The sequence below is a fragment of the Pantoea sp. RIT413 genome, assembly GCF_003057675.2.
GTDB classification, from domain to species: domain Bacteria; phylum Pseudomonadota; class Gammaproteobacteria; order Enterobacterales; family Enterobacteriaceae; genus Pantoea; species Pantoea eucrina.
This window is the reverse complement of record NZ_QBJB02000009.1, coordinates 1-115,343: the sequence shown is the minus strand read 5'-3', so window position 1 is coordinate 115,343 and position 115,343 is coordinate 1. Positions and strand designations below refer to the sequence as shown.

Annotated in this window: 100 protein-coding genes, 8 tRNA genes and 1 other annotated feature (1 of these 109 running past the window's edge); of the genes, 83 read left to right on the top strand and 25 right to left on the bottom strand. The window is 56.7% G+C overall.

What is annotated here, in order from left to right:
- Window positions 1–831: the 3' portion of a lysophospholipid transporter LplT gene (gene lplT / locus DBY66_RS12885; RefSeq protein WP_104085481.1), read on the top strand. The gene continues 369 nt to the left of window position 1, outside the view; the window shows 831 of its 1,200 coding nt (coding positions 370–1,200); its start codon lies off the left edge, out of view; the stop codon is at window positions 829–831.
- A 221-nt stretch (window positions 832–1,052) separates the two neighbouring features.
- On the opposite strand, the gene DBY66_RS12880 is transcribed toward lplT, so the two are convergent.
- The 3 genes from DBY66_RS12880 to mutH all read right to left on the bottom strand — a co-directional run bounded on the left by DBY66_RS12880 (window position 1,053) and on the right by mutH (window position 3,369).
- Window positions 1,053–2,093 (bottom strand): NADP(H)-dependent aldo-keto reductase, encoded by a 1,041-nt coding sequence (locus DBY66_RS12880; protein WP_039379975.1) that lies wholly within the window; start codon window positions 2,091–2,093, stop codon window positions 1,053–1,055.
- Between the two features lie 143 nt (window positions 2,094–2,236).
- Window positions 2,237–2,455, bottom strand: a complete 219-nt coding sequence (locus DBY66_RS12875; RefSeq protein WP_039379973.1) for a YgdI/YgdR family lipoprotein — start codon at window positions 2,453–2,455, stop codon at window positions 2,237–2,239.
- Between the two features lie 227 nt (window positions 2,456–2,682).
- Entirely contained in the window at window positions 2,683–3,369 is a 687-nt protein-coding gene (gene mutH, locus DBY66_RS12870) for a DNA mismatch repair endonuclease MutH (protein ID WP_039379971.1), read from the bottom strand.
- Between the two features lie 685 nt (window positions 3,370–4,054).
- Between mutH and rppH the strand changes: the two genes are divergently transcribed.
- The 12 genes from rppH (at window position 4,055) to recD (ending at window position 22,349) form a co-directional block, all read left to right on the top strand.
- Window positions 4,055–4,585: an RNA pyrophosphohydrolase gene (gene rppH, locus DBY66_RS12865; protein WP_039379969.1), complete on the top strand. Its 531-nt coding sequence runs from the start codon at window positions 4,055–4,057 to the stop codon at window positions 4,583–4,585.
- Between the two features lie 12 nt (window positions 4,586–4,597).
- Entirely contained in the window at window positions 4,598–6,844 is a 2,247-nt protein-coding gene (gene ptsP, locus DBY66_RS12860) for a phosphoenolpyruvate--protein phosphotransferase (protein ID WP_039379967.1), read from the top strand.
- Window positions 6,845–6,956: 112 nt separating this feature from the next.
- On the top strand, window positions 6,957–7,838 hold the full coding sequence (gene lgt, locus DBY66_RS12855) for a prolipoprotein diacylglyceryl transferase (RefSeq protein ID WP_039379964.1): 882 nt from the start codon (window positions 6,957–6,959) through the stop codon (window positions 7,836–7,838).
- Window positions 7,835–8,629 carry a thymidylate synthase gene (gene thyA, locus DBY66_RS12850; RefSeq protein ID WP_039379962.1) on the top strand — a complete coding sequence of 265 codons (795 nt, stop codon included), beginning with the start codon at window positions 7,835–7,837 and terminating at the stop codon, window positions 8,627–8,629. Before lgt ends, thyA begins: the two co-directional genes overlap by 4 nt.
- Before the next feature lie 190 nt (window positions 8,630–8,819).
- Window positions 8,820–9,290, top strand: coding sequence for a prepilin-type N-terminal cleavage/methylation domain-containing protein (locus tag DBY66_RS12845; RefSeq protein ID WP_108569642.1), 471 nt, complete (start codon window positions 8,820–8,822; stop codon window positions 9,288–9,290).
- Complete coding sequence (locus tag DBY66_RS12840) at window positions 9,281–9,820, top strand: prepilin peptidase-dependent protein (protein ID WP_039379955.1); 540 nt, start codon at window positions 9,281–9,283, stop codon at window positions 9,818–9,820. Before DBY66_RS12845 ends, DBY66_RS12840 begins: the two co-directional genes overlap by 10 nt.
- The gene (locus tag DBY66_RS12835) at window positions 9,817–10,245 is read left to right on the top strand and encodes a DUF2509 family protein (protein ID WP_108569641.1); all 429 of its coding nucleotides are present in this window, start codon (window positions 9,817–9,819) and stop codon (window positions 10,243–10,245) included. The genes DBY66_RS12840 and DBY66_RS12835 overlap by 4 nt, the downstream gene beginning before the upstream one ends.
- Before the next feature lie 22 nt (window positions 10,246–10,267).
- Window positions 10,268–10,564 (top strand): prepilin-type N-terminal cleavage/methylation domain-containing protein, encoded by a 297-nt coding sequence (locus DBY66_RS12830; protein WP_108569640.1) that lies wholly within the window; start codon window positions 10,268–10,270, stop codon window positions 10,562–10,564.
- 36 nt (window positions 10,565–10,600) lie between these two features.
- Window positions 10,601–13,981, top strand: coding sequence for an exodeoxyribonuclease V subunit gamma (recC, locus tag DBY66_RS12825; RefSeq protein WP_039379950.1), 3,381 nt, complete (start codon window positions 10,601–10,603; stop codon window positions 13,979–13,981).
- A gap of 90 nt (window positions 13,982–14,071) precedes the next feature.
- Window positions 14,072–16,966 carry a pitrilysin gene (gene ptrA, locus DBY66_RS12820; RefSeq protein ID WP_108569639.1) on the top strand — a complete coding sequence of 965 codons (2,895 nt, stop codon included), beginning with the start codon at window positions 14,072–14,074 and terminating at the stop codon, window positions 16,964–16,966.
- Complete coding sequence (recB, locus tag DBY66_RS12815; protein ID WP_039379945.1) at window positions 16,963–20,505, top strand: exodeoxyribonuclease V subunit beta; 3,543 nt, start codon at window positions 16,963–16,965, stop codon at window positions 20,503–20,505. The genes ptrA and recB overlap by 4 nt, the downstream gene beginning before the upstream one ends.
- Window positions 20,502–22,349 (top strand): exodeoxyribonuclease V subunit alpha, encoded by a 1,848-nt coding sequence (gene recD, locus DBY66_RS12810; protein ID WP_108569638.1) that lies wholly within the window; start codon window positions 20,502–20,504, stop codon window positions 22,347–22,349. The genes recB and recD overlap by 4 nt, the downstream gene beginning before the upstream one ends.
- Before the next feature lie 170 nt (window positions 22,350–22,519).
- Here recD and argA read toward each other — a convergent pair whose 3' ends face one another.
- The gene (gene argA / locus DBY66_RS12805) at window positions 22,520–23,848 is read right to left on the bottom strand and encodes an amino-acid N-acetyltransferase (RefSeq protein ID WP_039379941.1); all 1,329 of its coding nucleotides are present in this window, start codon (window positions 23,846–23,848) and stop codon (window positions 22,520–22,522) included.
- Between the two features lie 232 nt (window positions 23,849–24,080).
- Between argA and amiC the strand changes: the two genes are divergently transcribed.
- Window positions 24,081–25,316 (top strand): N-acetylmuramoyl-L-alanine amidase AmiC, encoded by a 1,236-nt coding sequence (gene amiC, locus DBY66_RS12800; RefSeq protein ID WP_039379939.1) that lies wholly within the window; start codon window positions 24,081–24,083, stop codon window positions 25,314–25,316.
- Window positions 25,317–25,405: 89 nt separating this feature from the next.
- On the opposite strand, the gene DBY66_RS12795 is transcribed toward amiC, so the two are convergent.
- From DBY66_RS12795 to DBY66_RS12785, 3 genes are all read right to left on the bottom strand, one after another.
- Window positions 25,406–25,482, bottom strand: a tRNA-Met gene (locus tag DBY66_RS12795).
- Window positions 25,483–25,533: 51 nt separating this feature from the next.
- A tRNA-Met gene (locus DBY66_RS12790) sits at window positions 25,534–25,610 on the bottom strand.
- A gap of 51 nt (window positions 25,611–25,661) precedes the next feature.
- A tRNA-Met gene (locus DBY66_RS12785) sits at window positions 25,662–25,738 on the bottom strand.
- A gap of 205 nt (window positions 25,739–25,943) precedes the next feature.
- Between DBY66_RS12785 and mltA the strand changes: the two genes are divergently transcribed.
- Both mltA and tcdA read left to right on the top strand, forming a co-directional pair.
- Window positions 25,944–27,092: a murein transglycosylase A gene (gene mltA / locus DBY66_RS12780; RefSeq protein ID WP_071668551.1), complete on the top strand. Its 1,149-nt coding sequence runs from the start codon at window positions 25,944–25,946 to the stop codon at window positions 27,090–27,092.
- A gap of 83 nt (window positions 27,093–27,175) precedes the next feature.
- Window positions 27,176–27,982, top strand: a complete 807-nt coding sequence (tcdA, locus tag DBY66_RS12775) for a tRNA cyclic N6-threonylcarbamoyladenosine(37) synthase TcdA (protein ID WP_039379935.1) — start codon at window positions 27,176–27,178, stop codon at window positions 27,980–27,982.
- On the opposite strand, the gene csdE is transcribed toward tcdA, so the two are convergent.
- On the bottom strand, window positions 27,970–28,413 hold the full coding sequence (gene csdE / locus DBY66_RS12770; RefSeq protein WP_108569637.1) for a cysteine desulfurase sulfur acceptor subunit CsdE: 444 nt from the start codon (window positions 28,411–28,413) through the stop codon (window positions 27,970–27,972). The two genes, tcdA and csdE, sit on opposite strands and share 13 nt — an antisense overlap.
- Before the next feature lie 4 nt (window positions 28,414–28,417).
- On the bottom strand, window positions 28,418–29,623 hold the full coding sequence (csdA, locus tag DBY66_RS12765) for a cysteine desulfurase CsdA (RefSeq protein ID WP_108569636.1): 1,206 nt from the start codon (window positions 29,621–29,623) through the stop codon (window positions 28,418–28,420).
- Window positions 29,624–29,829: 206 nt separating this feature from the next.
- Between csdA and DBY66_RS12760 the strand changes: the two genes are divergently transcribed.
- The 4 genes from DBY66_RS12760 (at window position 29,830) to rlmM (ending at window position 32,847) form a co-directional block, all read left to right on the top strand.
- Window positions 29,830–30,054, top strand: coding sequence for a YgdI/YgdR family lipoprotein (locus DBY66_RS12760; RefSeq protein WP_039379928.1), 225 nt, complete (start codon window positions 29,830–29,832; stop codon window positions 30,052–30,054).
- 336 nt (window positions 30,055–30,390) lie between these two features.
- Entirely contained in the window at window positions 30,391–31,308 is a 918-nt protein-coding gene (locus tag DBY66_RS12755) for a transcriptional regulator GcvA (RefSeq protein ID WP_039379926.1), read from the top strand.
- 50 nt (window positions 31,309–31,358) lie between these two features.
- Window positions 31,359–31,754 (top strand): DUF423 domain-containing protein, encoded by a 396-nt coding sequence (locus DBY66_RS12750; protein ID WP_039379923.1) that lies wholly within the window; start codon window positions 31,359–31,361, stop codon window positions 31,752–31,754.
- Entirely contained in the window at window positions 31,747–32,847 is a 1,101-nt protein-coding gene (gene rlmM / locus DBY66_RS12745) for a 23S rRNA (cytidine(2498)-2'-O)-methyltransferase RlmM (protein WP_108569635.1), read from the top strand. The genes DBY66_RS12750 and rlmM overlap by 8 nt, the downstream gene beginning before the upstream one ends.
- 100 nt (window positions 32,848–32,947) lie before the next feature.
- Here rlmM and xni read toward each other — a convergent pair whose 3' ends face one another.
- The 3 genes from xni to queF all read right to left on the bottom strand — a co-directional run bounded on the left by xni (window position 32,948) and on the right by queF (window position 36,142).
- Window positions 32,948–33,706 carry a flap endonuclease Xni gene (xni, locus tag DBY66_RS12740; RefSeq protein WP_039379919.1) on the bottom strand — a complete coding sequence of 253 codons (759 nt, stop codon included), beginning with the start codon at window positions 33,704–33,706 and terminating at the stop codon, window positions 32,948–32,950.
- A gap of 42 nt (window positions 33,707–33,748) precedes the next feature.
- Window positions 33,749–35,110: a nucleotide 5'-monophosphate nucleosidase PpnN gene (ppnN, locus tag DBY66_RS12735; protein ID WP_039379917.1), complete on the bottom strand. Its 1,362-nt coding sequence runs from the start codon at window positions 35,108–35,110 to the stop codon at window positions 33,749–33,751.
- Window positions 35,111–35,296: 186 nt separating this feature from the next.
- On the bottom strand, window positions 35,297–36,142 hold the full coding sequence (gene queF / locus DBY66_RS12730; RefSeq protein WP_108569634.1) for an NADPH-dependent 7-cyano-7-deazaguanine reductase QueF: 846 nt from the start codon (window positions 36,140–36,142) through the stop codon (window positions 35,297–35,299).
- A 61-nt stretch (window positions 36,143–36,203) separates the two neighbouring features.
- On the opposite strand from queF, the gene syd reads away from it, so the two are divergent.
- The 4 genes from syd (at window position 36,204) to DBY66_RS12710 (ending at window position 38,904) form a co-directional block, all read left to right on the top strand.
- Window positions 36,204–36,761 (top strand): SecY-interacting protein, encoded by a 558-nt coding sequence (syd, locus tag DBY66_RS12725; protein ID WP_108569633.1) that lies wholly within the window; start codon window positions 36,204–36,206, stop codon window positions 36,759–36,761.
- Window positions 36,762–37,339: 578 nt separating this feature from the next.
- Window positions 37,340–37,666 carry a YqcC family protein gene (locus tag DBY66_RS12720; protein ID WP_039379911.1) on the top strand — a complete coding sequence of 109 codons (327 nt, stop codon included), beginning with the start codon at window positions 37,340–37,342 and terminating at the stop codon, window positions 37,664–37,666.
- Window positions 37,666–38,445 (top strand): tRNA pseudouridine(65) synthase TruC, encoded by a 780-nt coding sequence (gene truC, locus DBY66_RS12715; RefSeq protein WP_108569632.1) that lies wholly within the window; start codon window positions 37,666–37,668, stop codon window positions 38,443–38,445. Before DBY66_RS12720 ends, truC begins: the two co-directional genes overlap by 1 nt.
- A 12-nt stretch (window positions 38,446–38,457) precedes the next feature.
- Window positions 38,458–38,904 (top strand): flavodoxin, encoded by a 447-nt coding sequence (locus tag DBY66_RS12710; RefSeq protein WP_108569631.1) that lies wholly within the window; start codon window positions 38,458–38,460, stop codon window positions 38,902–38,904.
- A gap of 51 nt (window positions 38,905–38,955) precedes the next feature.
- On the opposite strand, the gene garD is transcribed toward DBY66_RS12710, so the two are convergent.
- Entirely contained in the window at window positions 38,956–40,515 is a 1,560-nt protein-coding gene (garD, locus tag DBY66_RS12705; protein ID WP_039379905.1) for a galactarate dehydratase, read from the bottom strand.
- Window positions 40,516–41,023: 508 nt separating this feature from the next.
- Between garD and DBY66_RS12700 the strand changes: the two genes are divergently transcribed.
- The 6 genes from DBY66_RS12700 to DBY66_RS12675 all read left to right on the top strand — a co-directional run bounded on the left by DBY66_RS12700 (window position 41,024) and on the right by DBY66_RS12675 (window position 48,017).
- Complete coding sequence (locus DBY66_RS12700; protein WP_039379902.1) at window positions 41,024–42,379, top strand: MFS transporter; 1,356 nt, start codon at window positions 41,024–41,026, stop codon at window positions 42,377–42,379.
- Window positions 42,376–43,722 carry an enolase C-terminal domain-like protein gene (locus DBY66_RS12695; RefSeq protein WP_039379900.1) on the top strand — a complete coding sequence of 449 codons (1,347 nt, stop codon included), beginning with the start codon at window positions 42,376–42,378 and terminating at the stop codon, window positions 43,720–43,722. The genes DBY66_RS12700 and DBY66_RS12695 overlap by 4 nt, the downstream gene beginning before the upstream one ends.
- 10 nt (window positions 43,723–43,732) lie before the next feature.
- The gene (gene gudD / locus DBY66_RS12690) at window positions 43,733–45,064 is read left to right on the top strand and encodes a glucarate dehydratase (RefSeq protein ID WP_039379898.1); all 1,332 of its coding nucleotides are present in this window, start codon (window positions 43,733–43,735) and stop codon (window positions 45,062–45,064) included.
- 52 nt (window positions 45,065–45,116) lie between these two features.
- Entirely contained in the window at window positions 45,117–45,884 is a 768-nt protein-coding gene (garL, locus tag DBY66_RS12685) for a 2-dehydro-3-deoxyglucarate aldolase (RefSeq protein ID WP_039379896.1), read from the top strand.
- An 18-nt stretch (window positions 45,885–45,902) separates the two neighbouring features.
- Window positions 45,903–46,787, top strand: coding sequence for a 2-hydroxy-3-oxopropionate reductase (gene garR / locus DBY66_RS12680; protein WP_071668545.1), 885 nt, complete (start codon window positions 45,903–45,905; stop codon window positions 46,785–46,787).
- A gap of 90 nt (window positions 46,788–46,877) precedes the next feature.
- Complete coding sequence (locus DBY66_RS12675) at window positions 46,878–48,017, top strand: glycerate kinase (RefSeq protein ID WP_039379892.1); 1,140 nt, start codon at window positions 46,878–46,880, stop codon at window positions 48,015–48,017.
- Between the two features lie 78 nt (window positions 48,018–48,095).
- Here DBY66_RS12675 and barA read toward each other — a convergent pair whose 3' ends face one another.
- Complete coding sequence (gene barA, locus DBY66_RS12670; protein WP_108569630.1) at window positions 48,096–50,825, bottom strand: two-component sensor histidine kinase BarA; 2,730 nt, start codon at window positions 50,823–50,825, stop codon at window positions 48,096–48,098.
- Between the two features lie 82 nt (window positions 50,826–50,907).
- Between barA and rlmD the strand changes: the two genes are divergently transcribed.
- The 6 genes from rlmD to queE all read left to right on the top strand — a co-directional run bounded on the left by rlmD (window position 50,908) and on the right by queE (window position 59,448).
- On the top strand, window positions 50,908–52,224 hold the full coding sequence (gene rlmD, locus DBY66_RS12665; protein ID WP_039379887.1) for a 23S rRNA (uracil(1939)-C(5))-methyltransferase RlmD: 1,317 nt from the start codon (window positions 50,908–50,910) through the stop codon (window positions 52,222–52,224).
- Between the two features lie 32 nt (window positions 52,225–52,256).
- Complete coding sequence (gene relA / locus DBY66_RS12660; protein WP_039379884.1) at window positions 52,257–54,491, top strand: GTP diphosphokinase; 2,235 nt, start codon at window positions 52,257–52,259, stop codon at window positions 54,489–54,491.
- Between the two features lie 81 nt (window positions 54,492–54,572).
- On the top strand, window positions 54,573–55,364 hold the full coding sequence (gene mazG / locus DBY66_RS12655) for a nucleoside triphosphate pyrophosphohydrolase (protein WP_108569629.1): 792 nt from the start codon (window positions 54,573–54,575) through the stop codon (window positions 55,362–55,364).
- 251 nt (window positions 55,365–55,615) lie between these two features.
- Window positions 55,616–57,253, top strand: a complete 1,638-nt coding sequence (pyrG, locus tag DBY66_RS12650) for a glutamine hydrolyzing CTP synthase (RefSeq protein ID WP_071668542.1) — start codon at window positions 55,616–55,618, stop codon at window positions 57,251–57,253.
- A 76-nt stretch (window positions 57,254–57,329) separates the two neighbouring features.
- Window positions 57,330–58,628, top strand: a complete 1,299-nt coding sequence (gene eno, locus DBY66_RS12645; protein ID WP_108569628.1) for a phosphopyruvate hydratase — start codon at window positions 57,330–57,332, stop codon at window positions 58,626–58,628.
- A 148-nt stretch (window positions 58,629–58,776) separates the two neighbouring features.
- A complete protein-coding gene (gene queE, locus DBY66_RS12640; protein WP_039379876.1) occupies window positions 58,777–59,448 on the top strand; it encodes a 7-carboxy-7-deazaguanine synthase QueE in 672 nt (223 codons plus the stop codon).
- A 463-nt stretch (window positions 59,449–59,911) separates the two neighbouring features.
- On the opposite strand, the gene DBY66_RS12635 is transcribed toward queE, so the two are convergent.
- Together DBY66_RS12635 and queD are read right to left on the bottom strand one after the other, a co-directional pair.
- On the bottom strand, window positions 59,912–60,511 hold the full coding sequence (locus tag DBY66_RS12635; RefSeq protein ID WP_108569627.1) for an inorganic diphosphatase: 600 nt from the start codon (window positions 60,509–60,511) through the stop codon (window positions 59,912–59,914).
- A gap of 249 nt (window positions 60,512–60,760) precedes the next feature.
- Window positions 60,761–61,123 (bottom strand): 6-carboxytetrahydropterin synthase QueD, encoded by a 363-nt coding sequence (queD, locus tag DBY66_RS12630; RefSeq protein ID WP_104085513.1) that lies wholly within the window; start codon window positions 61,121–61,123, stop codon window positions 60,761–60,763.
- Between the two features lie 293 nt (window positions 61,124–61,416).
- On the opposite strand from queD, the gene cysJ reads away from it, so the two are divergent.
- The 16 genes from cysJ to rpoS all read left to right on the top strand — a co-directional run bounded on the left by cysJ (window position 61,417) and on the right by rpoS (window position 77,382).
- A complete protein-coding gene (cysJ, locus tag DBY66_RS12625) occupies window positions 61,417–63,222 on the top strand; it encodes an NADPH-dependent assimilatory sulfite reductase flavoprotein subunit (protein WP_108569626.1) in 1,806 nt (601 codons plus the stop codon).
- On the top strand, window positions 63,222–64,946 hold the full coding sequence (cysI, locus tag DBY66_RS12620; protein ID WP_039379868.1) for an assimilatory sulfite reductase (NADPH) hemoprotein subunit: 1,725 nt from the start codon (window positions 63,222–63,224) through the stop codon (window positions 64,944–64,946). Before cysJ ends, cysI begins: the two co-directional genes overlap by 1 nt.
- On the top strand, window positions 64,943–65,677 hold the full coding sequence (locus tag DBY66_RS12615) for a phosphoadenylyl-sulfate reductase (RefSeq protein WP_039379866.1): 735 nt from the start codon (window positions 64,943–64,945) through the stop codon (window positions 65,675–65,677). The genes cysI and DBY66_RS12615 overlap by 4 nt, the downstream gene beginning before the upstream one ends.
- A 268-nt stretch (window positions 65,678–65,945) precedes the next feature.
- Window positions 65,946–67,361, top strand: coding sequence for a siroheme synthase CysG (cysG, locus tag DBY66_RS12610; RefSeq protein ID WP_108569625.1), 1,416 nt, complete (start codon window positions 65,946–65,948; stop codon window positions 67,359–67,361).
- Between the two features lie 9 nt (window positions 67,362–67,370).
- Window positions 67,371–68,279 carry a sulfate adenylyltransferase subunit CysD gene (gene cysD / locus DBY66_RS12605; RefSeq protein WP_039379862.1) on the top strand — a complete coding sequence of 303 codons (909 nt, stop codon included), beginning with the start codon at window positions 67,371–67,373 and terminating at the stop codon, window positions 68,277–68,279.
- A 10-nt stretch (window positions 68,280–68,289) separates the two neighbouring features.
- Complete coding sequence (cysN, locus tag DBY66_RS12600) at window positions 68,290–69,717, top strand: sulfate adenylyltransferase subunit CysN (RefSeq protein WP_108569624.1); 1,428 nt, start codon at window positions 68,290–68,292, stop codon at window positions 69,715–69,717.
- Window positions 69,717–70,322, top strand: a complete 606-nt coding sequence (gene cysC, locus DBY66_RS12595; RefSeq protein ID WP_108569623.1) for an adenylyl-sulfate kinase — start codon at window positions 69,717–69,719, stop codon at window positions 70,320–70,322. Before cysN ends, cysC begins: the two co-directional genes overlap by 1 nt.
- Window positions 70,323–70,380: 58 nt before the next feature.
- The gene (locus tag DBY66_RS12590; protein WP_108569622.1) at window positions 70,381–70,701 is read left to right on the top strand and encodes a DUF3561 family protein; all 321 of its coding nucleotides are present in this window, start codon (window positions 70,381–70,383) and stop codon (window positions 70,699–70,701) included.
- A 169-nt stretch (window positions 70,702–70,870) separates the two neighbouring features.
- Window positions 70,871–71,188 carry a cell division protein FtsB gene (ftsB, locus tag DBY66_RS12585; protein ID WP_039379853.1) on the top strand — a complete coding sequence of 106 codons (318 nt, stop codon included), beginning with the start codon at window positions 70,871–70,873 and terminating at the stop codon, window positions 71,186–71,188.
- Window positions 71,189–71,192: 4 nt separating this feature from the next.
- Complete coding sequence (gene ispD, locus DBY66_RS12580; RefSeq protein WP_108569735.1) at window positions 71,193–71,909, top strand: 2-C-methyl-D-erythritol 4-phosphate cytidylyltransferase; 717 nt, start codon at window positions 71,193–71,195, stop codon at window positions 71,907–71,909.
- Window positions 71,909–72,388 (top strand): 2-C-methyl-D-erythritol 2,4-cyclodiphosphate synthase, encoded by a 480-nt coding sequence (gene ispF / locus DBY66_RS12575; RefSeq protein WP_039379851.1) that lies wholly within the window; start codon window positions 71,909–71,911, stop codon window positions 72,386–72,388. The genes ispD and ispF overlap by 1 nt, the downstream gene beginning before the upstream one ends.
- Window positions 72,385–73,428, top strand: a complete 1,044-nt coding sequence (gene truD / locus DBY66_RS12570; RefSeq protein WP_108569621.1) for a tRNA pseudouridine(13) synthase TruD — start codon at window positions 72,385–72,387, stop codon at window positions 73,426–73,428. Before ispF ends, truD begins: the two co-directional genes overlap by 4 nt.
- Before the next feature lie 222 nt (window positions 73,429–73,650).
- A complete protein-coding gene (surE, locus tag DBY66_RS12565; RefSeq protein ID WP_039385625.1) occupies window positions 73,651–74,409 on the top strand; it encodes a 5'/3'-nucleotidase SurE in 759 nt (252 codons plus the stop codon).
- On the top strand, window positions 74,406–75,032 hold the full coding sequence (locus DBY66_RS12560; protein ID WP_108569620.1) for a protein-L-isoaspartate(D-aspartate) O-methyltransferase: 627 nt from the start codon (window positions 74,406–74,408) through the stop codon (window positions 75,030–75,032). Before surE ends, DBY66_RS12560 begins: the two co-directional genes overlap by 4 nt.
- A gap of 166 nt (window positions 75,033–75,198) precedes the next feature.
- The gene (gene nlpD / locus DBY66_RS12555) at window positions 75,199–76,338 is read left to right on the top strand and encodes a murein hydrolase activator NlpD (protein WP_039379844.1); all 1,140 of its coding nucleotides are present in this window, start codon (window positions 75,199–75,201) and stop codon (window positions 76,336–76,338) included.
- Between the two features lie 51 nt (window positions 76,339–76,389).
- The gene (gene rpoS, locus DBY66_RS12550; protein ID WP_039330767.1) at window positions 76,390–77,382 is read left to right on the top strand and encodes an RNA polymerase sigma factor RpoS; all 993 of its coding nucleotides are present in this window, start codon (window positions 76,390–76,392) and stop codon (window positions 77,380–77,382) included.
- A gap of 57 nt (window positions 77,383–77,439) precedes the next feature.
- Here the strand turns inward: rpoS and mutS are convergent, their stop codons facing one another.
- Complete coding sequence (gene mutS, locus DBY66_RS12545) at window positions 77,440–79,995, bottom strand: DNA mismatch repair protein MutS (protein ID WP_104085501.1); 2,556 nt, start codon at window positions 79,993–79,995, stop codon at window positions 77,440–77,442.
- A gap of 522 nt (window positions 79,996–80,517) precedes the next feature.
- Here mutS and DBY66_RS17950 point away from each other — a divergent pair.
- Window positions 80,518–80,688 carry a hypothetical protein gene (locus DBY66_RS17950; RefSeq protein WP_186368987.1) on the top strand — a complete coding sequence of 57 codons (171 nt, stop codon included), beginning with the start codon at window positions 80,518–80,520 and terminating at the stop codon, window positions 80,686–80,688.
- On the opposite strand, the gene DBY66_RS12540 is transcribed toward DBY66_RS17950, so the two are convergent.
- On the bottom strand, window positions 80,685–81,302 hold the full coding sequence (locus DBY66_RS12540) for a Fic family protein (RefSeq protein WP_108569619.1): 618 nt from the start codon (window positions 81,300–81,302) through the stop codon (window positions 80,685–80,687). The two genes, DBY66_RS17950 and DBY66_RS12540, sit on opposite strands and share 4 nt — an antisense overlap.
- Window positions 81,303–81,654: 352 nt before the next feature.
- Between DBY66_RS12540 and DBY66_RS12535 the strand changes: the two genes are divergently transcribed.
- The 20 genes from DBY66_RS12535 (at window position 81,655) to luxS (ending at window position 98,977) form a co-directional block, all read left to right on the top strand.
- Complete coding sequence (locus DBY66_RS12535; protein WP_158531833.1) at window positions 81,655–82,644, top strand: LacI family DNA-binding transcriptional regulator; 990 nt, start codon at window positions 81,655–81,657, stop codon at window positions 82,642–82,644.
- A 306-nt stretch (window positions 82,645–82,950) separates the two neighbouring features.
- On the top strand, window positions 82,951–83,868 hold the full coding sequence (locus DBY66_RS12530) for an ABC transporter substrate-binding protein (RefSeq protein ID WP_071668534.1): 918 nt from the start codon (window positions 82,951–82,953) through the stop codon (window positions 83,866–83,868).
- Between the two features lie 21 nt (window positions 83,869–83,889).
- A complete protein-coding gene (locus DBY66_RS12525; RefSeq protein ID WP_108569617.1) occupies window positions 83,890–85,374 on the top strand; it encodes a sugar ABC transporter ATP-binding protein in 1,485 nt (494 codons plus the stop codon).
- A gap of 17 nt (window positions 85,375–85,391) precedes the next feature.
- Window positions 85,392–86,360, top strand: a complete 969-nt coding sequence (locus DBY66_RS12520; RefSeq protein ID WP_039385622.1) for an ABC transporter permease — start codon at window positions 85,392–85,394, stop codon at window positions 86,358–86,360.
- A 66-nt stretch (window positions 86,361–86,426) separates the two neighbouring features.
- Window positions 86,427–87,512: an alcohol dehydrogenase catalytic domain-containing protein gene (locus tag DBY66_RS12515; RefSeq protein ID WP_039379838.1), complete on the top strand. Its 1,086-nt coding sequence runs from the start codon at window positions 86,427–86,429 to the stop codon at window positions 87,510–87,512.
- Window positions 87,513–87,640: 128 nt separating this feature from the next.
- On the top strand, window positions 87,641–88,723 hold the full coding sequence (gene mltB / locus DBY66_RS12510) for a lytic murein transglycosylase B (RefSeq protein WP_108569616.1): 1,083 nt from the start codon (window positions 87,641–87,643) through the stop codon (window positions 88,721–88,723).
- Window positions 88,724–88,807: 84 nt separating this feature from the next.
- A complete protein-coding gene (locus tag DBY66_RS12505; protein WP_039379834.1) occupies window positions 88,808–89,143 on the top strand; it encodes a zinc ribbon domain-containing protein YjdM in 336 nt (111 codons plus the stop codon).
- 352 nt (window positions 89,144–89,495) lie between these two features.
- Complete coding sequence (gene pncC, locus DBY66_RS12500; protein WP_039379832.1) at window positions 89,496–89,987, top strand: nicotinamide-nucleotide amidase; 492 nt, start codon at window positions 89,496–89,498, stop codon at window positions 89,985–89,987.
- Between the two features lie 93 nt (window positions 89,988–90,080).
- Window positions 90,081–91,151, top strand: coding sequence for a recombinase RecA (recA, locus tag DBY66_RS12495; RefSeq protein ID WP_039379830.1), 1,071 nt, complete (start codon window positions 90,081–90,083; stop codon window positions 91,149–91,151).
- 111 nt (window positions 91,152–91,262) lie between these two features.
- Entirely contained in the window at window positions 91,263–91,778 is a 516-nt protein-coding gene (locus DBY66_RS12490; RefSeq protein ID WP_233499587.1) for a regulatory protein RecX, read from the top strand.
- Between the two features lie 135 nt (window positions 91,779–91,913).
- Window positions 91,914–94,541 (top strand): alanine--tRNA ligase, encoded by a 2,628-nt coding sequence (gene alaS / locus DBY66_RS12485; RefSeq protein WP_108569615.1) that lies wholly within the window; start codon window positions 91,914–91,916, stop codon window positions 94,539–94,541.
- A gap of 246 nt (window positions 94,542–94,787) precedes the next feature.
- Entirely contained in the window at window positions 94,788–94,973 is a 186-nt protein-coding gene (gene csrA, locus DBY66_RS12480) for a carbon storage regulator CsrA (protein WP_039379826.1), read from the top strand.
- A gap of 292 nt (window positions 94,974–95,265) precedes the next feature.
- Window positions 95,266–95,358: transfer RNA gene (locus tag DBY66_RS12475), tRNA-Ser, on the top strand.
- An 8-nt stretch (window positions 95,359–95,366) separates the two neighbouring features.
- Window positions 95,367–95,443 (top strand) — tRNA-Arg (locus DBY66_RS12470).
- A 96-nt stretch (window positions 95,444–95,539) separates the two neighbouring features.
- Window positions 95,540–95,616: transfer RNA gene (locus tag DBY66_RS12465), tRNA-Arg, on the top strand.
- A gap of 56 nt (window positions 95,617–95,672) precedes the next feature.
- A tRNA-Arg gene (locus DBY66_RS12460) sits at window positions 95,673–95,749 on the top strand.
- A 55-nt stretch (window positions 95,750–95,804) separates the two neighbouring features.
- Window positions 95,805–95,881 (top strand) — tRNA-Arg (locus DBY66_RS12455).
- Window positions 95,882–96,246: 365 nt separating this feature from the next.
- Entirely contained in the window at window positions 96,247–96,675 is a 429-nt protein-coding gene (locus DBY66_RS12450) for a YqaA family protein (RefSeq protein ID WP_039379824.1), read from the top strand.
- Window positions 96,676–96,706: 31 nt separating this feature from the next.
- Window positions 96,707–98,311 (top strand): glutamate--cysteine ligase, encoded by a 1,605-nt coding sequence (gene gshA, locus DBY66_RS12445; protein WP_039379822.1) that lies wholly within the window; start codon window positions 96,707–96,709, stop codon window positions 98,309–98,311.
- A 150-nt stretch (window positions 98,312–98,461) separates the two neighbouring features.
- The gene (gene luxS / locus DBY66_RS12440) at window positions 98,462–98,977 is read left to right on the top strand and encodes an S-ribosylhomocysteine lyase (RefSeq protein WP_039379820.1); all 516 of its coding nucleotides are present in this window, start codon (window positions 98,462–98,464) and stop codon (window positions 98,975–98,977) included.
- Window positions 98,978–99,025: 48 nt separating this feature from the next.
- On the opposite strand, the gene DBY66_RS12435 is transcribed toward luxS, so the two are convergent.
- Window positions 99,026–100,312, bottom strand: a complete 1,287-nt coding sequence (locus DBY66_RS12435) for an HlyC/CorC family transporter (protein ID WP_039379818.1) — start codon at window positions 100,310–100,312, stop codon at window positions 99,026–99,028.
- A gap of 11 nt (window positions 100,313–100,323) precedes the next feature.
- Window positions 100,324–101,118: an inner membrane protein YpjD gene (locus DBY66_RS12430; RefSeq protein WP_039379815.1), complete on the bottom strand. Its 795-nt coding sequence runs from the start codon at window positions 101,116–101,118 to the stop codon at window positions 100,324–100,326.
- 166 nt (window positions 101,119–101,284) lie between these two features.
- On the opposite strand from DBY66_RS12430, the gene ffh reads away from it, so the two are divergent.
- The 5 genes from ffh to rplS all read left to right on the top strand — a co-directional run bounded on the left by ffh (window position 101,285) and on the right by rplS (window position 104,796).
- Entirely contained in the window at window positions 101,285–102,646 is a 1,362-nt protein-coding gene (ffh, locus tag DBY66_RS12425; RefSeq protein WP_039379813.1) for a signal recognition particle protein, read from the top strand.
- A gap of 141 nt (window positions 102,647–102,787) precedes the next feature.
- The gene (gene rpsP, locus DBY66_RS12420; RefSeq protein WP_007893313.1) at window positions 102,788–103,036 is read left to right on the top strand and encodes a 30S ribosomal protein S16; all 249 of its coding nucleotides are present in this window, start codon (window positions 102,788–102,790) and stop codon (window positions 103,034–103,036) included.
- 18 nt (window positions 103,037–103,054) lie between these two features.
- Window positions 103,055–103,603 carry a ribosome maturation factor RimM gene (rimM, locus tag DBY66_RS12415; RefSeq protein WP_039379809.1) on the top strand — a complete coding sequence of 183 codons (549 nt, stop codon included), beginning with the start codon at window positions 103,055–103,057 and terminating at the stop codon, window positions 103,601–103,603.
- A 35-nt stretch (window positions 103,604–103,638) separates the two neighbouring features.
- A complete protein-coding gene (trmD, locus tag DBY66_RS12410) occupies window positions 103,639–104,403 on the top strand; it encodes a tRNA (guanosine(37)-N1)-methyltransferase TrmD (RefSeq protein WP_052246437.1) in 765 nt (254 codons plus the stop codon).
- A gap of 42 nt (window positions 104,404–104,445) precedes the next feature.
- Window positions 104,446–104,796 carry a 50S ribosomal protein L19 gene (rplS, locus tag DBY66_RS12405; protein WP_039379805.1) on the top strand — a complete coding sequence of 117 codons (351 nt, stop codon included), beginning with the start codon at window positions 104,446–104,448 and terminating at the stop codon, window positions 104,794–104,796.
- A gap of 55 nt (window positions 104,797–104,851) precedes the next feature.
- On the opposite strand, the gene DBY66_RS12400 is transcribed toward rplS, so the two are convergent.
- Window positions 104,852–105,367 carry a GNAT family N-acetyltransferase gene (locus DBY66_RS12400; protein WP_108569614.1) on the bottom strand — a complete coding sequence of 172 codons (516 nt, stop codon included), beginning with the start codon at window positions 105,365–105,367 and terminating at the stop codon, window positions 104,852–104,854.
- A gap of 303 nt (window positions 105,368–105,670) precedes the next feature.
- Here DBY66_RS12400 and DBY66_RS12395 point away from each other — a divergent pair, with 303 nt between their 5' ends.
- Window positions 105,671–106,750 carry a 3-deoxy-7-phosphoheptulonate synthase gene (locus DBY66_RS12395; RefSeq protein WP_071668528.1) on the top strand — a complete coding sequence of 360 codons (1,080 nt, stop codon included), beginning with the start codon at window positions 105,671–105,673 and terminating at the stop codon, window positions 106,748–106,750.
- A 6-nt stretch (window positions 106,751–106,756) separates the two neighbouring features.
- Window positions 106,757–107,878 carry a bifunctional chorismate mutase/prephenate dehydrogenase gene (gene tyrA / locus DBY66_RS12390; protein ID WP_071668527.1) on the top strand — a complete coding sequence of 374 codons (1,122 nt, stop codon included), beginning with the start codon at window positions 106,757–106,759 and terminating at the stop codon, window positions 107,876–107,878.
- A 31-nt stretch (window positions 107,879–107,909) separates the two neighbouring features.
- Here tyrA and pheA read toward each other — a convergent pair whose 3' ends face one another.
- The 4 genes from pheA to bamD form a co-directional block, all read right to left on the bottom strand.
- A complete protein-coding gene (gene pheA / locus DBY66_RS12385; RefSeq protein WP_071668526.1) occupies window positions 107,910–109,073 on the bottom strand; it encodes a bifunctional chorismate mutase/prephenate dehydratase in 1,164 nt (387 codons plus the stop codon).
- Between the two features lie 23 nt (window positions 109,074–109,096).
- Window positions 109,097–109,222: a sequence feature (Phe leader region), on the bottom strand.
- Window positions 109,174–109,221: a pheA operon leader peptide PheL gene (pheL, locus tag DBY66_RS12380; protein WP_104085515.1), complete on the bottom strand. Its 48-nt coding sequence runs from the start codon at window positions 109,219–109,221 to the stop codon at window positions 109,174–109,176. (Overlaps the previous feature by 48 nt.)
- Before the next feature lie 98 nt (window positions 109,223–109,320).
- Window positions 109,321–109,647: a ribosome-associated translation inhibitor RaiA gene (gene raiA / locus DBY66_RS12375; protein WP_039379797.1), complete on the bottom strand. Its 327-nt coding sequence runs from the start codon at window positions 109,645–109,647 to the stop codon at window positions 109,321–109,323.
- 263 nt (window positions 109,648–109,910) lie between these two features.
- Window positions 109,911–110,642: an outer membrane protein assembly factor BamD gene (gene bamD / locus DBY66_RS12370; RefSeq protein ID WP_065648353.1), complete on the bottom strand. Its 732-nt coding sequence runs from the start codon at window positions 110,640–110,642 to the stop codon at window positions 109,911–109,913.
- A gap of 128 nt (window positions 110,643–110,770) precedes the next feature.
- Here bamD and rluD point away from each other — a divergent pair, with 128 nt between their 5' ends.
- The 3 genes from rluD (at window position 110,771) to clpB (ending at window position 115,177) form a co-directional block, all read left to right on the top strand.
- Window positions 110,771–111,751: a 23S rRNA pseudouridine(1911/1915/1917) synthase RluD gene (gene rluD, locus DBY66_RS12365; protein WP_108569613.1), complete on the top strand. Its 981-nt coding sequence runs from the start codon at window positions 110,771–110,773 to the stop codon at window positions 111,749–111,751.
- Window positions 111,748–112,476 carry a purine nucleoside phosphorylase YfiH gene (gene yfiH, locus DBY66_RS12360; protein ID WP_108569612.1) on the top strand — a complete coding sequence of 243 codons (729 nt, stop codon included), beginning with the start codon at window positions 111,748–111,750 and terminating at the stop codon, window positions 112,474–112,476. The genes rluD and yfiH overlap by 4 nt, the downstream gene beginning before the upstream one ends.
- A 127-nt stretch (window positions 112,477–112,603) precedes the next feature.
- Window positions 112,604–115,177, top strand: a complete 2,574-nt coding sequence (gene clpB, locus DBY66_RS12355; RefSeq protein ID WP_071668523.1) for an ATP-dependent chaperone ClpB — start codon at window positions 112,604–112,606, stop codon at window positions 115,175–115,177.
- Window positions 115,178–115,343: the final 166 nt, after the last annotated feature.

Genomic DNA, 115,343 nt, shown 5'->3' with positions numbered 1-115,343 from the left:
CTGACGGAAATCACCAGCGGTGAACGTCTGGTGAAAGCCAACGGGCTGATGGAGGCATCGACCATCGCGGCCATTCTGCTCGGTTCGGTAGCGGGCGGGATACTGGCGGACTGGCATCTGCTGATGGCGCTGGCCGCCTGTGCGCTGACCTACGCGCTGGCGGTCGTCGCCAATCTCTTCATTCCCCGCCTCAGCGCGGCGCGTCCCGGTCAGAGCTGGCATGCGCTCAGGATGCTGCGCAGCTTCAGCGGTGCAGCACGCCAGCTGTGGCATAACGGCGAGACGCGTTTTTCCCTGCTGGGTACCAGTCTGTTCTGGGGAGCAGGGGTCACACTGCGTTTCCTGCTGGTGCTCTGGGTGCCGGTGGCCTTAGGCATTACCGATAACAAAACGCCCACCACCCTCAACGCCATGGTAGCGATAGGAATTGTACTGGGCGCGGCGGCGGCGGCTAAGCTGGTGACGCTGCAGACGGTGCGGCGCTGTATGCCGGCAGGGGTGCTGATAGGAGTGATGGTGGTGCTGTTTTCGCTGCAAACCACGCTGCTGAACGCTTATCTCCTGCTGATGGCGATCGGCGCCCTGGGCGGTTTTTTTGTGGTGCCGCTCAACGCACTGCTGCAGGAGCGCGGTAAGGCGAGCGTGGGTTCAGGTAATGCAATTGCCGTGCAGAACCTCGGCGAGAATAGCGCCATGCTGCTGATGCTGGGTCTCTATACCCTGGCGATTAAGCTCGGTGCCCCGGCGATTGCCACCGGCACAGGCTTTGGCATAGCATTTGCCGCCGCAATCGCGCTGCTGTGGTGGAAATCGCGTCCCGTATCCCCGTAGGGGCCGCATTTATGCGGCCCTGGTGCATTCAAAGGGCGTCATTAATGACGCCCCTGCGAATTCCCATCGCATGATTCAACATTCCCGTAGGGGTCGCATTTATGCGACCCTGGCGTATGTATCGATGCACCTGCGTTTATACGATTTCACCGCAATCAAAAAGGGCGTCATTAATGACGCCCTTGCGTTAATCTCCGCCGTATTCATATAACCCTGAAAAATTACGGTGCGGGATAGGTATACTGCCGGTGGATGGTTTCCAGCGCTTCCAGCACATCGGCGTTCAGCGTCAGATTAAAACTCTCCACATTCGTTTTCAGCTGCTCCAGCGTGGTCGCGCCCAGCAGGGTACTGGCAACGAACGGCTGCTGGCGCACATAGGCGAGGGCCATTTGCGATGGATCCAGATTATGCTGCTTTGCCAGGTCGACATAGGCGGCGATCGCCTGTTGCGACTGCTCACTGCTGTAACGGGTAAAGCGGCTGAACAGCGTGTTGCGGGCGCCAGCGGGCTTCGCGCCATTCAGGTACTTGCCGCTCAGAGTACCAAATGCGAGGCTTGAGTAAGCCAGCAGCTCCACGCCTTCATGCTGACTAATCTCGGCCAGCCCAACCTCAAAGCTACGGTTCAGCAGACTGTAAGGGTTCTGAATCGTCACAATCCGCGGCAGTTCATGTTTTTCAGCCAGCTGCAGATAGCGCATTACGCCCCAGGCGGTCTCATTCGAAACGCCAATGTAGCGGATCTTACCGGCGCGCACCTGTTCGGTCAGCGCTTCCAGCGTCTCCAGCAGGGTCACGGTCGCGGTACTTTCGCTGTACTCGTAGCCGAGCTTGCCAAAGTAGTTAGTCTGGCGCTGCGGCCAGTGCAGCTGATAAAGATCGAGGTAGTCGGTATTCAGACGCTTCAGGCTGGCATCCAGCGCCTCGCGAATGTTTTTGCGATCGAGCGCCTGATGCGGGCGGATCAGCGCGTCGCTGCCGCGAACCGGCCCGGCGACTTTGCTGGCGAGGATCACTTTATCGCGGCTGCCGCGCTTTTTCAGCCAGCTGCCAATGTATTGTTCAGTTAATCCCTGGGTTTCAGGACGCGGCGGAACCGGGTACATCTCTGCAGTATCGATCAGATTGATGCCCTGGCTCACAGCGTAATCGAGTTGTTCGTGGGCGTCGGCTTCGCTGTTTTGCTCACCAAACGTCATCGTGCCTAGCCCCAGTTGACTGACTTCCAGCGTACTATGGGGGATACGGTGATAATGCATTGCCGGCTTCCTTTTTTCATTATGAAACGGAATGTTCTGTCCTTTCGGACTATAGCCTGTCTGACACAGAGGAAGGAAGAGGGGAAACTCCGGGAAATCGCCTGCACGGAGGAAAACGCCGTGCAGGCCGGGTAATCTGGCACTTAACGTTCAATGATGGTGGAAACTTCATCACCGTTGATCTGCATAACGTGACCCTGCCGATCGGTGTACTCAACCAGGCCGGTCTCTTTATCGATCGAGGGCTTGCCCTCGGTCATAATCATCTGGCCATCTTTTGTTGCCATCACATAGTCACTACTGCAACCGCTCAGCACTGACGCTGCCAGCAGTAAACCCGCTACACCCGCTAACCCTTTCATTATCCGCTCCCTGAGCTGCTCCAACTGCAAAAGTGTAGTAATAAATGCTTTTACCTGACGAAGTAATCGCATGATTCTTAAAAAAGCGAGAGATAGCGTGCATTAGCTTGACAAGCAGGCACGTTTCCTGCTGGTTGCTCAGCACACTGAAGAGTGTAACGTTAGCTGGCGGACGCTGGCAAAACCAGACGTCGGAAAATGTGCGGTATAAGAGAGCGTGTAGTGAATTACAGTAAAAAATGGCGCGCCAGCAGCGCAGCCGTAAAGTGCTTTTTAAGATAGAAGCCGCGCGGCAGCGTCATAATGCGTTCACCATGCTCACCTACGGCTTCCGTCAGCGCCCGGTTGTTGGCTGCTTTGGGACGGATTTGCAGCCAGGCGCCGTGGCGGGCGGTAATACGCTCGACCTGCCCCAGCACAATCATATCCATCAGCTCCTCCCAGTCGGCGCGCAGCTGCTGCTCCTCTTCTGCGTCTGGCTGCCAGAGCAGGGGCGTACCCACCCGACGCTCAGCCAGTGGGATCGTGCGCTCGCCCTCAACCGGGATCCACAATACCCGCGCCAGCTTATGGCGCACATGGCTTGACGCCCAGGTCACGCCGCTGTTACCCGTCAGCGGCGCCACACAGACAAAGGTGGTCTCCAGTGGCCTGCCCTGAGCATCAACCGGAATGGTTTTAAGCTCGATACCCAAATGCGCAAAATCCTGCTCCGCTTTACTGCCGGCGCTGGCACCCAGGTGCAGCTCCAGCAGCATGCCGACCCAGCCTTTATCGCGTTTAAGATTATCAGGTACCGGCAGGTTAAGCCGGGCTGCCAGGGTTTCCAGCCGCTCTCCGGCCAGCTGATGCGCACGCTGCAGCAACTCTTCTTCACTTATCGGGGAACCGGGCAAAGGATCGTGAAATGTCATGATCAATATCTGAGTTGGTTAAAAAATAATCAGTTTGCGGGCGGGCAGGTTGTCCACATCGCCTCTTTCTGAATGGGCGTCATAATAGCATGATTCACACTGCTTTTTTGAATGACTGCAGCAGCAGGTACGGTTCAGAGAGACAGTTTATCCCGATTTGTCCGCCACAATAAACAGGATATCAGTGTAAGTTATCCACAGATAAATGGGATAAGCCCGTCCTGAGCCGATCCCTGTTTCTATTTACAGGGCCTGCTGAACCGCAATGCGCGATTTTTTTGCATCATCTGACCAGGTTTAGGGCATTCCTTGTGGATAAAAACAACGGAGGTTGTTTTTTAATCACACGTCTCTCTTTGTCTGACCCGCGCTAAAAAAAGCCTTTCGGACTGACACCATTTTTTTAATTAAGCTATTAATTATAATCATATATTTATCAGGATAAGAATCCTCTGTTTTGCGCTGGCGTTAAACTGTCTGCAGTTAATTACCGCGTTCTGCACAAAGCTATCCACAGAAAAAGTGCATAAGATCGCACAACAGGCAGGGTAACTGTTTATAAGTTAAGTCATCTCTGTGGGTTAACTCTTTTTTATTCTGCGGAGGTCCGGCTTATCCAGTGGTTTACCGCCTGTAAGGAGTGTGAAACAATCAGACCATTCAAATTAAGCTTTGAGGTAGTCCAGTGATCGATGATGATGGCTACCGCCCGAATGTTGGTATCGTAATCTGCAACAGGCAGGGGCAAGTGTTATGGGCCAGGCGCTTTGGACAGCACTCCTGGCAGTTTCCTCAGGGAGGCATCAATCCGGGTGAAACCGCAGAGCAGGCGATGTATCGCGAACTGTTCGAAGAAGTGGGTTTACACCGCAAAGATGTTCGAATACTTGCTTCAACCCGTAACTGGTTACGTTACAAGTTGCCTAAACGTTTGGTGCGTTGGGATACAAAGCCGGTCTGTATCGGCCAGAAACAGAAGTGGTTTCTTCTGCAGTTGATGTGTAATGACGCGGATATCAATGTGCAACACAGCAGCACACCCGAGTTTGATGGCTGGCGCTGGGTGAGCTTCTGGTATCCGGTACGTCAGGTGGTCTCCTTCAAGCGCGATGTTTACCGGCGCGTCATGAAAGAGTTTGCTGGCGTGGTAATGTCGATGCAGGAGAGTGTGGGGCAGCGCAATAACCCTGTTGCCCACCGTCGTAAAAGAGGATAGGCCACGCCCCTTATGCTCACTCAGTTGCGCGAAATAGTAGAAAAAGTGGCGGGTGCACCGCGTCTGAATGAAGCACTCGACATTCTGGTTAACGAAATCTGCCTGGCGATGGAGACCGAGGTCTGCTCGGTTTACCTCGCCGATCACGATCGACACTGCTACTACCTGATGGCGACCCGCGGTCTGAAAAAACCGCGCGGCCGTACGATCGCACTGGCGTTTGATGAAGGCATTGTCGGCCTGGTTGGCCGGCTTGCTGAACCCATTAACCTGGCCGATGCGCAGAGTCACCCCAGCTTTAAATATATTCCTGCCGTAAAAGAAGAGCGTTATCGCTCTTTCCTGGGTGTACCTATTATCAGTCGTCGCCAGCTACTGGGCGTGCTGGTGGTGCAGCAGCGCGAACACCGTCAGTTTGATGAGAGTGAAGAGTCATTTCTGGTGACGCTCGCCACGCAAATGGCGGGGCTGCTCTCACAGTCACAGCTCGGCCAGCTATTTGGCCAGTTCCGGCAAACCCGTGTTAAAGCGATTGCCGCCTCTCCGGGCGTGGCGGTGGCGATCGGCTGGGTGGATGAAACACAGCCGCTGCTGGATCAGGTTTCTGCCGCATCAACCCTTGATCCCCAGCGCGAGCGCGAGCGGCTGGTGGTGGCGATGGGGGAAGCGGGCAATGAATTCCGCCGTTTCAGTAAACGCTTTGCGGCCGGCGTGCAGAAAGAGAGCGCCGCAATCTTCGATCTCTACTCGCATCTGCTGACCGATGCGCGGCTGAAAAAAGATCTGTTTGCGGAGATCGAGCGCGGATCGGTGGCTGAGTGGGCGGTGAAAACCGTGATCGAAAAGTTTGCGGCGCAGTTTGCCAGCCTGCAGGATCACTATCTGCGCGAACGGGCTGGCGATCTGCGGGTGCTGGGGCAGCGGCTGCTGTTTCATCTTGATGATACGCTGGTGGGAACCAACGCCTGGCCGGAGCGCTTTGTGCTGGTGGCCGATGAGCTGACGGCCACGACGCTGGCCGAGCTGCCGCATGAGCGGCTGGCAGGCGTGGTCGTGCGCGACGGCGCCGCTAACTCACATGCGGCGATCCTGACGCGGGCGATGGGGATCCCGACCGTGATGGGTGCCGATATCCTGCCGGTGCAGCTCAACAAGCGGCAGCTGATCGTTGATGGCTATCGCGGGGAAGTCCTGATCGATCCTGAGCCGGTGCTGGTACAGGAGTATCAGCGTTTGATCAGCGAAGAGAACGCGCTGAGCAAAATGGCGGAAGGCGTGGTGGATCAGCCCGGTGAGTTGAAAAGCGGGGAGCGGGTGCAGGTCATGCTCAATGCCGGTCTTAGCCCGGAGCATGAGCAGGCGCTGGACAGCTGGGTCGATGGCATCGGCCTTTATCGTACTGAGATCCCGTTTATGCTGCAAAGCGGCTTCCCGTCAGAAGAGGAGCAGGTGGCGCAGTACCAGGGCATGCTGCAGCTGTTTTACGATAAGCCGGTCACGCTGCGCACGCTGGACGTCGGCGCGGACAAACAGCTGCCCTATATGCCAATCAGCGAAGAGAATCCGTGTCTTGGCTGGCGCGGTATTCGCCTGACGCTCGATCAGCCGGAGATCTTCCTGGTCCAGGTGCGGGCCATGCTGCGCGCTAACGTCGCCTCCGGAAACCTCAATATTCTGCTGCCGATGATCAGCCATATTGATGAGATCGATGACGCGCGCCGGCTGATCGATCGCGCCGGACGTGAAGTGGAGGAGGTACTGGGCTATCCCATTCCCCGCCCGCGTATCGGCGTTATGATCGAAGTGCCCTCAATGCTGTTTATGATCCCGCATCTGGCCAGCCGCGTTGATTTTATCTCGGTCGGCACCAACGATCTGACGCAGTATCTGCTGGCGGTGGATCGCAACAACACCCGGGTCGCAAACCTCTACGATCCGCTGCATCCCGCCATGCTGCGCGCGCTGCATACCATTGCGCGTGAAGCCCGGGAAGCCAAACTTGAGCTCTGCCTGTGTGGTGAAATGGCGGGCGATCCCATGTGTGTCGCGCTGCTGGTCGGGCTTGGCTATCATCATCTCAGCATGAACGGCAAAAATATTCCGCGGGTGAAGTACCTGTTGCGACATCTGGATCGGGAGGAAGTACAGAAGCTAAGCCAGCAGGGCATTGCAGCGCATACCGCTTCGGAAGTGCGTCATCTGGTTGCGGCATTTATGGAGCGTCGCGGTCTGGGTGGACTGATTCGCGGCGGTCGTTAACGGTTTACATTTCTGCGGAAACTGTGAAAAGCGGCTGTGCTATGATGCGCAGCCTTTTATTGTCTGGCCCTTTAGCCACGCCCGCGTTGGGCAGAAAAATCGATGGTGAATAATGAATAACGGCTACATTTCATTTCCCCAATTCGATCCGGTGATCTTCTCAATCGGACCGATTTCGCTTCACTGGTACGGCCTGATGTATCTGGTGGGCTTTGTTTTTGCCATGTGGCTTGCGGTGCGCCGCGCCAACAAGCCCGGTAGCGGCTGGACGAAAGACGAAGTGGAAAACCTGCTTTATGCCGGATTCCTCGGCGTCTTTCTCGGTGGTCGTATCGGCTATGTGCTGTTTTACAATCTGCCGCTGTTTCTGGAAAACCCGCTCTACCTGTTCAAGGTCTGGGATGGCGGCATGTCCTTCCACGGTGGCCTTATCGGCGTGATTGTGGTCATGCTGATTTTTGCCCGTCGCACGAAACGTACCTTCTTCCAGGTGTCTGACTTCATTGCGCCGCTGATCCCGTTTGGTCTTGGCGCGGGTCGCCTCGGTAACTTTATCAATGGCGAACTGTGGGGCCGCGTGGCGCCCGATTTTAAATTCGCGATGCTCTTTCCGGGATCGCGCAGTGAAGATCTCGCGCTGGCGGTGAATAACCCGCAGTATCAGCAGCTGCTGAATACCTATGGCGTACTGCCCCGTCACGCCTCCCAGCTCTATGAGCTGTGTCTGGAAGGCGTGGTGCTGTTTCTTATTCTCAACCTGTTTATTCGCAAACCGCGTCCAATGGGCAGTGTCTCCGGACTGTTCCTGATTGGTTACGGCGCGTTTCGCATTATTGTCGAGTTTTTCCGTCAGCCGGATGCGCAGCTGGGGCTGTTTGAAGGCGGTATCAGCATGGGGCAGATCCTCTCTGTGCCGATGATTCTGGCGGGCATTATCATGATGGTCTGGGCGTATCGTCGTCGTCCGCAGCAACAAACCCGAGAGGTAAAATGAAACAGTATCTGGAACTGATGCAGCATGTGCTGAATGAAGGCGCAGAAAAGGCCGACCGTACCGGTACCGGCACGCTTTCCATTTTTGGCCACCAGATGCGTTTCAATCTGCAGGAAGGCTTCCCGCTGGTCACCACCAAAAAAGTGCACCTGCGCTCTATCATTCACGAGCTGCTGTGGTTCCTGAAAGGGGAAACCAACATTCAGTATCTGAAAGAGAACAAGGTCACCATCTGGGATGAGTGGGCGGATGAAAACGGAGATTTAGGTCCGGTCTACGGCAAGCAGTGGCGCAGCTGGGGCAGCGCCTCTGGCGCAGAGATCGATCAGATAAGCAGAGTCATTGAGCAGCTGAAACGCGATCCGGACTCACGCCGCATTATTGTCTCAGCCTGGAATGTGGGCGAGCTGGATCAGATGGCGCTGGCTCCGTGCCACGCCTTTTTCCAGTTCTACGTCGCGAACGGCAAACTCTCCTGCCAGCTCTATCAGCGTTCGTGCGATATCTTCCTCGGCCTGCCGTTTAATATCGCCAGCTATGCGCTGCTGGTGCATATGGTCGCGCAGCAGTGCGATCTGGAAGTGGGTGATTTTGTCTGGACCGGTGGCGATACCCACCTTTACAGCAACCATCTGGAGCAGGCTTGCCTGCAGCTGACGCGCGAACCACGTCCGCTGCCGAAGCTGGTGATTAAGCGTAAGCCAGCCTCAATTTTCGACTATCAGTTCGAGGATTTTGAGGTAGAAGGCTACGATCCCCATCCTGCCATCAAGGCCCCTGTGGCAGTCTGATCTGCTCCCGATAGCACCTGAGCCCTGCCGCTGTGCAGGGCTTTTTTTTTGCCTGTCAGGCCACGTTTTTCTGACGCTGCCGCACAAAAAAATGGTTCTCTCTGTAACGGATGAAACACGTCTGTGAGCCCCTCCTGACCGCACAACTGTCACGCTTGTACCGCTGCTGCGCTGACGGCAGAGTGACGTCATGAACAGAGATAATCATCACGGATTTACCCTGCCGGAACTGCTGATCGTCATGCTCATCGCAGGCGTACTGGGCGGCGGGGTGATACAGGGGTGGCAGCACTGGCAGCAGCAGCAGCAGCTGCGCGAAAGTGTGCTGCAGCTGCAGGCGTTTTTGCTGCAGCTGCGTGCGCATGCGGGCTGGCATAATCGCGAGCTAAAGCTCTGGCTGCAGCCGGGTCAGGGGGGCTGTCTCGGTACCGGCCCCGTACCGCCTGCAGGCTGCACGACTCCCTCGCGCTGGTGGTTCACGCCACCGTATGCAGGCATACACCTCAGCGCACTGACGGGCGAACCCGGTTTTTACGGGCGCAGAGACGTAGCGCGCGCCGGTAGCGTGGAAATAACGAGCGCTGCCGGGCGCTGGCGCGCAATCATCTCTGCCCGCGCGCGTGTTCGTCTCTGCCAGCCGGAAGCAGCGACGTGCGGGTAGCTCAGGCCGGGTTCAGCCTGCTGGAAACGCTGATTGCGCTGGCGATAAGCGCCATGCTGATGCTTAGCCTGGGGCGTTTTCTGCCGCTGCTGCTGGAACAGAATCTGCGGCTGCAGCAGCGGGTACAGCTGCAGCAGGAGCTGGAGCAGATAGCCGGCATGCTGGAAAAAGCGCTGCGCCGGGCGGGCTACTGCCGGGGAACCTGCAGCGGTGCGCCACTGACGCTGGCAAACAGCGGCAGCTGTGTGCTGCTGCGCTGGGATGAGAACAGCAACGGTCGCTGGGAGGGAGCGGGGCATAGCGACAGTGATTACTACGGCTATCGTCTGCGTAGCGGGCAGCTGGAGATGCAGCGCGGCGTTGAGGCGTGTCACGGTAGCGGCTGGGAGCGCATCACCGATCCCGCATTTATGCTGCTGGAACGTTTTCAGGTCAGCCGCCAGCAGCGCTACCTGCGGCTGGAGCTGGCGGCACGTGCAGGTCAGCAGCAGGTCACGCTGGTACGCGTTATCGAAGGCATCAATCTGTGAACCAGCGGGGCAACAGTACGCTCGGCATGATCATGATGCTGCTGCTGCTGGGAGGCGTAACGCTGCATGCGACCCGCCAGCAGCTGAGCCGCAGCATGGTGCTGGTTGCCGATACGCAGCACTACTTTCAGCATCACAGCCAGGCGCAGGCGGCGCTGCGCTGGGGAGTGCAGCAGCAGTGGTCGCCGGCTGAAGGCTGGCAGTGTCAGCAGTGGACAACCGCGCAGTGGCAGAGCTGTCTGCTGCGCAGGGAGGAAGGGCATGGCTTGTTATCCGCGCGCCAGGCAGGCAGCGCACTCTGGCTCTACCGCTGGGTTGAACTTCGTGGAGCGCGCGTGCTGGCCTTGCCGCACGGCTGGATTGACTTCTGCCCGCTGGCCGCGCCGGAGGCGTGTCCGGGAGAGGCAGTTACAGCGGGGATTTAGCCTCGCCGAGGCGCTGGTGGGCATGCTGCTGCTGGCGCTGAGCATCTCGACGCTGCTGCACTATCAGCGTGCGCTGACGCTGGGGTTCAGCCAGCAGTGGCAGCAGCGACAGGCGTGGCAGGTTGCGCAGCAGGCGTTGCTGGGTCATGACACAGTGGGCTGGCACACGCAGCGCCAGCAGCAGATTCTGCCAGGTAGCTGCACGCTGGAGCGGGTGACCGTGACCGGCCCGCATCAGCGCACAGCGATGCTGGCACGGCTGAAATGTCACGAAGATGACCAGATTAATAGGCATCTCCGCCGTTTAAGGGTAGAGTGACCAGGCTGTAGGGTACTGCTTTGTTAAAGGAGAATTATGTTCCGGGTTTACCACTCCAATCAGCTCGATCTGTTGAAAAATCTGGCAGGCATCCTGATTGAAAACCAGCCTCTCGCCGATCCTTTTGCGGCTGAACAGGTGCTGGTACAGAGCCCGGGAATGGCGCAGTGGCTGCAGATGGAGCTGGCAAACAGCTTTGGCATTGCCGCAAATATCGATTTCCCACTGCCTGCCACCTTTATCTGGAGCATGTTTGTGAAGGTGCTGCCGGGGATCCCGGAAGAGAGCGCCTTTACTAAAGCCAACATGAGCTGGAAGCTGATGCAGCGCCTGCCGGTGCTGCTGGAGCAGGAGACGTTTCAGTCGCTGCGGCTCTATCTGCAGGATGACGACGACAAGCGTAAGCTCTACCAGCTCAGCACCCGCGTCGCCGACCTCTTTGACCAGTATCTGGTCTATCGTGCTGACTGGCTCAACAGCTGGGAGCATGGTGCACTGATTGAGGGACTGGGTGACGCTCAGCAGTGGCAGGCGGCGCTCTGGCGCGATCTGGTCAGCTTTACGGAAAGCCTCGGTCAGCCGATGTGGCACCGTGCCAATCTGTACGCCCGCTTTATTGAAACGCTGGAACGGGCTGAAAGCACGCCGCCTGGCCTGCCGCCGCGCGTATTTATCTGCGGTATCTCCGCGCTGCCGCCAGTCTACCTGCAGGCGCTTGAAGCGCTGGGCCGCCATATCGATATTCATCTGCTGTTTACTAATCCCTGCCGCCACTACTGGGGGGATATTCAGGATTACGCGTTTCTGGCAAAGCTGCAGAGCCGTCAGCGCCGCCGTCTGCATTCAGAGGAGACGCTGCCGCTGTTTCGCGAACCTGAAGCCGCCTCCACGCTGTTTAACAGCAGCGGTGAACAGCAGCTGACAAACCCGCTGCTCGCCTCCTGGGGAAAGCTGGGACGCGATAACCTGTTTCTGCTCAGCCAGATGGAGTCAGCCGCCAACGATATCGATGCATTTGTCGATCTGCCTGATGACACGCTGCTGCACAACCTGCAGGCTGACCTGCTGAATCTTGACGATCGCGCGGTGATTGGTCTGAGTGCCGGAGAGCTGATGAACAGCGCAGAGAAGCGCCCTCTCGATCCGGCCGATCGCTCCATCACGCTGCAGATCTGTCACAGCGCACAGCGTGAAGTGGAGGTGTTGCAGGATCACCTGCTGGCGATGATGGAGGCCGATCCTGAGCTTAAGCCGCGCGATATCATCGTTATGGTGGCAGACATCGATAGCTATGCGCCCTTTATTCAGGCGGCATTTGCCAGCGCACCGCCGGATCGCTATCTGCCATTTGCCATTTCTGACCGTCGTGCCAGTCAGGCTCATCCGGCCATTCTGGCGCTGCTGAGCCTGCTGACGCTGCCGGAGAGTCGCTTCGCCTCAGAGGAGATCCTTGCGCTGCTGGAGGTGCCGGCGCTGGCGCAGCGTTTTTCCGTGGATGAGAGCGGGTTGCGTCTGCTGCGCCGCTGGGTCATGGAGTCCGGTATTCGCTGGGGGCTGGACGATGCCAGTATTGAAGCGCTGTCGCTGCCGGTTACCGGCCAGCACACCTGGCGTTTTGGCCTGCAGCGTATGCTGCTGGGCTATGCGCTTGAGAGCCGCAACGGTGACTGGCAGGGGATCCTGCCTTACGATGAGTCAAGCGGTCTGATCGCAGAGCTGGCGGGACATCTGGCCGAGCTGCTGATGCGGCTTGATACCTGGCGCAGCCGGCTGGCCGGTGAGCGCACGCTGGCGGAGTGGCTGCCGCTGTGCCGTGAGCTGATTGACAGCTTTTTCAGCGGAGATGCCGAAAGCGAGGCGGCGCTGCTGCTGGTAGAGACGCAGTGGAAAGAGATCATTGAACAGGGTATGGGATCTGCTTATCAGCAGCCGGTGCCGGTGACGCTGCTGCGTGATGAGCTGCGCTCACGTCTCGATCAGCAGCGCATCAGCCAGCGTTTTCTGGCAGGTCCGGTAAACTTCTGTACGCTGATGCCGATGCGCTCAATTCCCTTCAAAATCGTCTGCCTGCTGGGTATGAATGATGGCGTCTACCCGCGCACGCTGGCACCGGTAGGGTTTGACCTGATGCAGCAGCAGACGCGCAAAGGCGACCGCAGCCGGCGCGATGACGATCGCTATCTGTTCCTTGAGGCCCTGATTTCAGCCCAGCAGCAGCTCTATATCAGCTATATCGGCCGGGCGATTCAGGATAACACCGAGCGCTATCCCTCAGTACTGGTCACGGAACTGCTTGATTATCTGGGGCAGAGTTTCTGCCTGCCGGGCGATGAGCAGTGCGAGCCGGACATCAGTGAACAGCATGTACGTGAGCACTTACAAACGTTGCACAGCCGCATGCCATTTGCCGCAGAGAATTTTGCGCCTGACACTCACCGGCAGAGCTTTGCTGCCGAATGGCTGCCGGCGGCTACCGGCCGCGGCGTGGCACAGCCCGACTTCGTGCAGCCGCTGGCGGTGAAAACGCAGGAGATTGTGACGCTGGAACAGCTGCTGCGCTTCTGGCGTCATCCGGTTCGCGCCTGGTTTCAGCAGCGTCTTGGCGTCTCATTCTGGACAGAAGAGAGTGAGTTGCCCGATAGCGAGCCCTTTGCACCTGATAGCCTTGAGCGCTATCAGTTAAACGCGCAGCTGCTCAATGCGCTGGTGAACGGCGAGGATCCGCAGCAGCTCTATGCGCATCATCGCGCAGCAGGTAACCTGCCTTATGGCGCCTTTGGTGAACTTTTCTGGCAGAGCCAGACCGAAGAGATGCAGGAGGTTGCGGCGGAAGTCGCCGGAGAGCGCCTGCCGGCAGAGAGTCAGGAGGTAAATCTGCAGCTCGGTACCGTGCGGCTGACCGGCTGGCTGACGCAGGTGCAGGCTGATGGCCTGCTGCGCTGGCGGCCTGGCGTGCTGAACATGAATGACGGACTGCAGCTGTGGCTGGAGCATCTGGTCTACTGTGCGCTGGGCGGCAGCGGCGTAAGCCGGATGTATGGCCGTAAACAGAGTTGCTGGCGCTTTCATGCCGTAGCCGCCGACCGGGCGCAGTCGCTGCTGGCAGAGTATGCCGCCGCCTGCGAGCAGGGGCTGGCGCAGCCGCTGCTGCTGTTAAACAAAAGCGGCGGCGCCTGGCTGGAGGCGAGCTTCGATCGCAAAAGCGGCCAGCTGCTGGAAGATGACGCCACGCAGAAAAAGGCGCTGAATAAGCTGCTGCAGGCGTGGCAGGGCGGCTATCAGGTGCAGGGGGAGGGCAGCGATCCTTATCTCCAGCGCCTGAATCGCACGCTGAATGAGGAGATGCTGCAGGCGATTATCGCTGCAGCACGGCAGTGGTATCTGCCGGTACGTCTCGCCCATCAGGATGATAAATAGCTGCTAAGCGTCGCGCTTACGCCAGAATAATATGTTGATAAACCTGCGCGGAAAACCAGCCGCAGGGCAGAGTAAGATTAAGGGGTTTACATGCGGATTTACGCACGCTGTATCGGCGCGCTGCTGTCAGGCGCGCTGGCGCTGAATGTTTTTGCCGATACCGGACAGGGCTGGCAGCCGGTTAATGACATTATCCGCAAAAGCGATCGCGATCCGCGCAGCTATCAGGCGATTACCCTGAACAACGGTATGACGGTGCTGCTGGTTTCAGACGCTGAGGCCCCGAAGTCGCTGGCGGCGCTGACGCTGCCGATTGGCTCGCTGGACGATCCCGACCAGCAGCCCGGGCTGGCGCACTATCTGGAGCATATGGTGCTGATGGGCTCAAAACGTTACCCCCAGCCCGATAATCTTGCGGAATTTCTCAAAATGCACGGCGGCAGTCACAACGCCAGCACCGCCTCTTACCGCACCGCATTCTATCTGGAAGTGGAGAACGATGCGCTGCAGCCTGCGGCAGATCGCCTGGCGGATGCGATTGCGGAGCCGCTGCTCGATCCGGTTAACGCCGATCGCGAACGTCACGCCGTCAACGCAGAGCTGACGATGGCGCGCTCGCGGGACGGGCTGCGCATGGCGCAGGTCAGTGCTGAGACGCTGAATCCGCAGCATCCGGGTTCGCGTTTCTCCGGAGGCAACCTGGAGACGCTGAGTGATAAACCGGGCAGCAAACTGCAGCAGGCGCTGCGCGACTTCTACCGTACCCACTATTCTGCCAGCCTGATGAAAGCAGTGATTTACAGCAATAAACCGCTCTCTGAGATGGCGCAGATGGCCGCCGCCACCTTTGGGCGCGTCGCGGCACATCCGGCTAGCGTGCCGGAGATAGATGTACCGGTGGTCACCGGGGCGCAGAAAGGCATCATTATTCACTACGTGCCGGCTCAGCCGCGTAAACAGCTGAAGATTGAGTTTCGGATCGCGAACAACAGCGCCGATTTCCGCAGCAAAACCGATACGCTGATTGGCTATCTGCTGGGTAACCGCAGCGCCAATACGCTGAATGACTGGCTGCAGAAGCAGGGACTGGCCGATGGCGTGACCGCAGGGGCCGATCCGGTCACCGAGCGCAGCAGCGGCGTCTTTGCTATTTCTGTGTCGCTGACGGATAAAGGGCTGACGCAACGCGATGAAGTCGTGGCCGCCATTTTCAGCTACCTCGATATGCTGCGCCGCAACGGCATTGATAAGCGCTATTTTGACGAGGTATCGCATGTGCTGGCGCTTGATTACCGCTATCCGTCAATTACCCGTGATATGGACTACATTCAGTGGCTGGCCGACACCATGCTGCGTGTGCCGGTCGCGCACACGCTGGATGCGCCTTACCTTGCCGATCGCTTCGATCCTGCAGCGGTAGCGGCACGCCTTGGTGAGATGACGCCGCAAAATGCCCGCATCTGGTATATCAGCCCGCAGGAGCCGCACAATCAGCAGGCCTACTTTGTTAATGCGCCGTATCAGGTTGATAAAATCAGCGCCGCGCAGTACAGCGACTGGCAGCAGCGTGCAGCGCATATCACGCTCTCTTTGCCCGCGCTCAATCCCTATATTCCCACTGACTTTTCACTGATTGCACGCGACGGGAAAAACTACACGCATCCGATTGTGCTCAGTAATGACGCGGCAATGCGTATTTTATGGATGCCGAGCCGGTTCTATCCTGACGAGCCAAAAGCGGCGATTACCCTGGCGCTACGCAATAAGGCAGCGATCGGCGACGCGCGTCAGCAGGTGCTGTTTGGTCTGAATGATTATCTCTCCAGCCAGGCGCTGGATGAGCTCAACTCGCAGGCGTCGGTGGGTGGCATCAGTTTCTCCGTGGGAGAAGATGATGGCCTGGTGTTTAACGCCAGCGGATTTACCCAGCGTTTGCCGCAGCTGCTGCAGGAGCTGGTCGCCGGTTACAGCAGCTTCCGTCCGGATGAAGCGCAGCTCGCTCAGGCTAAATCCTGGTATCGCGACCGTCTGGATGCGGCTGAAAAAGGCAAAGCGTTTGAACAGGCGATCCAGCCGATGCAGATGCTGTCGCAGCTGCCCTATACCCAGCGCGACGAACGCCGCCGGTTGCTGCCGGAGATCACGCTGCAGGAGGTGATCGCCTGGCGTGACGCGCTGCTGCATCAGTCGACACCAGAGATGCTGGCGGTGGGTAATCTCTCAGCAAAAGAGACGGAAGCGCTTGGCGTGGCCCTGAAAGCGCAGCTGCAGAGCAGCGGAGAGGCACCGTGGCGCAGTGACTATGTTGTGGTGGATAAACCGATCAAGGCGAACCTGCAGCAGGCGGGAAGCAGCAGCGATTCCGCGCTGGCGGCGCTCTATGTGCCTGTCGGGTATGATGAATATCAGAGCATGGCCGCCAGTACGCTGCTGAGTCAGATTATCCAGCCGTGGTTTTATAACCAGCTGCGCACGGAAGAGCAGCTGGGCTATGCCGTCTTTACCTATCAGATGCCGATAGGCCGCCAGTGGGGCATCGGTTTTCTGCTGCAGAGCAACAGCCGGCAGCCCGCGTTCCTGCTGCAGCGCTTCCAGGCATTCTATCCGCAGGCAGAACAGCGGCTGCGCAGCATGAAGCCCGAGACCTTTGCGCAGTACCAGCAGGCGATGATCAATGAGCTGAAACAGCGTCCTCAGACGCTGGAGGAGGAAGCCAATCGCTACAGTCGTGACTTCAGCCGTCAGAACTATGCGTTCGATACGCGAGAGAAAGTGATTGCGCAGGTGCAGCAGCTGACGCCGGCGCAGCTGGCCACTTTCTTCCGGCAGGCGATCCGGCAGCAGGGAATGGCGATGATTTCCCAGATCAGCGGTACGCAGGAGAGCGCACCGCAGGCAGATTACGCAGCGCTACCTGGCTTTACCACCTGGGCGGCGCTGGCGCAGCTGCAGCAGTCGCTGCCGGTTAAGAGTGATACGCCATGAGTCAGCGTGCTGAATCCCTCAATCCGCTGACGCTGCCGCTGCGCGGCGAGCGCCTGATTGAGGCCTCTGCCGGTACGGGTAAAACCTTTACCATCGGCCTGCTTTATCTGCGTCTGCTGCTGGGGCTGGGCGAAGAGAACGCTTATAGTCGCCCGCTCTCGGTAGAAGAGATTCTGGTGGTGACGTTCACCGAAGCGGCGACGGCAGAGCTGCGCGGTCGTATCCGCGCGAATATCCACGCGCTGCGGCTCGCCTGTATTCGCGGCGTCAGCAGCGATGCGATGCTGACCGCACTGCTGCAGGCGATCCCGCAGCGGGAAGAGGCCGCCTCGCTGCTGCTGGCGGCGGAAAGACAGATGGATGAAGCCGCTATTTTCACCATCCACGGCTTCTGCCAGCGTATGCTCAATCTTAACGCGTTTGAGTCCGGCATGCTGTTTGAACAGCAGCTGATTGAAGATGAGCATCCGCTCCTGCGTCAGGCAACGGCTGATTTCTGGCGGCGTCACTGCTATCCGCTGACGCTGGATATCGCGCGCGTGATTGTCACCGAATGGCTGGGGCCGGAACAGCTGCTGGCTACCCTGCGCCCGTGGCTGCAGGGAGAGTCGCCCTCGCTGCGGCTGCCGCCGGATGACCAGGAGACGCTTGCGTCGCGGCATGCACGTAATATGGCGCGCATCGCGGAGATCAAAGCGCAGTGGCGAACGCTGGGTGATGACGTGCAGACGCTGGTTGAGCAGTCGGGCGTGGATAAGCGCAGCTACAGCAGCAAACATCTGCCCGCCTGGGTCAGTAAAGTGAGCCAGTGGGCCCATAGCGACAGCAGTGATTACCAGGTTCCGCCCGAGCTGGCACGCTTCGGGCAGCGGATACTGGATGAGAAAACCAAAAAAGGCGACGCCCCGCGGCACGCGCTGTTCAGCGCAATTGACGCGTTTCTGGCTGAACCGCTGTCGCTGCGTGATGTGGTCATTGCTCGGGCGCTGACCGAAGTGCGTGAGGCGGTGCATAAACAGAAGCGGCTGCAGGCGCTGCTGGGCTTTGACGATCTGCTGAGCCGGCTTGATGATGCGCTGCAGCAGGCGGGCGGCGCGCAGCTGGCGCAGCTGATCCGGCAGCGCTACCCGGTGGCGCTGATCGATGAATTTCAGGATACCGATCCGCAGCAGTACCGGATTTTCCGTACGCTCTATATGCATCAGCCTGAACATGCGCTACTGCTGATAGGCGATCCCAAACAGGCGATCTACGCTTTCCGCGGGGCGGATATTTTTACCTATATCCGGGCGCGTAATGAAATTGCGGCGCACTATACGCTGGACACTAACTGGCGCTCGTCACCCGCGATGGTAGAGAGCGTAAACCAGCTTTTCTCGCGCTTGCCGGCTCCCTTTCTGTTTGCTGAAATTCCGTTTTTGCCGGTGCAGTTTGCGCCGCCTAACCAGGCGCTGTCGCTAAAGGCAGAGGGCAGAGAGCAGCCCGCGCTGCGCTTCTGGCTGCAGCCCGGCAGCGGTGCCAGCGTCAGCGAATATCAGCAGCAAATGGCAAAGCAGTGCGCAATGGATATCAGCCGCTGGCTGCAGGCGGGGCAGCAGGGCGAGGCGATGCTGGGAAAAGGGCCGGCGCTGCGGCCCGTACAGGCATCGGATATCACGGTGCTGGTGCGCAGCCGCAACGAAGCGAATCAGATCCGCGAAGCGCTGGCGCAGCTCGCGATCCCCTCAGTCTATCTCTCTAACCGCGACAGCGTTTACACGACACCGGAAGCGCGCGAGCTGCTCTGGCTGCTGCGCGCTATTCTGGCTCCGGAACAGGAGCGGATGCTGCGTACGGCGCTGGCGACTTCGCTGTTCGCGCTGGATGCGGCTCAGCTGGATGCGCTCGATCGCGATGCGCGCGGCTGGGACACGCTGGTAGATACCTTTGCGCGCTGGCAGCGCCTCTGGCATCAGCGCGGTGTGTTGCCAATGCTGCGGGAAATTATGCTGGAGCGCCAGCTGGCCGAAAATATGCTGGCGTCGGAAAATGGCGAGCGCCGCCTGACCGATCTGCTGCATCTGGGGGAGCTGCTGCAGGAAGCGGCATCGCAGCTTGACAGCCCGCATGCGCTGGTACGTTATCTGGCACAGCAGATAGCGCGGCCCGACAGTCAGTCGGCCAGCCAGCAGCTGCGACTGGAGAGCGACCGCCATCTGGTGCAGATCGTCACCATCCATAAATCGAAAGGGCTGCAGTATCCGCTGGTCTGGCTGCCGTTTGCAGCCGGGTTCCGTGAAGCAGATATTGCGCTTTACCACGACCGCGATAATTTCAGCGCGGTGCTGGATTTGCAGGGCGATGAGCAGAGCCTGGCGCTGGCGGAACAGGAGCGACTGGCAGAAGATCTTCGCCTGCTTTATGTTGCGCTGACGCGCTCTGTGTATCACTGCAGCATCGGCGTGGCGCCGCTGTTTCGCGGCGCGCGCAAAAAAGAAGGCGAGAGCGACCTGCATAAAAGTGCGCTGGGCTATCTGCTGCAGCGCGGCGAAGCGGCGACGGCAGAGCAGCTCGGCGCGCTGCTGGAAGCGCTGAACGGCGAAGGGTGCGAGGTGGTGATGGCCGATCGTGCTGAAGCCGCACGCTGGCAGGTGCAGGCTGGCGTACGCGACGATCTGCATGCACGCGCGATATCGCGCCAGCTGGCTGAATCGTGGCGCGTGACCAGCTATTCAGGGCTGCAGCAGCACAGCGCGCATCGCCTGCTGGAGGTGGTGCCCCACTTCGACCTGGAAGCGGCGGGTGAAGAGCAGCAGGCGGCGACCGAAGAGGTTGTGCTGACGCCACATCATTTTCCGCGCGGTGCCGCACCGGGTACGTTTCTGCATGAGCTGTTTGAGTCGATCGACTTTACCCAGCCGCCAGGGACGGAGCTGCTGGAGCAGCATCTGCAGCAGAACGGCTACCCGCTGCACTGGCAGCCGGTGCTGAGCAGCTGGATTGAGCGGGTTGTGACTACGCCGCTTAATGCGCAGCAGATCCGGCTGGCTGACGTGGCCGCACGCGACCGCCTGATTGAGATGGAGTTTTATCTGCCTATCAGCGCTCTGCTTACCGCTCCCGCGCTGGACCGGCTGATGCGCCAGCATGACCCGCTCTCTGCGCAGGCGCCCGCACTTAACTTCAGTCAGGTGCAGGGCATGCTCAAAGGCTTTATCGACCTGGTGTTTCGCCGGGACGGAAAATATTACCTGCTGGATTATAAATCCAACTGGCTGGGGGAGAGTCATGAAGCCTATACCCCGGATGCCATGGCACAGGCGATGATTGACCATCGCTACGATTTGCAGTATCAGCTCTATACGCTGGCGCTGCACCGGTTTCTGCAGCACCGGCTGCCCGATTACGACTATGAGCAGCATATGGGCGGCGTGTTTTATCTGTTTTTGCGCGGTATGGATGGCAGTTCGCCTGATAATGGCGTCTTTTTCACCCGTCCTGCCGCTGAATTTGTCACACAACTTGATAGCCTGTTTCGCGGGCAGGGAGAGGATGCATGAGCGATATCACTACGCTATTAAAGCAGGCAACAGAGCTGCGGCTGCTGCGCCCGCTGGACGTGCAGTTTGCTCAGCTGATAGCCACCAGCGATGAACCCGCCCGCTTACTGGCTGCTGCCTGTCTCAGCGCTGAAGCGGGAGAAGGGCATGTCTGCCTGCCGCTGGCCCAGCTTAACCGCGAGCAGCTGTTTCGCGGCCGTCATCCCGAACTGGCGCAGGCGATCTGGCAGGCAGCAGGCGATCCGCACGACTGGCACAGCCTGCTGGCGGGCTGGGATGCGCTCAGCTCCCGCGATCGCGCGGCCCCTGTTGTACTGAGCGACGACCGGCTCTATCTGCATCGCTTATGGCATCATGAAGGTGACGTGGCGCGCTTTTTCCATCCTCAGGCTGCGCCGCAGCCGTTTGCCCCGGAGCAGGTACGCAGCGTGCTGGATGCGTTGTTTGGCACCGCGCCGGATGACTGGCAGAAGATTGCCGCTGCTGTCGCATTAACGCAGAAGACCGCGGTGATTTCCGGCGGGCCGGGCACCGGCAAAACCACCACCGTGGCAAAACTGCTGGCGGCGCTGATCCGCCTGAGCGACGGCGCGCTGCGCATTCAGCTGGCGGCCCCAACCGGCAAAGCGGCGGCGCGCCTGACGGAGTCACTGGGAAAAGCGCTGCAGCAGCTGGCGGTCAGCGAGCAGGAGCGCCAGCGCTTTCCGGAGGAGGCCACCACGCTGCATCGCCTGCTGGGCGCACAGCCTGAAACGCAGCGTTTGCGTCACCATGCCGGTAATCCGCTGCATCTCGATGTGCTGGTGGTGGATGAAGCTTCCATGGTGGATCTCGGCATGATGGCCAGCCTGATTGCCGCGCTGCCATCGCAGGCGCGGGTAATTTTTCTCGGCGACCGCGACCAGCTTGCCTCCGTAGAGGCGGGAGCGGTACTGGGCGATATCTGTCGCTGTGCGGAGGCGGGCTACAGTCCGGTGCGCGCCACGCAGCTGACGCTGATGACCGGCTGTGAGATCGGCGGCAGTAATGAAACCGCAGCACCCGCGGTGCGCGATGCGATCTGCCTGCTGCGTAAAAGCTACCGTTTTGATGCCGGCTCCGGCATCGGCCAGCTGGCAGCAGCCGTTAACGCCGGTGATGCGCAGGCGGTGGAGCGCGCCTTTCAGAGCAATTTCAGCGATATTGCGCGTGCGCCGCTAAACAGCGGTGAAGCGTATCAGCGAATGCTGAATGAGATTGGTGCTGGTTATCGGGACTTTCTGCAGCAGGTAGCTGAGGATGCCGCGCCGGCTGATATCCTCGCCTCTTTCGGCCGCTATCAGCTGCTGTGCGCGCTGCGCGAAGGGCCGTTTGGCGTGGAAGGACTCAATCAGCGTATTGAGCAGAAGCTGATACAGCTGCAGCTGATCCGTCGCCCCGCAGGCGGCAGCCGCTGGTATCCGGGACGGCCGGTAATGGTCACGCGCAATGACAGCGCGCTGGGCCTGTTTAACGGCGATATCGGTATCACGCTGACAGACGAGGAGGGCGTGCTGAAGGTCTTCTTCCCGCTGCCGGACGGGACCATCAAAGCAGTCCAGCCGAGCCGACTGCCGGCACACGATACCGCCTGGGCCATGACGGTGCACAAGTCGCAGGGTTCGGAGTTTGAGCACACCGCGCTGGTGATGCCGGCCCAGTTTTTACCGGTGCTGACGCGGGAGTTAATTTATACCGCGATTACGCGTGCCCGCAGGCAGCTGACGCTCTACAGTGATGAAAACATTTTCCGTCGCGCAGTCCAGCTGCGCACGCAGCGCCGCAGCGGCCTGCTGTCACGGCTTGGCGCGACGTCTGACGCGTAAAGCTTCGTACAGGATAATCGCGCCCCTACGTGCTCCTGTAGGGGCCGCATTAATGCGGCCCTGGGGGAAAATAACGCGGCCCGGAATTTCCCGTGCGGCCAGGGCGCCATAAATGGCGCCCCTACAGGATCACGCAGGGGCCGCATTTATGCGGCCCTGGAATACGTGGCTTATTTTAAATCTGCCATCAGTACCTTTGAACGACGCTGATAGTTATACATCTGCTGCTTGCTCTCTGGCAGCGACTCAATATCTACTGGCGTAAAGCCCCGCTCCTGAAACCAGTGAATGCTGCGTGTGGTGAGCACAAACAGCTTTTTTAGCCCCATCTGCCGCGCCTGTAGCGCCACGCGATCCAGCAGCAGCTCGCCGCGCGATGAGCTGCGATAGTCGGGATGTACTGCCACACACGCCATTTCGCCAATCTGCTCATCCGGGAACGGGTAGAGCGCGGCACAGGCGATGGTCATATTATCGCGCTGGATGATGGTAAACTTATCGATCTCCATCTCCAGCTGTTCACGCGAGCGCCGTACCAGAATACCCTGCTGCTCCAGCGGACGGATCAGTTCCAGGATGCCGCCAATATCGTTGATGTTGGCGCGCCGGATCTGCTCGGCAGATTCCATAACAATCTGTGTACCGATACCGTCGCGTGAGAAGAGCTCCTGCAGCAGTGCGCCATCCTCCTGATAGCTGATCAGATGGCTGCGGCGCACGCCGCTGCGACACGCTTTCACCGCGCCGCGCAGAAAGCGCACCGTACCGGACAGAAAATCGCCGTCGCTCTCCATCTCATCAATGCGCGCCTGCGCATCACCGGGAAACAGCTCTGAAATAATTGTGCCAGCGCGATCGGTCACGCCCTGCTCGGAGCAGAAGCCAATCATCTTCTCTGCCTTGAGCTTGATGGCGAGCTGCGTGGCAACCTCTTCTGAGGTGAGATTAAAGCTTTCGCCGGTTACAGAGACGGCGACCGGGCCGAGCAGTACAATCGCGTTATTATCCAGCTGGCGGTGAATCGCCTCTTCATCAATACGGCGAATGCGTCCGCTGTGACAGTAGTCAACGCCATCATCCACGCCCAGCGGCTGGGCAATGATAAAGTTACCGCTGACGACATTAATATGCGCGCCCTGCAGCGGCGTGTTGTTAAGGCTCATCGACAAACGCGCCGTAATATCAAGCTGCAGACGGCCCGCCGCCTGCTTTACCAGCTCCAGCGATTGCGCATCGGTCACGCGGGTGTGTTTGTGATAGAGAGGCTCCAGCTGCTGCTGCGCCATGCTGGCATCAATCTGCGGACGTGCGCCATAGACCACCACCAGACGGATGCCCAGGCTATGCAGCAGGCCAATATCGTTAACGATACTGGAGAAGTTTTCATGCTCAATGGCTTCGCCGCCCAGCATGATGACAAACGTCTTGTTGCGATGGGCATTAATATAGGGAACGGTATGGCGAAAACCCTGAACCAGCTCGGTACTGCGTTCCTTCACGGTGCACCCTCTGTGAATGGTTATTCGTAATTAGTGTATTTTTATTCTGTTTTTCGCCGTATTGCAAGCGTTGCGCCTGACGTTACTTTACGATTTTTCAGATGCATCCGTTGATAACAGCCTGCATTATCTGGCTTTTCCGACGAGACAAGCGTTGCCAGATTGGATAAAGTTTTCGCTTTCTGAGCGTCGGCTGACGCAGATTTATCCATAACACAGTAGTTGGAGTGGCATGTCCCAGGCTTTTTCCCGAAGACGGTTATTACAAGGTGCCGGTGCGCTATGGCTACTTAGCGTAACGCGTACCGGGCTGGCAGCGAGTCAGCACATTGTTGCGGTACGCATCTGGCCTTCATCAACGTACTCCCGCGTCACGCTGGAGTCGAATATCCCGCTGCACTACAAGCAGTTTGCGTTGAGCAACCCTGAACGCCTGGTCATTGATATCAAAAATCTGCATATCAATCCGGCGCTGAAAGGCATCAATAAGCTGGTGCGCACAGACGATCCCTTTATCAAAACGGCCCGGGTCGGGCAGTTTGATCCGCACACGGTGCGGATTGTGCTGGAGCTGAAGCGTAACGTCGCACCAAAAACCTTTACCCTGGCGCCCGTGGCCGGTATCAAAAACCGGCTGGTGGTGGATCTGTATCCCAGTCAGGCATCGCACGCCGACGATCCGCTGCTGGCGCTGCTCAACGATTACAACAAAGGCGATCTGGAGCGCGATCAGCCTGCGCAGGCACCGTTGCCGGGTAAGGCGGGGCGCGATCGTCCGATCATTATCATGATCGATCCCGGACACGGCGGCGAAGATCCCGGTGCGCACGGCAAATACAAAACGCGTGAAAAGGATATTGTGCTGAAGATTGGTCGCTACCTGCGGGCATTGATCGATAAAGAGCACAATATGAAAGCCTACATGACGCGTAACGAAGATGTGTTTATTCCACTGCGCGTGCGGGTGGCAAAAGCGCGCAAGCAGCGTGCCGATCTGTTTGTTTCGATTCATGCCGATGCGTTTACCAGCCGGGCAGCGCGTGGCTCTTCGGTATTCGCGCTCTCCACGCGCGGCGCGACCTCTGCCGCAGCCCGTTTCCTGGCACAGACGCAGAACGAAGCCGATCTGATTGGCGGCGTCAGCATGAGCGGCGATCGCTATCTCGACCACACGATGTTCGATATGGTGCAGCGTCAGACCATCAGTGACAGCCTGAAATTTGGCAAAGAGGTACTGGCGCGCATGGGGCACATCAACCATCTGCATAAGCGTACGGTTGATCAGGCGGGTTTTGCCGTGCTGAAAGCGCCCGATATCCCGTCAATTCTGGTTGAGACGGCGTTTATCAGTAACGTGGAGGAGGAGCGCAAGCTGCGAACCGCACGCTATCAGCATCAGGTGGCCGAAGCGATTTTTCACGGTATCAAAGCCTATTTTGATAAAGGCGGCGTGCTGGCACGGCGGTAAGGGCAGGGCGGCAGCGATGCCGCTTTTTTCCGGCGGCAGAAACAAAAAAACACCCGTTAAGGTGTTTTATGTTTCTTCATCAGAAGAATTGGTTGCGGGGGCCGGATTCGAACCGACGACCTTCGGGTTATGAGCCCGACGAGCTACCAGGCTGCTCCACCCCGCGTCCGTCTGTCGCACTGAGCGACGTTTCACATTGTATTCTTCTTAAGACAATTGGTTGCGGAGGCCGGATTTGAACCGACGACCTTCGGGTTATGAGCCCGACGAGCTACCAGGCTGCTCCACCCCGCGTCCGTCTGTCGCCTGAGCGACACTTCATATTGTCTTTTCATTAAGAAGAATTGGTTGCGGGGGCCGGATTTGAACCGACGACCTTCGGGTTATGAGCCCGACGAGCTACCAGGCTGCTCCACCCCGCGTCCGTGGATGCGCACTATACACCTGGCGCGTGACGATGCAACCCCTTTTTGCGCTTAACGGGTGAAATCCATAAGCAGTTGCTGAATAATGTCGCATCCGGATGAAAAAACGTACAGATGTGAAGGCGGTGGCGGGTGGCAGATTTCATTATGACCAGGGCTTTGCTATCGTCGCCGGGCGAACAACCGACAACAAGAGAGAGTCATGAACGGACACCGGGTAAAGTATGCACTCACTGGCGCATTTCTGGCGCTATTAGCGGGTTGTAGCTCAAAGCCGACCGATCGCGGTCAGCAATATATTGATGGCAAGCTGGAGCAACCGCTCGGGCTGGTTAATGAGCCTAATGCCAAAGGGCGTCCGGTTAACGGGCAGGATTTCGGCCTGCAGGTGCAGCAGATTCAGTCCGCTTCCTCGCGTCTGTTCAGCCGTAATAATGACACCTACAGCGCTATCCAGAACTGGCTGCTTTCGGGTGCGGATACGCGTCAGCTGCGTCAGTTCGGCCTGAATGCGTTTCAGATGGAAGGCACCGACAATTATGGCAACGTGCAGTTTACCGGTTACTACACGCCGGTAGTGGAAGCGCGTTACACCCGGCAGGGCGAGTTTCAGTATCCTATTTACCGCATGCCGCCGCGCCCGCGCGGGGCGAAGCTGCCGAGCCGCGCCGGCATTTATAGCGGCGCGCTCGATGAGCGCTACGTTATCGCCTGGAGCAACTCGCTGATCGACAACTTTATGATGGATGTGCAGGGCAGCGGCTACGTCGATTTTGGGGACGGACGTCCGCTGCGCTTCTTTGGCTACGGCGGTAAAAATGGCTGGGCTTATCACAGCATCGGTAAAGAGCTGATCGATCGCGGTGAAGTCAAACGCGAAGATATGTCGATGCAGGCCATCCGGCAGTGGGCTGAGGAGCATTCACCGCAGGAAGTGCGTGATGTGCTGGAGACCAACCAGTCCTTTGTATTCTTTAAACCTGAAGAGTACGTGCCGGTGCGGGGTGCCAGCGCAGTTCCGCTGATTGCCAAAGCGTCGGTTGCCTCGGACCGCTCTCTGATCCCGGCGGGCACGGCACTGCTGGCGGAAGTACCGCAGCTGAATGCAAAAGGTAAGTTCAACGGTAAGTATGAAATGCGTCTGATGGTGGCGCTGGACGTCGGTGGCGCAATCAAAGGCCAGCACTTTGATATCTATCAGGGCGTAGGCCCGGACGCCGCACATCTGGCTGGCTTCTATAACCACTACGGCCGCGTCTGGGTACTGAAGACGGCTCCCGGTGCCGGACAGCCGCTGTTCAGCACTGCGCAAAACGGCAATAACGGTTCACTGCTGACCGGTGCAAATTGATACACTGACAGCCAGCTCTCTGCAGGAGAGTACATTATCGGGTGCGCCACGCGGCGCACCGCATTCCGGAGTAAAGGTCAGATATGAAAGTGGTAAGCGACGCCTGGCGACAGCGCTTTGGCGGAACGGCGCGTCTTTATGGACAGGAGGCGCTGCAGCAGTTTGCAGAGGCGCATTTCTGCGTAATTGGTATTGGCGGCGTAGGCTCCTGGGCCGCTGAAGCGCTGGCGCGTACCGGCATCGGACACATTACGCTGATCGATATGGATGATGTCTGTATTACCAATACCAACCGGCAGATCCATGCGCAGCAGGGCAATGTCGGTCAGGCAAAAACGGAAGTCATGGCCGCCCGTATCCGCGCCATCAATCCGGAGTGCATTGTCACCTGCATTGACGACTTTATCACGCCGCAAAACACCGCCGAATTGCTCTCTGCCGGGTTTGACTATGTGATTGATGCCATCGACAGCGTGCGGCCGAAAGCGGCGCTGATTGCCTGGTGCCGGCGTAATAAAGTCCCGCTTATTACCACCGGCGGGGCAGGCGGACAGATCGATCCCACGCAGATTCAGGTCAGCGATTTGGCGAAAACCATCCAGGATCCGCTGGCGGCTAAACTGCGCGAGCGCCTGAAAAGTGATTTTGGCGTGGTAAAAAACAGTAAGGGCAAACTGGGCATCGACTGCGTGTTTTCCACTGAAGCGCTGGTCTATCCGCAGCCCGACGGCAGCGTATGCGCCTCGCGCAGCACGGCAGAAGGCCCGAAGCGGATGGATTGCGCTGCAGGCTTCGGGGCGGCAACCATGGTGACCGCCACGTTTGGATTTATCGCCGTATCGCACGCGCTGAAGAAGTTTCAGGCGCGCAGGGCGCGTCAGGCTGCCTGACGCGCCGCGCGCATTACCGCCTCTGCCAGCGCCTGCAGGCCGCTGCTGCGTGACGCGCTCAGCTGCGCGCGCAGTCCCAGCGTATCAAACAGCGCCAGCGGATCCTGCGCCAGCAGCTGTGCCGGGGTTTTTCCTTCGGTGGCGGTCAGCAGCACGGCCAGCAGGCCACGCACAATCCGCCCCTCACTGTCGCCATAAAAATGCAGCGTGCCGTCAGGCAGCTGCTGGCTGCTGAGCCAGACGCGGTTTTCGCAGCCGCTCAGCTCGATCTCCGCACACTTCAGTTCTTCCGGCAGCGCCGGCAGCTGACGGCTGAGCTGAATCAGCTGCCGGTAGCGATCTTCCCACTGCTGAAAGAGGGCAAACGTGTCGGTCAGCCCCTGAGCGGTGATCGTATGGCCAAAGGGGTGGGGAGCGAGCAGGGTTGTCATGAGATTATTCACCTAAAAGGTTCACGGCGCAGTGCATGGCGCGCACCAGCGCATCCACATCCTGCAGGTTATTATAAGGCGCGAACGAGACGCGCAGCGTACCGCTGACGCCCAGAGCTGCCATCAGCGGCTGCGCGCAGTGCTGCCCGGCACGCAGCGCAATGCCCTGTTCAGCCAGCAGCGTGACGATATCGCTGTGATGGATCCCCGCAATATCAAAGGCAAGCAGGCTGGAAGAGCCGCAGCGGAAGCTGCGAAAGCCGGGCAGCGCGCTTAGCTGCTCTTCGGCCAGGCAGGCGAGCTGCTGACTCCACATCTCCGCTTTTTCCTGATGATGGTGCGACAGCCAGTTCAGCGCCGCGCTGAGGCCCACCACACCTGCCACGTTGGGCGTTCCGGCCTCAAAGCGCCACGGTACCGGCTGCGGCGTAAATCCGCTGAAGTCAACCTGCGTCAGCATTTTGCCGCCGCCCTGCCACGGCTGCATCGACTCCAGCAACTCTGCTTTGCCATACAGCACGCCAATGCCCATCGGACCATAAAGTTTGTGGCCGGAAAACGCATAGAAGTCGATATCCAGCGCCTGCACGTCAGGCGGGCAGTGCACCACGCCCTGCGCGCCATCCACCATGACCTTTGCACCCGCCTCATGCGCCAGCGCGATAGCCTGCGCCAGATCCGGACAGCCGCCGGTGACGTTTGACATCTGGCTCACGGCCAGCAGGCGGGTGCGCGTGTTGATCAGCTCCGGCAGCAGGGCAATGTCGGGTCGGCGATCGGCTCCCAGCGGCCATTTCACTACCGTGGCGCCGCTTGCCTGAGCCACCATCAGCCACGGCACCAGGTTAGCGTGATGCTCCGCCTCGCTGACGATGATTTCATCACCCGGCTGCAGGCGCGGTGCCAGCCAGCTGTACGCCACCAGATTGATCGCCTCAGTGGTGCCGCGCGTCCAGACAATCTGCCGATCGTCAGCGGCATTCAGCCACTGTGCGACCGCGCCGCGCGCCTGTTCATACTGTGCCGTCAGCGCACGCGCCGCAGCAAACTGGCTGCGGTGCACGGTGCCGGCACTGAGCGAATAGAACTGTGCGGTGGCATCAATGACCGCCTGCGGCTTGAGCGCCGTGGCGGCGCTGTCAAGATAGACGCCGGCATCGTTTAGCGCAGGAAACTGCTGACGAAAAGCGCCAGGAGAGAAGATGGTCATATCGGGCCCACTCCGGTGATTTAGGGCCAGCCGTAACAGCAGGCTGCAGGCTGGCAAAGCTGTAAAAGCGCGTTATGCTCATTATGGCAAGGTTTGAACCGAAACCCGCATAACCCGTTCGCCATTTTCAGCCGTGCTTTCAGGCTGATGGCGCAATGTCGTGGCTGCGGGCGGTTTAATGCAATCAATCTGCAAGGAGATAGAAGATGAACAAACTTACCGCAGTGCTGGCTGTCTGCACCATGGCATTTACCCTGGCGGCCTGTTCCAGCAACTATGTTATGCACACGAACGATGGCCGCACGATTGTCGCTGACGGCAAGCCAAAAGTTGATGATGATACCGGTATGATCAGCTATAAAGATGCCAATGGCAATGAGCAGCAGATTAACCGCTCTGATGTGAAAGAGATGGTTGAGATGGGGCAGTAAAATTACGCAAAAAAAAGCACCGCAATTTGCGGTGCTACATAAAATCACTTTGGACAGACAGGGTAAATCTCAGGAATTAAAAGTTTGATCTGCAAGATTCAGATCAAAAAATGCAAACACAACATCACGACCACAAGCCAAAAGCTCTCCAAAAGTCTGCGATCTCTCGCACGTTTTCAGAAAACTTTTCGTTCCGGCTCTGGAAGTGCGGCAACTATAGGTATTTGCTGGAGCTTCCTCAACGGACAAATTATAATGTCTCGGATTAAAAAATCTAATAGCTGACGACGTTGTATAAGTTGCAGTTTTACACTATGAATCCATCTGTGGAAAACCATGTCTAAACGCCTTCCGCCGCTCAATGCTTTACGTGTTTTTGACGCGGCTGCCCGCTATCTGAGCTTTACCAAAGCCGCTGAAGAGCTGTTTGTGACCCAGGCGGCGGTGAGCCATCAGATCAAGTCGCTTGAGGATTTTCTCGGGCTCAAGCTGTTCCGCCGCCGCAACCGCTCGCTGCTGCTGACGGAAGAGGGGCAGAGTTACTATCTCGATATCAAAGAGATTTTTTCAGCGCTTAACGATGCGACCCGCAAGCTGCAGGCGCGCAGCGCTAAAGGGGCGCTCACGGTCAGCCTGCTGCCGAGCTTTGCGATTCAGTGGCTGGTTCCGCGTCTCTCCAGCTTTAATATGGCTTATCCGGGAATCGACGTGCGTATTCAGGCGGTAGACCGTGAAGAGGAGAAGCTGGCAGACGATGTTGACGTCGCTATCTTCTATGGCCGGGGCAACTGGCCAGGCCTGCGGGTGGATAAGCTCTACGCTGAATATCTGCTGCCGGTCTGCTCACCGCTGCTGCTCTCCGGCGATAATCCGCTGAAATCGCCCGCCGATCTGGCGCACTTTACGCTGCTGCATGATGCGTCGCGTCGTGACTGGCAGGCCTACACCCGCCAGCTGGGACTGCAGCATATCAATGTGCAACAGGGGCCTATTTTCAGCCACAGTGCCATGGTATTGCAGGCAGCGATCCACGGGCAGGGTGTGGCGCTGGCGAACAACGTGATGGCAGAGAGTGAGATCGAAGCAGGGCGCCTGGTCTGCCCGTTCAATGATGTGCTGGTAAGTAAAAACGCTTTTTATCTGGTTTGTCATGACAGTCAGGCAGAACTGGGTAAAATAGCCGCCTTTCGTCAGTGGATTCTGGAAAAAGCCGCTACCGAACAGGAAAAATTCCGTTTTCGCTACGATCACTAAGTTACCGTTCGCTGCACAGTGATGTGCGGCGGGACCATGAGGATAGATCGATGTCCAGTCGTGCCATGTTTATATTTGCAGCCATCAGCGGCTTCGTGCTGGTGGCGTTTGGTGCGTTTGGCGCGCACGTATTAAGTAAATCGCTGGGGCCATCTGAAATGGCGTGGATCCATACCGGCCTGGAGTATCAGGCTTACCACACGCTGGCGGTAATGGGACTGGGTGCCGCGATGCTGCGACGCGCTAATATCTGGTTTTACTGGAGCAGCGCAGCGATGGCGCTGGGTACCGTTCTTTTCAGCGGCAGTCTCTATTGCCTGGCGCTGTCGCACCTGCAGTTCTGGGTGTTTGTTACGCCGGCGGGAGGATTTTGCTTCCTGATCGGCTGGTTTTTGATGTTGATTGGCGCGCTGCGTCTGAAAACAAAGGCAGAACGCCATGAATAAAGTATTACTCTATTGTCGTCCCGGATTTGAAAAAGAGTGCGCGGCTGAAATCAGCGCTAAAGCAGCAGAGCGGGAAATTTACGGCTTTCCGCGGGTAAAAGAAGAAGCGGGCTACGTGCTGTTTGAGTGCTATCAGCCAGAAGATGCAGAGAAGCTGCTGCGCTCACTGCCGTTTGCTGAACTGATTTTTGCCCGGCAGATGCTGGTTGTCGGCGAGCTGCTGCGCGATTTACCTCCCGAAGATCGCATTACTCCCATTACCGGCATGCTGACCGGAGTGGTGGAGAAAGGGGGAGAGCTGCGGGTCGAGGTTCCGGATACCAACGAAGCCAAAGAGCTGACTAAATTTTGCCGCAAGCTGACGGTGCCGCTGCGCGCCAGCCTGCGTGCCAGCAATATCCTGCTCAATTATGAGAGTCCTAAGCGGCCGGTGGTGCACGTGTTTTTTATCGCTCCGGGCACCTGCTATGTAGGTTATTCGCTGCCGGAAAATAATTCGCCATTCTATATGGGGATCCCGCGACTGAAGTTTCCTTCTGACGCTCCCAGCCGCTCAACGCTCAAACTGGAAGAGGCGTTTCATGTGTTTGTGCCGGCCGATGAGTGGGACGAACGCCTGGGAAGCGGCATGCATGCGGTCGATCTGGGCGCCTGCCCGGGCGGCTGGACCTATCAGCTGGTGAAGCGCAGCATGTGGGTCTACGCGGTTGATAACGGCCCGATGGCACCGAGCCTGATGGATACCGGACAGGTTACCCACTGTCGTGAGGATGGTTTTAAATTTCGCCCGCCGCGCAGCAATATCAGCTGGCTGGTATGCGATATGGTAGAAAAACCGGTGCGCGTGGCCACGTTAATGACTGAGTGGCTGGTAAACGGCTGGTGTCGTGAAGCGATTTTCAACCTCAAGCTGCCGATGAAAAAGCGCTATGAAGAGGTCACGCAGAATCTGGCGATGATGGATGAAGCGTTAAAAGCGCAGGGTATCAACGCCCAGATTCAGGCGCGTCAGCTGTATCACGATCGTGAAGAGGTAACGGTACACGTCCGGCGTATCTGGGCTGCTGCAGGCGGTCGCCGCGACGAACGCTGATCTGTCAGCAACGGGCGCCATTAATGGCGCCCCTACGATGATTGTAGGGGACGCATTTATGCGTCCCTGACGTATTTATGCGTCCCTGGCGTACCGCGATTTATCCTGCCTGATAGCGCAGCGTATTAAGGTTGCCCTGCAGCACTAAATCGCGTTTCAGCGTGGCAACCTGGCGGCAGATCGTGGCTGTTTCATGCTGGGCGTGTAATTTACTCTGCCACTTTGCCGGCACCTGATCCCACTGCTGATAAATCGCCTCCAGTGAACCAAACTGCGCCAGCAGCTCGCGTGCGCTTTTCGGGCCGATACCGGAGACGCCCGGAATTTTACTGCTGCTGATGCCGCATAAACCCCAGTAATCCGGCAGCTGTTCCGGGGCAACGCCAAATTCCTGTGCGATAAACGGCACATCAAGCCAGCGCTTCTGAAAATAGTCGCGAATGCGGATAGCGGGCGCCAGCAGCTGACAATATCCCTTATCGGTGGAAACGATGGTGGCCTGATGCCCGGCATCCGCCATTTTCACTGCCAGAGTAGCGGCCAGATCGTCTGCTTCATCGTCCCCGGCGATCCAGCAGCTGACGCCTGCGGTGCGAAAAGCCTCCTGCAGCAGCGGCAGCTCCTGTTGCAGATCCTCTGGCATTGGCGGTCGCCCCGCTTTGTAATCCGGCAGCAGCGCATGACGCCAGCCGGGCTGGCGCTCCGGACTGTCAAATACCGCCACCGCGTGGGTCGGGCGTGTATGACCAAGCAGCTGATGCAGCGCCGCAACACAGGCGTCGCGGCAGGGAGAGCCCTGAACGGCATGCAGGCGACGAATGAGATTCAGCGCATCAATAATTAATAAATGTAGTGCCATAAAAGCGATAAGCGGCAGCCCGCAGGCTGCCTTCCTGAAGGGTTATTTGATGATTTCGTAGCAGGGGATATAGGCACTGCCCGGTAGTTTCATACGCTGCTGCGCCACAAAGCCCTGCAGCAGTTCATCCATGCGATGCATCAGATCGGCGTCGCCGCGCAGCTGATAAGGGCCGCGTTCACGGATCTCCCGGATACCGATTTCTTTTACGTTTCCGGCCACGATCCCGGAGAAGGCGCGGCGCAAATCAGCCGCCAGTTTTTCCGCCGGCTGATTCGGAAACAGGTTGAGATTTGCCATGTTTTCGTGGGTCGGCAGGAAAGGCACCTGCAGATCCGGCGCAATACGGATAGACCAGTTAAAGCTGTAAGCGTCACCGGTTTCGCGACGATGCTCTTTTACCTGCGGCATCGCTTTTTTCATCTGGCGCGCCACTTCAGCGGCATCATCAATAATGATCGTATAGTGTTTGCGCGCCTGCTCGCCCAGCGTATTGACGATGAAATCATCGAGCACGCGGAAATAGTCAGCGCTCTCTTTAGGGCCGGTGAGGATCAGCGGCAGCACCTGCTCGCTGTTTTGCGGATTCATCAGAATACCAAGCAGGTAAAGGAACTCTTCAGCGGTGCCGACACCACCCGGGAAGATCACGATGCCATGCGCGATGCGGACAAAGGCCTCAAGGCGTTTTTCGATATCGGGCATAATGATGAGTTCGTTAACCAGCGGGTTAGGCGGTTCAGCGGCGATAATGGAAGGCTCAGTCAGGCCGATAAAGCGGCTGTCATGATAGCGCTGCTGCGCATGACCTACCGCCGCGCCTTTCATTGGCGCTTCCATTACGCCAGGGCCACAGCCGGTGCAGATATTCAGCTCGCGCAGCCCCATCTGCGTACCAACATTACGGCAATACTGGTACTCCACCGCGTTGATAGAGTGTCCGCCCCAGCAAACCACGGTATTAGGATACTCCCCGACGTGCAGCGCGCGCGCGTTACGCAGTATCGAGAAAACCTGATTGGTGATATGCGCAGAGTCGTCAGCCTGACCCGCGAGGCGCTCTGGCAGAGCAAGCTGGCCGTTAACAAACAGAATATCGCGCAGCACGGCAAACAGGTTGGCCTGCAGTGAGCGGATGATACGCCCATCCACAAAGGCCTCTTCCGGCGGATTGATCAGCTCCAGCTTAACGCCGCGCTCGCGGCGCAGGACGTTAATAGCGAAATTTTCAAAACGCGAGAGCAGCTCATGACTGCTGTCTGTCTGGCTGCCGGAGTTAAGCACTGCAAGGGAACAGTTACGAAAAAGCTGGTAGAGATCGCTGCTGGCGGTCTGCTTCAGCATGTCGACTTCCAGCTGTGAGAGCAGATCCATTGAGCCAAGCGGGCTGATATGTGTAATCAAAAGAACTCCTTTACACGCTATAGCGTGACTGATGACACTGCGCTTAACCTGCTGAGCGCAGTGACGAAAATCCCTGGTCGCATACGCTTTACGCTTAACGCCGCAGACAGATTAACGCTCCCGGTTGTGATTGCTCAAGAGGAACCGCGCATCCCTGCTACGGCCTGCGAGGTGCCTCGCAATCTGTTACTGGCGTGCCAGACGCGAAAAGCCGGGCGTGAAGGGAACATTGCTGCGCCACGGGTTGATATCCAGACCGCCGCGGCGGGTGTAGCGCGCATAAACGGTTAACGCCTCTGGCTGGCAGAAACGCTGCACGTCGTTGAAAATGCGCTCCACGCACTGCTCATGAAACTCATTGTGCTGGCGGAAAGAGATCAGATAGCGCAGCAGCGCCTCGCGGTCGATACGCGGGCCTTTATAACGAATCATCACCGATCCCCAGTCGGGCTGATTGGTGATCAGACAGTTGGACTTCAGCAGGTGGCTTACCAGCGTCTCATCTACGATTTCATTGCCCGCGGCGTGCGCAAGGTGTCCGGCATCAAAACCGTAATCGCTGATGCTGATATCCTGTTCATCGATAACGCTGCCGCTGAACTGTCCGATAGGCTGGCTTTCCAGCTCGCTCAGGCGAAACAGCGCCACGCTGACGTTGCCGCTGGCGCAGGCGCGCAGATCGCGTTCCAGCGTCTGACGCACGTCGCCCCAGTCTGCGAAACGGGTCTGATTAAAGCTGTTCAGGTAGAGCTTAAAGCTTTTCGACTCAATCAGATTTACGCTGTCAGCATCCAGCACCACTTCGCCAATCGCGACCTGCGGGACACCTTTGCTGTTTAGCCATGAAAGCTCATACAGGGTCCAGATATCTGCGCCGTGAAACGGCAGATTATCCGGAAAAAGATTGAGCGGTTCCCGGTTCAGACTGCGCGGCACAGATTGCAGCAGCGTGTTATCGTACTCATCTACATAGGCGACAGATTTGCCCAGGGTCAGGCCGCTTAAGGCCGGGTTTGGGTATTCAGAAGACATAATGGTTACCACAAGGTGAATCAAAGTGGCTAAGTGTAACCGATCACCAGCGAGAAGATGAATGATGCAGCCCACCGCCAGCGCACTGTGTGCGTTTACCACCCGTTATATCGATCTCTGGCAGCAGCAACAGGGACACTATCCTGCCAGTAGCGATCTGGCAGGGATCCCTTCGCCCTGTATCATCAACACCGTTGATGACCGCGTTCTCTGGCAGCCGCAGCCTTTTTCGCCATCGTCAGGGCTGGATGCGGTGGAGCGGGCGCTGGATATTCAGCTCCAGCCTGATATCACTGCGTTTTACACTACCCAGTTTGCCGGCGATATGCATGCCCGCCTGCAGCAGCGCAGGTTAACGCTGCTGCAGGTATGGAGCGAAGAGGACTTTATCCGGCTACAGGAGAATCTGATTGGTCATCTGATTATGAAACGGCGTCAGAAACAGAGTCCGACGCTGTTTATTGCTACTACTGATTCAGAGCAGGAGATGGTGGCGGTGTGTAATCTTACCGGTGAAGTCATTCTGGAGGAGCCTGGACGTAACAAACGTGAAATTCTTTCACCTTCTGTCCGGACATTTCTCGATGATATACAACCTGTTATCGGTCCGATGGAGTGATAACCGAAGCGCTATGTAAGAGATCTCTTACAAAATCTGTGCGAGATCGACATTTTGTGAGTGAACCTTTCAGAAAAGCTAAATGTAAAGATATTGTGAATCATAGAGTTATGGTATCAGTCTGAAAATTGAGACAATACTTGATCGATTAATGACTCATGCTTACTTGTTATTGTGGCGATTTTTGAGAGAATACCCACCGTTAGCAGGACGCTATGGACAGAGCGACGTTCAGGAGAATGTCAGCCAGGAGGCGGGAACGTAACGGAGTTTACGTCACAGGGAAGGCTTCAGGACGGAGCAGGACACTCAGGAATGAGTAAGGGACACCTCCAGGATGGAGAATGTGAGCCGTGCGGAGCAGGGCGAGCCAGGATGCTAAGGATGCTGTCATGAAGACAGGCAATGGAAAGCGCAGGAAGAGTTGTCACGGATGAGCAGGGAGCACTGCGGTGGCGGGAATGCTGCACAACGAACCGGGAGCACTGTTATTAACAGTGCTCCCTTTTTTTATGCGCTTTTTACGCCACCGGTGACGAGTGATATGCTTGCCGCCCATTATTTCACGGAGGCAACCTATGTCGACGCACACTATTACGCAGCGACTGCAGCAGGTCGAAGCAGTCATGCGCGAACACGATTACTGGCAGCAGAGCGCTCCTGACGCGGCCGCGTTTAACAGCGACCAGCCTTTCTGCCTTGATACTATGGCTCCGCTGGAGTGGCTGCAGTGGGTATTGATCCCGCGTATGTCAGCCCTGATCGCCTCCGGCGCGCCAATGCCTGCCGGTTTCGCCGTCGCGCCCTATTACGAAGTTGCTCTGACTCCGGTCACTCCCGGCTATACCGCTCTGCTAATCGCGCTGCGTGAGCTTGACGCGCTGTTTGCGGAGCCAGCACGCTGATGCTGGAGATTATCTATCAGGATGAGTGGCTGGTAGCAGTAAACAAGCCTGCCGGCTGGCTGGTGCACCGCAGCTGGCTCGATCGCAAAGAGAAAGTGGTGGTGATGCAGACGGTGCGCGATCAGATTGGTCAGCACGTCTTTACCGCGCACCGGCTCGATCGCCCGACCTCTGGCGTACTGCTGATGGGCTTATCGAGCGAGGCGGGCCGTTTACTGGCGCAGCAGTTTGAGCAGCATCAGATACAAAAAACCTATCACGCCGTACTGCGCGGCTGGCTGGATGGCGCGGCTACGCTCGACTATCCGCTGCTGGAAGAGCTGGATAAAATTGCGGATAAATTTTCTGCTGAACCGCGTGCACCGCAGCCTGCGGTCACGGATTATCAGGCGCTGGCGCAGACAGAAATGCCGGTGGCAATCGGTAAATACAGCAGCGCCCGCTACACCCTGGTGGAGATGTCGCCGCGCACCGGGCGTAAGCATCAGCTGCGCCGCCATATGGCGCACCTGCGCCACCCGATTATTGGCGACAGCGCCCACGGCGATCTGCGCCAGAATCGTGGCGCAGCGGCGCATTTCGGGCTCGATCGTTTAATGCTGCACGCCAGCGCACTCTCGCTGACGCATCCCTTTACCGGAGAGCCGCTGGTGATCCGCGCCGGACTGGATCCGATATGGCAGCAGATGCTGCAGCAGTTCGGCTGGCAGAATCGGTTACCGGACGTTCCCAGGGTTGAGTTTGACGCTGAGGCAGTTCAGGATAAGCCAACAGCGTAAAGGAGCAGCAAGATGGCAAAAATTGGCATTTTTACAGGCACGGTTTACGGCAATGCACTGCTGGTGGCCGAAGAGGCGCAGCCGGTGCTGCAGGCGCAGGGACATGAAGTAGAGGTCTTTGAGAATCCGACGCTGGCGGAGTGGCAGGCGTACAGCAGCGACGTCGTGCTGATTGTAACCTCAACCACCGGGCAGGGCGATCTGCCGGATAATATTGCCCGTCTCCATGCGCAAATCCATGATGAGCTCGGCTATCAGCCAGCGCTGCGCTATGGTGTGATTGCGCTGGGTGACAGCAGCTATCAGCACTTCTGCGGCGCAGGAAAAACCTTTGATGCCACGCTCCAGGCGCAGCAGGCGCAGCGTATTGGTGATGTGCTGATGGTGGATGCCGTTGAGCATCCGGAGCCTGAAAGCGTGACGACGCCGTGGGTGGAGAGCTGGGGTAAGCAGCTGTAGTGACCCGGGCCGCCCTGTATGGCGGCCCGGTATTAACGGTGCAGCCCGGTATCAGGTTACCGGTGCCGGATTAAATACCGCCAGCTGGTTGCGGATCCCCCAGCGATCGGACCAGGTCTGCTGACGACCGCTGGCGATCTCCAGAATCAGCTCAAACAGACGCCAGCCTACCTGCTCAATACTCTCTTCACCGGTGGCGATAGTGCCGGCGTTGATATCCATCAGATCATGCCAGCGCCGGGCCAGCGCGCTGCGCGTCGCCATCTTAATCACCGGAATAGCCGCGAGGCCATAGGGCGTGCCGCGCCCGGTGGTAAACACCTGCAGCGTAATGCCGGAAGCCATCTGCTGCGTACCGCAGACAAAGTCACTGGCAGGGGTAGCGGCGTAAATCAGTCCGCGCTGCGTAGGGCGCTGTCCCGGCGACAGCACTTCAGCAATCGGGCTGCGCCCCGATTTTGCAATCGATCCCAGCGCTTTCTCCACCACGTTTGCCAGTCCGCCTTTTTTATTGCCGGGTGAGGGGTTAGCGCTGCGATCGGTCTGTCCCTGATGCAGATAGTCGTCATACCACGCCATCTCTTCCAGCAGCCGTTTACCCACCGCTTCATTAACCACGCGCGGCGTCAGCAGATGAATAGCGTCGCGCACCTCCGTCACTTCAGAAAACATGACTGTGGCGCCGCAGCGCACCAGCAGATCGGAGGCGAAGCCCACCGCCGGGTTAGCCGTTACGCCGGAAAAGGCGTCACTGCCGCCGCACTGGGTGCCTACTACCAGTTCAGACGCCGGGCAGGGTTCCCGGCGGCGCAGATTAAGCTTTTTCAGATGACGTTCAGCGACCTGCAGGATCTCATCCACCATGGCGCCAAAGCCGACGTGACGCTCATCCTGCAGACGCACAATATCGTTATCATCCAGCGAGATCGCCTGTACATCAGGCGTACCGGTCAGCAGCCGCTCCGGCTGGAGCTTTTCACAGCCGAGGCTGACAATCATTACCTCGCCACCAAAATTGGGATTCAGCGCAAGATTATGAATGGTGCGGATCGGCACGACGGCAGCCGGGGCGTTGATCGCCACGCCGCAGCCATACAGATGATTCAGCGCGACCACGCCATCCACGTTGGGATAGCGCGGCAGCAGATCGCGTTCAATAAGCTGCACAACATAGTCTACGACGCCCGCCACACAGTGGACGCTGGTGGTAATGCCAAGCAGGTTGCGGGTTCCCACGCTGCCGTCTGCATTGCGATAACCATCAAAGGTATAGCCTTCCAGCGGCGGCAGTTCAGGCGGTACGTTGGTTGCCAGCGGCAGGCTGCTGAGCGGCGGCGCCTCGGGCAGGGCTACCAGCGACTCATCTATCCAGCTGCCGCGCGCAATAGAGCGCAGCGCCGTGCCGATCACTTCGCCATAGCGCAGAATCGGTGCATCCTGAGCGATATCCTCCAGCGCAACTTTGTGCCCCTGGGGCACATGCTCCGTCAGCTGCAGCCCGTCGGCAAAGCGTGTACCCGCGGGCAGGCCCTGGTCGTTGACGACAATCGCAACGTTATCCGCTTCATGAACTTTTATATAGAGTGGTTTTTCTGTAACGGGTCGGTTCATTGCTCACCTTCCGGGTAGCCGCACTGTGCATAGCAGTGCGATAAATAGTGGTTCTGGTCACGTCATCAAAGTCAGCCAGCTCCAGTATAAGCAGCACGCGCCCGCCAGCGCATTGTGCAACTGTCCGGCTTTTAGCCCCTTTCTCTCCGCACTTTGGTGGTTTTAACCAAAAGCAAGTGAAGGTGCTCACAAAGCGCTCTTTGACTGTCTGTTTTTTGTACAATTATGGCGCTGCGATCGGCGTTTCGTGAGCCATCACGCAGCAGGATGTGCATATGCCACAAATTCTTTTTTGTTTTGACTGAATTGTCGGGCTTTCTTCCAGTGTTTCAGCCGCGGGCTGTTTTTATACTGATTTCCGTTCTTAGAGGTTTGGTTACCTGTCACGACGCATCAACGTTCGCCATAACAACAATCGCCGTGTTTAACCCGACATCATTCTGATACCCAACGCGATGTGTATGCAGTCAGAGTGAATGTAGCGTTCGCTATATTTCAGGAGTGCATCATGAATAGTTACAGCCAGACGGCAGAGGCGGTGCAGAAACGTACCAACGCCCGCTACTGGATCGTGGTGATGTTATTTATCGTCACCTCATTCAACTACGGCGACCGCGCCACCATTTCCATTGCCGGATCGGCGATGTCCAAAGATATCGGTCTCGACTCTGTCGGGCTGGGCTATATCTTTTCCGCCTTCTCATGGGCCTATGTGATCGGACAGATCCCGGGTGGATGGCTGCTGGATCGCTTTGGATCCAAGCGTGTCTACTTCTGGAGTATTTTCCTCTGGTCGCTGTTTACTCTGCTGCAGGGCTTTGTTGATCTCTTCAGCGGCTTTGGCATTGTGATTTCACTGTTCCTGCTGCGCTTTTTGGTCGGTCTGGCTGAAGCGCCTTCCTTCCCTGGTAACAGCCGTATTGTCGCGGCCTGGTTCCCGGCACAGGAGCGCGGAACGGCGGTCGCCATCTTTAACTCTGCACAATACTTCGCCACGGTGATCTTCGCGCCCATCATGGGCTGGCTGGTCTCTGAAGTTGGCTGGGCGCACGTGTTCTGGTTTATGGGCGGGCTGGGCATCATCCTGAGCTTTATCTGGCTCAAAGTGATGCACGATCCCAACAACCACCCCGGCGTGAATAAGGCGGAGCTGGAGTACATGGAGCAGGGCGGCGCGCTGATCAATATGGATGCGAAAAAAGCCGATCGCAAAGTCAGCCGCGGTGAAAAGTGGGATCAGATCAAACAGCTGCTCTCTACCCGCATGATGTGGGGCATCTATCTTGGCCAGTATTGCGTCAACGCGCTGACCTACTTCTTTATTACCTGGTTTCCGGTCTATCTGGTACAGGCACGCGGCATGTCGATTCTGAAAGCGGGCTTTATCGCCTCCGTTCCGGCGATTTGCGGCTTCCTCGGCGGCGTGCTGGGCGGCGTGATCTCCGACTATTTGATGCGCAAAACCGGCTCACTCAATATTGCCCGTAAAACGCCAATCGTTATCGGCATGCTGCTCTCCATCAGCATGGTGATGTGTAACTACACCGAAACCGAATGGGTTGTGGTGCTGTTCATGGCGCTGGCGTTCTTCGGAAAAGGCATTGGTGCGCTGGGCTGGGCGGTGATGGCCGACACGGCACCGAAAGAGATCAGTGGCCTGAGCGGTGGTCTGTTCAATATGTTCGGCAACTTCTCCGGTATCGTTACGCCTATCGCGATTGGTTACATCATCGCCACCAGCGGATCGTTTGAGGGCGCGCTGGTATATGTCGGGATCCACGCTTTTGTCGCCGCCTTTAGTTTTCTGTTTATTACCGGTGACATTAAACGCGTTGAGCTGAAACCGTATAAGGAGCCGAAATGAGTACGCAAAGTACGCCTGTCATCACTGACATGCAGGTGATCCCGGTTGCCGGTTACGACAGTATGCTGCTTAACATTGGCGGCGCGCATAACGCCTGCTTCACGCGCAATATTGTGGTGCTGACCGACAGCGCCGGCCATACCGGACTGGGCGAGGCGCCGGGCGGCGATACAATTTATCAGACGCTGCTGGCGGCAGTACCCCAGGTCAAAGGGCAGCAGATTGCGCGTATGAACCGGCTGGTGCAGCAGGTGCATAAGGGCAATCAGTCAGCGGATTTTGACACTTTTGGCAATGGCGCCTGGACCTTCGAACTGCGCGTAAACGCAGTAGCCGCGCTGGAGGCGGCGCTGCTGGATCTGCTGGGGCAGCATCTGGGCGTACCGGTGGCAGAGCTGCTCGGACCGGGCCAGCAGCGCGATGAGGTCACCGTGCTCGGCTATCTGTTTTATATCGGCGATCGTCATAAAACCGATCTGCCGTATCGCAGCGGTGATGCCGCCAGCCACGACTGGTACCGGCTGCGGCATGAGGAGGCGCTGACGCCGGAGGCGGTGGTGCGTCTGGCAGAGGCGGCGCAGGATAAATATGGTTTCAAAGATTTCAAACTCAAAGGCGGCGTGCTGCCGGGTGAAGAGGAGATCGCCTCGGCGGTGGCGCTGAAGCAGCGCTTCCCGGAGGCGCGCATTACCGTCGACCCTAATGGCGCCTGGCATCTGGATGAGGCGATCGGACTCTGTAAAGGCCTGCAGGATGTGCTGAGCTATGCAGAAGATCCCTGCGGCGCGGAACAGGGTTACTCCGGCCGTGAAGTGATGGCGGAGTTTCGCCGCGCCACCGGGCTGCCGGTTGCCACCAATATGATCGCAACCAACTGGCGTGAAATGAACCACGCCGTGATGCTCAACGCGGTCGATATTCCGCTGGCCGATCCTCACTTCTGGACCCTGAGCGGCGCAGTGCGCGTGGCGCAGCTCTGCGACGAATGGGGACTCACATGGGGCTGCCACTCCAATAACCATTTCGATATCTCGCTGGCGATGTTCACCCACGTGGGCGCCGCCGCCCCGGGCAAGCCAACCGCGATTGACACGCACTGGATCTGGCAGGAGGGCGATCAGCGCCTGACGCGCGAGCCGCTGCAGATCCGCAACGGCAAAATTGCCGTGCCGGATAAACCGGGGCTGGGTATTGAGCTGGATCGGGACCGCCTGCAGCAGGCGCACGAACTCTATAAGTCACTGCCGGCCGGCGCGCGCAACGACGCCACCGCGATGCAGTATCTGGTACCCGGCTGGTCATTTGATCGCAAGCGTCCGGCATTTGGGCGCCGTCCTACATAAGGAGCAGGAAATGAGTCAGACCCCTAAAATCGTCGCTATGCAGGTTATTCCGGTTGCCGGACACGACAGCATGCTGCTCAACCTGAGCGGGGCGCACGCGCCATTTTTTACCCGCAATATTGTGATCATTAAAGATAACGCCGGGCATACCGGCGTGGGCGAGATACCGGGCGGAGAAAAGATCCGTCAGACGCTGGAGGATGCCGCCGCGCTGGTGATCGAAAAAACCGTCGGCGAATATAAAAATATTCTCAACCTGGTGCGGAGCACCTTTGCTGACCGCGATGCTGGCGGGCGCGGCAGCCAGACGTTTGACCTGCGCACGACTATCCATGTGGTAACCGGTATCGAAGCGGCGCTGCTCGATTTACTCGGGCAGCATCTGGGCGTAAACGTCGCGTCGCTGCTGGGCGATGGCCAGCAGCGCGACCGCGTGGAGATGCTTGGCTACCTCTTCTATATTGGCGATCGCCGCAAGACCTCGCTCGCCTACCAGAGCCAGGAGCGCGATCCGTGCGACTGGTATCGCCTGCGCCATGAAGAGGCGCTTACGCCAGATGCGGTCGTGCGACTGGCAGAGGCCGCGTATGAGAAATATGGCTTCAACGATTTCAAACTCAAAGGCGGCGTGCTGCGCGGCGGCGAAGAGGCTGAGGCGGTTACCGCACTCGCCAGACGCTTTCCGGAGGCGCGCATCACGCTCGATCCCAACGGCGCCTGGTCGCTGAATGAGGCCATCCTGCTGGGCAAACAGCTGAAGGGCGTGCTCGCCTATGCAGAAGATCCCTGTGGCGCGGAGCAGGGCTACTCCGGCCGCGAGGTAATGGCGGAGTTCCGCCGCGCCACCGGGCTGCCGACCGCAACCAATATGATCGCCACCGACTGGCGGCAGATGGGCCACACGCTATCGCTGCAGTCGGTGGATATTCCGCTGGCCGATCCGCACTTCTGGACCATGCAGGGTTCCGTGCGCGTGGCGCAGATGTGCCACGACTTTGGCCTCACCTGGGGTTCGCACTCCAATAACCATTTTGATATTTCGCTGGCGATGTTTACCCACGTTGCCGCCGCCGCGCCGGGCGCGATTACCGCTATCGACACCCACTGGATCTGGCAGGAGGGTAATCAGCGCCTGACCAAAGAGCCGTTTGTCATTAAAGGCGGCATGGTGCAGGTACCGCAGAAGCCGGGGCTTGGCGTGGAGCTGGATATGGACCAGGTGATGCAGGCAAACGCGCTGTATCAGAAACATGGGCTGGGCGCGCGTGACGACGCTCAGGCGATGCAGTTCCTGGTACCGGACTGGACTTTTGATAATAAGCGTCCCTGCCTGGTGCGCTAACGCTTCAGGCTCCCTGAAAGGGGGCCTGCCGTCATATACAGGAGTAAACAGAATGAGTAATGCCTGGCCAAATACATTTCGCCGCCGCCTGCTGGCAGGAGAGACCCTGATAGGCAGCTGGTGCGCCCTTGCCAGTCCGCTGACTACTGAAGTGCTGGGGCTGGCAGGCTTCGACTGGCTGGTGCTGGACGGCGAACATGCGCCCAACGACATCACCACGTTTGTACCGCAGCTGATGGCGCTGAAAGGCAGCAGCAGCGCTGCGGTCGTGCGTCCGCCGTGCAATGAGCCGGTGATCATTAAACGCCTGCTCGATATCGGCTTCTATAACTTCCTGATCCCCTTTGTGGAGACGGAAGAGGAGGCGCGCCGCGCCGTTGCCTCAACCCGCTACCCGCCAGCGGGCATCCGCGGCGTGTCAGTTTCGCACCGCAGCAATATGTACGGCACGCTGCCGGACTATAACGCCACGATTAACGACAACATCACGCTGATGGTGCAGATCGAAACGCAGCAGGCGGTAGATAACATCGATGCGATCGCCGCCGTTGACGGCGTGGACGGGATTTTTGTCGGTCCGGGCGATCTCTCAGCCGCGCTGGGATACCTGGGCCAGCCTGCGCATCCTGAGGTGCTGAAAGTTATTCAGTACCTGTTTGAACGCGCCAAAGCCGCAGGCAAGCCGTGTGGCATTCTGGCACCGGTAGAGGCGGACGCGCGGCGCTATCTGGAATGGGGCGCCACCTTTGTTGCCGTCGGCAGCGATCTCGGGGTTTTCCGCAACGCCACGCAGGCGCTGTGCAACAAATTTAAACTGTAACGCAGAAAGGGGAAGGCAATGAAAATTGGATTTATCGGCCTCGGTATTATGGGCAAACCGATGAGTAAAAACCTGGTCAAAGCGGGTTACACGCTGGTGGTGCGCGATCACAACGCAGGCAATGAGGCAGAACTGGCCGAACTGGGCGCGACGATAGCAAAAACGCCCAAAGAGGTAGCAGAACAGGTGGATGTGGTGATCACCATGGTACCTAACTCGCCGCAGGTGCAGGAAGTCTGCCTGGGCGCGGGCGGCATCATTGAAGGTGCAAAACCTGGCCTGATTGTAATTGATATGAGTTCTATTGCCCCGCTGGCCAGTCGTGAGATCCACGACGCGCTGGCAGAAAAAGGGATCCGTATGCTTGATGCGCCGGTCAGCGGCGGTGAGCCAAAAGCGATCGAGGGCACACTGTCGGTGATGGTGGGTGGCGATAAAGCGATCTTCGACCAATGCTTTGAGATTATGAAAGCGATGGCAGGCTCGGTGGTGCATACCGGTGATATCGGCGCCGGTAACGTGACCAAGCTGGCAAATCAGGTGATTGTGGCGCTGAACATTGCAGCGATGTCTGAAGCGCTCTCGCTGGCAACCAAGGCGGGCGTGAATCCGGAGCTGGTTTATCAGGCGATCCGCGGCGGCCTGGCGGGCAGCACCGTGCTTGATGCCAAAGCACCCATGGTGCTGGATCGCAACTTCAAACCCGGTTTCCGTATCGACCTGCATATCAAGGATTTAGCCAATGCGCTGGATACGTCACACGGCATTGGCGCGCATCTGCCGCTGACGGCCGCGGTGATGGAGATGATGCAGGCGCTGAAAACCAGCGGTCAGGGCTCCGCCGACCACAGCGCGCTGGCTTGCTATTATGAGAAGTTAGCGCAGGTTGAGATCGCCCGGTAAAGCCGCTCTCCGGCGTCTGCGGAGGCCGGAGAACAGGCTGCGTGAGCAAAGCAGCATACCGTTACGTTACCCATCGCGCCTGGATTGCCTATGAAAATTGTCATCGCACCCGATTCATATAAAGAGAGTCTGTCTGCCCTGAATGTGGCTGCCGCAATTGAAGCGGGTTTCCGCGAGGTTTTCCCGGCCGCCGAGTATGTCAAAATCCCGGTTGCCGACGGCGGTGAGGGCACCGTTGAGGCCATGGTGGCCGCCACCAGCGGTACGCTTGTCCGGCTAACCGCAACCGGCCCGCTGGGCGAGCCGGTGGCGGCGTTTTATGGCCTGTCGGGGGATGAGCGCACCGCGTTTATTGAGATGGCTGCCGCCAGCGGCCTGGAACTTGTGCCGGTGGCGCAGCGCAATGCGCTGATCACCACGTCGTGGGGCACCGGTGAGCTGATCAAAAACGCGCTCGATCGCGGCGTAGAGCACATCATCATTGGCATAGGCGGCAGCGCCACCAACGATGGCGGTGCCGGAATGATACAGGCGCTGGGCGCCCGGCTGCTGGACAGCGCCGGCCGCGATCTGGCGCCTGGCGGCGCGGCGCTGGCGCAGCTGGCGCAGATCGATATCAGCGGAGTGGATGCGCGAATCAAAGCGTGCCGCTTTGAGGTCGCCTGCGATGTCACCAATCCGCTGACCGGGGAAAAAGGCGCTTCGGCGGTGTTTGGCCCGCAGAAGGGCGCCACTCCGGCACAAATCGCGCAGCTGGATCGGGCGCTGGCCCACTACGCTTCGCTTATTCAGCGCGATCTGGATATCGACGTGCTGCATATTGCGGGCGGCGGCGCGGCGGGCGGTATGGGTGCGGCGCTGCACGCATTCTGTCAGGCTGAGCTGCGCAGCGGCATTGAGATTGTGACGGAGGCGCTCGGGCTGGCGGAGCAGGTCAAAGATGCCGATCTGGTGATCACGGGGGAAGGGCGCATCGACAGTCAGTCTGTGAATGGCAAGGTGCCAATCGGCGTGGCGCGGGTTGCCAAACAGTTTAATAAGCCGGTGATTGGTATTGCCGGTAGCCTGACCTCTGACGTGGGGGTTGTACACGCTCACGGCCTTGATGCGGTCTACAGCGTACTGTTCAGCATCTGTTCTCTGGAAGAGGCGCTGGCCAGTGCGGAACAGAATGTGCGCCTGACGGCGCGTAACGTTGCGGCAGCCATCAGGATAGGCAAAGGGCTGTAGGCCGGACCGCGATGCGCGGCGGCCCGGCGGCTAAGGCCGGTATGGGCGTCGCCATAAAGATCGTTCTGACACGCCATTTTACGCCAGCGCCAGCCGCTTACGCGCCTCGCGCGCAACGTTGGCCATCTCATCACTCAGCTCCAGCAGTTCCGGCTCCAGCGCGGCAATATCACTCGCCTGGTGCAGGCTGCCTTCCAGCTGCTGGCAGAGCTGTTTCAGGCGCGGGACACCGCTGTAACTGGCGCTTCCGTGCAGCTTGTGAATAATTTCACGCAGCCCGTTTACGTCACCTTCAGCCATACAGTGCGCCACGCGCGCCTCCACCTCGGGCAGGAAATCGAGCAGCATCTGTAGCAGATCGCGCGCCAGGGCCGGTTTGCCGGCCGCCTGACGCAGCGCCAGTGACCAGTCAAGCGAGACGGCAACTCCCACCGCGGGCGGCTGAGAGGCGGGCGCAACCGGCAGATAGCGCTGCAGCAGCTGAGCCAGGCGGGTTTCATCAATCGGTTTTGCCAGATAGTCATTCATGCCGGCGGCAATCAGCTGCTCGCGCTCGCCATCCAGTGCGTGCGCCGTTACCGCAACGATTGGCGTGCTGGCGTGCAGCGGCAGGCGCCGGATAATCTCGCTGGCCTGAATACCGTCGATATCGGGCATCTGTATATCCATCAGGATCACATCCAGCCGCTGCTGCTGTGCGGCGTGTATGGCCTGCTCTGCGTTGTCACACAGAATGATATTTTCAACCTGCTCCTCCAGCAGCGCGCCGATAAGCCGGAGGTTAGCCGGGTTGTCATCCACCGCCATCACCGTCAGCGGCTGGCGCGGCAGCGGGGAGATCAGGCGGTGCTGACGGCTGCCGATATCCAGCAGCAGCGGGATAAAGCGCGTCAGCGAAACCGGTTTTGCGATACAGCCGGCAATGCCCCGCGCACGCAGATCGTCGGCAAACAGCATCATCTCACTCGGCAGCGCCAGCAGTACGGCATCCGCGCGATCGCACAGCTGCTGGATCTCCGTATCGGTCAGCGTTGCCGGGTGCGGCTTAGCGACCGGCATTCCCACCAGCAGCAGAGGATAGTGGCGTTCCGGCAGCGCAGCCAGGCTGGGATAATACTCTACCCTGAGCGGGGTGATACTGAGCATCTCCTGCACCACGCGCGCCACTGCCGGATGGGGCTCGACATAGGCCAGCGTTGTGGCGTGCAGGTCATCCAGCACGCGCGGAATAGTAGGGGCATTCGGGTTAAGATTGAGCCGGACGCGCACCCGGAAAACCGACCCCCGATCGGGCTGGCTGTGAAAAGCGATTTCGCCGCCCATCTCCTGCACCAGCTTCTGGGTGATCACCAGCCCAAGTCCCGTGCCGCCGTGTCGGCGGGTAATGCTGGCATCCGCCTGGCGAAACGCCTGAAACAGCTGCGGCTGCTGCATTTCCGGAATGCCGATACCGGTGTCATGCACCTGGATCTCCAGTTCCGCCTGCGTGGCGCTGAGATGCTGCAGCTCAACGCGCAGGTCGATATGCCCCTGCTCGGTAAACTTGATGGCGTTACCTATCAGGTTGATCAGGATCTGCTGCAGCCGCAGCGGATCGCCGATAACGTTGTCAGGCACGCTGTTTTGCAGGCAGACGGTGATCTCCAGCCCTTTCTCATGCGCGGAGGGCGCCAGCAGCACCAGCGTCTCATCCAGCGTGGCGCGCAGCGGAAAAGGAATAGATTCCAGCACCAGCTTGCCCGATTCCAGACGCGAGAAATCCAGCACATCGTTGATAATACTCAGCAGATTATTGGCGGAGCGCTCAATCGTACTCATATAGTCGCGCTGGCTGGTGCTCAGGCTGGTTTTCAGCATCTGGCGGCTGAAGCCGATCACGCCGTTGAGCGGCGTACGCAGCTCGTGAGACATATTTGCCAGAAACTCAGATTTAATGCGGGCCGCCTCCTGAGCGCGTTTCTTCGCCAGATCCAGCTCGACGTTCTGAATCTCCAGCTGCTCCAGCGTTTCGCGCAGATCCCAGGTGGCCTGGTCAATATTTTGCTGCATCTCTTCATGGTAGGCGGTCAGCGACATCGCCATCGCGTTGATACCGTTTTTAAGCATGCTGAGCTCGCCCAGCATATAGCCTTCCACCCGGCTGTCGAGCTGGCCGCGCCGGATGCGATCCACGGTGGCTACCATATTGCGTATCGGGCCGGTCACATCGCGCATCAGACGATAGGCGAACAGCATGGCGAGGCAGAGGCAGAACAGCAGCAGCAGCGTTGCGACAAATACCTCTTTATACTGCGCCAGCCGTACCGACTGCAGATCCAGCTCAATGGCGACATAGCCCAGGGGATTACCGTCGGGTTTGGTCTGTTCATCCGGCTGCTCATCAGCGGAGTAGCGTTCAGATATAATCGGCGTGCGCAGCACCAGCAGGTTACCCTGGCGTTCATGCGTTACGCCCTCGCGCAGCTGCGTCATATCCTCTTTTTGCAGCAGCGCCAGGTTCTGCTTACTGTTGGATGTGGCGTAAACGCGATTCTGGTTGTCGAAAACCGTAATGGCACGGACAATATCGGAATGGCGCCGGTGCAGCAGGCTGACCAGCTCGTGGATCGCAGCGCGATCGTGCCAGCTCATCCCATACTCACTGGATACCGCCAGAGGTTCGATAATATTTGCGCCGGCGTCAAAAACCTGGCGCTGCAGTTCGTTATAGCGGTGGACGACAAAAAAGGTGCTGAGCAGCAGACCAATCAGCAGCGTTGGCGCCAGTATTAAAATCATCATCCGCGCCCGCAGGCTGTATTTGGTCATCACGATGCCCTGGCGATTGCCGTGTTCCTGTGCACGCGTCGTGGCGGGCGGCACAACCTGATTAAAAGAGAATACGATTACTATGGCGCAATTTTACGCCGCAAAACAGCGGCCGACGACAAAGCAGCGGATCGCCGTCACGGTCGATGAGCTCGATCCGTTCGGCCAGGGCGTGGCACGCTATCAGGGGAAAACCCTGTTTATCAGCGGTGCGCTGCCGGGCGAACAGGCAGAGGTTACGCTGCTGGAAGATAAACGGCAGTTTGCCCGCGGTAAAGCGATAAAGATCGCACAGCCCAGTCCGCAGCGGGAAATACCGCGCTGCCGCCATTTTGGCGTCTGCGGTGGCTGCCAGCAGCAGCACGCTGCCGTTGCACTGCAGGAGAGCAGCAAGGCGCACGCGCTGAGCCGTCTGCTGAGCCGCGACGCCGCTTCTCCGGTGGCCGTTGAGGAGATTATCCGCGGCAATAGCTGGGGCTATCGCCGGCGCGCCCGGCTCGGACTGCAGTGGCAGCCGAAGCAGCAGCGGCTGGTGATGGGATTTCGCCAGGCGGCCAGTCATGCGCTGGTGCCCCTGCAGCAGTGCCCTGTTTTGGTGCCCGAACTTGAAGCGTTGCTGCAGCCGCTGCACCACTGCCTGAGCGCGCTGCAGGGGGTAAGGCGGCTGGGGCATGCAGAGCTGGTGCTGGCAGACAACGGCCCGCTGATGGTGCTGCGTCATCTCGACGCGCTTTCTGCGCGCGATCGCGCAGACCTGGAACGCTTTTCGCATCAGCACTCGCTGATGCTGTATCTGGCTGACGGCAGCGATGAGCTGCAGGCGATTAACAGCAGCATGCCTTACTACCGCTCGCAGGATTTAACGCTAACCTTTAGTCCACAGGACTTTATTCAGGTTAACGATCGCGTTAATCAGCAGATGGTGGCAACAGCGCTGGCGTGGCTCGATCTGCAACCCGATGACAGCCTGCTGGATCTTTTCTGCGGCATGGGTAATTTCACCCTGCCGGCAGGGAAATCTGTACAAAATGTTGTAGGTGTGGAGGGGGTTGCAGCATTAGTTAAGCAGGCAGAGTATAATGCCGCGCTTAACAATCTAAGTAATGTACGCTTTTTCCAGCATAATCTGGAAGAGGATGTTTCGCGTCAGCCGTGGGCGGCGCAGGGATTTAATAAGGTGTTACTGGATCCGGCGCGAGCCGGGGCGGCGGGCGTGATGTCGCATATTGTTAAACTTGCGCCAGAACGCGTGGTCTATGTTTCCTGTAACCCGGTGACACTTGCGCGCGACAGTCAGGTACTGCTGTCCGCGGGCTACCATCTGGAAAGGGTCGCGATGCTGGATATGTTCCCACATACCAGTCATCTCGAATCCATGGTGTTGTTCAGCAAAACATAAGCGACAGTTATGTCGCTGTGGCAGGAGAGGATATGGTTGCGGTCAGAAGTGCGCATTTAAATACGGCAGGGGAGTTTGCCCTCGATCAGTGGATTGCCAGCCTGACGATTAGCAATCCCCAATCCTGTGAGCGGCTGGCAGAGACCTGGCGCTACTGTGAAGCCGAAACGCGCGAGCACCCCGATCAGACTCTGCTGCTGTGGCGCGGTATTGAGATGGTGGAAATCCTCACTATGCTCAGTATGGATTGCGATAGCCTGTGCGCAGCGCTGCTGTTTCCGCTGGCCAACGCAGAGGTGGTCAGTGAGGAGAAGCTGGAGCAGGCGTTTGGCAAAGGGATTGTCTCCCTGGTGCACGGCGTACGCGACATGGATGCCATTCGCCAGCTGAAAGCGATTCATAATGACTCTATGGCTTCAGCCCAGGTGGACAATGTCCGCCGTATGCTGCTCGCGATGGTGGAAGATTTCCGCTGCGTGGTCATCAAGCTGGCCGAGCGGATTGCGCATCTGCGTGAGATGAAAGATGCGCCAGAAGATGAACGCGTGCTGGCGGCAAAAGAGAGCACGAACATCTATGCGCCGCTGGCTAACCGGCTCGGTATCGGCCAGCTGAAGTGGGAGCTCGAAGATTACTGCTTCCGCTATCTGCATCCGGATGAATATAAACGCATCGCGAAGCTGCTGCATGAGCGGCGCATCGATCGTGAACAATATATCGATAACTTTGTGACCAATCTGCGTCAGGAGATGCAGAAAGAGGGCGTGCGGGCAGAAGTCTACGGGCGGCCGAAACATATCTACAGCATCTGGCGCAAGATGCAGAAAAAGTCGCTGGCGTTTGATGAGCTGTTCGACGTGCGCGCGGTACGCATCGTGGCAGAGCGTTTGCAGGACTGTTATGGCGCACTCGGTACGGTGCACACCCTCTACCGGCATCTGCCGAGCGAATTTGACGATTATGTCGCAAACCCTAAGCCCAATGGCTATCAGTCCATTCATACCGTGGTGCTGGGGCCGCAGGGCAAAACCGTTGAGATTCAGATCCGCACCCGTCAGATGCATGAAGATGCCGAACTTGGCGTGGCGGCGCACTGGAAATATAAAGAGGGCCCGGGCGTCAGCAACTCGCGCGGGGCTGCCGGACACGAAGAGCGTATCGCCTGGCTGCGCAAGCTGATTACCTGGCAGGAAGAGATGGCGGATTCCGGTGAAATGCTGGAGGAGGTTCGCAGTCAGGTCTTCGACGATCGCGTTTACGTCTTTACGCCAAAAGGCGATGTGGTGGATCTGCCCGCCGGCTCCACGCCGCTCGACTTTGCCTATCACATTCACAGCGATATTGGCCATCGCTGTATCGGGGCGAAGATCAGCGGCCGCATTGTGCCTTTTACCTATCAGCTGCAGATGGGCGATCAGATCGAGATCATCACCCAGAAGCAGCCCAATCCAAGCCGCGACTGGCTCAACCCGAATCTGGGCTACATCACGACCAGCCGCGGGCGCTCCAAGGTACACGCCTGGTTCCGTAAGCAGGATCGCGATAAAAATATTGTGGCGGGCCGCCAGATCCTCGATAACGAGCTGAGCCAGCTCGATATCAGCATGCGCGAGGCGGAGAAGATTTTGCTGCCGCGCTACAACGTTGGCTCGCAGGATGAGCTGCTCGCAATGATTGGCGGCGGCGATATTCGTCTCAATCAGATGATTAACTTCCTGCAGGCAAAGCTCAATAAACCGAGCGCTGAAGAGGAAGATCGTGAAGCGCTGCGTCAGCTGACGCAGAAGTCGCATCACGCCTCAAACGCCCGTAAAGAGAGCGGTCGCGTGGTGGTGGAGGGGGTAGGAAACCTGATGCATCACATTGCCCGCTGCTGCCAGCCTATTCCCGGCGACGATATCACCGGCTTTATTACTCAGGGTCGCGGCATCTCGATTCACCGCGCCGACTGCGATCAGCTCAGTGAACTGATCTCTCATGCGCCAGAGCGTATCGTTGATGCCGTCTGGGGGGAGAGCTACTCCAGCGGCTATTCGCTGGTGGTGCGCGTTACCGCCAACGACCGCAGCGGCCTGCTGCGTGATATCACGACCATACTGGCGAATGAAAAGGTCAATGTCCTGGGCGTCTCCAGCCGCAGCGATACCAGAAAACAGCTGGCGACCATTGATATGGATATTGAGATCTACAACCAGCAGGTGCTGGGGCGCGTGCTGGCGCGGCTTAATCAGGTGCCAGATATTATCGACGCGCGTCGTTTGAATTAACGCGCAGCCGGCACTGGCCCGCTGCTCTTCAGGGTCGCCTTTTACGGCGGCCCTTTTTATACCGTTGTTTGAGGATTTTTCATGACTGCCCTGAACCGTCTGCTTAGCCTGATGCAAACCCTGCGCGATCCGGCGCGCGGCTGCCCGTGGGATCGCCAGCAGACCTTTGCCACGATTGCTCCTTATACGCTGGAAGAGACATACGAAGTGCTTGACGCTATTCAGCGGGAAGACTTTACCGATCTGCGCGATGAGCTGGGCGATCTGCTGTTTCAGATTGTGTTTTATGCCCGCATGGCAGAGGAAGAGGGGCGTTTTAACTTCGACGATATCTGCGACGCAATCAGCGACAAGCTTGAACGCCGTCATCCGCATATCTTTGGCAGCGCCGAGGCTGAGAGCGCCACAGAGGTGTTGCAGAACTGGGAAGCGATCAAACAGGATGAACGCGCGGCGAAAGCGCAGCACTCGGCGCTGGATGATATTCCGCGCGCGCTGCCGGCGCTGATGCGGGCGCATAAAATCCAGAAGCGCTGCAGCAGCGTGGGCTTTGACTGGGACAGCCTCGGACCGGTGCTGGATAAGGTGCATGAGGAGATTGACGAAGTCATGCATGAAGCGCAGCAGGCCACTGTCGACAGCGACAAGCTGGAGGAGGAGATTGGCGATCTGCTGTTTGCGACGGTAAATCTGTCACGCCACCTCGGCAGCAAAGCGGAAATTGCGCTGCAGAAAGCCAACGACAAATTTGAACGCCGCTTTCGCCACGTAGAGCAGATTATTACCGCGCAGGGATTGAGTATGCCTGCGGCGACGCTGGAGCAGATGGAAGCGGCGTGGCAGCAGGTAAAACTGAGTGAGAACAATCACTAACCTGTTAAGCGTCATACTGCTGTTTATTCCAGCAGTGTGCATAATTCAGCCGCTTGCGCTTACTCGATTCAGCCATCCAGCAACTTTGTGACATGCGTCAACATTTTCTGGCTGGCTATCCGCTATGTTAGCCGCTGCACGGCGCGGGAGGATGGTGTGATTCATCAATTGTGGCTGGGGACGACTTCGGGTATACTGCTTTCCCGTCCTGGTTATTCCATCGTCTTTAAACCTAAACTCTCAGGTTCAGCATGACAACGAATTATATTTTTGTGACCGGCGGGGTCGTTTCCTCTCTGGGCAAAGGCATTGCCGCAGCCTCCCTCGCAGCTATCCTCGAAGCACGTGGTCTGAATGTGACCATCATGAAACTCGATCCGTATATCAACGTTGATCCGGGTACCATGAGCCCGACACAGCATGGTGAAGTGTTTGTCACCGATGACGGGGCCGAAACCGATCTGGATTTAGGTCACTACGAGCGCTTCATTCGTACCAAGATGTCGCGTCGTAACAACTTTACGACCGGTCGTATCTACTCAGAAGTGCTGCGCAAAGAGCGTCGCGGCGACTATCTGGGCGCCACGATCCAGGTGATCCCCCACATTACCAATGCCATCAAAGAGCGCATCATCGAAGGTGGCGAAGGTCATGATGTCGTGCTGGTTGAGATTGGTGGCACCGTAGGCGATATTGAATCCCTGCCGTTCCTGGAAGCGATTCGCCAGATGGCGGTAGACGTAGGCCGTGAACACACTATGTATATGCATCTGACGCTGGTGCCATATATGGCGGCAGCGGGTGAAGTGAAAACCAAGCCTACTCAGCACTCGGTTAAAGAGCTGCTGTCGATTGGTATTCAGCCAGATGTGCTGATCTGCCGCTCCGATCGCGCGGTACCTGCTAACGAGCGGGCGAAAATCGCGCTGTTCTGCAACGTGCCGGAAAAAGCGGTTATCTCGCTGAAAGATGTCGATTCCATCTACAAAATCCCGGGCCTGCTGAAGTCGCAGGGTCTGGATGACTATATCTGTAAGCGTTTCAGTCTGAACGCGCCGGAAGCTAACCTTGCCGAGTGGGAGCAGGTTATCTATGAAGAAGCGAATCCGGGCGGGGAAGTGACTATCGGTATGGTCGGCAAGTATGTTGAGCTGCCGGACGCCTACAAGTCAGTGATTGAAGCCCTTAAGCACGGTGGTCTGAAAAACCGCGTAACCGTCAACATCAAGCTGATCGATTCGCAGGATGTCGAGACGCGCGGCGTGGAGATCCTCAAAGATCTCGATGCAATTCTTATCCCCGGCGGTTTCGGCTACCGCGGCGTGGAAGGCAAGCTGATGACGGCGCAGTACGCGCGTGAAAATAACATCCCGTACCTTGGCATCTGCCTCGGCATGCAGATTGCGCTGATGGAGTTCGCGCGCAATGTGGCCGGGATGGAAGGCGCCAACTCCACCGAATTTGTGCCAGACTGTAAATACCCGGTTGTCGCGCTGATCACTGAATGGCGTGATGAGCATGGCAACGTTGAGCAGCGTACTGAGCAGAGCGATCTGGGCGGCACCATGCGTCTGGGTAGCCAGCAGTGTCAGCTGACGCCGGAAAGTAAAGTGCGCCAGCTCTACGGTTCTGATGTGATTACCGAGCGCCACCGTCACCGTTATGAAGTCAACAATCTGCTGCTGAAGCCGATTGAAGCGGCGGGTCTGCATATTGCGGGCCGTTCCGGCGACGATCAACTGGTTGAGATTATTGAAATCCCGAACCATCCGTGGTTTGTGGCCTGCCAGTTCCATCCGGAGTTCACATCGACACCGCGTGATGGTCATCCGCTGTTTGCCGGTTTTGTGAAAGCCGCGCAGGAGCACCAGAAGCGTTTAGCGAAGTAAGAGTTTACGAACAACGCGCGAACTTTTCGCGCGTTGTTTGTCTTAGGATTGACTAACTTGTACTGAGGAAAATCGAATGTCCAAAATCGTTAAAGTCATTGGTCGCGAAATCATCGACTCCCGTGGCAACCCGACTGTAGAAGCAGAAGTGCATCTGGAAGGCGGTTTCGTTGGTCTGGCGGCGGCTCCATCAGGCGCTTCTACCGGTTCACGTGAAGCACTGGAGCTGCGCGACGGTGATAAGTCTCGCTTCCTGGGCAAAGGCGTAACCAAAGCGGTTGCTGCGGTTAACGGCCCAATCGCTGACGCGGTAAAAGGCAAAGATGCCAAAGACCAGGCGAACATCGATAAGATCATGATCGAGCTGGACGGTACTGATAACAAATCCAACTTCGGTGCAAACGCCATTCTGGCTGTTTCTCTGGCCGCAGCGAAAGCTGCTGCAGCATCAAAAGGCCTGCCGCTCTACGCACACATTGCTGAGCTGAACGGCACCCCAGGCAAATACTCTATGCCGCTGCCAATGATGAACATCATCAACGGCGGTGAGCACGCGGATAACAACGTAGATATCCAGGAGTTCATGATCCAGCCTGTGGGCGCGAAAAATATCAAAGAAGCCATCCGTATGGGTTCTGAAGTATTCCACAACCTGGCTAAAGTTCTGAAAGCCAAAGGCATGAGCACTGCAGTCGGTGATGAAGGTGGCTATGCGCCAAACCTCGGCTCTAACGCTGAAGCGCTGGCAGTTATCGCTGAAGCGGTAAAAGCAGCGGGCTATGAGCTGGGTAAAGATATCACCCTGGCGATGGACTGTGCCGCATCTGAATTCTATAAAGATGGCAAATATGTTCTGGCTGGCGAAGGCAACAAAGCGTTCTCTTCCGAAGAGTTCACTCACTTCCTGGAAAATCTGACCAAACAGTACCCAATCGTCTCTATTGAAGATGGTCTGGATGAGTCTGACTGGAACGGCTTTGCTTACCAGACCAAAGTGCTGGGCGACAAAATCCAGCTGGTGGGCGACGATCTGTTTGTCACCAATACCAAAATCCTGAAGGAAGGTATTGATAAAGGCATCGCGAACTCTATCCTGATCAAATTCAACCAGATCGGCTCTCTGACCGAAACGCTGGCTGCAATCAAGATGGCGAAAGATGCGGGCTACACGGCCGTTATTTCTCACCGTTCAGGCGAGACAGAAGATGCAACTATCGCTGACCTGGCGGTAGGTACTGCAGCTGGCCAGATCAAAACCGGTTCTATGAGCCGTTCTGACCGCGTAGCTAAATACAACCAGCTGATCCGTATTGAAGAAGCGCTGGGTGAGAAAGCGCCGTTCAACGGTCTGAAAGAAGTGAAAGGCCAGGCGTAATCGCCCGCCGGTGCTGCTCTGTGCAGCACGGTTTGCCTGAAGCCCCGCCCAGTGCGGGGCTTTTTGTTTTTCAGGGCACAAAGCGGCTGTGAAGCCGCAGTAAAAATCTGCCATAATCTGCGCCCCGAATGAGAGACGTGAGTGAAAAATGTTCTACCCGATTAACGAAATGTTCCAGACGCTGCAGGGCGAAGGGTTTTATACCGGCGTGCCGGCCATCTTTATCCGCTTACAGGGATGTCCGGTGGGATGCAGCTGGTGTGATACCAAACATACCTGGGAGAAGCGCGCGGATCGGGAGACCTCACTGGGTGATATTCTGGTAAAAACCGTGGAGAGCGATGCCTGGGGAAGTGCAGACGCCGCCACGCTGATTGAGACCATCGCCCGGCAGGGCTGGAGCGCGCGCCACGTAGTGATCACCGGCGGCGAACCGGCAATTTTTGACCTGCGTCCGCTAACAGAGGGTCTGGAAGCGCACGGGTTCCAGTGTCAGATCGAGACCAGCGGCACTCATGAGGTGCACTGCTCTGCGGCAACCTGGGTTACAGTCTCACCTAAGGTGAATATGCGCGGAGGCTACGATGTGCTGCTGCAGGCGCTGACGCGCGCGGATGAGATCAAGCATCCGGTGGCGCGCGAGCGTGACGTTGAGGCGCTCGATGAGCTGCTGGCGGAGCTGCATGACGATAAACCGCGTATTGTGGCGCTGCAGCCGATCAGCCGCGGCGATGCCGCAACCCGGCTCTGTATTGAAACCTGCATCGCCCGTAACTGGCGGCTCTCTATGCAGACGCACAAGTATCTGAATATCGCCTGATTCACAGCAGGGCGCATCAATGCGCCCCCTACGCACATATCCACAGGGGCGCCATTTATGGCGCCCGGATAGAAATCGCACATCGGCCAGGGACGCATTAATGCGTCCCCTACGCACATACCGGCAGGTGCGCCATTCATGGCGCCCGTGTTGAAATCGAATATTGCCGTAGGGGCGCCATTGATGGCGCCCGTGTTGGAATTGCATATCGGCCAGGGACGCATGAATGCGTCCCCTACGCAAATACCGGCAAGTGTGCGCCATTCATGGCGCCCGGGTGGGAAATCAAATATTACCGTAGGGGCGCCATTAATGGCGCCCGGATGGAAATCGAATATAACCGTAGGGGCGCCATTCATGGCGCCCGGATGGAAATCGAATATAACCGTAGGGGCGCCATTCATGGCGCCCGTGTTGGAATCGCATATTACCGCAGGGGCGCCATTGATGGCGCCCGCGTCAGCTACTGCTTCGCTTTATATGCGTCGAATGCCTGCTTAATCTCTGCTCTGGCCTTAGCGGCATCTTCAAAACCGTTGAGCTTGACCTTCTTACGGCCATCCGGTAACTGTTTATACACCCGGAAAAAGGCTTCCAGCCGCTGCTGTTCGATTCGCGGCAGATCGCTTATCTCTTTAATATCATCATAGGTTGGATCAATTTTGCTGGCGGGCACGGCGACAATCTTGTCATCCACCTCACCGCCATCAATCATCTTTAGCACGCCAATCGCGCGCAGCTTAATCAGGGTGCCGGGCTGTAACGGCGCCCGGGCGTAAAAAATCACATCCAGCGGATCGTTATCGCCACTCAGTGACTGAGTCAGCGAACCGTAGTTGGCGGGATAGGCGACCGGCATAGACTGAAAACGGTCAGCCACGATAAACCCGGTTTTAGCATCGGTTTCATATTTGATCGTCCCGCCTGCCGGAATTTCTGTCACCGCATAAAACTCCGCCGGCATACTCTCCGGCTGGGGAAAATCAAGTACGTTTTGCGCCTGAACGGCAGCAGAGGCAGAGATAAAAACAGCAAGCAGAGAAAGGTGTTTCACAAGGTTCATTGTTGATTCTCTTGATCTTTAACAGAGGAGACAACAACGTAGAGGGGGATCGTTACAAAGAGATGAATCAGCAGTAATCGGCTGTTCGAAGATTAATACAGGTATCACAGCGGTTCAGAGAGCGGCACCTGTGGTTCCACGTTGCAGGAAGGCGGCAACCGCGTTCATCCTCAGGCGCTTACATGAGTAAGCAACCGGGGGTGGAGAAGGGCAGCCAGCGCACCTGCAGCGTGGAAGAGGCCGCTCTGGTCAGCCGCGGTAAACGCAGCCTGCCGTACAGGTCTCTTTGATCATGACCGCGCTCAGCACCGGCAGCACCGGCTTAAGCTCATCCCAGATCCACTTCGCCAGCACTTCACTGGTGGGATTCTCCAGACCCGGAATATCGTTCAGGTAGTGATGATCCAGCCGCTCATAAAGCGGACTGAAAATCGCTTTCAGTTCAGCAAAATCCATGACCCAGCCGGTATACGCATCCACTTCACCGGTTATTTCCAGTCGCACCAGAAAGGAGTGGCCGTGCAGACGACCGCATTTGTGCCCTTCAGGCACGTGAGGTAAGCGGTGAGCCGCTTCAAACTGGAACTCTTTAAACAGCGTGGTAGACATAATGACTCTCAGACGGAAAAACCGCTGAAGTCTACCTGAAAAGCAGATTTTTCGCACCCGTGGGGGTGCAAAAGCGCATTTAACGCTATCCGCTCCCGCGTCTGGAGATAAAACCCATATTTAACAAAGGGATAATTTACCACTTTTGGCGGTTAGCGATACCCGAAAAACCGCTTAGTCATTTTGGTTATTTATTATGTCTAACCCTTATTTAATCGTTAATATACAGCTCGGTAACCTACCTCCTCTTCCACCGCTTCTCGGTCCGGACTTCTGACACTGGAATTTTTAACGCGATGACGACTCAGGCACCCCCAGGCTCCATGCTGCCGCTCTCTCCGGAGCAACTTGCGCGCTTACAGGCGGCGACCACGGAATTTAATACGACTCAGCTTGCCTGGCTTTCGGGCTACTTCTGGGGCATGGTCAACCAGACCCCTGGCGCGGTGGCGACACCTGCTGCTCCGCCAGCGGAAACCCCGGGCGTCACGCTGATTTCAGCCTCGCAAACCGGCAACGCGCGTCGCCTGGCAGAACAGCTGCGAGATGATCTGCTGGCAGCGAAGCTGAACGTGAATCTGGTTAACGCCGGCGACTATAAGTTCAAGCAGATTGGCCAGGAAAAGCTGCTGGTCATCGTCACCTCGACCCAGGGCGAAGGGGAACCACCGGAAGAGGCGGTTGCGCTGCATAAATTCCTGCTGTCGAAGAAAGCACCGAAAATGGATGGCGCGGCGTTTGCCGTGTTTGGTCTTGGCGACACCTCTTACGAATTTTTCAGCCAGGCGGGCAAAGATTTCGATAGCCGTCTGGCCGAGCTGGGCGCAGAGCGTCTGCTGGATCGCGTCGATGCGGACGTTGAATATAGCGAGCTGGCCAGCGCCTGGCGCCTGCAGCTGACCGATCTGCTGAAAGCGCGCGTGCCGGTCGCCCCTGCGGCGCAGATTGCGGCCAGCAGCGCCGGCAGCGTCAACCTGGTCGACAGCAGCCCTTATACGAAAGAGCTGCCGCTCACCGCCAGCTTTGCGCTGAATCAGAAAATCACCGGCCGCCTCTCTGATAAAGATGTGCGCCATATTGAGATCGATCTCGGTGATTCCGGCCTGCGTTACCAGCCGGGTGACGCGCTGGGCGTCTGGTATGAGAATGATGCAGAGCTGGTAGAGGAGCTGCTGCAGCTGGTGTGGCTGAAAGGCGATGAGCAGGTGACGGTGCAGGGCAAAACGCTGCCGCTGGCTGAAGCGCTGCAGACGCAGTTTGAACTCACGGTCAACACGCCGCAGATAGTGGAGCGCTACGCCGCGCTGTCGCGCAATGAGGCGCTGCTGGCGCTGACGGAAGATAAGCAGAAGCTGCAGAGCTATGCCCAGAGCTTCCCGATTGTGGATATGGTGCGCCAGGCTCCCACCGAACTGAATGCCGAGCAGCTGACGGGATTACTGCGCCCGCTGACGCCGCGTCTTTACTCTATCGCCTCCTCCCAGGCGGAGAGCGAAAACGAGGTGCATATTACGGTGGGTGCGGTGCGCTATGAAATCGATGGCCGTCAGCGCGGCGGTGGTGCCTCCACCTGGCTTGCCGACCGTCTGGAAGAAGAGGGCGCCATTCGCGTCTTTATCGAGCACAATGATAACTTCCGCCTGCCGGCCAATCCGGATGCACCGGTAATTATGATTGGTCCGGGCACCGGTATTGCGCCGTTCCGCGCCTTTATGCAGCAGCGTGACAATGACGGCGCTGAAGGTAAAAACTGGCTGTTTTTCGGCAACCCGCACTTCACCGAAGATTTTCTCTATCAGGTAGAGTGGCAGAAGTATGTTAAGCAGGGGCTGCTGACGAATATCGATCTCGCCTGGTCGCGCGATCAGGCTGAGAAAGTCTATGTACAGGATAAAATCCGGGCGAAAGGCGCAGAGGTCTGGCGCTGGATCGAAGAGGGCGCTCACCTTTACGTTTGTGGCGATGCGAATCGCATGGCGAAAGATGTAGAGCAGGCATTACTGGATGTGGTGGTCGAACACGGCGGCATGGATCGTGAAACGGCTGATGAATTTTTGAGTGAGCTGCGCATTGAGCGCCGTTATCAGCGAGACGTTTACTAATGAGCGAAAAACACCCTGGACCGCTGGTGGTTGAAGGTAAACTTTCTGACGCCGAGCGTCTGAAAAAAGAGAGCAACTATCTGCGTGGCACCATCTTAGACGATCTCGACGATGGCCTGACCGGTGGGTTCACCGGCGATAACTTCCTGCTGATCCGCTTTCACGGCATGTATCAGCAGGACGATCGCGATATTCGCGCCGAGCGAGCTGAGCAGAAGCTGGAGCCGCGTCACGCCATGATGCTGCGCTGCCGTCTGCCGGGCGGCATCATTACCCCGACGCAGTGGCTGGCGATTGATAAGTTTGCGGCTGAAAAAACGCTCTATGGCAGCATCCGCCTGACGAACCGGCAGACGTTTCAGTTTCACGGTATTCTGAAAAAGAACGTGAAACCCACGCATCAGATGCTGCATGAAGTGGGACTCGATGCGCTGGCGACCGCCAATGACGTTAACCGCAACGTACTCTGCACCTCAAATCCGGTTGAGTCTGAGCTGCATCAGGAAGCTTATGAGTGGGCGAAAAAGCTCTCTGAGCACCTGCTGCCGCAGACCCGCGCTTATGCGGAGATCTGGTGGGATAAGGAAAAAGTTGCGACCACAGATAAAGAGCCGATTCTTGGCGAAACCTATCTGCCGCGTAAGTTTAAAACCACCGTGGTGGTGCCGCCGCACAATGATGTCGATCTGCATGCTAACGATCTCAACTTCATTGCGATTGCAGAGCACGGCAAGCTGATAGGTTTCAATGTGCTGGTAGGGGGAGGCCTCTCTATTGAGCATGGCAATAAAGCGACCTACGCCCGTACCGCCAGTGAGTTCGGTTTCCTGCCGGTGGAGAAGATCCTCGATGTGGCCGCCGCGGTAGTGACCACGCAGCGCGACTGGGGTAATCGCACCGATCGCAAAAACGCTAAAACCAAATATACCCTTGAGCGCGTGGGCGTTGAGACGTTTAAAGCGGAAGTGGAAAAGCGTGCCGGTCTGACTTTCGCGCCGGCGCGTCCGTATGAATTCACCACCCGCGGCGATCGTATCGGCTGGGTTAAAGGCATCGACAACAAGTGGCACCTGACGCTGTTTATCGAAAATGGTCGCCTGCTTGATTACCCGGGCCGTCCGCTGAAAAGCGGCATCGCTGAAATCGCCAGAGTACACCAGGGTGATTTCCGCCTCACCGCCAACCAGAACCTGATTGTGGCTGGCGTGCCGGAGGCGCAGAAAGCGCAGATTGAAGCGATCGCCCGCGAGCACGGCCTGATGGAAAGCGTAACGCCGCAGCGTGAAAACTCGATGGCCTGCGTAGCGTTTCCGACCTGTCCGCTGGCGATGGCAGAAGCGGAGCGTTTCCTGCCATCATTTGTTACCAAAGTCGAAGAGATCATGCATCGTCACGGCGTGGGCGAAGAGCATATCGTTCTGCGCGTAACCGGCTGCCCGAACGGCTGCGGTCGTGCGCTGCTGGCGGAGCTGGGGCTGGTTGGCAAAGCGCCGGGTCGCTACAACCTGCATCTCGGCGGGAACCGCGTGGGTACGCGCATTCCGCGTATGTACCGCGAAAATATCACTGAGAGCGAAATTCTGGCCACGATTGATGAACTGGTGGCGCGCTGGGCAAACGAGCGCGAGGCCGGTGAAGGTTTTGGTGACTTCACGATCCGCACCGGTATCGTTAAAGCGGTGACGGATCCGGCTCGTGACTTCTGGGACGCGGAGGCTGTATGACCCTGCCCGATCTCGCCGTACTCAACAGCGGCAGCAAAGTTGACCGTATTATGGCGCTGGCTGAAAGCAACGTGCAGCTGGAGAAACTCTCTGCTGAAGCGCGCGTCAGCTGGGCGCTGGAACAGCTGCCGGGGGCCTTTGTGCTCTCATCCAGTTTTGGGATCCAGGCGGCGGTGCTGCTGCATATGGTGACGCAGCAGCGGCCGGATATTCCGGTGATCCTCACCGACACCGGTTACCTGTTCCCGGAAACCTATCGCTTTATCGATGAGTTAACGGCAAAGCTTAACCTTAACCTGCAGATTTTCCGTGCGGAAACCTCGCCCGCATGGCAGGAAGCGCGCTACGGCAAACTGTGGGAGCAGGGCGTGGACGGCATTGAGCAGTATAACCAGCTCAATAAAGTGGAACCGATGAACCGGGCGCTGAGCACGCTGGGCGCACAGACCTGGTTTGCCGGACTGCGGCGCGATCAGTCAGGCAGCCGTGCCAGCCTGCCGGTGCTGGCGGTACAGCGCGGTGTCTTTAAGATCCTGCCCATTATCGACTGGGATAACCGGCAGGTGCATCAGTACCTGAAACAGCACGGCCTGAGCTACCACCCGCTGTGGGATGAGGGCTACCTTTCGGTGGGTGATACCCATACCACGCGAAAATGGGAACCGGGCATGGCAGAAGAAGAGACGCGCTTCTTCGGCCTCAAGCGCGAGTGCGGTTTGCACGAAGGCTAACCACCATCCACAGGGCGAATTTTCGCCCTGTTTTTTGTTTCCCTCTCACGCACCTCTGTTAATTCCTAAAGTCATGCCCGGCTGGTTACAGCCGAAATCGTGCTGCCTGAAAAAAGCGTTATAAAATCAATTCTTAAGCAGAAAAACGCATCAGCTTTGCCAGCGCTATATTCCATTTGGTAACTACTCATGCGAAATCGTAATTTCATCTGGCGGAATAGCGCGACGTATAGTCGCGATAACTTATTGTAAAACTAGCAAGGTTATCGTGGATTATCTGCCCCTCTTTGCCGATCTCAGACAGCGTCCGGTGCTGGTTGTCGGCGGTGGTGAAATCGCTGCCCGTAAAATTGAACTGCTGCGCCGGGCTGGCGCGCGCATCCTGGTGGCCGCCCGCGAGCTGGGGCATGAACTGCAGGCGCTGGAGGCAGAACAGGCCGTAGAGTGGATAGCCCGCAGTTTTGAGCCGGCTCAGCTTGACGGCGTATTTCTGGTTATTGCTGCCACCGACGATAACGCACTTAATTCACAGGTGTTTGACGCCGCCAGCGCGCGGCACAAGCTGGTTAACGTGGTGGATGACCAGCCTAAATGCAGCTTTATCTTCCCTTCTATTGTTGACCGCTCACCGCTGGTGGTGGCGATCTCATCCAGCGGCACCGCGCCGGTACTGGCGCGGCTGCTGCGGGAGAAAATCGAAGCGTTGCTGCCGGCAAACCTGGGTCAGATGGCCGCGCTGGCAGGAGAGTGGCGCGACAAAGTCAAACAGCGCTATCGCAAAATGTCCGATCGCCGCCGCTTCTGGGAGCGCGCCTTTAATGGCCTGTTTGCCAGCCAGATGGCGGCCGGTAACGTCAGCGCCGCGCGCCAGACGCTCGATCGCGAACTGGAACATATCAGCGATAACCAGGGCGAAATTGCGCTGGTCGGCGCGGGTCCTGGCGACAGCGGTCTGCTGACGCTGCGCGGTCTGCAGGTGATGCAGCTGGCTGATGTGGTGCTGTATGACCATCTGGTCAGCGATGAGGTGCTGGATCTGGTGCGGCGCGATGCCGATCGCATCTGCGTCGGAAAACGCGCCGGCGCCCATTCGGTGCCGCAGGAAGAGACGAACCAGCTGCTGGTATCACTGGCGCTGCAGGGCAAGCGCGTCGTGCGTCTGAAAGGCGGCGATCCCTTTATCTTTGGCCGCGGCGGCGAAGAGCTGCAGGCGGCGAAAGCGGCAGGCATTCCGTTCCAGGTGGTGCCGGGTATTACTGCCGCCGCAGGCGCGACCGCCTATGCCGGTATTCCGCTGACGCACCGCGATTATGCGCAGAGCGTGATGTTTATTACCGGCCACTGCCGCGCTGACGGCGATGGCATCGACTGGCCATCCCTCGCGCGTGCGCGCCAGACGCTGGCTATCTATATGGGCACCGTAAAAGCAGCGGAAATTGCCGCAGGTCTGATTGACCACGGCCGCGATCCGCTGACGCCCGTGGCGGTGATTGGCCGCGGCACGCGTCAGGATCAGCAGGTGCTGACCGGAACCCTGAATCAACTTGAGGTGCTGGCAGCCGCCGCGCCGACGCCTGCGCTGTTAGTGATTGGCGAAGTGGTGAACTTGCACGGGCAATTAGCCTGGTTTCAACATTCTGCACAGCAGGGGGCTCGCGAGTCCGCCGTTGTCAATTTGGCTTGAGGAAAAACTATGGACCAAAATCGTCTTACTCATCTGCGTCAGCTGGAAGCAGAGAGTATCCATATCATCCGCGAGGTGGCGGCCGAGTTCAGCAATCCGGTGATGATGTACTCCATCGGCAAAGACTCCTCGGTAATGCTTCATCTGGCGCGTAAAGCATTCTTCCCGGGAACCCTGCCGTTTCCTCTGCTGCACGTGGATACCGGCTGGAAATTCCGCGAAATGTATGAGTTTCGCGACCGTACGGTGAAAAACATGGGTGCCGAGCTGCTGGTGCACCGTAATCCGGAAGGCGTGGCAATGGGGATCAACCCGTTTGTTCACGGCAGCGCCAAACATACCGATATTATGAAGACGGAAGGGCTGAAGCAGGCGCTCAACAAATACGGTTTTGATGCCGCCTTTGGTGGCGCGCGCCGTGATGAAGAGAAATCGCGCGCGAAAGAGCGCATCTACTCTTTCCGCGATCGCTTTCATCGCTGGGATCCCAAAAATCAGCGTCCTGAGCTGTGGCATAACTACAACGGCCAGATCAACAAGGGCGAAAGCATTCGCGTATTTCCGCTCTCTAACTGGACCGAACTCGATATCTGGCAATACATCTTCCTGGAAAACATCGAAATCGTACCGCTCTACCTGGCCGCGCCGCGCCCGGTACTGGAGCGCGACGGCATGCTGATGATGATCGATGACGATCGTATCAACCTGCAGCCAGGTGAAGAGATCACCGAGCGCATGGTGCGTTTCCGTACGCTGGGCTGCTGGCCGCTGACCGGCGCCGTAGAGTCTGAAGCGCAGACGCTGCCGGAGATTATCGAAGAGATGCTGGTCTCCACCACCAGCGAACGCCAGGGACGCATGATTGACCGCGACCAGGCGGGATCGATGGAACTGAAAAAACGCCAGGGTTATTTCTAAGGAGACGCAGATGAATACCGTTATTGCACAACAGATTGCCGAGCAGGGTGGCGTAGAAGCCTGGCTGACGGCGCAACAACATAAGAGCCTGCTGCGTTTCCTGACCTGCGGCAGCGTAGATGACGGCAAGAGCACCCTGATTGGCCGCCTGCTGCACGATACGCGACAGATTTATGAAGATCAGCTCTCCTCTCTGCATAACGACAGCAAACGTCATGGTACCCAGGGTGAAAAACTCGATCTGGCGCTGCTGGTGGATGGCCTGCAGGCGGAGCGCGAGCAGGGCATCACTATCGATGTCGCCTATCGCTACTTCTCGACGGAAAAACGCAAGTTTATTATCGCGGATACCCCGGGGCACGAGCAGTACACCCGCAATATGGCCACCGGCGCCTCAACCTGCGATCTGGCTATTCTGCTGATCGACGCGCGCAAAGGCGTGCTGGATCAGACCCGGCGCCACAGCTTTATCTCAACGCTGCTGGGCATCAAACATCTGGTAGTGGCGATCAACAAAATGGATCTGGTGGAGTATCGCCAGGAGACATTTGAGCAGATCAAACAGGATTACCTCGACTTCGCGGCCCAGCTGCCGGGCGATCTGGATATTCGTTTTGTACCGATGTCCGCGCTGGAAGGGGACAATGTCGCTACCCCGAGCACGACTATGCCGTGGTACAGCGGTCCGACGTTGCTGGACGTACTGGAAACGGTTGAGCTGAAGCGCGTTGTCGATCACCAGCCCATGCGTTTCCCGGTGCAGTATGTTAACCGTCCTAATCTCGATTTCCGCGGCTATGCCGGAACGCTGGCGTCAGGCACCGTACGGCCGGGAGATCGGGTAAAAGTCCTGCCTTCTGGCGTGGAGTCGACTATCGCCCGCATCGTGACCTTTGACGGCGATCTGCCGGAAGCGGCAGCGGGGGAGGCGATTACCCTGGTGCTGAACGATGAGATCGATATCAGCCGGGGCGACCTGCTGGTTGCTGCCGATGCCGATCTGCAGGCGGTACAGTCCGCTACGGTTGACGTGGTCTGGATGGCGGAGCAGCCGCTGCAGCCGGGTCAAAGCTATGAAATCAAAATTGCGGGCAAAAAAGCGCGCGGCCGGGTGGAAAAAATCCTGCATCAGGTGGAGATCAATACCCTGGCAACGCACACCGTTGACAGCCTGCCGCTGAACGGTATCGGGCTGGTGGAGATCACTTTTGATGAGCCGATGGTGCTGGATCCTTATCAGCAAAACCCGGTGACCGGCGGCATGATCTTTATCGACCGCCTGAGCAACGTCACCGTAGGCGCTGGTATGATCAATCAGCCGCAGAGCGCTGCACCTGCTACAGCGGGTACCTATAGCGCCTTTGAACTGGAGCTGAATGCGCTGGTACGTCGCCACTTCCCGCACTGGAACGCACGCGATCTGCTGGGCGGTGCGTAATGGCGCAGCATGATGAAAACGTGGTGTGGCACGACCATCCGGTCGCCCGGGCGGCGCGTGAGCAGCAGCATGGTCATCAGGGTGTAGTGCTGTGGTTTACCGGGCTCTCCGGCTCGGGTAAATCCACCGTGGCAGGTGCGCTGGAGCAGGCGCTGCATCAGCTTGGCGTCAGCACTTACCTGCTGGACGGTGACAACGTGCGCCACGGTCTGTGCCGCGATCTCGGCTTCAGCGATGACGATCGCCGGGAGAATATCCGGCGCGTGGGTGAGGTGGCCCGGCTGATGGTCGATGCCGGACTGGTGGTGCTCACCGCCTTCATCTCGCCGCACCGGGCTGAGCGGCAGATGGTGCGCGATCTGCTGGGCAAAGGTGAGTTTATTGAGGTCTTTGTCGATACACCGCTGGCGGTGTGTGAAGCGCGCGATCCGAAAGGGTTGTATAAAAAAGCGCGCGCTGGTGAACTGCGTAATTTCACCGGTATTGACAGCGCGTATGAGGCGCCCGAAGCCGCTGATATCACGCTGGATGGCGAACAATTGGTTACAAAACTCGCGGCCCAATTGTTAGACCTGCTGCGCCGCCGCGATATCATCAGATCCTGAACCGACGCGGCAAACGCCTTCTCCGGGTTTGCCGCATTTTAGCGTCAACAGGATCTCTATGCAGAACGTCACTCCCATGCTCGCACGCAAAGACGACAGCTTGTCCGAAGAGCCGCGCTCCTCATTACCCGGCGGCGTTATTGGCTTTTTTGCCTACTGGTGCGCGCTGGCCATTCCCTTTCTGCTCTACGGCTCCAATACGCTATTCTTTTTTCTCTATACCTGGCCTTTTTTTCTCGCGCTGCTGCCGGTATCGGTGCTGGCCGGCATCGTGCTGAGCCTGATGATGCGTGGGCACCTCTTCTGGTGCGCCCTGGCGACCGGTCTGCTGGTCATCTGCCTCTTCTGGCTGGTGTTCTCCTATCTGTCCGGCTGGTAAGCGCAGAGATGTGCAAACGCATCCGCTGGTTACAAAAGTTTGCCTGCTGTTTTTCGTGCCCGCCTGCTATAAATAATCCGGATAAATCTGCTTACGCGCCATTTTCGCTGCCGCAGTGGAGTCCGGACTCAAGTTATGGGATGATTGGGCCGTTTTTCAGGGGGCGGGGATGGGAAAACTGACGTTACTGCTGCTCGCGCTACTGGGATGGTTACAATATTCCCTGTGGCTGGGCAAGAACGGTATCCATGATTACACACGCGTCAGCGAAGACGTGGTGTCACAACAGGCGAATAACGCCAAACTCAAAGCGCGAAACGATCAGCTGTTTGCCGAAATTGACGATCTCAATGGCGGTTCAGAGGCGATTGAGGAGCGCGCACGCAGCGAGCTGGGCATGATTAAACCCGGCGAGACTTTCTATCGCCTGGTGGCAGACCAGAACAAACGAAATGCGCAGCAGTCTGCGCAAAATCAGCAACGATAACAACATGACTCACCACTCTCACGCTGCGGATGTGATTGCCGTCGTGCCGGCTGCCGGTGTCGGCAGTCGCATGCAGGCGGCGTTTCCCAAGCAATATCTCACTATTGGTACCATGACGCTGCTGGAACACAGCGTGGCGCGCCTGCTGGCTAACGCCGCAGTGCAGCAGGTGATTGTCGCCGTCAGCGCTGACGACGGCTGGTTCGATTCGCTGCCGCTGGCGCACGATCCGCGCGTGGTGCGGGTCACCGGCGGCGCAACCCGGGCCGAGTCGGTGCTGGCAGGCTTACAGCACATCAGAGAGAGCGCATGGGTGCTGGTGCATGACGCCGCGCGCCCGTGCCTTCATGCTGACGACCTGGCGCGGCTGCTGGCCGTGCGGGAGCACAGCAGAACCGGCGCCATTCTGGCAGCACCGGTACGCGATACCATGAAGCGCGCTGAGCCGGGCAAAACGGCGGTGGCACATACGGTGGAGCGTGACGATCTCTGGCACGCGCTGACGCCACAGTTTTTCCCGCATACGCTGCTGACTGCCTGCCTGAGCCGGGCGCTCAGCGAAGGCGCTACGATCACGGATGAGGCGTCAGCGCTGGAGTATTGCGGCTATCATCCGCAGCTGATTAGCGGGCGCAGCGACAACATCAAGGTCACGCGGCCGGAAGATCTGGCGCTGGCGGCCTTTTACCTTACTCAGATTCAACGACAGGAGAACGCATAATGCGTATCGGTCACGGCTTCGACGTTCACGCTTTTGGCGGTGAAGGTCCACTGGTGATTGGCGGGGTGCGTATCCCGTTTGAGCACGGTTTTATTGCCCACTCCGACGGTGACGTTGCGCTGCATGCGCTGACCGATGCCCTGCTGGGCGCGGTGGCGATGGGCGATATTGGCAAGCTTTTTCCGGATACGGATCCGGCGTTTAAAGGAGCTGACAGCCGCGGCTTGCTGCGCGAAGCGTGGCGTCGTATTCAGGCGAAAGGCTACGCCATTGGCAACGTTGACGTCACGATTATCGCGCAGGCGCCTAAAATGCTGCCGCACGTGCCGCAGATGCGCGTCAATATCGCCGAAGATCTGGGCTGCCACATGGATGCGGTTAACGTGAAGGCCACCACCACCGAAAAGCTCGGCTTTACCGGACGCGGTGAAGGTATTGCCTGCGAGGCAGTGGCTCTGCTGGTAAAGGCTGACGCATGAGTGAGCTGCACTATCTGCACGGCGTGCCTGCTGCCACTGGCATAATTAAAGCGCGTCCGGATGATTTTGTGGTGATCGAAGATCTCGGTTATCCCTATGACGGCGACGGCGAGCAGCTGCTGGTACGCATCCGCAAAACGGGCTGCAACACGCGTTTTGTTGCTGAAGCCCTGGCAAAATATCTGGGCGTGCCGGCGCGCGACCTGAGCTATGCCGGCATGAAAGATCGCCACGCAGTGACTGAACAGACGCTCTGTTTCCGCCTGCCGGGTAACGCAATGCCGGTAATGAGCGGCTTTCAGCTTGAAGGGGTTGAGATCCTGCAGGTGATCCGGCACAGGCGTAAGCTGCGTACCGGCGCGCTGGCGGGAAATGCCTTTCGGCTGGTGATCCGCGACGTGTCTGATCGCGCCGACGTTGACGCGCGCCTGCAGCAGATTCAGGCTCAGGGCGTTCCCAACTATTTTGGCGAGCAGCGCTTTGGCCGCGGCGGGAATAACCTGCAGCAGGCGCAGCGCTGGGCAGAAGAGCAGTTTCATCCGCGCGATCGGAATATGAAAGGCCTGCTGCTGTCAGCCGCGCGTAGCTACCTGTTTAATCATGTGACCAGCGCGCGTCTGCAGCGCGACGGCTCACTGCAGCTGGCGCAGGCAGGCGATGCGCTGCAGCTCGCCGGACGCGGCAGCTGGTTTGTCGCCGCCGCCGATGAGCTGCCAGCGCTGCAGCAGCGCGTGGCCGCGCATGAGCTGCGCATCACGGCACCGCTGGCGGGACGCGGTGAGGCGGGCACGCAGGGGGAGGTTGCCGCATTCGAGCAGCAGCAGCTGGCGCAGTCGCCGGCACTGCTGACGCTGCTGACGCGTGAACGGGTTGATACCGCCCGCCGCGCGATGCTGGTGGTGCCGGATAATCTGCAGTGGCAGTGGCAGGATGACGCCACGCTGGCCCTGCAGTTCTGGCTGCCCGCCGGCAGCTTCGCCACCAGCCTGGTGCGCGAGCTGCTGAGCAACGGCGCTGCGGCACCGCTCGGCGACGAGTAGCGCTGACGCCCGGCGCGTTAATTCACCCGGCCGCTGGCCGGGTTCTGACCACTGCAGAGACAAACCCTGCCTCTGTCACGATTTACGTCTACCACTTCCCACGCCTCATCGCTAGAATGCATCTATCCCTGTCTCACCGGCCGCTGGCGTAACTACGCCCGATTTTTCGCACAGCCGGCACCGGCTGGCGGGGACCGGTGAATGAACAAAGGTCAGAAACAGATGCGGATATTGCTGAGTAACGACGATGGAATCCATGCGCCCGGCATTCAGACGCTGGCGCACGCGCTGCGGGAATTTGCTGAGGTACAGGTGGTGGCACCCGACCGCAACCGCAGCGGTGCCTCAAATTCCCTGACGCTGGAAACGCCGCTGCGTACCTTCACGCATGCCAGCGGCGATATCGCTGTACAGATGGGGACACCCACCGACTGCGTTTTTCTCGGCGTGAATAAGCTGATGCAACCGCGTCCTGACATTGTGGTCTCAGGCATCAATGCCGGTCCCAATCTGGGCGATGATGTGATCTATTCCGGTACCGTTGCAGCTGCGATGGAGGGGCGCCATCTCGGCCTGCCGGCGCTGGCGGTGTCGCTGAATGGTCATACGCACTATGACAGTGCGGCAGCCGTAACCTGCGTGCTGCTGCGTGCGCTCTCCCGGGCACCGCTGCGTACCGGACGCATCCTCAATATTAATGTGCCCGATTTGCCACTGGCGCAGATTAAAGGTTTTCGCGTCACGCGCTGCGGCAGCCGCCATCCGGCAGATCAGGTGATTTGCACTGAAGATCCGCGCGGCCAGCCGCTCTACTGGATAGGCCCGCCAGGCAAACAGCTTGATGCCGGCCCCGACACCGATTTTGCCGCCGTAGACGCCGGCTATGTTTCGCTGACGGCGCTGCATGTCGATCTCACCGCACACGCCGCGCAGAGCGTGCTGCATGACTGGCTGCTGCAGGCAGAGGTCTCACTGGCATGATAAACCGGCGCATCGACACGCTGTTAGCCCAGCTGCGGGCGCAGGGCATTACAGATGAGCGTCTGCTGCAGGCGATTGCGGATGTACCACGTGAGCGCTTTGTAGATGAAGCGTTTGAGCACAAGGCGTGGGACAACATGGCACTCCCTATCGGCAGCGGACAGACCATTTCCCAGCCCTATATGGTAGCGCGTATGACCGCGCTGCTGGAGCTGAACCCGCACTCCCGCGTACTGGAAATCGGCACCGGCTCCGGCTATCAGACCGCTATTCTGGCGCATCTGGTCAATCACGTCTGTTCCGTTGAGCGCATCAAAGGGTTGCAGTGGCAGGCTAAACGCCGTCTGAAGCAGCTCGACCTGCATAATATCTCTACCCGGCACGGTGATGGCTGGCTCGGCTGGCCCGCGCGCGGGCCGTTTGATGCCATCATTGTTACCGCAGCGCCCCCCGAAATTCCGACTGCGCTGATAGCACAGCTGGGTGAGGGTGGCAGAATGGTGCTGCCGGTGGGGGAGGACCATCAGGTGCTTAAGCGTCTGCGCCGCCACAAGGGCGAGCTGACGGAAGAGATTATCGAGCCGGTACGCTTTGTTCCGCTGGTGCATGGTGACCTGGCGTAAGGGCGATCTTACGTATTTCTTCACAATCACAGCGTGGCATGGCGCAGGTGATATTGTTACTATCCTCTTTTTCGATACCGATGCGCGTTTGAGCCTATTCGCGTAGAGATTTATGCGGTTCAGGCCGCGAGAGAGTTCTGACCAGTATTGCCATCACGGGGGAGCAATGAGCACAGGAAGCACCGCATTTCAATTACGCCGTCTGGCGGCAGTCTCACTGGTAGGTTTCTGGCTGGCTGGCTGTAGCTCTGGCGATAATACGCAGGCGCCTATCAGTCAGGTTGGCAGTAATAATGGCGGCGGTATGCTGACCCCTCAGGGCGGCGGTATGGTCGCTCCACAAGGGGGTGGTATGGTTTCCGGGCAGAGTTCGCCGGTGCCCGCTATGCCACAGGGCGGAATGTTAAGCAGTAATACATCTTCTGCTGCTCCTGCGGGTGGAATGATTAGTGCCAGTAATAATGTAGCGACTGAAAACGGACGCATTGTTTACAACCGCAATTACGGGAATATTCCGAAAGGCAGCTACGGCGGTGAAACCTATACCGTCAAACATGGCGATACCCTGTTTTATATTGCCTGGATCACCGGCAATGACTTCCGCGATCTGGCTCAGCGCAACAATATTCCCGCGCCATACGGCCTGAGCGCAGGGCAAACCCTGCAGGTAGGCAACGGTAACGGTCAGACAATTACCGGTGGAAATGCGATTACAGCAGCCGATGCCAGCCAGAGCGGAGCCACCGGAACAACGGCGCAAACGCAAATAAAATCCCCTGCTGTTGCACAGCAACCTGTTATTACGTATTCTGATGATTCAGGTTCGACAGGTGGGAAAATGCTACCGTCGAAAGGAGCAACTAATGTGGCAACGACCACAGCTCCGGTTACCGCACCGCCTACAGTCAGCAGCACCTCAAATAGCTCAACCCCGGTGGGGAGCTGGCGCTGGCCGACTGATGGCAAGATCATCGATAACTTCTCTGCTGCGGAAGGCGGAAACAAAGGTATCGATATCGCCGGGTCTCGCGGACAATCTGTTGTCGCTACCGCATCGGGAAGGGTGGTGTACGCAGGTAACGCGTTACGCGGGTACGGTAATTTAATCATCATTAAGCATAATGATGATTATCTGAGTGCCTACGCCCACAACGATACAATGCTGGTCCGGGAACAACAGGAAGTTAAGGCGGGGCAAAAGATAGCTACCATGGGTAGCACCGGTACCAGTTCAGTTAGATTGCACTTTGAAATTCGTTACAAGGGGAAATCCGTAAATCCGTTGCGTTATTTACCGCAGCGATAATCCGGCAGAACCTTTGGTGTTCTGCCCTTGGATCACGGGTAGGAGCCGCTTATGAACCAGAATACGCTGAAAGTTAATGAGTTACATGAAGATGCGGAATTCGAGGAGAACGGAGCTGAAGTTTTCGATGAGAAAGCTCTTGTTGAGAACGAACCTGGTGATAGCGAAGTAGCAGAAGAAGAGCTGTTGTCACAGGGTGCGACGCAACGAGTATTGGATGCGACGCAGCTCTACCTCGGAGAGATCGGTTATTCCCCGTTGCTGACGGCAGAAGAAGAAGTCTTCTTTGCGCGTCGTGCTTTACGAGGCGATATTCCTTCTCGCCGCCGCATGATCGAAAGTAACTTACGCCTGGTAGTGAAGATTGCCCGTCGTTACAGCAATCGTGGTCTGGCTCTGCTGGACCTGATTGAAGAGGGTAACCTCGGCCTGATTCGTGCCGTAGAGAAATTTGACCCGGAGCGCGGGTTCCGTTTCTCAACGTACGCTACCTGGTGGATTCGTCAGACTATTGAACGGGCTATCATGAACCAAACCCGTACAATTCGCCTGCCGATTCATATTGTCAAAGAGCTGAACGTTTACCTGCGTACCGCGCGTGAACTTTCACACAAGCTCGATCACGAGCCGAGTGCGGAAGAGATTGCCGAGCAGCTGGACAAGCCGGTTGATGACGTGAGCCGTATGCTGCGTCTCAATGAACGTATTACCTCGGTTGACACCCCGCTGGGTGGTGATTCCGAAAAAGCGCTGCTGGATATCCTTGCCGATGAGAAAGACAACGGCCCGGAAGACACCACGCAGGACGATGACATGAAACAGAGCATCGTTAAGTGGTTGTTTGAACTCAATGCCAAGCAGCGTGAAGTGCTGGCGCGTCGTTTCGGCCTGTTAGGCTATGAAGCGGCAACCCTGGAAGATGTGGGTCGCGAAATCGGGTTAACCCGCGAGCGCGTTCGTCAGATTCAGGTGGAAGGGCTGCGTCGCCTGCGGGAAATCCTGCAGACACAGGGCCTTAATATCGAAGCACTGTTTCGTGAATAAGCCATAATCAGCAGCAAAAACGGTGACCTGTCTGGTCACCGTTTTTTTTTGCTGCGATCAGACCAGGCTTTTCAGCCGGTAGATCCACTCCAGCGCCTGCTTTGGCGTCAGGCTGTCAGGATCCAGCGCTTCCAGCGCGTCCACCGCCGGCGAGGTCTCTGCCACCAGCAGAGGCAGCTGCGCACCGCTGGCTGCCGAGGCGTTCTGACTGCCGGAAAGCGCCTCCAGCTCTTTCAGCTTCTGCCGCGCGCGCTTGATTACCTCTTTTGGCACGCCCGCCAGCGCCGCAACCGCCAGGCCATAACTCTTGCTGGCGGCACCCTCCTGCACGCTGTGCATGAAAGCGATGGTATCGCCATGTTCAACCGCATCCAGATGCACATTCACAACACCCTCCAGTTTTTCCGGCAGCGTGGTCAGCTCGAAATAGTGGGTGGCAAACAGCGTCATCGCTTTGATGCGACTGGCAAGGCTTTCGGCACAAGCCCAGGCGAGTGACAGGCCATCATAGGTTGAAGTGCCGCGACCTATCTCATCCATCAGTACCAGGCTATTTTCCGTGGCATTGTGCAGAATATTGGCGGTTTCTGTCATCTCAACCATAAACGTTGAGCGGCCGGAGGCAAGGTCGTCTGCCGCACCGACGCGGGTAAAGATGCGATCGACAGGACCAATCACGACCTCTTCAGCCGGTACGAAACTGCCTATCCACGCCATCAGCGCAATCAGCGCGGTCTGACGCATATAGGTGCTTTTACCGCCCATGTTTGGTCCGGTGATGATCAGCATGCGCCGCTGCATCGACAGCGAGAGCGGGTTGGCAATAAAGGGCTCTTTCAGCACCTGTTCCACCACCGGATGCCGGCCTGCGGTAATGCGGATCCCCGCTTTCTCCTGCAGCACCGGCCGGCAGTAGTTCAGCGTCCAGGCGCGCTCTGCCAGGCTGGCGAGTACATCCAGCTCGGCCAGCGCGGCCGCGCTCAGCTGCAGCGCTTCAAGATGCGGCAGCAGGCGATCGAACAGCTCCTCATAGAGGCCTTTTTCCAGCGCCAGCGCCTTGCCTTTGGAGGTCAGAACTTTATCTTCATACTCTTTCAGCTCAGGAATGATATAGCGCTCGGCGTTTTTCAGCGTCTGGCGGCGCACATAGTGGATGGGCACCAGGTGACTCTGACCGCGGCTGACCTGAATGTAGTAACCATGTACCGCGTTAAAGCCGACTTTCAGCGTATCCAGCCCCAGTTTTTCCCGCTCGCGGATCTCCAGCCGGTCAAGGTAGTCACTGGCACCGTCAGCCAGCGCCCGCCACTCATCGAGTTCAGCGTTGTAACCAGGCGCGATGACGCCGCCGTCACGCACCAGCACCGGCGGTGATTCAATAATTGCCTGCTCCAGCAGCGTACGCAGCTCAGCAAACTCGCCCGTCTGCGTGCGCAGGCTCACCAGCCGTTCCGCCTCTGCTCCGGCCAGCAGCTGATTGATTTCCGGCAGCTGCTGAAACGCATGCCGCATGCGCGCCAGATCGCGCGGGCGCGCGGTGCGCAGCGCCAGGCGTGCCAGTATGCGCTCCAGATCGCCTACCTGACGCAGGACCGGCTGCAGCGCGTCGCTCAGCGACTGCAATTCTGCAATCGCATCCTGACGCCGGACAATTGTCGTAAGGTCACGCAGCGGCATATGCAGCCAGCGCTTCAGCATACGGCTGCCCATCGGCGTGACGGTTTTATCCAGAACCGCTGCCAGCGTGTTATCGATCCCGCCGGCCAGATTCTGGGTGATTTCAAGATTGCGGCGCGTGGCCGCGTCCATGATCACGCTATCCTGCTGGCGCTCCATGCTCAGGGAGCGAATGTGCGGCAGCGTGGTACGCTGAGTATCTTTGGCATACTGCAGCAGACAGCCCGCAGCGCGCAGCCCCAGATGTGCCTGCTCCACGCCAAATCCGCGCAGGTCGCGCGTGCCGAACTGCAGATTCAGCTGCTGGCGCGCGGTGTCGATCTCAAATTCCCACAGCGGACGCCGCCGCAGCCCGCGGCGCTGGTCAATGAGCGACATCGCCTGCAGATCTTCAGGGTAGAGCAGCTCCGCAGGATTCGTGCGCTGGAGTTCTGCTGCCATCGCTTCAGCGTCGCCCGGTTCGCTCAGGCGGAAACGCCCGGAGCTGATATCCAGCGTGGCGTAGCCAAAGCCGCGCTGGCTCTGGAAGATAGCGGCCAGCAGGTTATCCTGGCGCTCCTGCAGCAGCGCTTCATCGCTGATAGTGCCAGGGGTGACAATCCGTACCACCTTGCGTTCAACCGGGCCTTTGCTCAGCGCCGGATCGCCGATCTGTTCGCAAATCGCCACTGACTCACCCAGCTGAACCAGCTTTGCCAGATAGCCCTCTACGGCGTGATAGGGCACACCGGCCATCGGAATGGGCTCACCGGCTGAAGCACCCCGTTTGGTCAGGGAGATCTCCAGCAGCTGCGAGGCGCGCTTTGCATCATCAAAGAACAGCTCGTAGAAATCGCCCATGCGGTAGAACAGCAGGATGTCAGGGTGATCGGCTTTCAGGCGCAGATACTGCTGCATCATTGGCGTGTGAGCGCTGATATTCTCTAATGTACTCATAGTATTAGGGTGTCCATGTTTAAACATAAGCAGCGCGATACATGATTCTGATTCTCTTTTATCTGCCCCTCTTAGGGCTCAGCGTGGTTGCCAGAGGCTGACTGAAGGGCGGGCAGTAACCTGAATGTGTTCACGAGTACGTGCTGATTATGATAACGGAGTCTGTATAGCAGGAAAACCGGCGCGCAGGGCTGTTTCTTCGAGGATGCTCGAAACAATGAAATCTGGCGATAGCAATAAAGCTGATGTCGAAGAAAATAGAGGTTTACACGTATCATGCAGGAAAACTGGTGTTAATTTCTTTTCTATCGTTACCTAAGCCTGGTCGGCCTGCTCCCCGTTGATTAACACACCGCAATGTTAGTAATGTCTTCATCAGTCACATGGGGACATCTCCATGAAGACGCGATTTTCCGACGAACATCTCATCAGTATTCTCCGGGAGACCTGCGTGAATTCGCCTGGAAATTTTGGTATAATATTTGTTCGATGACTGTCCGCCCGGATTCTGCTGGAGTAACTATGAGCAACACCAAAAAAACTCAGACAACCTACGTAAAGCCATCTCGTGCTGACATCGTTCGCTCGGTAGCAACATCTACGGCTGTTGAGACAGGACAGTCCTCTGAGAAGATCGAAGCTTCCCTTGAAGCGACGCGCAAAAAATTTGCTCATTTGCGTCTTGCGGTTTAATCCCTTCTTAATGCCTCGCTGACCCAGTGTTTCATCGGTTCGTAGTCCATTGATATGCCAGCATGGATGGCCGATATATACCGGGTTTTGTTTTGCTCCCAGCTTTGATAATCCAGCGGTTTGTATCCTCCCTGCACGACCATCACGTCGGCTAACAGGCGTGACAAGCGTCCGTTTCCCTCTCTGAATGGATGGATAAGTATCAGCTCGACATGAGTTATGGCGATAGCGGTGATGAGCTGTTCATCATCCATGCCGCTACATGGCGTATATTGAGCCAGATACTTGTTGTCAAATTCGTTCAGCAGTTTTGGCAACTGCGCTGAGGGGGCAAACATAAAGCCGCCCTTGCTTATATTGACCGTTCTTTCTTGTCCAGCCCACTCGTAAATATTACCCAGCCAGCGGCGATGCCAGTTTTTTAGCAGGGCTACGCTGAGTTGTCCTTCCGGGAATTGTTCTTCAAAAACGGACCGGTAGAGTTGTTCTAACAGGACAAGTTCCGCTTCATCCATCTCATCGGAAGCAGAGATACCCAGTTTATTAGCCAGAACCTGTTCGCCAGAGTCTTTCTCATACTGGCCTTCACTGCTGGATACATGGTATCGGCTCATGGAGATGCCCTGTGTTATCAAAGTAATGGAAAAAGGAGGGATTATAACGCTGGATGAGGAGTGTAAACAATAAACGTAAAATCAGTCACTTAAAATATAGCTTTTATAATCTGCTGGAAAAAAATTGTGATTAATCAGTGTCATCAGGCCAATGCATTATTAGCGTGTGAGCTGATATTCTCTAATGGACTCATAGTATCAGGAACGCAGGGCTGTTTCTTCGGGCAGGCTTCAGAATTGCAGAATGAGCCGGTACTGTTTCTGCGCTGAGGGCGCAAAATGTCATCGTCAACATTTCACGAAAGCTGCTACCATCGCGTTACTCCTGCTGACACTGCCGATAGCGAATGTTATGACCCGAAAAAGTACCAAAGCGGCCACCATTAAAGATATTGCGCAGATTGCCGGCGTAACCAATATTACCGTTTCACGCGTGTTTACTGCCCCTGATAAGGTTAAACCCGAAACGCGCGAGCGGATCCTGGCCGCAGCACGCACGCTTAACTATGTGCCTAACGCGTTTGCCCGCAATATCAAAGCCAGCCAGAGCCCTATTATCGGCGTGGTTACCGACGATACCTTTAATATTGTTTATTCCCATATCATCAAAGAGGTGTGCCGCCTGTCAGATGCCAAAGGCTATTCGGTCATGTTCTTTACCACGAACGGCAACCGGCAGATTGAGGCGCGCGCGCTGCAGACGCTGGTCAGCTATAAAGCGGCCGGGATTATTTTGTCGGTAGTGGAGGATTCTGACCGCTACGATAAAAGCCATATCGACGTGGTGCGCCACTCCTCAAGCCAGCTTATCCAGCTGGATCGTCAGTTTGATACGTTGCTGCCGGCGGTCTATATCAACAACAGCCGTGCCGGTGAGCTGGTTGCAGAAGCGATAATGAAAAAAGCGTTTCGCAATGTGCTGGTCATTGGCGGCAGCGAACACTCTCACATTACCCGGCAGCGTATTGACGGGATCCGAAGCGGGATTGACGAGCGCGTTACTCTGCACACGCTTTATACCGACTACCGCTACGAACATGCTAAGGCGATGATTCAGTCATGGTTCTCTACCACCCATGAACGCTACGATGCAATTGCCGGATTAAACGGCATGATTACGCTGGCGGCTATTAATCTGGCCAACAAGTGGGGAATGCACGACACCGGCTTTATCTCTGTTGATGAAGTACCCTGCGCCGAAGATTTTAATCAGGTTATTCCTTATGTCGCTCATGATACCGGCCAGTGGGCGCGGGTGGTGTCAGAAAATATTATCTCTGCTATTGAGGGCCGTCCCTACGAAACCCGCGTGATGCTTAATGGCTTCCTGAAAAACCTTTAGTTTCAGACGCCTGCCGGGTTTTTTCTGTAACAACACTGAAAGCGATGTTAATAAGATGTGACATGCCGCAAGGATCTTAAACTTGTCCATCTGAGAATGTTGACGTTGTCATTTTGGGTGTTTAAATTTTGATCTCATGTCTGTGGCGATGAATTTAACAATCCTCAGATAGCGTATTCCTGGCATACAGGACGTTTTTATCTTTATGTTAACGTCAACATTTCAGGTGTGGTTGCGCAGTGTTCCTGTACCGGCTTTATTTCGTAACGACGATAAGCAGTTAACTGAAAAGACCCGGAGAAAATTATGAAAGGCAAACTGAACACCCTGCTGGCGCTCTGTGTAACGACCCCTTTAATGCTGGCATCTGCACTGGCGATAGCAAAGCCGCTGACTATCGGCATGTCCTTCCAGGAGATGAATAACCCCTATTTTGTCACCATGCAGGAAGCGCTCAAGGCTGCAGCCGGCAGCATGGGGGCTACGGTGATTGAGGCAGATGCCCGTCACGATGTCTCAAAGCAGATCAACGACATTGAAGATATGCTGCAGAAAAAAGTCGACATCCTGCTGATTAATCCGGCGGACACCAACGGGGTGGAAAACGCGGTAAACGAGGCAAAAAAAGCGGGCGTAGTGGTAGTGGCGATTGACGCTCAGGCTAAAGGCCCAATCGACTCTTTTGTTGGCTCCAAAAATTATGATGCCGGCCTGCAGGCCGGAGAGTTTCTGGCGAAAGCGCTGGGCGGTAAAGGTAAGGTCGCCATTCTTGATGGTATTCCGGTGGTGCCGATCATCGAACGCGTTAAAGGGTTTGAAGATGCAATGAAGAAATATCCCGGCATCAAAATCGTTAACCGTCAGAACGGCAAACAGGAGCGTGATACTGCGCTAAGCGTTACCGAAAATATGCTGCAGGCAGCGCCGGATCTGGCCGGCATTTTTAGCGTCAACGATACCGGTGCGCTCGGGGCTCTGGCGGCGATTCAGGCGAACGGCGCAGATGTGAAACTGGTCAGCGTCGATGGTCAGCCGGAAGCGGTGAAAGAGATTGAGAAAGCGGGATCGCCGTTTATTGCAACTTCTGCGCAGTTCCCGCGTGACATGGTACGGCTGGGGCTGGGCGTGGCGATGGCGAAGCACTGGGGAAGTCAGGTGCCGGCTGCAGTACCGCTTGACGTAAAACTGATCACGAAAGAGAACGCCAGCGGCTTTAGCTGGTAATCACTCCGGGGAGGCGCTGCCATGCCGTTACTGCAACTCAGCGGAATCAGTAAATCATTTCCGGGCGTACGCGCGTTAAACAACATCAACCTGACGCTGCACGCCGGTGAAATCCATGCGCTGCTCGGTGAAAACGGGGCGGGTAAATCCACGCTGATGAAGATCCTGAGCGGTATTTATCAGCCTGACAGCGGCGAAATCGCTATCGACAATCGGCCGCAGCAGTTTGCTGGCTATCGTCAGGCGATAACAGCTGGCGTGGGAATTGTCTTTCAGGAGTTCTCGCTGATACCGGGTCTTAATGCCGTCGAGAATATTTTTCTGAATCGCGAACAGCGTACCCGCTGGGGATGGCTGGATCGCCAGACGATGCGCAGTCGTACGCTGGCGCTGCTGGCGCGGCTGGGGGTTGAACTCGATCCGGACATTGCGGTAACGCACCTCAGCGTGGCGCAGCAGCAGTTTGTTGAGATTGCCAAAGCGCTGGCGCTGGATGCGCGGATCCTGATCCTTGATGAACCTACGGCAACGCTGACGCCGGGTGAAGCTGAGCATCTGTTCCGGGTGATGCGCGACCTGCGACAGCAGGGGGTGGGCATGCTGTTCATCTCGCATCATCTGGAGGAGATCTTTGCGGTATGCGACACCATCACGGTACTGCGCGACGGAGGCTATGTTGGCACCCTCCCGGTGAGCGACTGCAGCAGCGAGCAGCTGGTAAAAATGATGGTGGGCCGTCAGGTGGCACAGCATTTCCCCGATAAGCTGCCGCTGCCGGCGGCAACGCTACCGCTGCTGGACGTCAATCTGCAGCGCCAGCGCCAGGGACCCGCAGACGCTTTTCAGCTCTGGCCCGGAGAAATTCTCGGCTTTGCCGGGCTGGTGGGATCGGGCCGCACCGAAACCGCCTGCGCGATGCTGGGTGCACAGGCGTGCTGGCAAAAGGAGGTGCGCCTGAATGGCGAGCCGCTGCGGCTGCGTACGCCCGCCGATGCCTTAGAGCAGGGGATCGGACTGCTGCCGGAAAACCGCAAAACCGAAGGGCTGGTACTGCCGTTTAGCGTGGCGCATAACATCACGCTGAACCGGCAGATCACCCACGGCGGATTTCTGCACCATGTGCGCGAGCGTGAAGTGGTCAGCGATCTTATCCGCAGGGTTGGCGTGAAAACGCCGTCAGCGGAGCAGGAGGTGAATACGCTTAGCGGCGGCAATCAGCAAAAGGTGGTCATTGCGCGCTGGCTGAATAATGACTGCAAGGTGCTGATCTTTGACGAACCCACACGCGGTATCGATGTAGGCGCAAAAATGGAAATTTATCAGCTGATGCAGCAGCTGACCCGTAAGGGCATCGCCATCATCGTCATCTCTTCTGAGCTGCCGGAGATTATTGGCCTCTGCCACCGGGTGCTGGTGTTTCGCAACGGACATATTGCGCAGGAGCTTCACGATACGGCAATCAACGCTGAAACCATCATGCTACACGCTACGGGGAACGCATCATGAGTATTCTCTCTAATTCCATGCTGTCACAAACGTCGCGCAGGCGTGGCCGGCTTGACCGCTGTCTGCACCATCCCGCCTTCCTGCCGTTTGTCGGTTTTGTGCTGCTGTTTATTGTGATGATTTTTCTCAACGATAGCTTTCTGACCGCGAACAACCTCAGCAACGTGGCGCGTCAGGTCTCTATCAACGCCATTATTGCCGTGGGAATGACCTGTGCCATCTTAACTGGCGGGATCGACCTGTCGGTGGGATCGGTGATGGCGCTCTCCGGCACCGTGGCCGCCGGTCTGATGGTAGCGGGTATTCCGATGCCGCTGGCGGTGCTGGCCGGATTGCTGATCGGTATGGGCTTTGGTGCCCTGAACGGCGGCTGTATCGCCTGGCTGCGGATGCCGCCCATCATCGTTACGCTCGCCAGCATGGGGATCGCACGGGGACTGGCGCTGATGTATACCGGGGGATATCCCATCTCCGGCCTGCCGGAAAGCTTCATGATGTTTGGCCGTGCCAGCCTGCTGGGTATTCAGGTGCCCATTTTAATCATGCTGGTGGTCTATTTGCTGGCGTGGATCCTGCTGCACCAGAAGCCCTTTGGTCGTCACGTCTACGCTCTGGGCGGCAATGAAGAGGCCGCGCGCCTGAGCGGTATCCGTGTCTCACGCACCAAGCTCTGGGTATATATCATCAGCGGACTCACGGCGGCGGTGGCCGGTATTGTGCTCAGTTCGCGTCTGATGAGCGGACAGCCCAACGCCGGTAACGGATTTGAGCTGGATGCGATCGCTGCTGTCGTGCTGGGCGGGGCGGCAATAGCTGGCGGTAAAGGTGCCATTCTTGGGACGCTGGTGGGCGCGATGATGCTCGGCATCCTCAATAATGGCCTGAATCTGATGGGGGTTTCACCCTATGTGCAGATTGTGATTAAAGGCGGGATCATTCTGGGCGCGATCTGGCTGAGTTCCGTTAAGCGTAAAGCACACCGTTAAGATAGCCTGCGGGCTATCTCTCTGTCATTCAATATTGACGTTAACATTTATCGAAAAGGATACGCTATGAATATTCTGCCGCAACAGATCAAAAGCCTGGTGAACTATGGCCCGCGCGATTATCGCCTGGAGACCTTACCGCTGCCTGAGCCAAAAGCACGCGAGCTGCTGGTAAAAGTGGGGGCATGTGGTATCTGCGCGTCTGACGTCCACTGCTGGCACGGGGCGCCAATGTACTGGGGAGATGGTAATCCGGAAAAAGCCTGGGTTAAAACGCCAGTAGTGGTGGGGCATGAGTTTTATGGCACGGTCGTCGGATATGGCGAGGGCGCGCTGGAGCATTTTGGCGTGTCGCCTGGCGACCGCGTCATCGCTGAACAGATTATTCCCTGTAATCAGTGCCGCTTCTGCAAAGATGGCAAATACTGGATGTGCGAAAAGCACGACATCTACGGCTTTCAGACGCAGGACTCTGATGGCGGTATGACCGAATATATGCTGTTCAAAGCCAACAGCCGGGTGCATAAAATTCCTGATACGCTGACGCACGAAGAGTGCGCGCTGATTGAGCCCTTCGCCTGTGCGGTCCACGCGGTGAACCGCGCGGCGATTGAATTCAATGATGTGGTGGTGCTGGCAGGGGCTGGCCCGCTCGGCACCGGCATGATTCAGGCTATCCGCCTCAAAAACCCCAAGCTGTTTATTGTACTGGATACCATTCCGGAACGTCTGGCGCTGGCGAAAAAGCTGGGGGCCGATCTGGTTTTCAACCCGCTGGAGCAGGATGTGGATGCGGAGGTGCGCAAACTCACTGACGGCTACGGCTGCGACATCTATATAGAGGCGACCGGCAACCCACTGGCAGTTAATCAGGGACTGCAGATGATCCGGCGCATGGGCCGCTATGTCGAGTTCAGCGTGTTTGGTAAGCCTGCAACGGTAGACTGGTCGATCATTGGCGACCGCAAAGAGCTGGATGTGCGCGGCTCACATCTTGGCCCGCACTGCTATGAAACGGTCATCAGCTTTTTTGAGAAAAAATGGTTCACCGCAGAAGGCATTGTTACGCACAGTTTTCCGCTGGCGGAGTGGGAGCAGGGGTTTGCGATGGCATCAGGTCGCGAATCGATCAAAGTGCTGCTGGTACCCTGAACCGTTACGTGCGCCACCTCGTCCTGAGGGGCGCACACACCGCGTAAAGTTACGACATTACTCTGTCCGTTAATGCGCTGAACGACTACCATATGCGTTCAGGTTTTTTGCTCGCTTATGGATATCTAATGCGTATTAAGGTTGCCCTCATTCCGTTGTTTTTCCTGCTTGCTGCCTGCAGCAGCAAGCCTGCGCCTCATCAGCAAGGCGATGTTGTGCCGGCACCTAAAGGCGGCTTCCTGCTGGATTCGTCGCATGCGGTTCAGCCGATGTTTGGTGACTTTGCCGGCAACCCGGCAGCAGAACAATTTATCGATCGGATGGTAGCGAAACATGGTTTTGATCGCGATCAGCTGCATGCGGTTATCGGCCAGGCAAAGAGGCTTGATTACGTACTGCGCCTGATGGATCAGCAGGCACCGAGCTATACGCCGCCAGCGGGGCCAAACGGCGCCTGGCTGCGCTACCGGAAAAAATTTATCACGCCCGATAACGTACAGAATGGCGTAGCGTTCTGGAATCAGTATAAAGATGCTCTGCAGCGGGCGCAGCAGGTTTATGGCGTACCGCCGGAAATTATCGTCGGCATTATCGGCGTTGAGACGCGCTGGGGCCGGGTGATGGGCAAAACCCGTCTGCTGGATGCGCTGGCGACGCTCTCGTTTAACTATCCGCGCCGCGCCGCCTATTTCAGCAGCGAGCTGGAGACCTTTCTGCTGATGGCGCGCACCGAACAGGACGATCCGCTGGATCTGCGCGGATCCTTTGCCGGGGCAATGGGCTATGGCCAGTTTATGCCCTCATCCTATAAAGAGTACGCGGTGGATTTCAACGGAGATGGTCATACCAATCTCTGGGATCCGGTTGATGCGATTGGCAGTGTCGCAAACTATTTCAAAGCGCACGGCTGGCGCAGCGGTGAGACAGTCGCCGTACCGGCGAGCGGACAGGCACCCGCGCTGGAGAATGGCTTCAAAACGCGTTATCCGGTTGCCACGCTGGCGGCGAGCGGTCTGACCCCGCAGGGCTCACTGAATGGCAACAGCGAAGCCAGCCTGCTGCGACTCGATCTGGGCACCAGCTATCAGTACTGGTACGGCCTGCCTAACTTCTATGTGATTACGCGTTATAACCACAGCACCCATTACGCGATGGCCGTATGGCAGCTGGGAGAGGAGGTCGCCAAAGCGCGGCAGGGCAATCTGCTTTAATGCTGTCCTTATAAAGTGTGAGGATATAATATGGCACCCTCTTTGCGGTGCCATTTCACCGCATGCAGATTATCAGGAGCACTTATGGAGCATTTACCCGCCTGTCCGCTGTGTCAGGCTGATTATACCTGGCAGGATGGCGACAACCTTAACTGCCCGTCGTGCGGCCATATCTGGTCTGCCAGCGCGGCAGAAGCGAGCGATACGCTGCTGGTACGCGATGCCAATGGCAATACGCTGGCAGATGGCGACAGCGTCACCGTGGTCAAAGATTTAAAGGTAAAGGGCAGCTCTTCGGTGCTGAAAATTGGTACCAGGGTCAAAAGTATTCGTCTGGTTGAAGGCGATCACAATATTGACTGCAAAATCGAGGGCTTTGGCCCGATGAAACTCAAATCTGAGTTTGTGAAAAAGAGCTGATGGCCGGACGGCGCAGGCCGTCCTGTTTTTTACCCTGAAGGTATTTACGCCTCCCGCTTTCGGTTCCTGCTGCGCCACCCTCTGTACTGAACACCTCCGGTCTCACTCACTGCTGAACGTCAGCGCCTGCCTGGCACAGATCGCGACTATGCTTGATTAAGCGGTACTGACTCCGGCCGATCCGGCACGCGGCAACGGCACGCTGCTGTGCGCTTCCCCGCATCCGGTCAGGATGGCATGAAACCGGACCGGAGGCAGCGGAAGCAGAGGCGCAAATTTCACTGCTGCTGGTTGAAAAGCGCCGTCTGCCGCTCCATTTACTGCTAACGTTGCGCCGCAAAAGGAGAAAGCGATGAATGATGAACAGCTGCAGCAGTTAAGCCGTCAGATTGGCGAAAAGCTCATAGCGCGCCACGCCAGCGTGACGACGGCTGAATCCTGTACCGGCGGCTGGATTGCCAAAGTTTTCACAGATATCAGCGGCAGCTCTGCCTGGTTTGAGCGCGGATTTGTCACCTATAGTAATAGTGCCAAGCAGCAGATGGCAGGCGTGCAGGCGAGCACGCTTGCGCGCTATGGCGCAGTGAGTGAAGAGACGGTACGTGAGATGGTGGCAGGCGCGTGTCAGGCGGCGCAGGCACCTTATGGGATCGCTGTAAGCGGCATTGCAGGACCGGGCGGCGGCAGCGCAGATAAACCCGTGGGCACCGTCTGGTTTGCCCTTGCCGGACCGGAAGGTATCTTTGCGCAACGCTGTGTTTTTGCAGGCGATCGCGAGGCGGTGCGGCGTCAGTCGGTGGCGTGGGCGCTGCAGACGCTGCTTGATCAATTTCTGATAAATTAGGCTTGATACTGTATGATTATACAGTATAATTATTGGCAACAGAACGAGCGGACACAGCCAGTGTTTGCTCACCCGGCATGATTAGGAGTGTAAATGGCGATCGACGAGAACAAACAGAAGGCTTTAGCTGCCGCACTGGGCCAGATTGAAAAACAATTTGGTAAAGGCTCCATCATGCGTCTGGGTGAAGACCGCTCGATGGATGTAGAAACTATTTCTACCGGCTCCCTGTCGCTGGACATCGCACTGGGTGCGGGTGGTCTGCCGATGGGCCGTATCGTAGAGATCTACGGACCGGAAGCTTCTGGTAAAACCACGCTGACGCTGCAGGTTATTGCGGCTGCACAGCGTAAAGGTAAAACCTGCGCCTTTATCGATGCTGAGCATGCGCTGGATCCGGTCTATGCGAAAAAGCTGGGCGTGGATATCGATAATCTGCTCTGTTCACAGCCGGATACCGGTGAGCAGGCGCTGGAAATCTGCGACGCGCTGGCACGTTCAGGTGCCGTTGATGTCATCATCGTTGACTCCGTTGCGGCGCTGACGCCTAAAGCGGAAATCGAAGGTGAGATCGGTGACTCGCACATGGGTCTGGCGGCACGAATGATGAGCCAGGCGATGCGTAAGCTGGCAGGTAACCTGAAACAGTCCAATACGCTGCTGATCTTCATCAACCAGATCCGTATGAAAATTGGTGTGATGTTTGGTAACCCGGAAACCACCACCGGTGGTAACGCGCTGAAGTTCTACGCCTCCGTTCGCCTTGATATCCGCCGTATCGGTGCGATCAAAGAGGGCGACGAAGTGGTAGGTAGCGAAACGCGCGTGAAAGTGGTGAAGAACAAAATCGCTGCACCGTTTAAGCAGGCAGAATTCCAGATCATGTATGGCGAAGGGATCAACACCTTTGGTGAGCTGGTAGACCTGGGCGTGAAACACAAGCTGGTGGAAAAAGCCGGTGCGTGGTACAGCTACAACGGCGATAAGATTGGTCAGGGTAAAGCAAACGCGACCAACTTCCTGAAAGAGAACCCGGCAATTGCGAACGAGATTGACAGCAAACTGCGTGAGGCGCTGCTGACAGGTGCGACAGCAGAGGCAAATACTAAAGAGCCTTCTGACGCTGAGCTTGAAAAAGCAGGCGAAACTAACGAAGATTTTTAATATCAGCGGGAGCAGCAATGCTCCCGTTTTCTTTTTTACTCCTCTGCACGCCTTCCGCTCTCTGCCCCCCATGCTTTACCCTGTCCGTTACCAACAGTAAGGCTAATGTGTATGTCATCAACATCATCACAGGCACCGGTGCCTGACTTCTCCCGTTTACTTGACCGCGCTATGCGCCTGCTTTCACAGCGCGATCACAGCCGCAGCGAGCTGAAGCGCAAACTGCAGCTCTCCGGCCAGCGTGCGGCCTATCTGCAGCAGCAGGAAAATATCCCGATTCCGGATGAGCTGCTGGAAAAAGTGCTCGACTGGTGTCAGGAAAATGGCTGGCTGAACGATAATCGATTTACTGAGCGTTTTATCCAGAGCCGGGCGCGCAAAGGATATGGTCCGCAGCGCGTCAGGATGGAGCTGCAGCAAAAAGGCATCGGACGCGACGAGATCAATCAGGCGCTGGCAGAAAGTGACGTAGACTGGATAGCGTGTGCTGCAGAGCTTGCCAGACGTAAGTTTGGCGAGCCGCTGCCGCAAACCTGGGCAGAAAAAAGCAAAGTACAGCGTTTTCTGATGACAAAAGGCTTTATGATGGAAGATATTCAGGCGGTTTTCAGAAATAGTGACGACTGAAAGGCAATGTGATTTTACTTCCTATTGCAGAAATTTTATCTTATTCCCACTTTTTGTTCCTCAGTCAGCGACGGACCGGATAGACAGGGTTTGTCAGCGAAAGGGAACGTTCGTTAGCGTGATTCCAGGAATTTTATGAGCAAGAGCACTGCTGAGATCCGTCAAGCGTTTCTCGACTTTTTTCATAGCAAGGGACATCAGGTTGTAGCCAGCAGCTCCCTCGTACCGAATAACGATCCAACGCTGCTGTTTACCAATGCCGGCATGGTGCAGTTCAAAGACGTTTTCCTTGGCCAGGACAAGCGTGATTACACGCGTGCGACTACCTCGCAGCGCTGCGTGCGCGCAGGCGGCAAGCATAACGATCTGGAAAATGTGGGTTATACCGCACGCCATCACACCTTCTTTGAAATGCTGGGCAACTTCAGTTTCGGCGACTATTTCAAGCAGGAGGCGATTGCTTATGCCTGGGAACTGCTGACGGGTGAGCAGTGGTTCAGCCTGCCAAAAGAGCGTTTATGGGTAACCGTTTACGAAACCGATGATGAAGCCTTTGATATCTGGGCTGACCAGATCGGTGTGCCGCGCGAACGCATTATTCGTATTGGCGACAACAAGGGCAGCGCATACGCATCTGATAACTTCTGGCAGATGGGCGACACCGGTCCGTGCGGTCCCTGTACTGAAATTTTCTACGATCATGGCGACCATATCTGGGGAGGCCCGCCGGGCAGCCCGGAAGAGGATGGCGATCGCTATATTGAGATCTGGAATATCGTGTTTATGCAGTTCAACCGTCAGGCTGACGGCACCATGCAACCGCTGCCTAAGCCGTCGGTGGATACCGGTATGGGGCTGGAGCGTATCGCGGCAGTCCTGCAGCATGTGAACTCCAACTATGAGATCGATCTCTTTGCGCAGCTGATCAAATCTGTTGCTCAGGTCACTGGCGCAAGCGACCTCAATAACAAATCGCTGCGCGTTATCGCAGATCATATCCGCTCCTGCGCCTTCCTGATTGCCGATGGCGTCATGCCATCGAATGAGAACCGTGGCTATGTGCTGCGTCGCATCATTCGTCGTGCGGTCCGCCACGGCAACATGCTGGGCGCGAAAGAAGCATTCTTCTATAAGCTGGTGGCACCGCTGATTGAGGTCATGGGCGCTGCGGGTGAAGATCTGAAGCGTCAGCAGAAACTGGTAGAAAATGCGCTGAAAGCGGAAGAGGAGCAGTTTGCTAAAACGCTGGAGCGTGGTCTGGCGCTGCTGGATGATGAGCTGGCAAAAGTGAGCGGCGACACGCTGGATGGTGAAACCGTCTTCCGTCTTTATGACACCTTTGGCTTCCCGGCGGATTTGACCGCTGACGTTTGTCGCGAGCGCAATCTGAAGATTGATGAGGCGGGATTTGAAGCCGCTATGGAGCAGCAGCGCCAGCGCGCGCGCGAAGCCAGCGGCTTTGGCGCGGACTACAATAGCGTTATTCGCGTTGATGCCGTAACCGAATTTAAAGGTTATGAAGAGCTGGCGCTGAACGCCACGATTGAAGCACTGTTTGTTGATGGTCAGTCAGTGGAACAGATCACCGCTGGGCAGGATGCCGTCGTGATCCTGAACGCTACGCCGTTCTACGGTGAATCAGGTGGGCAGGTGGGGGATACTGGCGTACTCACAGGGCAGAATGCTGAATTTAGCGTGCAGGATACGCAAAAGTATGGCAAAGCACTGGGACATATCGGTAAGCTCACTCATGGTCAGCTGCGTATCGGTGATGCGCTGCAGGCGCAGGTAAACGAAGCGCGTCGGGCACGTATTCGCCTGAATCACTCGGCAACGCACCTGATGCATGAAGCACTGCGTGAAGTGCTGGGCGATCACGTCGGGCAGAAAGGCTCGCTGAATAACGATAAATATCTGCGTTTTGACTTCTCGCATTCTGAAGCGATGAAGCCGCAGCAGATCCGTGAAGTTGAAGATATCGTCAATGCACAGATCCGCCGCAACCTGCTGATTCAGACAGATATCATGGATCTGGAAGAGGCTAAAGCGCGTGGGGCGATGGCGCTGTTTGGCGAGAAGTACGATCAGCGGGTGCGCGTGGTCAGCATGGGCGAATATTCAGTGGAGCTGTGTGGCGGTACGCACGCTGCGCGCACGGGTGATATCGGCTTGTTCCGCATTCAGTCTGAGTCGGGCACGGCTGCCGGTATTCGTCGTATCGAAGCGCTGACCGGTGAAGCGGCAATTGCTCAGCTGCATGCACAGAGCGATCAGCTGGCTGACATTGCTCAGGTGGTGAAGGCCAACAGTAGCAACCTCAGTGAGAAGGTGCGCGGTCTGGTGGATAACGTACGCGCGCTGGAGAAAGAGCTGCAGCAGCTACGCGATCAGCAGGCAGCCCAGGAGAGCGCATCGCTGAGCAGCAGCGCCATTGAAATCAGGGGCGCTAAACTGCTGGTAAGTGAGCTGAGTAACACTGAACCGAAAATGCTGCGTACGATTATGGATGACCTTAAAAACCAGCTTGGGTCTGCCGTGATCGTACTGGCAACGGTAGCAGAAGGTAAGGTTTCGCTGATTGCAGGCGTAACTAAAGATCTGACCGACCGCGTGAAAGCAGGTGAGCTGATTAGCGCGCTGGCCGTTCAGGTGGGCGGAAAAGGCGGTGGACGTCCTGACATGGCGCAGGCGGGCGGTACCAATCCGCAGGCGCTGGCAGGCGCGCTGGCAGGCGTACAGGAGTGGGTAAGCAGCCGGCTGTAACAATTAAAATTAAGCGTTGTATAGCGCCAGGAACGTCTGTTCCGGCGCTTTTTAGTGCAATGGACACCAGGTAATGACAAAGTCCGGTCGATGTAGTGTATTTCGGCTAAACTGATTATCAGCAGAATGTATTGGTGTGACAAATCACAATGGTGTATTTGTCATAGGTATTGTTCAGCGGTATATGATGGATATGGCCGGGAGCCCGAACAGGCCCGACTCTTTTAATCTTTCAAGGAGCAAAGAATGCTTATTCTAACTCGTCGAGTTGGTGAAACCCTCATGATTGGCGATGAGGTGACTGTAACGGTGCTGGGCGTTAAAGGTAACCAGGTCCGCATTGGCGTTAATGCGCCAAAAGAAGTATCGGTACATCGTGAAGAGATTTATCAGCGTATTCAGGCTGAAAAAACACAAACCACGGGTTACTAACGTTTTCAGCGTCTCGCTCATGGGCGAGACGCTACCTTTCTGCTCCCTCCATCCGTTTATTTCTGTTTTAGCTTCCTCGCTTTTTTCATTACTGCTCTGGCTTTTGCTGTTGATAAATCACCCTTTTCGCCGTTAAATCAGCCGAATTGTGCGTCATTTGTGCAATCGAACGCGTGAGTGAAAAAAGTCGGGAGAAATTGTTTGACTTATAAGTCCGGGAAAGTAATATGTGCGCCACGCAGTGCCGATGAGCAGAAACAAGTTCAGAAGCACGGTTCGGAAGAACGCGTAAGGTGAGGTGGCCGAGAGGCTGAAGGCGCTCCCCTGCTAAGGGAGTATGCGGTCAAAAGCTGCATCCGGGGTTCGAATCCCCGCCTCACCGCCATTTCCGATGCATCCATAGCTCAGCTGGATAGAGTACTCGGCTACGAACCGAGCGGTCGGAGGTTCGAATCCTCCTGGATGCACCATCTTTTAGATGGTAGCGGATAAAGTTAAAGAGTGAACGAGCAGTTCCTTTCATGGTGAGTTGTTAGCACCCTGCGTAATACAAGAATTACCTCAATGCATCCATAGCTCAGCTGGATAGAGTACTCGGCTACGAACCGAGCGGTCGGAGGTTCGAATCCTCCTGGATGCACCATTCTTTGTATCATTTCAGGCTTGTTGCAGTTAGTCCATCGTAAGAAATACCTCAATGCATCCATAGCTCAGCTGGATAGAGTACTCGGCTACGAACCGAGCGGTCGGAGGTTCGAATCCTCCTGGATGCACCATTTTCACCCCCTTTCAGTGTTATCAACGTCGCTTCTTTGCAGGCTACGCTTCAGTGCATCCATAGCTCAGCTGGATAGAGTACTCGGCTACGAACCGAGCGGTCGGAGGTTCGAATCCTCCTGGATGCACCATTCTCTGCTTTTTCCCCATATGCTTCAGTTAAACCCGTTACCGACAGCTTCAGCACCCGGGCTGTGCTCTCCAAATCTCCCCGGCAGTACCAGCCGCTTTCGCAATTAACCCGTCTCTGTTCAGCGATTTTAGCGCCGCCAGAGTTCACTGGCGTTAATAGGAATGCTGACTCTCTTTTGTACTCTGTTTTGAAAAATGCTGCATTTACCGCCATTTATGCCCGGTTTTGTTCCCTGACCTTTTTCTGAAAACGAAAATTCCTAATGCTTTCAAAGCATTTGCGGTTAAGCCTGCCTGGCGACAACCTGAGCGCATTAAGCTAAAGTAATGGCTCATTTTGTCGTACGTGCGATATGCCATTACCGTGAATGATTTCCTGATTTATGGCTCGCTGCTGGGCAGCAGCTTTCTGAGCGCTACGCTGCTTCCGGGCAGTTCAGAAGCTGTACTGATAGCGCTGCTGGTTGCTCAGAAAGGATCGGTATATGGCCTGTTGCTGGCTGCATCAGTGGGAAACACGCTGGGTGGCCTGACCAACATTTTTCTTGGTCGCCTTATGCCGCAGAACGGGCAGGGGCGATGGCATGACACAGCATTGACGTGGTTACACCGATGGGGCCCTGCGGCATTGATCTTTAGCTGGCTGCCGGTTGCTGGCGATCTGCTTTGCGTTCTCGCAGGCTGGTTGCGCTTCAGCTGGCTGCCTTGCATGCTGTTTCTCGCTCTCGGCAAAACGCTGCGTTATATCTTTATCGCGATCGCCACAATACAGGGTATGGAGTGGTGGCATTGATTCGCACAGATTCGAGGCTACGGTTAACATTATGCTGAACAAAAATAAATTATTCTCACAGCGGGAGGTTAATGTGATCCCGGACGTATCAAAAGCGCTCTCCTGGCTGGAAGCGCATCCCGACGCGTTAAAGGGTATCGGCCGTGGCATCGAACGCGAAACGTTACGCGTCGGGCCCGATGGTCATCTGGCTACTACCGGCCATCCGGCATCGCTTGGCTCGGCGCTGAAGCATGACTGGATCACCACGGATTTTGCGGAAACGCTGCTGGAGTTCATTACGCCGGTCGATAAAAATATCGATCGCTCGCTGACCTTCCTGCGCGACATCCATCGCCATGTGGCAAAACAGCTGGGTGAAGAGCGCATGTGGCCCTTCAGTATGCCCGGTCACGTTGACGATACCGATAAAATTGAGCTGGCGCAGTATGGCAGTTCAAACGTGGGCCAGATGAAGACCCTCTACCGGCAGGGGCTGAAAAACCGCTACAGCGCGCTGATGCAGATTATCTCTGGCGTGCATTACAACTTCTCGCTGCCGCTCTCTTTCTGGCAGGAGTGGGCGGATGTAAAAGATGCTGAGAGCGGTAAAGAGACCATCTCTGCGGGCTATCTGCGCCTGATCCGCAACTATTATCGTTTCGGCTGGGTGATCCCTTATCTGTTTGGTGCCTCGCCGGCGATCAGCTCCTCATTTCTTCAGGGGCGTGAGAGTCAGCTGCCGTTTGAAACGGATGGTAAAGATACGCTGTGGCTGCCGTATGCGACCTCTCTGCGCCTGAGTGACCTGGGTTATACCAATAAGTCACAAAGTAATCTCGGTATTACCTTCAACTCGCTGGAAGGGTATGTGAGCGCGCTGAAGGCCGCAATCAAAACCCCTTCTGAAGAGTACGCAGCCATGGGCGTCAAAGATGCTGAAGGCAACTGGCTGCAGCTTAATACTAATGTACTGCAGATTGAGAACGAGCTGTATGCGCCTATCCGTCCGAAGCGCGTTACCCGTTCGGGAGAAGCCCCTTCTGATGCGCTGCTGCGTGGCGGCATTGAGTATATTGAAGTGCGCTCGCTTGATATCAATCCGTTCTCACCGGTAGGTGTGGATGCCGATCAGGCGCGCTTCCTCGATCTGTTCCTGATTTGGTGTACGCTGGCCGATGCCCCTGAACTGAGCGCCAGCGAGCTGCTCTGCAGTCGCAAAAACTGGAACCGCGTGGTGATGGAAGGACGTAAGCCAGGGCTGGTTATTGGCGTTGGCTGCAGCGACACTGAACATTCGCTGGTTGAAGTAGGCAAAGCGCTCTTTGCCGATCTGCGTCGCGTCGCGGAAGTGCTGGATAGCAACGAGGGCAGCACGCAATATCAGCAGGTATGCGATCAACTGGTAGCTTCTTTTGACGATCCTGAGCTAACCTACTCGGCGCGCATTCTTCACGCTATTAAAGAGAACGGCCTGACCGGAGCAGGTGTTGCACTGGCGGAGCAGTACCGGCAGATGCTCTGCGCGGAGCCACTGGAAATTCTGACCGAAGCGGATTTCACTCAGCAGGCGCAGGAGTCTGTTGCTGCACAGCAGGCGCTGGAAGCGAGTGATAGCATAAGCTTTGAGGATTATCTGGCAGGTCGGGAAGGCTGAAAAAGAAAATGGCCACATCACTGTGGCCAAAATTAACATCTCTGTTGTCAGGGATGATGATAACAAATGCGCGTCTTTCATATATTCAGACGCAGAACGACGAGAAAAGTTTCATCGTTCAGAAAAAATTTTTCAAACAGGAGGTGACGTATGCCACTACTGGACAGTTTTACCGTTGATCACACCATCATGGCCGCGCCGGCAGTACGCGTGGCAAAGACCATGACAACTCCGCATGGCGATACCATCACCGTTTTCGATCTGCGTTTCTGCCGGCCAAACATCGACATTCTGACCGAGCGCGGGATCCATACGCTGGAGCATCTGTTTGCCGGCTTTATGCGCGATCACCTCAACGGTGAGGGCGTGGAGATCGTAGACATCTCTCCAATGGGGTGCCGTACCGGTTTCTACATGAGCCTGATCGGCACGCCAGATGAGCAGCGCGTGGCGCAGGCGTGGAAAGGGGCGATGGAAGATGTTCTGAAAGTCAAAGATCAGAATCAGATCCCGGAGCTTAATGAGTATCAGTGTGGCAGCTACAAGCTGCACTCCCTGGACGAAGCGCAGCAGATTGCGCGTAATGTTCTGTCACACGAGATCGGTATTAATCGCAACGAAGATCTGAAGCTGCCAGCAGAGAAGCTGAAAGAGTTGCATATCTGATTAGCCCTTTCTGTAAAAACGCCGCATATTCTGCGGCGTTTTTTTGTATCACGATCCCACTGAGCTTTTCAGCGGCTGCTGCGGTGTAACCCGCACCTGCTTCACCATGTTGTCCTGCACGTCGAGAATATCGATGTCATAGCTGCCAACCTGTACCCGCGTTTCGGTCTGCGGGATCTCTTCCAGCGCCTCAAGCAGCATGCCGTTAATGGTGCGCGCTTCCTCTTCCGGCAGCGTCCAGTTGAACGCCTTATTGATTTCGCGCACGTTAGCGCTGCCTTCAATCAGCACCGAGCCATCATTCTGTGGCATCACCTCTTCTGCGAGAGAAGGGGACATGGAGGTAGTAAAGTCGCCAACGATCTCTTCCAGAATATCTTCGATGGTGATGAGCCCCTTAATATCGCCATACTCATCCACTACCAGACCCGCTTTTTTCTTATTGCGCTGGAACTTAACCAGCTGCACATTCAGCGGCGTGCCTTCCGGCACATAGTAGATCTCATCAGCCGCGCGCAGCAGACGATCCTTATTGAACTCCTTTTTTTCCGTCATCATGCGCCAGGCTTCGCGCACGCGCAGCATGCCCACGGTATCGTCCAGCGAATCGCGAAACAGCACAATACGCCCATGCGGTGAGTTACTCAGCTGACGCTCAATCGATTTCCAGTCGTCATTGATATTGATACCAACAATTTCATTGCGCGGCACCATGATGTCATCCACGCTGACTTTTTCCAGATCGAGCACGGAGAGCAGCATATCCTGATTACGGCGAGACATCAGCGAGCGCGACTCGTAGACAATGGTGCGCAGCTCCTCTTTGCTCAGCGCGGAGTTTACGGAGCCCTCTGTTTTAATCCCCACCATACGCATCAGCATGCGCGTAATGGTATTAAGCAGCCAGACCAGTGGCAGCATCACATACTGCAGCGGCGCCAGTAAAACGCTGCTGGGGTAGGCCACTTTTTCAGGGTAGAGCGCTGCGATAGTTTTAGGCAGGACTTCAGCAAAAACCAGAACAACAAAGGTCAGCACGCCGGTGGCGATAGCAACCCCGGCATCACCATACAGACGCATCCCTACGATAGTCCCCAGTGCGGAGGCGAGAATATTGACCAGGTTGTTGCCGATTAAGACCAGACTAATCAGGCGATCGGGCCGGCGCAGCAGTTTCTCAACGCGCCGCGCTGCACGATTACCGCTTTTCGCTTTGTGCCGCAGCTTATAGCGGTTGAGCGTCATCATGCCGGTCTCAGAGCCGGAGAAGTACGCTGAGACCAGCACCATGATGACAAGAATGATAATCATCGTGGTGGTTGAAACATGTTCCAACGAAAAATTCCTTAGTGGGAAGTGAGAAGATGCTGCAGTACGCGACTGCCGAAGTAAGCCATGGTCAGCAGCAGCGCACCGCCGCAGTTAAACCAGACCACGCGCCGTCCGCGCCACCCTTCACGGTAGTGCCCCCAGAGCAGCACGATATAGACGAACCAGGCAAGAATGGAGAGCACCGCTTTATCGATATTCTCTGCGCTGAACAGGTTGTCCATGAAGAAAAGCCCGGTGCAAAGCACCAGCGTCAGCAGCACCACGCCAATCTGCGTGATATGAAACATTTTGCGCTCAATGCTTAGCAGCGGCGGCATATCCTGCGTAAAGGCGAGCTTTTTGTTTTTCAGCTGATAGTCGATCCACGCCAGCTGCAGCGCATAGAGCGCGGCAATAATCAGCGTGGCATAAGCAAACAGCGACAGACCGATATGCACCATCATGCCCGGCGTGGTCTCGAGGTGCGTAATAAAGGCATTCGGGACAAAGGTGGCAAACGCCAGATTAATTAACGCAAAGCTATAAACCACCGGCAGCAGCAGCCAGCCACGGTTACGTGAAGCCACAATAGTCATAATGGCGCAAATCAGCAGGCTCACCAGCGATCCGATATTAAGTAAGCTGAGATTTTGCCCGCTGTCGATAGCAAATATCCGCTGCTGCAGCGCGACAGCATGCGCAATCAGCGCAACGCAGGCGGACAGGACAGCAAATCGCCGCCAGCCGCTGTTACGTTTCAGTAAGCTGGGGATGATAAGTGCAAGACTGAGGGAGTAGGCGAAGAGCGCCACGATCGCGAAAACGAACATAGATCCTTTCTGAGAGTGATGAGATAAGGAAAAAAGCAGTATAGCGTCAGCGGCAGTATGCTCCAAACGATCTCACGGTCAATTGCAGAGATCGCTCAGGCTTCGTGTTATAATCCGGCGCATTGTGTCGCTCAGGCGGCCTCGCTACGGTATTAAGTGAGAGAGCATGTTTGATAATTTAACCGATCGTTTGTCGCAAACCCTGCGCAACATCAGCGGCCGCGGACGGCTGACCGAAGAGAACATCAAAGATACCCTGCGCGAAGTGCGCATGGCGCTGCTGGAGGCGGACGTTGCGCTGCCGGTAGTACGTGAATTTATTAACCGCGTAAAAGAAGCCGCGGTCGGACACGACGTCAATAAAAGCCTGACGCCGGGTCAGGAGTTTATCAAGATTGTCCGCAACGAGCTGATTGCGGCAATGGGGGCTGAAAATAATACCCTGAACCTGAATGCGCAGCCGCCGGCCGTGGTGCTGATGGCGGGCCTGCAGGGTGCCGGTAAAACCACCAGTGTGGGTAAGCTCGGTAAGTTTCTGCGTGAAAAGCACAAGAAAAAAGTGCTGGTGGTCTCAGCTGACGTTTATCGCCCGGCGGCGATTAAACAGCTGGAGACGCTGGCGCAGCAGGTGGGGGTGGATTTCTGTCCCTCCGATCTCAGCCAGAAGCCGGTTGACATCGTTAAGCATGCGCTGAAAGAGGCGAAGCTGAAGTTCTACGACGTGCTGCTGGTGGATACCGCCGGTCGTTTGCACGTAGACGAAGCGATGATGGACGAAATCAAACAGGTCCACGCCGCCATTAATCCGGTGGAAACGCTGTTTGTTGTCGATGCCATGACCGGTCAGGATGCCGCGAACACGGCTAAAGCATTTAATGAAGCGCTGCCGCTGACCGGGGTGATCCTGACCAAGGTTGATGGTGACGCACGCGGCGGTGCCGCGCTTTCGATTCGTCACATCACCGGTAAACCAATCAAGTTTATGGGGATGGGTGAGAAAACCGAGGCGCTGGAAGCGTTTTATCCCGACCGTATCGCCTCGCGCATTCTGGGCATGGGCGATGTCCTGTCGCTGATTGAAGATATTGAAAGCAAGGTTGACCGCGATCAGGCGGAAAAGCTGGCGAAAAAGCTGAAAACCGGTGACGGTTTCGATCTCAATGACTTCCTTGAGCAGCTTAAGCAGATGCGCAATATGGGCGGTATGGCCAGCCTGATGGGCAAACTGCCGGGTATGGGGCAGCTGCCGGATAACGTTAAATCGCAGATGGATGACAAGGTGCTGGTGCGCATGGAGGCCATCATTAACTCCATGACGCGTAAAGAGCGTGAGAAGCCTGAAATCATCAAGGGTTCACGCAAGCGTCGCATCGCGACCGGCGCCGGTATGCAGGTGCAGGATGTCAATCGGCTGCTGAAGCAGTTCGATGATATGCAGCGCATGATGAAAAAGATGAAGAAAGGCGGCATGGCAAAAATGATGCGCGGCATGAAGGGTATGATGCCGCCAGGTTTCCCGGGCCGTTAAGATATCGCTACACAGCCAGAAAAGTATGCTACTGCGGTTGCTTTTTGCGCCAAAATGAGTAAAATTTTCGGGCTTTTTATATTGCACCCGGGCCCCGTTCCTCGATGGGGCCCGGTTGTTTTATTAACTAAAGAGGATGTTATGGTAACAATTCGTTTGGCACGTCACGGCGCAAAAAAGCGTCCGTTCTACCAGGTCGTCGTCACTGACAGCCGCAATGCACGCAACGGCCGCTTCATTGAGCGCGTTGGTTTCTTCAACCCGATCGCATCTGGTCAGGCTGAAGGTCTGCGTCTGGACCTGGACCGTATTGAGCACTGGGTTGGCCAGGGCGCAACGCTTTCCGATCGCGTTAACGCGCTGATCAAAGAAGCAAAAAAAGCAGCTTAATCTGTCACGGTGGTGAGCATGACCAGTAAACCTGCCGCACAGCCTCCTGTTAACCCCATCGTTTTGGGCAAAATGGGTGCCGCTTACGGAATTCGGGGCTGGCTCAAAGTGTTTTCCTCCACTGAAGACGCTGAAAGCATCTTCGACTACCAACCCTGGTTTATCCAGCGCGCCGGTAAATGGCAGCAGGTAGAACTGGAAGGTTGGAAGCACCACAATCAGGACCTGATTATCAAAGTCAACGGCATTGACGATCGGGACGCGGCGGCGCAGTTAACCAATTGTGAAATCACGGTTGACTCCACGCAGCTGCCTGCGCTGGGAGAGGGTGATTACTACTGGAAAGACCTTATGGGTTGTAAAGTAGTTAACCTCGACGGCTATGAGATGGGCAAAGTCATTGATTTGATGGAAACCGGCTCAAACGACGTACTCGTCGTTAAGGCGAACCTGAAAGATGCATTCGGTGTACAGGAGCGGTTAATACCGTTTCTCGATGAACAGGTTATCAAGAAAGTCGATCTCGCTACTGGCACTATTGAAGTAGACTGGGATCCTGGTTTTTGATCTCCGGACAATCCGGTAACGTAACGGCGAACGCGATGTGGATTGGTGTTATCAGCCTGTTTCCAGAGATGTTTCGCGCTATTACCGAGTACGGGGTAACTGGCCGGGCAGTTAAAAATGGCCTGCTCAACATTGAGAGCTGGAGTCCTCGTGACTTCACGCACGACCGGCACCGTACCGTGGACGATCGTCCTTACGGCGGCGGACCGGGAATGTTGATGATGGTGCAACCCTTACGGGATGCGATCCACGCAGCGAAAGCAGCGGCGGGAGAAGGTGCTAAGGTGATTTATCTGTCACCTCAGGGGCGCAAACTTGACCAGCAGGGCGTTTGCGAACTGGCGACTAACCAGAAACTGATTCTGGTCTGTGGTCGCTACGAAGGTATTGATGAGCGCGTGATCCATACAGAGATTGACGAAGAGTGGTCAATCGGTGATTACGTTCTCAGTGGTGGTGAGCTGCCAGCCATGACGCTGATTGACTCCGTCGCCCGGTTTATTCCCGGCGTACTGGGCAAGCAGGCGTCCGCCGATGAAGACTCATTCTCGGATGGTTTGCTGGATTGCCCGCACTATACCCGGCCTGAAGTGTTAGAAGGGATGGAAGTACCGTCAGTTCTGCTGTCGGGCAACCATGCCGATATTCGCCGCTGGCGCCTGAAACAGTCGCTAGGCCGTACCTGGCTAAGAAGACCTGAACTTCTGGAAAACCTGGCTCTGACTGAAGAGCAAGCAAGGTTGCTGAATGAGTTCCAGCGGGAACAGCAGCAGCAACAAAACGATGAAGCGGAAGAGTAATCTTCCCTGACTATCAGTTTACCCAGGATATGAGATTTAATTATGAGCAACATTATCAAGCAAATTGAACAAGAACAGCTGAAACAGGATGTACCTTCATTCCGTCCGGGTGATTCCGTGGAAGTGAAAGTATGGGTCGTTGAAGGTTCTAAAAAACGTCTGCAGGCATTCGAGGGCGTGGTTATCGCTATTCGTAACCGCGGTCTGCACTCTGCATTCACTGTTCGTAAGATTTCCAACGGCGAAGGCGTTGAGCGTGTCTTCCAGACTCACTCTCCGGTAATTGACAGCATTACTGTCAAACGTCGTGGTGCTGTGCGTAAAGCCAAACTGTACTACCTGCGTGAGCGCACCGGTAAGTCAGCTCGTATCAAAGAGCGTCTTGGCGCGTAAGCGACATCTCAAAGTTAATAGCAAACAAGGGGTTGGCATAATGCCAGCCCCTTTTTTATGGATGCTTTAAGCGATAAACCGCGGCCTCAACCGGCCCGTCCGGCAGCACAATCAGCCCGTGCTGGCAGCCTGTCAGCGTAAACCCGCTGCGTAATGCCACGGCGCGGCTGGCGACATTATCTGTGGCGGCCAGGATTTCCAGCTCCGTGATATCTGGCCGGCTAAAACCCAGGGTTATCAGTTGCGCTACCGCGCGTGTAGCCACGCCCTGACGCTGCGCATCGCTGCGTACCCAGTAGCCCAGCGCTGCAACCTCGCCGGGCTGACGGGCAAAACGGATCCCGGCCCCTCCCAGCAGACGATAACGGCTGTCTGCGATCGCAAACCTTTCGGCCTCACCTCTGACACGCTCTGCGTGAGCGAAATTAAACCAGCTTACTGCCTCTTCCGGCCGGTAATTTTCATGCGCCCACGTCATCCAGGGCAGCAGGGTATCAAGAGACTGATTGACGGCCTCAGCAAAAGCAGTTGCATCTGACAGCGCAAAGGGACGCAGGATTATCTCAGTCATAATCAGTCAGCCTTCATAAATCGTGAGGAATTACAGAATATTAACTGAGCGCGCAGTGAAAAACGAGTCGCAGCTCTACGATAGTGTAATTTTATATTTACATCCATCCGGCAAGGTATACAGTGTCATTTATTTATATGTATCTGATAAATATAAATTTAAATGCAAATTTATACCGTGGTGCAATGCAGGTGGTAAAAATAGTGTACACGCATGGATTGCATACAATACAGCCTGTGATAGAGTAAGCGTCATCCTCACTGAGGATTCAAACCGCACAGATGAGTAAAAAGGATCGCCACCATGCAGAAAGACGCGCTGAATAACGTACATATCGCTGACGAACAGATTTTAATTACGCCGCAGGAGCTGAAAGCACGCTTTCCGCTGACGGCAGAGCAGGAAGCTCAGATTACTGCTTCGCGTAAAACTATTGCGGACATTATTGCCGGGCGCGATCCGCGTCTGCTGGTGGTCTGCGGTCCCTGCTCAATTCACGATCCGGAAGCAGCGTTAGCGTACGCCCGTCAGTTAAAAGATCTCTCTGTGCAGCTGAAGGATCAGCTCTATATCGTCATGCGCGTCTATTTTGAAAAACCCCGCACCACCGTAGGCTGGAAAGGGCTGATCAACGATCCTTACATGAACAACTCATTTGATATGGAAGCCGGGCTGCACATTGCGCGTCAGCTGCTGGTAAACCTGGTTGAAATGGGTTTGCCACTGGCGACAGAAGCGCTGGATCCTAATAGCCCGCAATATCTCGGCGATCTGTTTAGCTGGTCAGCCATTGGTGCGCGCACCACGGAATCACAAACGCACCGTGAAATGGCGTCTGGTCTTTCAATGCCGGTAGGTTTTAAAAACGGCACCGATGGCAGTCTCGGCACGGCGATCAACGCTATGCGTGCGGCAGCGATGCCTCACCGTTTTGTCGGCATTAACCAGGCAGGGCAGGTCTGCCTGCTGCAGACGCAGGGCAACCCGGACGGACACGTGATCCTGCGCGGTGGCAAAGCGCCTAACTACGGCCCGGACGATGTTGCACAGTGTGAAAAAGAGATGCTGAAAGCAGGACTGCGCCCGGCCTTAATGATAGATTGCAGCCATGGCAATTCTAACAAAGACTATCGTCGTCAGCCTGGCGTAGCCGAATCGGCTATTGCGCAGATCAAAGATGGAAACCGCTCTATTATTGGCCTGATGCTTGAGAGCAATATTCACGAAGGCAATCAGCCTTCAGAGCAGCCGCGCAGCGAAATGAAGTATGGTGTCTCGGTGACCGATGCCTGCATTGACTGGAATACTACCGAAACGCTGCTGCGCACGATCCATCAGGATCTGCAGGGAGTGCTGTCGGCGCGTCTGTCACACGAGGTATAAAGAGTCATGGTGGCTGAACTGACCGCATTGCGCGATCAAATTGATGAAGTCGATCAGGCGCTGCTTGGGCTGCTGGCAAAACGACTGGAGCTGGTGGCACAGGTTGGCGAAGTAAAAAGCCGTTACGGCCTGCCGATTTATGTACCCGAGCGTGAAGCAAGCATGCTGGCGTCACGCCGGCAGGAAGCAGAAGCGCTCGGCGTATCTCCCGATCTGATTGAAGATGTATTGCGTCGTCTGATGCGGGAATCCTATACCCATGAGAATGACAAAGGTTTCAAAACCCTTTGTCCTTCACTGCGTCCGGTAGTGATCGTCGGCGGCAGCGGCAAGATGGGGCGTCTGTTTGAAAAAATGCTGACACTGTCCGGTTATCAGGTGCGCATTCTGGACAAAGAGGACTGGGATCGCGCCGATCGGCTGCTGCAGGATGCGGGCATGGTGATCATCAGTGTCCCAATCCATCTTACCGAGAAGATCATCGCCGATCTGCCTGCGCTGCCGGACGACTGCATCCTGGTCGATCTTGCATCGGTAAAAAACAGGCCGCTGCAGGCCATGCTTGCCGCGCACGCCGGACCGGTACTGGGGCTGCACCCGATGTTTGGGCCCGACAGCGGCAGTCTGGCAAAACAGGTTGTGGTCTGGTGCGACGGTCGTCAGCCGGAAGCGTATCAGTGGTTCCTGGAACAGATTCAGGTTTGGGGAGCACGGCTGCACTGCATCAGCGCCGCAGAGCACGATCAGAACATGGCCTTTATTCAGGCGCTGCGTCACTTTACGACTTTTGCTTACGGCCTTCACCTGGCTGAAGAGAATGTGAACCTGGATCAGCTGCTGGCGCTCTCTTCACCTATTTACCGGCTGGAGCTGGCCATGGTAGGGCGGCTATTTGCGCAGGATCCACAGCTCTATGCCGATATCATTATGGCTTCAGAAAGCAACCTGGCGCTGATAAAACGTTACCATCAGCGCTTTGGTGAAGCTATATCGCTACTGGAACAGAGCAATAAGCAGGCGTTTATCAGCAGTTTTGAGCGCGTGGAACAGTGGTTTGGCGATCACGCCCAGCGTTTTCTGGTTGAAAGCCGCAGTCTGTTACGCTCGGCTAACGATAGCCGGCAATAAAAAAAGGCACCCTCAGCGGTGCCTTTTCTGCTTATATGCGGGGTTCAACCGGAACCACATTTTCACCGGGATAGCAGCCCAGCACTTTCAGTGAGCGCGTCAGCTGGCGTAATTCTGCCAGCGCCAGCTGCATATTTTCCGACTGCAGATTGCCCTGCACATCAATGTAGAACATCTCTTCCCACGGGTTACCGTTAATCGGGCGATTCTCCAGCCGGCTCATAATCAGATTATGGTTGCGCAGTACCAGCAGGGCCTCTACCAGCGCACCCGCCTGCTGACCGGTAGCCATGATCAGCGTGGTTTTGGCCGGGACCTGCACCGAAACGTCAACCGGCTTGCGCGCCAGTACGATAAAACGCGTGTGGTTCTGCTGCTGATTTGCCAGGTTACGCTCCAGCACCTGCAGCCCATAGAGTTCACCGCCTGCTTCGCTGCCCAGGGCGGCAACCTCTGGGGAATTAAGCGCGGCGACTTTCTCCATGGCTGCGGCAGTGCTTTCGGTGTACTCAATTTTCCACTGCGGGAAACGGTTAATAAACTGACTGCACTGCTGAAAAGGCTGGGGATGACTGTAGACGGTTTTGATCTGTTTAAGCGTGGTGGTCTCTTTTACCAGTACACAGTGCTCGATAGGGATGGTCAGTTCGCCAATGATTGAGAGCGACGTCTGCTGCAGCAGATCGTAAACATCATTGATAGAGCCTGAGCTGGTGTTTTCAATTGGCATCACCGCATAGTCAGCCTGGCCAGCCTCAACCTGCTGGATAATATCCTGAAATTTCAGACAGCCGTTTTCAACATATGAAGCAAAATGGCGTGACGCATATTTACGGGCGGCCAGATGCGAATAAGATCCCTTAGGTCCCAGAAAGGCGATGCGGGGCGCCAGCGCGTGCGGGTGGTTCAGGTTTTTCTGCAGCAGCGCCTGCTGCGTCAGCACCGAATCTTCAATAATCAGCTGAAACAGACGGGTAATGTAGTGGGCATCGAGCTGCTGCTGCTTACCGAGGGAAATCAGATTTTCCAGCAGGGCACGCTCCCGCTCAATATCACGTATGGGCCGCAGCGTGGTCAGTTTCGCCTGGGCAACTTCGATTGCCAGCGACCGTCGCTCGGCCAGCAGTGTAAGTAGTTTGCTGTCAACTGCGCTGATTTTATCGCGCAGCACCAGCAGTGGATTATCGATACTCATTAAGCTCACCTGTAAATACAGTTAAAAAAAAAGCCTCCCGCTGGGGGAGGCTTTGTCATTCGTCTTCGCATTCATTTTCGCATGACGACGCGCCTCCCGTTCAGGGGAAGGTAAAAAAGAATGCGAAGAAAAATGGCTGATGTTTCATGGTTTATTCCGGCAGGTAAGTGTTCTGAGAGTAATCGTACTGCTTAAAAGCTGTCAATAAAAAACGCGCCAGCTGGCGCGTTTTTTGTAACTGCAGAGTTTATCCTGCCGGAATGAAATCTTTAACACTGCTGGCAGCGCGGCGTGCTTCAGGCTTGTGCTGAGCTTTATTTAGCTGGCGCTCCAGCTTCGCGATCAAATCGTTGATGGCGGTATACATATCATCATGTTTAGCACTGGCAACCAGAGTACCGTTGGGCGTGTTAATGGTGGCATCCGCTACGAACTCTTTGGGCTCTTTAGACAACACGATGTGAGGATTGATGAGGTGGGCTTGCCACTTTTCCAGTTTAGCGAGACGGTCTTCGACATGGCTGCGAATTGCTGCAGTGATTTCCATTTGTTTGCTGGTAATGTTCAGAATCATAGTTAAACCTCTCTGTCATTTCCGTCTGGGTAGAGTCAGCATACCGCGCCACACAGGAATTTATGTGATCTGGATCACATACGAACGTCACATTTTGTCAACGCAGGAGATTTGCGAGAAAGACCGGAGATTATTTAAAAAATGCTTGAAGCCAGCACTACAGCAGGGCAGGATTGACGGGTTAACCGCAACGCAAATGCCCTTTGCAGGCATAAAAAAAGCAGCCAAACGGCTGCTTTTTAAGCACGTTATCAACCACTTTTTTAACTGTTATTGGCCGCGATAATTTTCGCAACTTTGTCAGCTTCGGCCGTTAACTGCAGCTGGCGATAAGCATTCTCCATCAGCGGCAGCGCATCGCGTGTTGCCTGCGTATCCTGATAATCACGCATCATGCCTTCCACACGATTAACAACAGCGACATAAGCCCCGCGCTTGGTATAGAATTGCGCCACCGAAAGTTCATATTTCGCCAGACGATCTTTCAGATAGGTCAGGCGTTTCTGAGCATCCGCCGCATACTGGCTGTTTGGGTAGCTACGCAGCAGCTGGGAGAAGTCACGGAAGGCGTCGCGCGCATGGTTGGGATCGCGATCGGAGCGATCGATACCAAAGAAGCCCTGCAGAGCGGAGTCATCCAGGGCCATATCCGTCAGACCTTTCATATAGATGACGTAATCGATATTCGGATGAGTCGGGTTCAGACGCATAAAGCGCGAGATAGCAGCCTGCGCCAGCGGAAGATCGGCATTTTTGTAATACGCGTAGATTAAATCCAGCTGCACCTGCTGCGAGTAAGGACCAAATGGATAACGATTATCCAGCGCTTCCAGTTGCTTAATTGCCGCTTTGAAGTTACCGTCCTGCAGCTTTTGCTGAGCTGTGGCATAAATTTCAGACGGCGGGCTGTCCGGAACCGGATCAGATGAGCCGGAGCAGCCTACCAGGGCCAGGCTCAATGTGGCGGCAGCCACCAGATGTTTCATACGCGTCATGACGAAATGATTATCCTCAAAATGTTATGGCGGAAGCTGTCCGTATAGCTCCCGGTAATGACCAGTACGATAGCACATTATATTAAACGGCATCGCCGTAAAACCCAACGTTAACGAAGAAGCTGTATATGGCACAACAAGTTCAACTCACCGCAACGGTGTCCGAAGCACAGCTTGGACAACGTTTAGATCAGACTTTGGCAGAATTGTTCCCTGATTATTCACGCTCCCGCATAAAAGAGTGGATCCTCGATCGCCGCGTCAGCGTCAACGGCACTATCATCGATAAACCGAAAGAGAAAGTTCTGGGCGGTGAGCAGGTGGCTATTGATGCTGAGATTGAAGAGGAACAGCGCTGGGAAGCGCAGAACATCCCTCTTAATATCGTTTATGAAGATGACCATATTCTGGTTATCAATAAACCCCGCGACCTGGTGGTACACCCCGGTGCAGGTAATCCTGACGGCACTATTCTGAATGCACTGCTCTACCACTTTCCGCCGATCGCTGATGTACCGCGCGTCGGTATCGTACATCGCCTGGATAAAGACACCACTGGCCTGATGGTCGTGGCAAAAACGGTTCCGGCACAGACGCATCTGGTGGAAACGCTGCAGCTGCGTGAAATCACGCGTGAATATGAAGCGGTTGCCATCGGTACGATGACGGCTGGCGGCACCGTTGATGAACCCATGGCGCGACACTCCACCAAGCGTACCCACATGGCCGTCCATCCGATGGGAAAACCGGCAACCACGCACTACCGCATCATGGAGCATTTCCGGGCCCATACGCGCCTGCGCCTGCGCCTGGAGACGGGCCGTACGCATCAGATCCGTGTTCATATGGCGCATATCAACCATCCGCTGGTGGGCGATCCGCTTTACGGTGGCCGGCCGCGTCCGCCAAAAGGGGCGTCAGAGGCGTTCATTAATACGCTGCGCGGATTTGATCGTCAGGCGCTGCACGCGACAATGCTGCGTCTCTATCATCCGATAACCGGTATTGAAATGGAGTGGCATGCTCCGCTGCCGCAGGACATGGTTGATCTGATTGACGCCTTAAAAGCCGATACGGAAGAGTTCCGCGATCGCATGGACTGGCTATGAGCGAATGGATCATCCCGGACTGGCCTGCTCCGCAGCGCGTTCGGGCCTGCTCCACGACCCGGCGGGGCGGTCATAGCCTGGCGCCCTGGGATTCGCTCAACCCGGCGGCTCACGTCGGGGATGCGCCCGCTCACGTGATGCGTAATCGCCAGCACATCGCAGAAACATTATCGCTTTCTGCAATGCCGCAGTGGCTGGATCAGATACATGGCAATGCGGTAGTGCGCCTGCCTGCAGCCTGTGCGCTGCCACAGGCTGACGCGGCCATTACCCGGGAGCCGGGCGTGGTGTGCGCCATTATGACGGCTGACTGCCTGCCGGTGCTGTTTTGCAGTAAAGATGGCAGTGAAATCGCAGCAGCCCATGCGGGCTGGCGCGGCCTCTGTAACGGCGTGCTGGAACAGACGCTGGCGCAGTTTCACTGTCCGGCCAGCGAGGTATATGCCTGGCTGGGCCCGGCTATCGGACCCGGTGCGTTTGAAGTAGGAGCGGAAGTACGTCAGGCATTTATGGCCCACGATGCGCGCGCAGAAGTGGCCTTTCGTCCGGCAGGCGCAAAATATTTTGCGGATATCTGGCTGCTGGCCGAACAGCGTCTGCTTAGCGCAGGCGTAATCTCTGTCAGCGGTTCACGACGCTGCACGTTCACAGAAAAGCAGGATTTTTTCTCTTTTCGCCGCGACGGTGTTACCGGGCGTATGGCTACATTAATCTGGCTGCAATAACCTTACGCTCTGAGACGATCCGGTCAGCCTGTTTTTTGCTCACAATATCAGGTCAGAAACCTTGAAAATTTGAGGCCTGACCTCATCTTAATCTCCAGTAGCATTTTGACCTGTAACGGGAGGAATTATGCGTCTGGATCGTCTTACCAACAAATTCCAGCTAGCCCTTGCTGATGCCCAGTCCCTGGCTCTGGGACAGGATAACCAGTTTATTGAACCGCTTCATGTGATGAGCGCTCTGCTCAACCAGGAAGGGGGATCGGTGCGTCCGCTGCTTAGCGCAGCAGGAGCCGATGTCGCCACTCTGCGTAGCAGTATTGAACAGGCAATCAATCGTCTGCCCCAGGTCGAAGGCACCGAGGGGGATGTACAGCCCTCAGCCGATCTGGTGCGGGTGCTGAACCTGTGTGACAAACTGGCGCAAAAGCGCGGCGATAACTTTATCTCATCTGAATTATTTGTTCTGGCGGCTCTGGATTCACGCGGTTCACTGGCGGATCTGCTTAAAGCTGCCGGCGTGACGTCTGACAAACTCGCGAACGCTATCGAACAATTGCGCGGAGGCGAAAACGTGAATGACCAGGGAGCTGAAGATCAGCGCCAGGCACTGAAAAAATATACCATCGATCTCACCGAGCGCGCCGAACGTGGCAAGCTGGACCCGGTAATCGGACGCGATGAAGAGATCCGCCGTACCATCCAGGTGTTGCAGCGCCGTACCAAGAATAACCCGGTATTGATTGGTGAACCCGGCGTGGGTAAAACCGCCATTGTTGAAGGGCTGGCTCAGCGCATTATCAATGGTGAAGTGCCTGAAGGCCTGAAAGGTCGTCGCGTACTGGCGCTGGATATGGGGGCGCTGGTGGCGGGAGCCAAATACCGTGGTGAATTTGAGGAGCGCCTGAAAGGGGTGTTGAACGATCTCGCGAAGCAGGAAGGCAATGTCATTCTGTTTATCGATGAGCTGCACACGATGGTAGGCGCAGGCAAAGCTGATGGCGCGATGGACGCAGGAAACATGCTGAAGCCAGCTCTGGCGCGTGGTGAACTGCACTGCGTTGGCGCAACCACGCTGGATGAGTATCGGCAGTATATAGAAAAGGATGCTGCCCTGGAGCGTCGCTTCCAGAAAGTATTTGTGGCAGAGCCCAGCGTCGAAGATACCATCGCTATTCTGCGCGGTCTGAAAGAGCGCTATGAGCTGCATCACCATGTGCAGATCACCGACCCGGCTATTGTGGCAGCAGCAACGTTGTCACATCGCTATATCGCCGACCGGCAGCTGCCAGATAAAGCGATCGACCTGATTGATGAAGCTGCATCCAGTATTCGTCTGCAGATCGATTCGAAACCTGAGCCGCTCGATCGTCTGGAGCGCCGTATCATCCAGCTGAAACTGGAGCAGCAGGCGCTGAAGAAAGAGTCTGACGATGCCAGCGTCAAGCGTCTTGAGATGCTAGAGACGGAGCTGAATCAGAAAGAGCGCGAATATGCAGAACTGGAAGAGGAGTGGAAAGCTGAAAAGGCGTCACTCACCGGTACGCAAAATATTAAAGCGGAGCTGGAGCAGGCAAGACTGACGCTGGAACAGGCGCGGCGCACAGGCGATCTGGCGCAAATGTCAGAGCTGCAGTATGGCAAAATTCCGGCGCTGGAAAAGCAGCTGGCGAGTGCCACTCAGGCTGAAGGCAAAATCATGAAGCTGCTACGCAACCGCGTAACGGATGTTGAGATTGCCGACGTACTGGCGCGCTGGACCGGTATTCCGGTAGCACGCATGATGGAAGGTGAGCGCGACAAACTGCTGCGTATGGAGCAGGAATTACATGCGCGGGTTATCGGCCAGAACGAAGCGGTAGAGGCGGTTTCAAATGCCATCCGTCGCAGCCGGGCAGGCTTGTCCGATCCCAATCGCCCGATTGGTTCATTCCTGTTCCTCGGTCCAACCGGGGTAGGTAAAACCGAGCTGTGTAAAGCGCTGGCAAATTTTCTGTTTGACAGCGACGATGCGATGGTGCGGATCGACATGTCTGAGTTTATGGAGAAACATTCGGTTTCGCGGCTGGTGGGTGCACCTCCGGGATATGTCGGATATGAGGAGGGCGGTTATCTTACTGAAGCGGTACGCCGCCGGCCTTACTCCGTCATCTTACTGGATGAAGTTGAGAAAGCGCATCCGGATGTATTTAACATCCTGCTGCAGGTGCTGGATGATGGACGACTGACGGATGGTCAGGGGCGTACCGTAGATTTCCGCAACTCAGTGGTGATCATGACGTCGAACCTGGGATCGGATTTAATTCAGGAGCGCTTCGGTGCGCTTGATTACCCAGCGATGAAAGAAACGGTAATGACGGTAGTCGGACACCACTTCCGTCCTGAGTTTATCAACCGTATCGATGAAGTGGTGGTATTTCATCCGCTGGGAGAGCAGCACATTGCCTCTATTGCGCAGATACAGCTGCAGCGGCTTTATCAGCGTCTGGAAGATCGCGGCTATCAGCTGCACATCTCCGAAGCAGCACTGAAACTGCTTGGTGAGAATGGCTACGATCCGGTTTACGGTGCGCGTCCGCTCAAACGGGCTATCCAGCAGCATATTGAGAACCCGCTGGCGCAGAAGATACTCTCCGGGGCGTTTGTGCCAGGAAAAACCATCGAGATGGATGTAAGCGAAGGCGAAATTGTCGCTCACCAGTAAGTGTTGTGCATAAAAACGGGCCTGCGGGCCCGTTTTTTGTTTCTTTAATATACAGCTGAGCTGGTTTTTACAACGCATTGCCTGGAAAGTAAGCGCCCGAGCAAAAAAGTTGAAATTAGCACTTGTCACCCGGCGAGAACTCCCTATAATGCGCCACCACTGAGAC

Bases quoted from the DNA above. Each gene is read 5' to 3' on its own strand.
- DBY66_RS12880 (WP_039379975.1), bottom strand. From the start codon at position 2,093: ATGCATTATCACCGTATCCCCCATAGTACGCTGGAAGTCAGTCAACTG.
- DBY66_RS12875 (WP_039379973.1), bottom strand. From the start codon at position 2,455: ATGAAAGGGTTAGCGGGTGTAGCGGGTTTACTGCTGGCAGCGTCAGTG.
- mutH (WP_039379971.1), bottom strand. From the start codon at position 3,369: ATGACATTTCACGATCCTTTGCCCGGTTCCCCGATAAGTGAAGAAGAG.
- ptsP (WP_039379967.1), top strand. From the start codon at position 4,598: ATGCTCACTCAGTTGCGCGAAATAGTAGAAAAAGTGGCGGGTGCACCG.
- lgt (WP_039379964.1), top strand. From the start codon at position 6,957: ATGAATAACGGCTACATTTCATTTCCCCAATTCGATCCGGTGATCTTC.
- thyA (WP_039379962.1), top strand. From the start codon at position 7,835: ATGAAACAGTATCTGGAACTGATGCAGCATGTGCTGAATGAAGGCGCA.
- DBY66_RS12845 (WP_108569642.1), top strand. From the start codon at position 8,820: ATGAACAGAGATAATCATCACGGATTTACCCTGCCGGAACTGCTGATC.
- DBY66_RS12830 (WP_108569640.1), top strand. From the start codon at position 10,268: ATGCTGCTGCTGGCGCTGAGCATCTCGACGCTGCTGCACTATCAGCGT.
- recC (WP_039379950.1), top strand. From the start codon at position 10,601: ATGTTCCGGGTTTACCACTCCAATCAGCTCGATCTGTTGAAAAATCTG.
- ptrA (WP_108569639.1), top strand. From the start codon at position 14,072: ATGCGGATTTACGCACGCTGTATCGGCGCGCTGCTGTCAGGCGCGCTG.
- recB (WP_039379945.1), top strand. From the start codon at position 16,963: ATGAGTCAGCGTGCTGAATCCCTCAATCCGCTGACGCTGCCGCTGCGC.
- recD (WP_108569638.1), top strand. From the start codon at position 20,502: ATGAGCGATATCACTACGCTATTAAAGCAGGCAACAGAGCTGCGGCTG.
- amiC (WP_039379939.1), top strand. From the start codon at position 24,081: ATGTCCCAGGCTTTTTCCCGAAGACGGTTATTACAAGGTGCCGGTGCG.
- mltA (WP_071668551.1), top strand. From the start codon at position 25,944: ATGAACGGACACCGGGTAAAGTATGCACTCACTGGCGCATTTCTGGCG.
- tcdA (WP_039379935.1), top strand. From the start codon at position 27,176: ATGAAAGTGGTAAGCGACGCCTGGCGACAGCGCTTTGGCGGAACGGCG.
- csdE (WP_108569637.1), bottom strand. From the start codon at position 28,413: ATGACAACCCTGCTCGCTCCCCACCCCTTTGGCCATACGATCACCGCT.
- csdA (WP_108569636.1), bottom strand. From the start codon at position 29,623: ATGACCATCTTCTCTCCTGGCGCTTTTCGTCAGCAGTTTCCTGCGCTA.
- DBY66_RS12760 (WP_039379928.1), top strand. From the start codon at position 29,830: ATGAACAAACTTACCGCAGTGCTGGCTGTCTGCACCATGGCATTTACC.
- DBY66_RS12755 (WP_039379926.1), top strand. From the start codon at position 30,391: ATGTCTAAACGCCTTCCGCCGCTCAATGCTTTACGTGTTTTTGACGCG.
- DBY66_RS12750 (WP_039379923.1), top strand. From the start codon at position 31,359: ATGTCCAGTCGTGCCATGTTTATATTTGCAGCCATCAGCGGCTTCGTG.
- rlmM (WP_108569635.1), top strand. From the start codon at position 31,747: ATGAATAAAGTATTACTCTATTGTCGTCCCGGATTTGAAAAAGAGTGC.
- xni (WP_039379919.1), bottom strand. From the start codon at position 33,706: ATGGCACTACATTTATTAATTATTGATGCGCTGAATCTCATTCGTCGC.
- queF (WP_108569634.1), bottom strand. From the start codon at position 36,142: ATGTCTTCTGAATACCCAAACCCGGCCTTAAGCGGCCTGACCCTGGGC.
- syd (WP_108569633.1), top strand. From the start codon at position 36,204: ATGATGCAGCCCACCGCCAGCGCACTGTGTGCGTTTACCACCCGTTAT.
- DBY66_RS12720 (WP_039379911.1), top strand. From the start codon at position 37,340: ATGTCGACGCACACTATTACGCAGCGACTGCAGCAGGTCGAAGCAGTC.
- truC (WP_108569632.1), top strand. From the start codon at position 37,666: ATGCTGGAGATTATCTATCAGGATGAGTGGCTGGTAGCAGTAAACAAG.
- DBY66_RS12710 (WP_108569631.1), top strand. From the start codon at position 38,458: ATGGCAAAAATTGGCATTTTTACAGGCACGGTTTACGGCAATGCACTG.
- garD (WP_039379905.1), bottom strand. From the start codon at position 40,515: ATGAACCGACCCGTTACAGAAAAACCACTCTATATAAAAGTTCATGAA.
- DBY66_RS12700 (WP_039379902.1), top strand. From the start codon at position 41,024: ATGAATAGTTACAGCCAGACGGCAGAGGCGGTGCAGAAACGTACCAAC.
- DBY66_RS12695 (WP_039379900.1), top strand. From the start codon at position 42,376: ATGAGTACGCAAAGTACGCCTGTCATCACTGACATGCAGGTGATCCCG.
- gudD (WP_039379898.1), top strand. From the start codon at position 43,733: ATGAGTCAGACCCCTAAAATCGTCGCTATGCAGGTTATTCCGGTTGCC.
- garL (WP_039379896.1), top strand. From the start codon at position 45,117: ATGAGTAATGCCTGGCCAAATACATTTCGCCGCCGCCTGCTGGCAGGA.
- garR (WP_071668545.1), top strand. From the start codon at position 45,903: ATGAAAATTGGATTTATCGGCCTCGGTATTATGGGCAAACCGATGAGT.
- DBY66_RS12675 (WP_039379892.1), top strand. From the start codon at position 46,878: ATGAAAATTGTCATCGCACCCGATTCATATAAAGAGAGTCTGTCTGCC.
- barA (WP_108569630.1), bottom strand. From the start codon at position 50,825: ATGACCAAATACAGCCTGCGGGCGCGGATGATGATTTTAATACTGGCG.
- rlmD (WP_039379887.1), top strand. From the start codon at position 50,908: ATGGCGCAATTTTACGCCGCAAAACAGCGGCCGACGACAAAGCAGCGG.
- relA (WP_039379884.1), top strand. From the start codon at position 52,257: ATGGTTGCGGTCAGAAGTGCGCATTTAAATACGGCAGGGGAGTTTGCC.
- mazG (WP_108569629.1), top strand. From the start codon at position 54,573: ATGACTGCCCTGAACCGTCTGCTTAGCCTGATGCAAACCCTGCGCGAT.
- pyrG (WP_071668542.1), top strand. From the start codon at position 55,616: ATGACAACGAATTATATTTTTGTGACCGGCGGGGTCGTTTCCTCTCTG.
- eno (WP_108569628.1), top strand. From the start codon at position 57,330: ATGTCCAAAATCGTTAAAGTCATTGGTCGCGAAATCATCGACTCCCGT.
- queE (WP_039379876.1), top strand. From the start codon at position 58,777: ATGTTCTACCCGATTAACGAAATGTTCCAGACGCTGCAGGGCGAAGGG.
- DBY66_RS12635 (WP_108569627.1), bottom strand. From the start codon at position 60,511: ATGAACCTTGTGAAACACCTTTCTCTGCTTGCTGTTTTTATCTCTGCC.
- cysJ (WP_108569626.1), top strand. From the start codon at position 61,417: ATGACGACTCAGGCACCCCCAGGCTCCATGCTGCCGCTCTCTCCGGAG.
- cysI (WP_039379868.1), top strand. From the start codon at position 63,222: ATGAGCGAAAAACACCCTGGACCGCTGGTGGTTGAAGGTAAACTTTCT.
- DBY66_RS12615 (WP_039379866.1), top strand. From the start codon at position 64,943: ATGACCCTGCCCGATCTCGCCGTACTCAACAGCGGCAGCAAAGTTGAC.
- cysD (WP_039379862.1), top strand. From the start codon at position 67,371: ATGGACCAAAATCGTCTTACTCATCTGCGTCAGCTGGAAGCAGAGAGT.
- cysN (WP_108569624.1), top strand. From the start codon at position 68,290: ATGAATACCGTTATTGCACAACAGATTGCCGAGCAGGGTGGCGTAGAA.
- cysC (WP_108569623.1), top strand. From the start codon at position 69,717: ATGGCGCAGCATGATGAAAACGTGGTGTGGCACGACCATCCGGTCGCC.
- DBY66_RS12590 (WP_108569622.1), top strand. From the start codon at position 70,381: ATGCAGAACGTCACTCCCATGCTCGCACGCAAAGACGACAGCTTGTCC.
- ftsB (WP_039379853.1), top strand. From the start codon at position 70,871: ATGGGAAAACTGACGTTACTGCTGCTCGCGCTACTGGGATGGTTACAA.
- ispD (WP_108569735.1), top strand. From the start codon at position 71,193: ATGACTCACCACTCTCACGCTGCGGATGTGATTGCCGTCGTGCCGGCT.
- ispF (WP_039379851.1), top strand. From the start codon at position 71,909: ATGCGTATCGGTCACGGCTTCGACGTTCACGCTTTTGGCGGTGAAGGT.
- truD (WP_108569621.1), top strand. From the start codon at position 72,385: ATGAGTGAGCTGCACTATCTGCACGGCGTGCCTGCTGCCACTGGCATA.
- surE (WP_039385625.1), top strand. From the start codon at position 73,651: ATGCGGATATTGCTGAGTAACGACGATGGAATCCATGCGCCCGGCATT.
- DBY66_RS12560 (WP_108569620.1), top strand. From the start codon at position 74,406: ATGATAAACCGGCGCATCGACACGCTGTTAGCCCAGCTGCGGGCGCAG.
- nlpD (WP_039379844.1), top strand. From the start codon at position 75,199: ATGAGCACAGGAAGCACCGCATTTCAATTACGCCGTCTGGCGGCAGTC.
- rpoS (WP_039330767.1), top strand. From the start codon at position 76,390: ATGAACCAGAATACGCTGAAAGTTAATGAGTTACATGAAGATGCGGAA.
- mutS (WP_104085501.1), bottom strand. From the start codon at position 79,995: ATGAGTACATTAGAGAATATCAGCGCTCACACGCCAATGATGCAGCAG.
- DBY66_RS17950 (WP_186368987.1), top strand. From the start codon at position 80,518: ATGAGCAACACCAAAAAAACTCAGACAACCTACGTAAAGCCATCTCGT.
- DBY66_RS12540 (WP_108569619.1), bottom strand. From the start codon at position 81,302: ATGAGCCGATACCATGTATCCAGCAGTGAAGGCCAGTATGAGAAAGAC.
- DBY66_RS12535 (WP_158531833.1), top strand. From the start codon at position 81,655: ATGACCCGAAAAAGTACCAAAGCGGCCACCATTAAAGATATTGCGCAG.
- DBY66_RS12530 (WP_071668534.1), top strand. From the start codon at position 82,951: ATGAAAGGCAAACTGAACACCCTGCTGGCGCTCTGTGTAACGACCCCT.
- DBY66_RS12525 (WP_108569617.1), top strand. From the start codon at position 83,890: ATGCCGTTACTGCAACTCAGCGGAATCAGTAAATCATTTCCGGGCGTA.
- DBY66_RS12520 (WP_039385622.1), top strand. From the start codon at position 85,392: ATGCTGTCACAAACGTCGCGCAGGCGTGGCCGGCTTGACCGCTGTCTG.
- DBY66_RS12515 (WP_039379838.1), top strand. From the start codon at position 86,427: ATGAATATTCTGCCGCAACAGATCAAAAGCCTGGTGAACTATGGCCCG.
- mltB (WP_108569616.1), top strand. From the start codon at position 87,641: ATGCGTATTAAGGTTGCCCTCATTCCGTTGTTTTTCCTGCTTGCTGCC.
- DBY66_RS12505 (WP_039379834.1), top strand. From the start codon at position 88,808: ATGGAGCATTTACCCGCCTGTCCGCTGTGTCAGGCTGATTATACCTGG.
- pncC (WP_039379832.1), top strand. From the start codon at position 89,496: ATGAATGATGAACAGCTGCAGCAGTTAAGCCGTCAGATTGGCGAAAAG.
- recA (WP_039379830.1), top strand. From the start codon at position 90,081: ATGGCGATCGACGAGAACAAACAGAAGGCTTTAGCTGCCGCACTGGGC.
- DBY66_RS12490 (WP_233499587.1), top strand. From the start codon at position 91,263: ATGTCATCAACATCATCACAGGCACCGGTGCCTGACTTCTCCCGTTTA.
- alaS (WP_108569615.1), top strand. From the start codon at position 91,914: ATGAGCAAGAGCACTGCTGAGATCCGTCAAGCGTTTCTCGACTTTTTT.
- csrA (WP_039379826.1), top strand. From the start codon at position 94,788: ATGCTTATTCTAACTCGTCGAGTTGGTGAAACCCTCATGATTGGCGAT.
- gshA (WP_039379822.1), top strand. From the start codon at position 96,707: ATGCTGAACAAAAATAAATTATTCTCACAGCGGGAGGTTAATGTGATC.
- luxS (WP_039379820.1), top strand. From the start codon at position 98,462: ATGCCACTACTGGACAGTTTTACCGTTGATCACACCATCATGGCCGCG.
- DBY66_RS12430 (WP_039379815.1), bottom strand. From the start codon at position 101,118: ATGTTCGTTTTCGCGATCGTGGCGCTCTTCGCCTACTCCCTCAGTCTT.
- ffh (WP_039379813.1), top strand. From the start codon at position 101,285: ATGTTTGATAATTTAACCGATCGTTTGTCGCAAACCCTGCGCAACATC.
- rpsP (WP_007893313.1), top strand. From the start codon at position 102,788: ATGGTAACAATTCGTTTGGCACGTCACGGCGCAAAAAAGCGTCCGTTC.
- rimM (WP_039379809.1), top strand. From the start codon at position 103,055: ATGACCAGTAAACCTGCCGCACAGCCTCCTGTTAACCCCATCGTTTTG.
- trmD (WP_052246437.1), top strand. From the start codon at position 103,639: ATGTGGATTGGTGTTATCAGCCTGTTTCCAGAGATGTTTCGCGCTATT.
- rplS (WP_039379805.1), top strand. From the start codon at position 104,446: ATGAGCAACATTATCAAGCAAATTGAACAAGAACAGCTGAAACAGGAT.
- DBY66_RS12400 (WP_108569614.1), bottom strand. From the start codon at position 105,367: ATGACTGAGATAATCCTGCGTCCCTTTGCGCTGTCAGATGCAACTGCT.
- DBY66_RS12395 (WP_071668528.1), top strand. From the start codon at position 105,671: ATGCAGAAAGACGCGCTGAATAACGTACATATCGCTGACGAACAGATT.
- tyrA (WP_071668527.1), top strand. From the start codon at position 106,757: ATGGTGGCTGAACTGACCGCATTGCGCGATCAAATTGATGAAGTCGAT.
- pheA (WP_071668526.1), bottom strand. From the start codon at position 109,073: ATGAGTATCGATAATCCACTGCTGGTGCTGCGCGATAAAATCAGCGCA.
- raiA (WP_039379797.1), bottom strand. From the start codon at position 109,647: ATGATTCTGAACATTACCAGCAAACAAATGGAAATCACTGCAGCAATT.
- bamD (WP_065648353.1), bottom strand. From the start codon at position 110,642: ATGACGCGTATGAAACATCTGGTGGCTGCCGCCACATTGAGCCTGGCC.
- rluD (WP_108569613.1), top strand. From the start codon at position 110,771: ATGGCACAACAAGTTCAACTCACCGCAACGGTGTCCGAAGCACAGCTT.
- yfiH (WP_108569612.1), top strand. From the start codon at position 111,748: ATGAGCGAATGGATCATCCCGGACTGGCCTGCTCCGCAGCGCGTTCGG.
- clpB (WP_071668523.1), top strand. From the start codon at position 112,604: ATGCGTCTGGATCGTCTTACCAACAAATTCCAGCTAGCCCTTGCTGAT.